Source organism: Flammeovirga pacifica (assembly GCF_000807855.2).
GTDB lineage: Bacteria > Bacteroidota > Bacteroidia > Cytophagales > Flammeovirgaceae > Flammeovirga > Flammeovirga pacifica.
Genome location: NZ_JRYR02000002.1, coordinates 449,756 through 565,098, shown reverse-complemented (window position 1 = coordinate 565,098; position 115,343 = coordinate 449,756). Strand labels below are relative to the sequence as shown.

The 115,343-nt window shown below is 32.0% G+C and carries 76 protein-coding genes and 1 rRNA gene (1 of these 77 cut by a window edge); 32 read left to right on the top strand and 45 right to left on the bottom strand.

Features of this window, described 5'->3' with window-relative positions:
- The 4 genes from NH26_RS21350 to NH26_RS21335 all read right to left on the bottom strand — a co-directional run.
- A protein-coding gene (locus NH26_RS21350) for a glycoside hydrolase family 3 N-terminal domain-containing protein (RefSeq protein ID WP_044226366.1) crosses the window boundary here: on the bottom strand, positions 1-1,359 show its 5' portion. 1,278 nt of this gene lie to the left of the window's left edge; the window shows 1,359 of its 2,637 coding nt (coding positions 1-1,359); the start codon lies at positions 1,357-1,359; the stop codon falls past the left edge of the window.
- A gap of 200 nt (positions 1,360-1,559) precedes the next feature.
- Complete coding sequence (locus NH26_RS21345; protein ID WP_044226364.1) at positions 1,560-3,257, bottom strand: RagB/SusD family nutrient uptake outer membrane protein; 1,698 nt, start codon at positions 3,255-3,257, stop codon at positions 1,560-1,562.
- 13 nt (positions 3,258-3,270) lie between these two features.
- Positions 3,271-6,396: a SusC/RagA family TonB-linked outer membrane protein gene (locus NH26_RS21340; RefSeq protein ID WP_044226362.1), complete on the bottom strand. Its 3,126-nt coding sequence runs from the start codon at positions 6,394-6,396 to the stop codon at positions 3,271-3,273.
- Between the two features lie 187 nt (positions 6,397-6,583).
- The gene (locus NH26_RS21335; protein WP_044226360.1) at positions 6,584-7,591 is read right to left on the bottom strand and encodes a LacI family DNA-binding transcriptional regulator; all 1,008 of its coding nucleotides are present in this window, start codon (positions 7,589-7,591) and stop codon (positions 6,584-6,586) included.
- Positions 7,592-8,087: 496 nt separating this feature from the next.
- Between NH26_RS21335 and NH26_RS21330 the strand changes: the two genes are divergently transcribed.
- Positions 8,088-10,436, top strand: a complete 2,349-nt coding sequence (locus NH26_RS21330) for an arylsulfatase (RefSeq protein WP_052432161.1) — start codon at positions 8,088-8,090, stop codon at positions 10,434-10,436.
- A gap of 49 nt (positions 10,437-10,485) precedes the next feature.
- Here NH26_RS21330 and NH26_RS21325 read toward each other — a convergent pair whose 3' ends face one another.
- The gene (locus tag NH26_RS21325; RefSeq protein ID WP_044226358.1) at positions 10,486-11,460 is read right to left on the bottom strand and encodes a helix-turn-helix domain-containing protein; all 975 of its coding nucleotides are present in this window, start codon (positions 11,458-11,460) and stop codon (positions 10,486-10,488) included.
- A gap of 123 nt (positions 11,461-11,583) precedes the next feature.
- On the opposite strand from NH26_RS21325, the gene NH26_RS21320 reads away from it, so the two are divergent.
- The gene (locus NH26_RS21320; RefSeq protein WP_044226356.1) at positions 11,584-13,680 is read left to right on the top strand and encodes a SpoIIE family protein phosphatase; all 2,097 of its coding nucleotides are present in this window, start codon (positions 11,584-11,586) and stop codon (positions 13,678-13,680) included.
- 424 nt (positions 13,681-14,104) lie between these two features.
- On the opposite strand, the gene NH26_RS21315 is transcribed toward NH26_RS21320, so the two are convergent.
- Positions 14,105-15,379: a tetratricopeptide repeat protein gene (locus NH26_RS21315; protein WP_044226354.1), complete on the bottom strand. Its 1,275-nt coding sequence runs from the start codon at positions 15,377-15,379 to the stop codon at positions 14,105-14,107.
- A gap of 168 nt (positions 15,380-15,547) precedes the next feature.
- On the opposite strand from NH26_RS21315, the gene NH26_RS21310 reads away from it, so the two are divergent.
- From NH26_RS21310 to NH26_RS21290, 5 genes are all read left to right on the top strand, one after another.
- A complete protein-coding gene (locus NH26_RS21310) occupies positions 15,548-16,105 on the top strand; it encodes a mechanosensitive ion channel family protein (protein ID WP_044226351.1) in 558 nt (185 codons plus the stop codon).
- A gap of 153 nt (positions 16,106-16,258) precedes the next feature.
- On the top strand, positions 16,259-18,592 hold the full coding sequence (locus NH26_RS21305) for a TonB-dependent receptor (protein WP_044226349.1): 2,334 nt from the start codon (positions 16,259-16,261) through the stop codon (positions 18,590-18,592).
- Between the two features lie 3 nt (positions 18,593-18,595).
- Positions 18,596-19,909, top strand: coding sequence for a PepSY-associated TM helix domain-containing protein (locus NH26_RS21300; RefSeq protein ID WP_052432160.1), 1,314 nt, complete (start codon positions 18,596-18,598; stop codon positions 19,907-19,909).
- A 159-nt stretch (positions 19,910-20,068) separates the two neighbouring features.
- Positions 20,069-20,932: a helix-turn-helix domain-containing protein gene (locus NH26_RS21295; protein ID WP_044226347.1), complete on the top strand. Its 864-nt coding sequence runs from the start codon at positions 20,069-20,071 to the stop codon at positions 20,930-20,932.
- Positions 20,933-21,295: 363 nt separating this feature from the next.
- Entirely contained in the window at positions 21,296-21,931 is a 636-nt protein-coding gene (locus tag NH26_RS21290) for a peroxiredoxin family protein (RefSeq protein WP_044226345.1), read from the top strand.
- Between the two features lie 180 nt (positions 21,932-22,111).
- On the opposite strand, the gene NH26_RS21285 is transcribed toward NH26_RS21290, so the two are convergent.
- The 4 genes from NH26_RS21285 to NH26_RS21270 form a co-directional block, all read right to left on the bottom strand.
- Positions 22,112-22,507: a hypothetical protein gene (locus NH26_RS21285; protein WP_044226344.1), complete on the bottom strand. Its 396-nt coding sequence runs from the start codon at positions 22,505-22,507 to the stop codon at positions 22,112-22,114.
- Positions 22,508-22,702: 195 nt separating this feature from the next.
- Positions 22,703-23,140, bottom strand: coding sequence for a hypothetical protein (locus NH26_RS21280; RefSeq protein ID WP_044226342.1), 438 nt, complete (start codon positions 23,138-23,140; stop codon positions 22,703-22,705).
- Between the two features lie 50 nt (positions 23,141-23,190).
- Positions 23,191-23,559 (bottom strand): hypothetical protein, encoded by a 369-nt coding sequence (locus tag NH26_RS21275; RefSeq protein WP_044226340.1) that lies wholly within the window; start codon positions 23,557-23,559, stop codon positions 23,191-23,193.
- 232 nt (positions 23,560-23,791) lie between these two features.
- On the bottom strand, positions 23,792-24,682 hold the full coding sequence (locus tag NH26_RS21270) for a LysR family transcriptional regulator (RefSeq protein ID WP_044226339.1): 891 nt from the start codon (positions 24,680-24,682) through the stop codon (positions 23,792-23,794).
- Between the two features lie 128 nt (positions 24,683-24,810).
- Here NH26_RS21270 and NH26_RS21265 point away from each other — a divergent pair, with 128 nt between their 5' ends.
- The 3 genes from NH26_RS21265 (at position 24,811) to NH26_RS21255 (ending at position 26,645) form a co-directional block, all read left to right on the top strand.
- Positions 24,811-25,098 (top strand): hypothetical protein, encoded by a 288-nt coding sequence (locus tag NH26_RS21265; RefSeq protein WP_044226337.1) that lies wholly within the window; start codon positions 24,811-24,813, stop codon positions 25,096-25,098.
- Positions 25,099-25,171: 73 nt separating this feature from the next.
- A complete protein-coding gene (locus NH26_RS21260) occupies positions 25,172-26,134 on the top strand; it encodes a sodium-dependent bicarbonate transport family permease (protein WP_044226335.1) in 963 nt (320 codons plus the stop codon).
- A 94-nt stretch (positions 26,135-26,228) separates the two neighbouring features.
- Positions 26,229-26,645: a hypothetical protein gene (locus NH26_RS21255; protein WP_052432159.1), complete on the top strand. Its 417-nt coding sequence runs from the start codon at positions 26,229-26,231 to the stop codon at positions 26,643-26,645.
- A gap of 89 nt (positions 26,646-26,734) precedes the next feature.
- Here NH26_RS21255 and NH26_RS21250 read toward each other — a convergent pair whose 3' ends face one another.
- The 6 genes from NH26_RS21250 to NH26_RS21225 form a co-directional block, all read right to left on the bottom strand.
- On the bottom strand, positions 26,735-28,132 hold the full coding sequence (locus NH26_RS21250; protein ID WP_044226333.1) for a TolC family protein: 1,398 nt from the start codon (positions 28,130-28,132) through the stop codon (positions 26,735-26,737).
- Positions 28,119-31,274 (bottom strand): efflux RND transporter permease subunit, encoded by a 3,156-nt coding sequence (locus tag NH26_RS21245; protein WP_044226331.1) that lies wholly within the window; start codon positions 31,272-31,274, stop codon positions 28,119-28,121. Before NH26_RS21245 ends, NH26_RS21250 begins: the two co-directional genes overlap by 14 nt.
- Positions 31,275-31,290: 16 nt before the next feature.
- Positions 31,291-32,397, bottom strand: a complete 1,107-nt coding sequence (locus NH26_RS21240; protein ID WP_044226329.1) for an efflux RND transporter periplasmic adaptor subunit — start codon at positions 32,395-32,397, stop codon at positions 31,291-31,293.
- Between the two features lie 364 nt (positions 32,398-32,761).
- On the bottom strand, positions 32,762-34,279 hold the full coding sequence (locus tag NH26_RS21235) for a sulfatase family protein (RefSeq protein WP_044226327.1): 1,518 nt from the start codon (positions 34,277-34,279) through the stop codon (positions 32,762-32,764).
- A 329-nt stretch (positions 34,280-34,608) separates the two neighbouring features.
- Complete coding sequence (locus NH26_RS21230; RefSeq protein WP_199880280.1) at positions 34,609-36,210, bottom strand: sulfatase family protein; 1,602 nt, start codon at positions 36,208-36,210, stop codon at positions 34,609-34,611.
- A 444-nt stretch (positions 36,211-36,654) separates the two neighbouring features.
- Positions 36,655-37,095: a DUF523 domain-containing protein gene (locus NH26_RS21225; protein WP_044226325.1), complete on the bottom strand. Its 441-nt coding sequence runs from the start codon at positions 37,093-37,095 to the stop codon at positions 36,655-36,657.
- Positions 37,096-37,681: 586 nt separating this feature from the next.
- On the opposite strand from NH26_RS21225, the gene NH26_RS21220 reads away from it, so the two are divergent.
- The 5 genes from NH26_RS21220 (at position 37,682) to NH26_RS21200 (ending at position 48,228) form a co-directional block, all read left to right on the top strand.
- Entirely contained in the window at positions 37,682-39,034 is a 1,353-nt protein-coding gene (locus NH26_RS21220; protein ID WP_158021997.1) for a PP2C family protein-serine/threonine phosphatase, read from the top strand.
- Between the two features lie 316 nt (positions 39,035-39,350).
- Positions 39,351-41,183, top strand: a complete 1,833-nt coding sequence (locus NH26_RS21215) for an arylsulfatase (RefSeq protein ID WP_052432157.1) — start codon at positions 39,351-39,353, stop codon at positions 41,181-41,183.
- Positions 41,180-42,733 carry a sulfatase family protein gene (locus tag NH26_RS21210; RefSeq protein WP_044226321.1) on the top strand — a complete coding sequence of 518 codons (1,554 nt, stop codon included), beginning with the start codon at positions 41,180-41,182 and terminating at the stop codon, positions 42,731-42,733. The genes NH26_RS21215 and NH26_RS21210 overlap by 4 nt, the downstream gene beginning before the upstream one ends.
- Before the next feature lie 79 nt (positions 42,734-42,812).
- Complete coding sequence (locus NH26_RS21205; protein WP_139263224.1) at positions 42,813-45,449, top strand: beta propeller repeat protein; 2,637 nt, start codon at positions 42,813-42,815, stop codon at positions 45,447-45,449.
- Positions 45,450-45,732: 283 nt separating this feature from the next.
- Positions 45,733-48,228 (top strand): glycoside hydrolase family 2 TIM barrel-domain containing protein, encoded by a 2,496-nt coding sequence (locus tag NH26_RS21200; protein WP_044226317.1) that lies wholly within the window; start codon positions 45,733-45,735, stop codon positions 48,226-48,228.
- 295 nt (positions 48,229-48,523) lie between these two features.
- On the opposite strand, the gene NH26_RS21195 is transcribed toward NH26_RS21200, so the two are convergent.
- The 5 genes from NH26_RS21195 to NH26_RS21175 all read right to left on the bottom strand — a co-directional run bounded on the left by NH26_RS21195 (position 48,524) and on the right by NH26_RS21175 (position 56,303).
- Positions 48,524-49,396: a viperin family antiviral radical SAM protein gene (locus NH26_RS21195; RefSeq protein WP_158021996.1), complete on the bottom strand. Its 873-nt coding sequence runs from the start codon at positions 49,394-49,396 to the stop codon at positions 48,524-48,526.
- Positions 49,397-49,455: 59 nt separating this feature from the next.
- Positions 49,456-51,564, bottom strand: a complete 2,109-nt coding sequence (locus tag NH26_RS21190) for a nuclease-related domain-containing protein (RefSeq protein ID WP_044226315.1) — start codon at positions 51,562-51,564, stop codon at positions 49,456-49,458.
- 391 nt (positions 51,565-51,955) lie between these two features.
- On the bottom strand, positions 51,956-53,080 hold the full coding sequence (locus NH26_RS21185) for an aldose epimerase family protein (protein ID WP_084812314.1): 1,125 nt from the start codon (positions 53,078-53,080) through the stop codon (positions 51,956-51,958).
- Positions 53,081-53,086: 6 nt separating this feature from the next.
- Positions 53,087-54,580: an alpha-L-fucosidase gene (locus NH26_RS21180; protein WP_044226313.1), complete on the bottom strand. Its 1,494-nt coding sequence runs from the start codon at positions 54,578-54,580 to the stop codon at positions 53,087-53,089.
- 121 nt (positions 54,581-54,701) lie between these two features.
- Positions 54,702-56,303: an alpha-L-fucosidase gene (locus NH26_RS21175; RefSeq protein ID WP_052432154.1), complete on the bottom strand. Its 1,602-nt coding sequence runs from the start codon at positions 56,301-56,303 to the stop codon at positions 54,702-54,704.
- Positions 56,304-56,801: 498 nt separating this feature from the next.
- On the opposite strand from NH26_RS21175, the gene NH26_RS21170 reads away from it, so the two are divergent.
- The 5 genes from NH26_RS21170 (at position 56,802) to NH26_RS21150 (ending at position 71,254) form a co-directional block, all read left to right on the top strand.
- A complete protein-coding gene (locus tag NH26_RS21170) occupies positions 56,802-60,989 on the top strand; it encodes a hybrid sensor histidine kinase/response regulator transcription factor (protein ID WP_158021995.1) in 4,188 nt (1,395 codons plus the stop codon).
- A 266-nt stretch (positions 60,990-61,255) separates the two neighbouring features.
- Positions 61,256-64,357, top strand: coding sequence for a SusC/RagA family TonB-linked outer membrane protein (locus NH26_RS21165; protein WP_044226309.1), 3,102 nt, complete (start codon positions 61,256-61,258; stop codon positions 64,355-64,357).
- Positions 64,358-64,368: 11 nt separating this feature from the next.
- Positions 64,369-66,021, top strand: a complete 1,653-nt coding sequence (locus NH26_RS21160) for a RagB/SusD family nutrient uptake outer membrane protein (protein WP_044226307.1) — start codon at positions 64,369-64,371, stop codon at positions 66,019-66,021.
- Positions 66,022-66,032: 11 nt separating this feature from the next.
- Entirely contained in the window at positions 66,033-67,517 is a 1,485-nt protein-coding gene (locus NH26_RS21155; RefSeq protein ID WP_044226304.1) for a hypothetical protein, read from the top strand.
- A 200-nt stretch (positions 67,518-67,717) separates the two neighbouring features.
- The gene (locus NH26_RS21150) at positions 67,718-71,254 is read left to right on the top strand and encodes a VPS10 domain-containing protein (RefSeq protein WP_044226301.1); all 3,537 of its coding nucleotides are present in this window, start codon (positions 67,718-67,720) and stop codon (positions 71,252-71,254) included.
- Positions 71,255-71,368: 114 nt separating this feature from the next.
- Here the strand turns inward: NH26_RS21150 and NH26_RS21145 are convergent, their stop codons facing one another.
- The 3 genes from NH26_RS21145 to NH26_RS21135 all read right to left on the bottom strand — a co-directional run bounded on the left by NH26_RS21145 (position 71,369) and on the right by NH26_RS21135 (position 74,174).
- Entirely contained in the window at positions 71,369-72,970 is a 1,602-nt protein-coding gene (locus NH26_RS21145; protein ID WP_052432153.1) for an alpha-L-fucosidase, read from the bottom strand.
- Positions 72,971-73,298: 328 nt separating this feature from the next.
- On the bottom strand, positions 73,299-73,862 hold the full coding sequence (locus tag NH26_RS21140; RefSeq protein WP_044226299.1) for a class I SAM-dependent methyltransferase: 564 nt from the start codon (positions 73,860-73,862) through the stop codon (positions 73,299-73,301).
- 3 nt (positions 73,863-73,865) lie between these two features.
- The gene (locus tag NH26_RS21135; protein WP_044226297.1) at positions 73,866-74,174 is read right to left on the bottom strand and encodes a hypothetical protein; all 309 of its coding nucleotides are present in this window, start codon (positions 74,172-74,174) and stop codon (positions 73,866-73,868) included.
- Positions 74,175-74,364: 190 nt separating this feature from the next.
- Here NH26_RS21135 and NH26_RS21130 point away from each other — a divergent pair, with 190 nt between their 5' ends.
- Entirely contained in the window at positions 74,365-75,258 is an 894-nt protein-coding gene (locus NH26_RS21130; RefSeq protein ID WP_044226296.1) for a phospholipase A, read from the top strand.
- A 58-nt stretch (positions 75,259-75,316) separates the two neighbouring features.
- Here NH26_RS21130 and NH26_RS21125 read toward each other — a convergent pair whose 3' ends face one another.
- Positions 75,317-77,620, bottom strand: a complete 2,304-nt coding sequence (locus NH26_RS21125; RefSeq protein ID WP_052432152.1) for a GH92 family glycosyl hydrolase — start codon at positions 77,618-77,620, stop codon at positions 75,317-75,319.
- A 51-nt stretch (positions 77,621-77,671) separates the two neighbouring features.
- Positions 77,672-78,994 carry a glycoside hydrolase domain-containing protein gene (locus NH26_RS21120; protein ID WP_044226294.1) on the bottom strand — a complete coding sequence of 441 codons (1,323 nt, stop codon included), beginning with the start codon at positions 78,992-78,994 and terminating at the stop codon, positions 77,672-77,674.
- 430 nt (positions 78,995-79,424) lie between these two features.
- On the opposite strand from NH26_RS21120, the gene NH26_RS21115 reads away from it, so the two are divergent.
- Together NH26_RS21115 and NH26_RS21110 are read left to right on the top strand one after the other, a co-directional pair.
- Positions 79,425-80,486: a PorP/SprF family type IX secretion system membrane protein gene (locus NH26_RS21115; protein ID WP_084812312.1), complete on the top strand. Its 1,062-nt coding sequence runs from the start codon at positions 79,425-79,427 to the stop codon at positions 80,484-80,486.
- Positions 80,487-80,497: 11 nt separating this feature from the next.
- Complete coding sequence (locus tag NH26_RS21110; RefSeq protein WP_084812311.1) at positions 80,498-87,445, top strand: PKD domain-containing protein; 6,948 nt, start codon at positions 80,498-80,500, stop codon at positions 87,443-87,445.
- Positions 87,446-87,492: 47 nt separating this feature from the next.
- On the opposite strand, the gene NH26_RS21105 is transcribed toward NH26_RS21110, so the two are convergent.
- A complete protein-coding gene (locus NH26_RS21105) occupies positions 87,493-87,906 on the bottom strand; it encodes a hypothetical protein (protein WP_044226289.1) in 414 nt (137 codons plus the stop codon).
- A 155-nt stretch (positions 87,907-88,061) separates the two neighbouring features.
- On the opposite strand from NH26_RS21105, the gene NH26_RS21100 reads away from it, so the two are divergent.
- The gene (locus tag NH26_RS21100) at positions 88,062-88,406 is read left to right on the top strand and encodes a TerB family tellurite resistance protein (RefSeq protein WP_044226288.1); all 345 of its coding nucleotides are present in this window, start codon (positions 88,062-88,064) and stop codon (positions 88,404-88,406) included.
- Positions 88,407-88,430: 24 nt separating this feature from the next.
- On the opposite strand, the gene NH26_RS21095 is transcribed toward NH26_RS21100, so the two are convergent.
- The 7 genes from NH26_RS21095 to NH26_RS21065 form a co-directional block, all read right to left on the bottom strand.
- The gene (locus NH26_RS21095) at positions 88,431-89,186 is read right to left on the bottom strand and encodes a class I SAM-dependent methyltransferase (protein WP_044226286.1); all 756 of its coding nucleotides are present in this window, start codon (positions 89,184-89,186) and stop codon (positions 88,431-88,433) included.
- A gap of 143 nt (positions 89,187-89,329) precedes the next feature.
- Positions 89,330-90,292 carry a transglutaminase domain-containing protein gene (locus NH26_RS21090; RefSeq protein ID WP_044226283.1) on the bottom strand — a complete coding sequence of 321 codons (963 nt, stop codon included), beginning with the start codon at positions 90,290-90,292 and terminating at the stop codon, positions 89,330-89,332.
- A 3-nt stretch (positions 90,293-90,295) separates the two neighbouring features.
- A complete protein-coding gene (locus NH26_RS21085) occupies positions 90,296-90,913 on the bottom strand; it encodes an alpha-ketoglutarate-dependent dioxygenase AlkB family protein (RefSeq protein WP_044226281.1) in 618 nt (205 codons plus the stop codon).
- Positions 90,898-91,659 carry a LytR/AlgR family response regulator transcription factor gene (locus NH26_RS21080; RefSeq protein ID WP_044226393.1) on the bottom strand — a complete coding sequence of 254 codons (762 nt, stop codon included), beginning with the start codon at positions 91,657-91,659 and terminating at the stop codon, positions 90,898-90,900. The genes NH26_RS21085 and NH26_RS21080 overlap by 16 nt, the downstream gene beginning before the upstream one ends.
- Positions 91,640-92,701, bottom strand: coding sequence for a sensor histidine kinase (locus tag NH26_RS21075; RefSeq protein ID WP_084812310.1), 1,062 nt, complete (start codon positions 92,699-92,701; stop codon positions 91,640-91,642). The genes NH26_RS21080 and NH26_RS21075 overlap by 20 nt, the downstream gene beginning before the upstream one ends.
- A 92-nt stretch (positions 92,702-92,793) precedes the next feature.
- Positions 92,794-94,152, bottom strand: a complete 1,359-nt coding sequence (locus tag NH26_RS21070) for a sensor histidine kinase (RefSeq protein WP_044226278.1) — start codon at positions 94,150-94,152, stop codon at positions 92,794-92,796.
- Positions 94,142-95,530: a sigma-54-dependent transcriptional regulator gene (locus tag NH26_RS21065; protein ID WP_044226277.1), complete on the bottom strand. Its 1,389-nt coding sequence runs from the start codon at positions 95,528-95,530 to the stop codon at positions 94,142-94,144. Before NH26_RS21065 ends, NH26_RS21070 begins: the two co-directional genes overlap by 11 nt.
- Before the next feature lie 299 nt (positions 95,531-95,829).
- Here NH26_RS21065 and NH26_RS21060 point away from each other — a divergent pair, with 299 nt between their 5' ends.
- The gene (locus NH26_RS21060; RefSeq protein WP_044226274.1) at positions 95,830-96,135 is read left to right on the top strand and encodes a hypothetical protein; all 306 of its coding nucleotides are present in this window, start codon (positions 95,830-95,832) and stop codon (positions 96,133-96,135) included.
- Between the two features lie 96 nt (positions 96,136-96,231).
- Here NH26_RS21060 and NH26_RS21055 read toward each other — a convergent pair whose 3' ends face one another.
- The 3 genes from NH26_RS21055 to NH26_RS25525 all read right to left on the bottom strand — a co-directional run bounded on the left by NH26_RS21055 (position 96,232) and on the right by NH26_RS25525 (position 97,037).
- Positions 96,232-96,465: a hypothetical protein gene (locus NH26_RS21055; protein ID WP_044226272.1), complete on the bottom strand. Its 234-nt coding sequence runs from the start codon at positions 96,463-96,465 to the stop codon at positions 96,232-96,234.
- Positions 96,466-96,593: 128 nt separating this feature from the next.
- On the bottom strand, positions 96,594-96,764 hold the full coding sequence (locus tag NH26_RS25530; RefSeq protein WP_158021994.1) for a hypothetical protein: 171 nt from the start codon (positions 96,762-96,764) through the stop codon (positions 96,594-96,596).
- A gap of 135 nt (positions 96,765-96,899) precedes the next feature.
- Entirely contained in the window at positions 96,900-97,037 is a 138-nt protein-coding gene (locus tag NH26_RS25525; protein WP_158021993.1) for a hypothetical protein, read from the bottom strand.
- Between the two features lie 296 nt (positions 97,038-97,333).
- Here NH26_RS25525 and NH26_RS21045 point away from each other — a divergent pair, with 296 nt between their 5' ends.
- From NH26_RS21045 to NH26_RS21030, 4 genes are all read left to right on the top strand, one after another.
- A complete protein-coding gene (locus tag NH26_RS21045) occupies positions 97,334-97,861 on the top strand; it encodes a TlpA family protein disulfide reductase (RefSeq protein ID WP_044226267.1) in 528 nt (175 codons plus the stop codon).
- Positions 97,862-97,867: 6 nt separating this feature from the next.
- On the top strand, positions 97,868-98,530 hold the full coding sequence (locus tag NH26_RS21040) for a thioredoxin family protein (protein ID WP_044226265.1): 663 nt from the start codon (positions 97,868-97,870) through the stop codon (positions 98,528-98,530).
- A 40-nt stretch (positions 98,531-98,570) separates the two neighbouring features.
- The gene (locus NH26_RS21035) at positions 98,571-99,407 is read left to right on the top strand and encodes a glycoside hydrolase family 25 protein (RefSeq protein WP_052432150.1); all 837 of its coding nucleotides are present in this window, start codon (positions 98,571-98,573) and stop codon (positions 99,405-99,407) included.
- Positions 99,408-99,476: 69 nt separating this feature from the next.
- Entirely contained in the window at positions 99,477-100,190 is a 714-nt protein-coding gene (locus NH26_RS21030; protein WP_139263223.1) for a hypothetical protein, read from the top strand.
- On the opposite strand, the gene NH26_RS21025 is transcribed toward NH26_RS21030, so the two are convergent.
- The gene (locus tag NH26_RS21025; protein WP_044226261.1) at positions 100,180-100,641 is read right to left on the bottom strand and encodes a hypothetical protein; all 462 of its coding nucleotides are present in this window, start codon (positions 100,639-100,641) and stop codon (positions 100,180-100,182) included. The genes NH26_RS21030 and NH26_RS21025 overlap by 11 nt on opposite strands.
- Before the next feature lie 339 nt (positions 100,642-100,980).
- On the opposite strand from NH26_RS21025, the gene NH26_RS21020 reads away from it, so the two are divergent.
- Entirely contained in the window at positions 100,981-101,364 is a 384-nt protein-coding gene (locus tag NH26_RS21020; RefSeq protein ID WP_044226259.1) for a hypothetical protein, read from the top strand.
- Positions 101,365-101,499: 135 nt separating this feature from the next.
- Here NH26_RS21020 and NH26_RS21015 read toward each other — a convergent pair whose 3' ends face one another.
- The 6 genes from NH26_RS21015 to NH26_RS20990 all read right to left on the bottom strand — a co-directional run bounded on the left by NH26_RS21015 (position 101,500) and on the right by NH26_RS20990 (position 112,811).
- Positions 101,500-103,197, bottom strand: coding sequence for a polysaccharide lyase family 7 protein (locus NH26_RS21015; protein ID WP_052432149.1), 1,698 nt, complete (start codon positions 103,195-103,197; stop codon positions 101,500-101,502).
- Positions 103,198-103,625: 428 nt separating this feature from the next.
- Positions 103,626-104,387: a PKD domain-containing protein gene (locus NH26_RS21010; protein ID WP_052432148.1), complete on the bottom strand. Its 762-nt coding sequence runs from the start codon at positions 104,385-104,387 to the stop codon at positions 103,626-103,628.
- Between the two features lie 104 nt (positions 104,388-104,491).
- Positions 104,492-105,859, bottom strand: coding sequence for a RagB/SusD family nutrient uptake outer membrane protein (locus tag NH26_RS21005; protein ID WP_044226257.1), 1,368 nt, complete (start codon positions 105,857-105,859; stop codon positions 104,492-104,494).
- A 6-nt stretch (positions 105,860-105,865) separates the two neighbouring features.
- Complete coding sequence (locus NH26_RS21000) at positions 105,866-108,964, bottom strand: SusC/RagA family TonB-linked outer membrane protein (protein WP_044226255.1); 3,099 nt, start codon at positions 108,962-108,964, stop codon at positions 105,866-105,868.
- A 307-nt stretch (positions 108,965-109,271) separates the two neighbouring features.
- The gene (locus tag NH26_RS20995; protein ID WP_044226254.1) at positions 109,272-109,976 is read right to left on the bottom strand and encodes a FadR/GntR family transcriptional regulator; all 705 of its coding nucleotides are present in this window, start codon (positions 109,974-109,976) and stop codon (positions 109,272-109,274) included.
- 396 nt (positions 109,977-110,372) lie between these two features.
- Positions 110,373-112,811, bottom strand: coding sequence for a zinc-dependent metalloprotease (locus NH26_RS20990; protein WP_052432147.1), 2,439 nt, complete (start codon positions 112,809-112,811; stop codon positions 110,373-110,375).
- Positions 112,812-113,120: 309 nt separating this feature from the next.
- On the opposite strand from NH26_RS20990, the gene NH26_RS20985 reads away from it, so the two are divergent.
- Positions 113,121-113,825, top strand: coding sequence for a DUF2490 domain-containing protein (locus NH26_RS20985; RefSeq protein ID WP_044226250.1), 705 nt, complete (start codon positions 113,121-113,123; stop codon positions 113,823-113,825).
- Positions 113,826-113,955: 130 nt separating this feature from the next.
- Positions 113,956-114,108, top strand: a complete 153-nt coding sequence (locus tag NH26_RS25520; protein ID WP_158021992.1) for a hypothetical protein — start codon at positions 113,956-113,958, stop codon at positions 114,106-114,108.
- A gap of 701 nt (positions 114,109-114,809) precedes the next feature.
- Here NH26_RS25520 and rrf read toward each other — a convergent pair.
- Positions 114,810-114,921: ribosomal RNA gene (rrf, locus tag NH26_RS20980) — 5S ribosomal RNA — on the bottom strand.
- Positions 114,922-115,343 lie beyond the last annotated feature (422 nt).

Below are 115,343 nucleotides of genomic sequence, written 5' to 3'. Positions count from 1 at the left end.
TGATGCTTTTTTCAAACCTTCCAAAATAGATACACCTTCTGCAGATGCATGTGTATATCCACCTAATTCAGCTTCAGCGGCTAAAGGTCCTAATACAGCAATTTTTTTATGTTGATTCTTTTTTAAAGGAAGTATGCCATCATTTTCTAAAAGTACAATAGATTCTGCAGCAATATCATAAGCTACTTTTTGATTGGCTTTACTGTGATAGTGTTTATCAATGCGCTCTTGTGTAACATAAGGTTCTTCGAATAGACCTAAGACAAATTTTGTATATAAAATACCCTTCACCGCTCTATCGATATGTCGAACATCCATGTCTCCTGTTTTTACAAGATCTACCAAAGTAGCTTGATACATACTATCAGGAAAATCATAGAATTGCATGTCTAAACCTGCCTCTGTCGCTTTTTTGATAGCGTCTCTTGGTGATTCTGCGTAATGATGAACGTTCCAAAGAAATCTCATTGCACCTAAATCAGAAACAGTAAAACCATTAAAGCCCCATTCTTTACGAAGAACATCTGTCAGTAACCATTTATTGCCTGTACAAGGTACTCCGTCTAATTCTGAATAGCTCGACATCAAATTTAAAGCACCACCTTCTTTCACTGCTTTTTCAAATACAGGAAGAAAATCTGTTCTTGATGTTCTCTCCCCTAATAATACTGGAGAAGCGTTCGACCCAGTAATTGGAGCCGAATGAACCGCAAAATGTTTAGGCCCTGCAATCATGGAATAAGGTGAAGAAGGGTTTTGCCCTCCCATACCAACAATTAAATTATATCCCATTTCTGTCGCTAAGTGTGTATCTTCAGAATACAACTCGGCTACACGTCCCCATCTAGGTTCTCTAGCTATACCAAGTGTTGGACCTAAAGCCACATGAGCACCATTTACTCTTGCTTCTTTTCCTATAACTTCACCTACTTGATGCAATAACTCTTTATTCCACGATGCACCCATGGCTAACGGCATAGGAAAAACGGTGGCTCCATCAGTATGATAGCCATGAAGCATTTCTTCCATTAGCATTACCGGAATATGCAAACGTGAATTTTCTATCGTATTTTTTTGAACTACATTATATTCTTTTGCAGTTTTAGGATAAAAGTCATGGATAGATCCTAAACCAATTTCTCCTATTTGGTCTTTAATTTTTGTAATGTCTAATTGATCGTCAGTTTTTAATTTATCCCCTCGGGTCATATTCATCTGACGGACTTTTTCTTCTAAAGTCATTTCTTTAAGCAAAGCCTCGGCTCGCTCCTGAGGAGCCAAACTGCTGTCTTTCCATTTTTCATTGGAAGTACAAGAAAAACAAGCTAAGGCTACAATAGATAGTATTAATCTTTTCATTTCTAATTATGGCAATCGTTTTATTTAATGCTAATCACTTGAGTATATCTGAAGATTTACTCTGTTAATATATTTACTTTAGTAAAAGGGAAAGTTGAACCTAAATAGCTTATACATTCAATAATTTATAATCGATTAATTATTAATAATAATGAGGTTGTGAAATAATATCACAACCCCATTATACTATTGTTTATTGGTTACCATCCTTGCTTTTGTGGCAAGTTAGGGTTGATTTGCACCTCTGTCATTGGGAAAGGCCAATAATCGTTTCTTGGAGAATTATAAGAACGAATGTTATTCATATTAAGCTTAACGCCCATATCTACACCTTTCTTACCGTTATCCAATTCAACTGTTTCCCATCCACCTGGATGAACACCACCGTTACGGTTAGTAGTATATTCTAAATAATTTTGACCTTGGAAAGTCCAACGTTTGTAATCATAGTACAACTGACCTTCGCTCATTAATTCTATACTACGTTCTCTTCTGATGATCTCACGAAGTTGATCTTGTTGTGGAGTACCAGTAAGATTAGTCATTCCCACACGATCACGAATCATATTTACATATTGAACTGCTACAGAACCGTTACCTAATTCGTTTTGAGCTTCAGCATACGATAGGAACATTTCTGCTAATCGGATCACGTGTTTTTGTGTAGAATATAAATAACCTACATTCTGAGCTTCATCAAATCCTTTAATGAAACGACCTTGAGTTACTTGCTCGTTTGTTGCATTTTGTGTACTCCAAGCATCAGAAGTAAATCCTTCGAAAGGCACCATCATTTGCTTGTAACGAGGGTCTCTATTTTCTTCAAGAATATGTAACTCATCTTCTGCTAAAATTCTATTGATTGGACGAACATCTTTACCTACAGCATCAATAATTAATTGATCTTCAGGTTCGATTTTCGTTAGTGATTCACCAGTAGTAGCATCAACATATTCAATAAATTGACCTTGATCTGACCAGAAGATTTCCGTACCTCTAGCCGAAGGGCGTTGTAGACCCCACATCGATGCTTGTTCAAAAGTACCATGTGAATAAGACCAAGTAGTATTCGTAAAATTATGTGCTACGATAGCCTCCTTACAGTTATTACCTTTAGTAGTGAAGAGGTCGAAATATGCATTTTGAGGACCACCATCAGTGTAAAGTTCATAGTTACCTGAATCGATAATTTTCTTAGCATACTCTGAAGCTTTTGTCCAATCTTCCATATCCATGTAGATACGTACCATGTATGCATAAGCAGAATATTCAGTCACTCTGTTACCATCACCATCGAAACCTTGTAATTCCTTGGCTGCTTGAGTGAATTCTTCTATAACTTTTTCAATAATAGCATCATAACCTGTAGCAGGAATAGAGTTTGCCTCTTCAGCTGTTAGAATATGCTCTGGCATTGGTGAATCTCCCCACATTTTAGCCAAACGGTAATACTGAGACGCTCTGATCAAACGAACTTGACCAATTGCTTCAAGAATATCATTTTCTTCCCAAGTCATATTGTTATTGGCAAGATAAGTTTCTGTCTTATCCAAGAAGTTATTACACTTACGGATACCAGTGTATGTTTCTCTCCAAATCTGATTTAAGAAGTAATTATCTGGTTGATGAATACCTTCTCCGATCTCATTTGATCCATAGATACCTCCAGTCATAAGGTCAATCAAACCTCCTTGGAAAATATCTTGAGAGTTTACCCAGAACATTTTATATTTACCGTCTAACTCTCTATAACATGAGTTAGCAGCCAATTCAAAATCATTTTTTGACACCCAGTACGATCCATCTGATAACTCATCGTGAGGCACTAAGTCTAATTTAGAGCAGCTTAAAGAAGCTACTGCTAGTAGTACTGCGACTAATTTATTTCTTAATTTCATCTTTTGCTCTTATTTAGAATGTTGCTTGTAAACCAACTGTGTATACAGATACTGTTGGGTAGAAACTAGGTCTAGCATTAGTTTCATGACCCCCAAATGAACCATTTGTTTGCATTGGTGCTACCATTTCAGGATCTAAACCAGAATCGAAGTTTGTGAAAGTCAACACATTTTGACCAGATACATAGAATCTCATTTTTTCTACATTAATGGCTTTAGTTGCTCCAGCAGGAAGTGTATATCCAACCTGAATGTTTTTCAGTCTTAAATAAGCTGCAGATTGTACCCAATAATCAGAAACTTGTTCGTTTTGAGTATTACCATTTACTGAAATTCTTGGGAATGTACCTGTAGGGTTAGAGATTTCGTTGTAAGTATCACGAGCTTCTTCTCTAATGTTTACCTCACCGTTACCAGCATATCTTAAGTTGGCAGCATAACCGTCGATGTTACCAGCACCTTGCCAAAACATAGAGAAATCCCAGCTCTTATAACCTAAATCAACATTAATACCGTAAGTTAATTTTGCTAATGTGTTACCGATGTTTACCATATCTTCAAAATTCACTTGGCCATCACCGTTTACATCAGCATATCTGATATCTCCTAATCTTACATCTCTTGTTTGACCAATACCTCCAGAAGCAATCGCGTCTTTATCACCATTTCTTGCAGCGTTATCTAAGTCAACTTGTTTTTGATCCGTATAGATACCTAAGTTTTTATAACCATAGATAGTACCAATGGCATCTCCTTCTCTGAAGTCAGGAGCAAATTCCGAATAAGCACCTTTTAAGTCAGTAATTGTATTTTGGAAACTAGATACGTTAGCACCAATTGAATACCTTAAACCACCTTTTGTTTCGTTATTGTAACGAAGGTCGATTTCCCATCCTTGGTTCTCTAACTGACCTGCATTTCTAACTGGAGCAGTTAAACCTGATGTTGATGATACAGGTAATCTAAGAAGGATATCATCAGTAACTTTCTTAAATACATCGAAACTAGCTCCTAATTTTCCTTGGAAGAAATCTAAATCAACCCCTAAATTATAAGTATGCGTTGTCTCCCATGAGATATCGTCTACAACCATAGTTGTTTGAGCTTTACCCACATTCATTTCATTGTAGAATGGATAATCAGCATTAGCGATACGTGGCATCCAAGGGTAATTATCATCGAATACAGCTTGATTACCTAATTGACCATAAGAAGCTCTAATTTTAGCATCAGCAATAAAGTTTTCTGATACGTTATCCTTAAAGAATGATTCTTCAGCTAGTCTCCAACCTGCAGAAACTGAAGGGAAAATACCCGTACGGTTACCTGGCTTAAATCTTGAAGATACATCCGCTCTTAAGTTACCTTCTAATAAGTATTTACCATCAAAGTTATAATTTAAACGACCGAAGTAAGATTGTAAAGTCCAATCAGTTGCAGTTGTTGTACCTAACTGCCCTGCTTGAGAACCTGCAGCTAATTCTCTTAATTCGTTGTTTACAAAATCAAATCTACGTGTACTGATTTCATCATAACGATAAAACTCTTCTGCAATACCAGCTAACGCCGAGATTTTATGCTTTCCAAGACTTACATTATAATTTACAACGATGTCATTGACAATTCTCAAATCATTTGTCCACCATTCTTCTCCTCTTGCTACTAACGGATTGGACATTACTGCTCCTTTCCAATCTAAGAACTCATAATTCTGAGTAAATTGGTTATTCTCATCATTACGATAGTTCATCGAAGTTCTAGCCGTTACTTTTAAACCTTTTGTGATTTCATAATCTAAAGCCGCAAAAGATTGTAGTGTATTCTGCTTTTGAATACGATCTGCTGTGTTTAGATAGATCAATGGGTTTTCAAAGAAGTTATTTCTTGCTGGGTGATGAGTTGACCATCTTCCTGCATATTCGCCTTCAGTATAAGTGGCAGGGTTCAAACTTGGCGTATTAATCGCCTGTTGCACACGGTATAAATCTGCAGGACGTTGTCTTTCTTGACGAGTGAAAGCCATTTGTGCTCTCAATGTAAACTTATCAGATAATTTAGATGATAAATTCAACTTTGTATTGTATCTCTTATAATTATCTGTTGTTTGAAGAAATCCATCCTGATCTAGGAAGCCAAATGAAGCTAAGTATTTAGTCTTTTCTGTACCACCCGAAACATTGATATAATGTGATTGTTGAGCTGCAGTATTTCTGTAAACTTCGTCTAACCAATTCGTATTACCATACTCATTAGGGTTGGTATCGTTCATGATATGTCCCATTTGAGTGCTGTTATAACGCGGGTTACCTGTTTCTACTAAAGAGGCATCATTCATGATGTTTGCCCATGTATTTTTATCTACATACTCAGGTCTCCTTGTCATTGTTTGAATACCTACATAACCTTCATAAGTTACTTTTGGCTTACCTACTTTACCTTGTTTTGTTGTTACCAAAATAACACCAGCAGCAGCACGTGCACCGTAGATAGAGGCAGAAGCACCATCTTTTAATACCGAAATAGATTCAATATCAGAGTTAGCTAACATACCAAAGTTTTCGTAAGAAGACACAATTCCATCAATTACAACTAATGGTTGGTTTGCTGATCCTAGTGTAGTTACACCACGAACACGAATTTGGGGCATATCACCAGGAGCCGTACCACCGTTGTTGATTTGTACTCCTGCTACTCTACCTTGTAGTGCACCTGCTGCATCGGGTGTGGGTACTGATAATGTTTCTCCATCAACCTGAGCAACAGCACCAGTTACGTTAACTTTTTCCTGAGTACCATAACCAACAATAACAATTTCGTCTAGTTGCTCTGCATCAGGCTCTAGCGTTACATTAATGATTGATTGTGTACCTATAGCAAGTGTTTGAGGTAAATAACCTACAAAACTCACTACAATTTTACTTGCATCTTGAGGGATCTCAAGTGAATATTTACCATCGAAGTCTGCAATTGTACCATTAGAAGTACCTTCGATTAAAATGTTAGCTCCAACTAAGGGAGCATTACTTTCGTCAGTGATCGAACCACTGATGACTCTAGTTTGCGCAAAAGCGTCAATTACTCCAAATGATAATACTGTCAGTAAAATCATTCGAACAAAAAGTAATGAACCTTTTTTCATACTTTGATTTATTTAGTGAATAGATGATGAGACAAAAGTATATGATACACTTAAAAAAATCCATGCAATCGTTTGCATGGATTTGCACGTTCAAGCATAAATAGTGCTTTTTGATGCACATAATTGCCGTTTAATAAAATTCACTATCATCAAATGACGCAATATCCGTCAATTACAAGAAAAAACACTATTTGCAGCTTTCTCTGATTTTCAAAGTAGTAGGGATTTTTATGGTCTTGAATTCTGTAGGTTGATTGATTTGTAATGAGTTTATTTCATTTAATAAATTGGAGACCGAAATCTTCCCTATTTCTTCACAAGGTTGTGCTACAGTACTTAATTTAGGGCTAGTATATTTACACAAAGGTTCATCAGCAAAACCAATTATACTTACTTGATTAGGAACTTGGACTTTTTGCGCTTGAAGATATTCCAAAGCTTCAAAAGCATAATAATCATTAAAACAAGCAATAGCATCATAGGAAGAAGGGCAACTTTGTAATTTCAATTTTACTTCATCCACATTCTCACAAGATAAAACATTGGTATCGTTTATTTGATTATCTTTCAAGGCTTCTAAATAGCCTTGTGTTCTGTAAAAACTTGTAGATAAATTCTCAGGACCTTCTAAATAAAGAATTTTTTTATGCCCTGTTTTTATAAGGTGATCAATGGCTGTGTAAGACCCCGTAAAATCATCACTTAATACATAGTTGGCGTCTATAGACTCTACTACTCGATCAATAAAAATAATTGGAATACCTTCATCCAAAATATCATTTAAAAAAGATACTTCTTCATGATCTTGATTTATAATGGCAATAATTCCATCAACATGTGCTTTGGCCATTTTCCAAAAGGCCTCTTTTTCGTCTTTTAAAGATTTACCAGTGGTGGTGACAATCAGGTTATAACCATAACTTTTTAATTCCTTTTGAATATTATCGGTAATATCTACAAAGAATGGAAGTTTAAAAGAAGGTAATAATACCCCTATTGTTTTTGTCTTTTGTTTTAAAAGACCTTTAGCAAAAGGATTTGGATGGTAAGACAATTCATCGGCGAGTAGTTGTACTCGTTTTTTCGTTGCAGTAGGTATTTTAGGATGGTCGTTTAATGCTCTAGATACCGTTGAAGTGCTTAATCCAAGTTTGCTCGCTAAATCAGACAGTTTGACTCTACGATTTGGTTTCATTTAGTTAAGTGATAATAGATATAGATAAGAAGTATTTAATAGCAGCAATCTATAAAACTAAATTTTAAGAGATTCTAAACAAATCATAATCAGATTTAAAATAACGTAATATCAACACTTTATTCACATACATTAAAATATCCTCACCTTAAAAAGACGAGGATATTTGAATAATCTAATCTATTTATCAAGAATACTAATTACACTTTCTGTCTTAAAGTGTATGTAAACCTATCCATATTTGAGTCTTTGGACAATGCAAAGGATTGCATGAAATCTATTTCACTAATGCTATTAAAACCTCATAATTAAAAAATAAGAGCATTCAATTCCTCATAGAGATATTTTCAGGGATTAACTCCTCCCAATACTTACTATAAATAAGAGTTCATATCATAAATGACTGTTTTGTACCATTATCATCTCTTTTTAGCCTAATAAAAGGTACAATTTGATCAGATATTTGTAAAACAATAATTATCAAATACGTTTACAAATGAATTTACGAAAGAAAATTACTATTGGACTTCTGTCTGCTATGATGCCATTTATGGCACAAGCACAAGAAGTAAAGGGACTTACAGTTCATGAATCAAAAGATTCAGCACCACAACAACTAAATTTTAGAGAAAATAATTTAGAGGAAGCTCCAAATATTGTTTTAATCTTATTAGATGATGTTGGATATGCCCAAATGGGTCATATGGGTGGGCAAATCGAAACTCCTGCTTTTGATGAGATTGCAGATAAAGGTTTAACTTATTCAAGATTCCATACAACCGCTCTTTGTTCTCCAACAAGAGCTGCATTACTAACAGGTAGAAATCACCATAAAGCAGAAACGGGTGCTATTATGGAAATTGGTACTGGGAATGATGGTTACACCTCTATGCTACCTCAAGAAGTGGGGTCTGTTGCAAAAGTATTACAACAACAAGGGTATTCTACATCATGGTATGGTAAAAACCACAATGTACCTGATTGGGAAGCTTCATTTACTGGTCCTTTTGATAGATGGCCAAACGATTTAGGATTTGACTACTTCTATGGTTTCTTAGGTGGAGATACAGACCAGTTTCACCCTGCCTTAGTAGAAGATAGAAAAAGAATTACAGCGCCTGAAACAAATGCAGATGGTTCTGAATATCATATCACTACAGATATGGCAGACAAAGCAATTAACTACATTCAATCAGTGGATGCTGTTGCTCCAGATAAGCCATTTTTTGTTTATTTCTCACCAGGTGCAACTCATGCTCCTCACCAAGCCCCAGCAGAATATATCGAAAAATATAAAGGTAAATTTGATGAAGGTTGGGATGTCTACAGAGAACAAGCTTTCAATAATATGAAAGACAAAGGTATCATTCCTGCTGATGCAAAATTAACGCCTCGTCCTGAATCATTACCCGCATGGGATAGTTTAAATGATGAGCAAAGAATGGTCTATGCTCGTATGATGGAGGTATTTGCCGGATTTACTGAGCATACTGACGTTCAGATTAAAAGACTATATGATGCCGTTGAAGAAATGGGTAAATTAGATAATACTATTTTTATTTACATTGCTGGTGATAACGGTGGTTCTGCAGAAGGTGGCCAAGAAGGTTTATTAAACGAAATGGCTTTCTTTAATGGTATTCCTGAAAAATGGGAAGATAAAGTAAAAGCAGTTAAAACAAATCGTTTAGGAACAGAAGATTACTTTAACCACATGCCTGCCGCTTGGGCTTGGGCTGTAAACTCTCCCTACCAATGGACGAAACAAATTGCTTCTCATTTAGGTGGTGTTAGAAACGCTATGGCTATTTCTTATCCTAAAGGGATTAATGGAAAAGGTGAAGTAAGAGATCAATTTACTCATGTTACCGATATCACTCCTACTATTTTAGAAGTTGCTGGTTTAGAAATGCCTAAACAAATTGATGGTTATACTCAAGAACCAATTGATGGTGAATCTTTAGTATTCTCTTTTAATGATAAAGAAGCAGTAGAACAACATTCTACTCAATACTTCGAAATTGTAGGAAACCTAGGTATTTACCACGACGGTTGGTGGGCTGGAGCCATGAGAAATATTCCTTGGAGTTCTGCCTCATCAGAACCAGTGCCAATTACTGAGATGGAATGGGAACTTTATGATTTACGCTCTGATTTTTCACAGTCAAAAAATATGGCTGAAGAAATGCCTGAAAAATTAGAATACATGAAATATTTATTCTTTGCTGAAGCTGCCAAAGGAAATGCACTTCCTATTGATGATCGTAGATCGGAAAGATTCAGAAGTTCTTTCAGACCATCATTAACTAAAGGTCAAACCGTATTTAGATATCCAAATGGCATGCGTCTTCCTGAAGGAGCTACTCCATTTACAAAATTCAAATCGCATACATTAAGTGCCTCACTAAAAGGATACAAAAAGGGAGATCAAGGTGTGTTAATCACACAAGGTGGTCGCTTTGCAGGTTTTGTTTTAAGAGTAGATAAATCTGGTTATGTATACTATGAGTATTGTAATTCAGTTGATAAAACAAGTATTAAATCTAAAGTAAGAGTTGGTGCTAATACTACTAACATTACTGCTAAAGTGATCATGGATGAGATGAAACCATATACCTCTTCTACTATTATACTTTATGCTGATGGTAAAGAAATTGGTAAAGGTAAAGTCGAAAAAACAGTTCCAAACTTGTACTCACTAGACGAAACCCTTGATGTTGGTAAAGACTCTGGAACAGCAGTAACAGATAATTACTCAGTAAAAAAATCAAAATATACTGGTATTCTTAATTCAGTAACTCTTGAGTTAATTGAAGAATACACAACTACTTCTGTAATGAAATAGTTATTAAAATAAACGTCATAAAAAGTCAGTAGATTTTTCTACTGACTTTTTATTTGTTTAATCTTGTTGCTGATGGTCTTTCTCCATATTTTTCTGTATACCTTTTACTAAAATGAGTCAAATCATTAAAACCTAATTCAAAAGCAATTTCACTTAACGCTTTATTCGAGAACAAAACCTGATTTTTTGCTTCAATTAGTCGCTGTTCATTAAAAAATTTAAGTATTGGCACTTTAAACACTTTTTTAAAAATGCGTTGTAATTTTGACTCACTCATTCCTAAGCTTTTGCTTATTTCTTTTATGTTAGGTGAAATAGCTAAATCTTGTAACAATTCCTCTTTTAATTGTAACATCATATTTAAATCATCCTGATGTACATTATATACTATATTGTTGAACTCTCCTTTTGAGGTATAAGTCTTTAAAATTGTAAAAATTTCTAGCATCTTGGAAAGTAATATTCCCCTTATCAATTCGGGTTGATTTTCATAACTTTCTAATGATAATAGTATTTGTTCAAGTTTATGGTCTAAAATTGTATAATAAAACCATGGTTTATCATTGTTGATTAAATCAAATATTTTCTTTTCATTTTCATCCGCAAATAAATGATAAACATCAATAGGAAAACGTACAAAATACCACTTCATCTCTATGTTTTTAGGGTATTTAATAGAAAATGATTGACGACTATTGTATAAATAAAGTGACTTTTTTATTCGTACTTCAGATTGGTGGTTAGATTGAAAAGTCCCTGGTATGCCAATACGAAGACTAATAAACTTTTCACCATCTTTTGAGTGATTATTATAGACAAAAGATTTCTTTAATTTAATGGAGGTAAAACCACAAGTCATCCCTGGAATGTATTTAAAAAATACACTTTCTACTTTACCAATTTCTGGGTTATTTAAACGAAAATTATTTTCGGTAAGAACTCCACCCCATTTTTTTTGTATTGAAGAAAAATTAATCATGGGATTTAATTCGTCACCCGACAACGAGAAAATACTTTCTTCCATTAATTATAATAATTACTATACCTAAAAATAGGTATTTGTTAAGAATTTAAAAATAAAAAAATTGTAATATTTTGGATTTCAACAAGATAAGATCTTTATTGTAATACTAACTGTTTCTTTACTATGAAATATACACTAAGGTTTTTTCTTTTATTCTTTATTTTTACATCACAGGCCTTCACACAAACTATTAGAAATGAAGATATTTCTATCAAAATCAATAAAATTTTTATTGGCGATAATGACTCATTAAATTTATCAAATATAGAAAGCCATTTAGAAGATTTTTCAATTACTCCATCAGAAGAGGTCGAAATACCTCAAACCTATTGGATGGAATTAATTGTTGAGAATCGTTCTGATGAAACCAATTTCTTAATTAATTTTGATAATTGGCAATATGTAGAAGTACTTGATAATAGAAATAATACAATTAACATTACAGGTACCTTAGTACCGGTAAAGGAGAGAGTATTTCCTTTTTATAATTCTATTTATGTACCTATTCAATTAAAAAAAGGAACCGTACAACTTTTCTGTAAGGTACAATCTAGCTATACTAGCTTACAACCACCTAAATCTTTAACTCCACTAATTGTACTTGAAAAAGATGTTCAAGAAAAAAGAAACAAAACGAACATATCTATAGCAATATACATTGGCTGTATATTTATAATGTTCTTTTATAATTTATTCTTGTATTTTTCATTAAAAGTAGAATACTTACCTGAATACTTAGGTTACATTTTCATGGCTTTTTATGCAACTTGCAAAAACTTCGGTATTTATGAATATTATCTTGATAATAGCTTTTTCACTTCAATTACAACTTATGTTGATTTAGTAGGATCATTTATTTATGCCTATTTTATTATTTCATTTACACTAAAATTTTTAAATGTAAAATCATTCTCACCTATCTTTTACAAGATTTTAAATTTATATAAGATATTGGTCTTTTTGACTGTTCCTTTAGGGATCTATTTTAGTGTATATGCAATGCTTATTTCTCATCTTTTAGGTTTAAGTTTATTTGTTATCATTATTTTCACAGCAATAAATGCAATTAGACATAAGATAATATCTTCTAAATTGTTTTTAATTGGTTTTTCCTTCTTTATTGTTGGTTTATCATATTTCCTTTTGACAGAAATATTTAATCTATCAAATGATAGTTTTTTTGCTAAGAACTCTTTACAAATTGGTCACACTTTAGAATTTTTAATCTTTAGTATTGCAATAGGTCATCGCTTCTATTTAATAAAGAAAGAAAACCTATTAAAACAAGAGATTATTATTGATCAATTAAAAACCAATCAAGACCTTAATAATAAAATAAACAACGGTTTAGAGCTGTTGGTAGCCAATAGAACTTTAGAACTTCGATTAGAAAAAGAGTCTCTTAATTACGCAAATCAACAATTAAGAGAATCAATAAATTATGCCAAGCGATTACAAAATGCCATCTTAACACCTGAAAAGGAATTACTTCAAAATTTTAAAAGTCATACTATTTATTACAAACCTAAAGATATTGTATCCGGAGACTTTTATTGGGTAAATCAAAATAATAAATATACATTTTGGGCCATATGTGATTGTACTGGCCATGGTGTACCAGGGGCTATCATGTCAATGATTGGATACTCTACTTTAAATGATATTATTTTAAAGAGAAACATGCTCCAACCACATGAGATTCTAAATGAATTATCAAAAGAAATAGATACAACTTTAAATCATTCTGTCGAAGGCGAGGGAATCCATGATGGTATGGATATCGCTATTTGTCGTTTTGATCATGAAACAAATATTCTTCATTATTCTGGTGCTTTTATCTCTACATGGGTACTCAGAGACTCTAAGATTATTGAATTAAAAGCAGATAGACATCCAATAGGTAAAAGTTATTTTAGAAAGGAAAAATATAATTCGACAAGTTTAAAATTACTAGATGGAGACAAGATTTTTGCTTTTACCGATGGGTTTACTGACCAATTTGGAGGTACTAATGAAAAGAAATTCGGAAAGAAAAGACTTAGGGAATTAATTACATTCTTTGCAAACGAAACACTTCACAAACAAACTGAAATCATTACTTCTGAAATAGAAAGGTGGAAGGGAAAAACAGAACAAACCGATGACATGTTGTTTATGGGAGTTGAATTTAATTATAAGACAAATTTAAAACAAGTATATAAATATGTAGATCACGTGTAGTATTTGTATTTCGATCTATATCATATTAAATAAATTCATGCTGTAAATAACTTATTTAAATATAAGATTTCAAGTACATATAAAATAAATAAGGCTCAATGATTTTTTCAATTGAGCCCTACTTAATAATAACCGTAATATTAATTTAAATATCACAAGAATTATGAATTACCATATTTTTAGTGGTTTTTTCTTAGATGTTTTTTTAAATTTTTTCATTGTAATATTTGTTTAAGTGTAAAATAAATTAGCATTGCTTGCTACCAAATAATATTGTTTTTACGTTTAGTCATACTCTTATACTTCTTCATAAGAATTTATAATTTGAATATATTAAAAACCATATAATGAATAATTTGTCTAAAAATACTTTTTAATGTAATTGGGATAAACAAATATATATGGAGAAGGACTTTCCTTCAATTTATTCTTTAAACATCACTTCTTGATATGGTAATTGATCATCAGAAGTTTCTATTTCAATATCTAGATTTTTTAAAATAGATTGGGTTTTCTCAATTAATGACTCATCTCTGATTTCCTTAGCGATTTCTAAAATATTTTCATAGTTAGAATATCCTGTAGAATCAAAATCTAAAGATGATTTATAAAATAAAATTGCTGTTTCATATTCATTTAATTCTTGAGCACATTGCCCTGCCATATAATAAGCTATTTCTGCTGTAATTGGTGAAAGTCGAGCTGATTTTAAGTAAGCTGTTTTTGATAATTTATAATCTTTAATTTCAGCATATATTTGTCCCAAAAGCATATATCCTCCCCCAGAATAAGGCTGAAGATCAATAAGTTTTTGAGCATATAATAGACTATTATTATAATCTTCTTTAATAAGATATTCTTTTACTCTACTCTCATAAATTGGGTATAAAATTGATTTTATATATATATTTTCTAATGATGTTTTTGATTGAATTTCCAAAGCAAAGTTCTCACACAAATCCATGTAATGAGACATTACCATTAAGTCACCTTCTAATTGAGGAATAAATGCCTTCATCCTGTAAAAACGACTTATAATTTCTAAATATTCATTTTCTGATATTAATGGCTTTAATTCTTGTATTGAATCATAGTAAAAAGAAATATATTTCTGAAGTTGTATTAAGTCAAAATCAAATTTCACAAAAAACTGACAAACTAAATACCATAATTTAACTTTAACTACAGAGGCTGATTGTATACTCAAGGCATAAACAATCATTTCATTGATATCAAAAGAGAAATATCCATCAATATTTAACATATACTTGGCTAAGAAAACCTCATAATGATAAAAATGATTTTCTGTATTTATTTCTGTATTATTTGATAAATCTAAAATTAATTGATAAAAACATAATCGCCTTAATACTCTAAATAAGTTGATTTTATCATTTACATCTAAAATTGAAAATCTTTTTATTTTTTCTTCTAAAAGCAGCCAATCCTTAGTTTTTAAGTCATCTGATAAATCAAACGGATGATTTACAATATATTCATCCTTTTTTAAACTAGATAAAAAATTGTTTCTAAAATCTGCTGTAAGAAACACATGTATATCAGGGTTTCTGTCTTCTTTATTTATCAAATTTTGAAGATCAAAATGTAATGCCCAAATATGTAAATCAGCATTATTATCTATTTCAGAGAGATTAATGAATCTTTTTGATCGATTGTAAAGAATTGTATTAGTAAGCATGAGAATATATAGTTTGGTATATCAATTAAATGATTTTGAATAACATACGGAATGTTTTTGCTTTTTTTAACAAGGACTTGAAAGATAGGTAACTAAGCTTCTATTAAAATTTTTATACTTTATTTCAACAGGATTATATAAATTTGCATTTAATTCAATCTTATCATTATGGATCAATTAGAGACTAAATTATTAGTAAGCATTATTGTTATTGTGAGTGCATATATTATTCAAACAATCACAAAAAAATACTTAACTGCTATAACAGAAAGAAAAGGGTTTTCTATTCATCGTAAAATGTATATTTCTAACTTTTTTGCTATAATCTATTCAGTTATGGTATTAATAGGGATGATATTTATTTGGGATGTGTCTTTGAAGGGATTCTCCGTTTTTATTACTTCATTTTTTACACTAACAGCAGTAGCATTTGTAGCTCAATGGTCGATGCTTTCTAATATTACGGGTTCATTGATTTTATTTTTTGCTTATCCTTTTAAAATTGGTGATCGAATTAGAATTCAAGACGGAGGTGAAAATTCTGTTGAAGGTGAAATCACTAATATTACTTTATTCAACATCAGAATTATGACAGAAGATGGGGTTGACATTGCATATCCCAATAATTTAGCTTTACAAAAACCCATAAAAAAATTAAACCCTAATCATATCAATACTATAACTTCTGAAGAAACTGATGATCAACAACCTTCATCAAATGAATAAGGTCTGTTCATCGCTGTTATTCAATAATTTTTGAAAGTGTTTTAGTATGTAATTTAATGTTATTAATAATTTTACCATTTTTTATTTATAATCAGTCTAAATAAATACCATAAATTAGCATCATTATATTTAAACCTATTTTATATAGTGATAATGAATACTATAAAACAATTCACTTGCTTCTTATTTATCTTATTACCCAGTTTTCTTTTTGCTCAAGATATTATAAAAGGAAAAGTTACTGATGAAAATGGAAAAGCCCTACCCTCTGTAAGTGTAGGTATTTTAAATACAAATATTAGTAATGTTACAAATGATAAAGGAGAATATTCTTTAAATAATGTACCTGAGGGCAATTATCAAATCGTTGCCTATTTTGTAGGTTATAGTAAAGAGACCTATCCAATACAAGTAAAAAGTAATACCGTTATTACACAAAATTTTACTTTAAAAGAAAATACTAGAGAACTTCAACAAGTAGAAATTATAGGAGTCGAAAACGAATCATATAATAATGCCTATACGTTTAGTGCTACTAGAACTGGCACTATGATTAAGGATGCTCCTTTATCTATATCAACAGTTACAAAAGAACTTATCCTAGATCAGCAAGCTTATTATTTAAGTGATGTAGTTCGAAATGTATCAGGAGTAAATCAGTATTCCTTATATAACGATTATACTGTTAGAGGTTACAGAAACCAAGATGGACAATTAGTAAATGGTCTAAAAACGGCATTCAATTTTTGGACGCAACCAATTATTGGACTTTATGAAAGAGTGGAAGTAATTAAAGGACCTGCCTCTGCCCTATTTGCTAATACAAATCCTGGCGGTACTATTAACTTTGTTACTAAAAAACCTTTAACTGTACAACAAAATTCAGCTACTGTTTCTATGGGTAGTTTCAATACCTACAAAGCGAATGTTGATGTAACCGGACCGTTAACAAAGAATGAAAAAGTACTTTATAGATTAAATGCTGGTTATCAAAAAACAGATGGTTTTAGAGACAATATGGGTGGAGAATCATTTTATATAGCTCCATCGGTTTCCTATATTCCGAATGATAAAACACGCTTTAATATTGATCTAGTCTATATGCAAAATGATACAAAACTAGATCGAGGTAAACCTAATTATGAAGGAAGTACTGATTTAAATCAAACACCAATAACTTTATCTACTTCACAACCTGGCGATTATTTAAAACTAAATAATCTATACACTACTTTCTCATGGAACCAAAAAATTACTGATTGGTTGTCTTTCAATTCATCTTATATGATGTTTAGATCTACAGGAGATCTTGCAGAACACAGAACCAACGGAAAATATATTTCTCCTAGCGTATTAGAAATGCGTTATGTAGAAAGAGAAGAGTATGAAAATGCTGATAATATCACGAACTATTTTGTATCAAAATTCAAAACAGGTAAAGTAGGACATACCGTTATGGTTGGGGTAGATTATTCTAGTAAAACATATGATAAGAACGAACGTCAAGCAAGAGGAGAAGCAGATGGAGTTCCTAATTTTGATCTAGATAACCCACAATATGGTAATAGTAACCCTAATGATTATATCTACAACCCTTCGAGAAATGTTGAAATGGGAGCTGGTTCTTATACTCAAAACCACACTACAGGTTTTTACATTCAAGAGCAACTAGATTATAAGAAATTTCATTTATTATTAGGTATCCGTCAGGAGTTTTATAAAGATGTTCGAATTGAAAATGGAAATAAAGTCTCTAAAGATCAAAATGCGTTATTACCAAGATTTGGTTTAACCTATGAGCTTACTCCAACAATCAATTTATATGGTACTTACACAGAAGGCTTCCAACCACAAGACTATAAAATGAACGCTTCTCAAAATGGAGGACCATTTGATCCAAGGAAATCAAATATGTGGGAATCTGGTGCGAAAGGAGAATTTTTTGATGGTAAATTATCCGCTACAGCATCTGTATATATGATTACAGTAAATAATATTCTGGTGCAAGATCCTAATGATGTAGATAAACTAATTCAAAGAGGTGAAGAACAATCTAAGGGTTTTGAATTAGAGCTAAATGGTCAGATCACACCGGCACTTTCTATCTCTACCAACTACGCTTTGAATAATGCCACTATTACGGCATCAGATAATCCTGAAGAAGTTGGAAGACAAAAAGAAAATGCACCCAAACATCAAGCAGGCTTTTGGACCAAATATGATTTCCAACAAGGGACTCTTCGTGGCTTAGGAATTGGCTTTGGTGGACAATATGTTGGTAATCGATTGACAACAAACCCAGAGCTAGTATTAGATGATTACCTTCTATGGGATATGGCATTGTATTACAACATCGGGATATTTAGAATCTCTGCTAACGTTAAAAACCTAACCAACGAAACATATTATGTGGGAGGTTATAATTATGACAGAGTATTCCCAGGAATGCCAAGAAACTTTACTTTAGGTCTAACAGTAAAATTTTAGAGGATGAAAAAGAAACTTTGGGCTTTTCATAGTTGGATAGGCCTGTACGCAGGTCTCTTTATTGGGATTATCAGTGTAACAGGAGCATTGGCAGTTTTTAAATTTGAAATTGATGAATTTTTAAACCCTCATCTTTTTAAAGTTAAGCCTGAAGTACAACATCAAGATATAAATAAAGGAATAGAGAATGCGTTAAACCTCTATTCTGATAATAATGGCTACCGAATTGATGTCCCAAAAGAAAAGGACGAATCATTAAAAGTCACAATCTATTTAGATGATCCTGTTTCTGCGGCTAAAATTACGCAAGAGGTATATATCAATCCCTACACGAATGAGGTGTTAGGAGAACGAAATATGTATAAGTCTTTCAGCTTCTTTATAAGAAATATACATGTACGTCTCTTTGAAGGACTCTATGGTAGACAATGGGTTGGTTTCTTTGGATTACTTCTAACTATCTCCTTAGTTATGAGTTGTTTTCTTTATTTTGACTTTACTAAAAAACAAAAATTTGGTGAGGTTAGAACTAAAAATAAGCGTTTAAAATATGCCGATTTACATAAGTTTATTGGCCTATTTACCATCGTTCTTCAATTGATAATTGCTATCACCGGAACTTGGTTAGGTTTTCAACCAAAATTAGAACAACCACTGTTAGGTCATCGACCAGGGAAGTTTATCGCTTCATCATTTCCACTTGATAAAAAAGTAGATCAAAATAAAGTAGTGGATTTCGATAAGGTTCTTCAAGCCTCAAAAAGCTTTTTTCCTGATATGATTCCTGCTATGCTTATCCCTTCAAAAGATGGAAGTAATATTGTGAGAATCTTTGGTGATATACCAAATACTGTATATGAAAGACATACCAATTTTGTAGTTGTTGATAAAGATAATTATCAATTCATCTCAAAATTAGATATTAGAGAAAGTGGTCCGTCTGGTCATCTATATTATATGCAAGAAGCATTACATTTTGGTGATTTCGGAGGAATACTACTCAAAATAATTTATTGTTTAATGGGTTTAATTGCTGGTTTTTTAAGTATCAGTGGCTTTTTTATTTACTATAAAAGAACAGAAAAGAAAAGAATCAAGAGCTACCCTTTGTTGACAACATCGAATTTACTTTGGGGGTTTGTTACCTTATCAAGTTTATGGTTTATTATTATCGGTTATAGTAGTGTTACTTATGGTGCAACTTACCCCACTACCTATTACACAACTCCCTTATTTTATGGCTTATTCATTCTATATATCAGTTACCGTGGTCTACTAATGGTTAAGAAATGGTATCCAGAAACAAAAAAGAGTTGATAAAATTGACATGAACGTTTTCACCAAATTATTGAGCTGAATCACCTAAAGATTAAGTAGTAAACAAATCATATTTGCATAGTATTAAGTACAATAATAAAGAAGTCTAAAAGTACCTATCCGAAGCCTTCTATACTCTTTCATAAAATTTGCAACAATATGATTATCAATAGAGATTTTTTTGACCTTGATGGTAAAGTTATCATCGAAAAAGTGAAATTTTTACCTCCTTTTAAAGTAAGTACAAGAATGGATAATGAAGCTTGCTTCCTTCATATCCTAAATGGGGAATCTGAATTATTTATACCACAAGAAAAAATCTCAGCTAAAAGTTCGGATAGCTTATTTATGAAATGTGGTGCATATACTAACTTTTGGAAGGGAAATAAAGACGCGAGTCATAACGAAGCTATCCTAGTTCATATTTATCCAGATATCTTAAAGAAAATTTACGATAATCATTTACCTACCTTCTTAACTGAAAATAAAGGCAATTCGCATGTGACTGCAGAACGGTTAAAGCTCTCACCAATGATCCAAAACTATACGGCCAGTTTAAACTTTTATTTTGATCATCCATCAATGGTCACGGATGAACTTATTCAGTTAAAAATAAAGGAACTTCTACTATTATTGGTTAATTCTCATTTTTCAAAAAACCTTAGTAATATGTTTTGTAATTTATTTAACCCTATTACCTTAGATTTTAAAAAAATGGTAGCTACTCACCTATTTGAAGACATTAGTGTTCAAGATTTTGCCAATATTGCGGGTTTAAGTTTATCTACGTTTAAAAGAAAATTTCAGCAGGTTTATAAAGTAAGTCCAAAGAAATATATTAATCAAAAGAGGTTAGAAAAAGCCCATACATTATTAATAGAGACAGATTTAAGGATAACAGAAATTGCTTATGATTGTGGATTTAATGATATCAGTTATTTTTCAAAATCATTCCATTCCTATTATAAAAAAAGCCCCTCTATCTACCGTAAATTAGAGAAAGAAAGTAATCGAATCACCTAATAAACTAAATGAATTTAATCGTATTAAAATAGTGTTTAGGTAATTATTCACATAAAGAAAAACCGTTAACCTTAAGATATAATTGACTTATTATCACAAAGTTAACGGTAAATAATTTGAGAACACTCAATAGTAATTCTCTTATATATATTTCATCGATTGTATATAAATTTAATAAAAAATATTGATAGAATTTGTTAATAAATATAGCTTGAAATAGAATAAAAAGAAAAACAGCCAATACGAATATCTAAAGCCTATTTTTCTATTAAAAAAAATATTTTGATAGGAATGAGAGAATAATAAAAAATTTATTCTATATTTGACCAATCAGTCAATTATAACTAATTTTTAAACTCAAACATGAAAAACTTATCAACGATCATTTTGATCTTATTCCTCTCATCTTCTAGTATTTTTGGTCAGGAAAAAGAAATCCTGGAGAAATATGGCATTACTGTAAATACTTTACAGGAAGGTCTTAAAGAAGGAGAAAAAGCGTATACGTTTAAAGCAAAAGATCAAAATTCTCAACAATTTGATTTAAAAAAGGCACTTAAGAAAGGTCCTGTTGTCTTGAATTTTTACAGAGGGAGTTGGTGCCCATATTGTACAAAACACTTAATGAATGTAAGAGACTCTTTGTCTATGATAGAAGCTGCTGGAGCAACTTTTATTGCTGTGACTCCTGAATTAGCAGAAAACAACCTTGAATTAGTCAAGAAGAAAGGATTTACTTTTGATATTATTGAAGATAGTCAACTGAAGATTATGAATGGCTACAAAGTCACTTTTGATGTAAACGAAGGCTATCAAACGATGCTTAAGAAATATGAAAGAGATCTAACAAAGATCAATGCTATCAAAAGAGCTACACTTCCTATCCCTGCTACATATATTATTAATCAGGACGGAACAATAATCAAAAGACACTATGATCCAAATTACAAGGTAAGAATGAGCGTAAAGGAAACTTTAGGCGTTTTAGAAAGTATTTAAAAAAAAATTAAAATAAATAAGGGGTTTCTATTACTATTTACCCATATACTAATGAAGATATAAAGATTTAGTAGTAGTAATAAATTAGTAATGAGAAATTCCTGGAACACCCTAATTATTATATAATTAGGGTGTTTTTTTCATCCTCTATAAATTAAAGCCGAAGTCTTTATAATTACTTTATTGTATTACCTCTTTCTTAGGCTTAGGCTTTACCAAGAAATAAACATAATACTTATCCTTAACTACGGAATGCTTTTCCTCTACAAGGTATTGTTTCACTGTTCCATTATTATTTAAGTGATGTTTAATCACTTTACTTACGGAAGCTTCATCGTGATGTGGTTCGGTGACTAAAGTATATCTCGGGAAATTTTTAGAGAAATTTACTTCGAAATGATATTTGATACCCGAATCAATCATAGAGTTCGACCAATACAACTGATCTGTTACTCTTGTAAAGTTTACAGCTAAGTCTTTAGAATACCAAGAATTTCTACTTTGTGCATTTAAAGACAAAACAGAGAGAGTCGTAATTAATGTTATCAGTAATTTTCTTGTCAAATTAGTTTTCATAAATAGTTATTTAACAGTCAATAAAAAATGATGTTCAATTTAATTATCCAAAAATGAGAATACATTGATGATCATCATAGTAATACTCCCTTTTTTATCAATTCTATGTATAAATATCTTTTAATTTTTTAAATTTTGAAGATTTAAGTATCAACATTAAAATAAAAAAGCATCCTTAAACAGGATGCTTTCTTTTTACATTGCCCCTAATTTGGGGTTATAAATCAACATTTCTATATAATAGTGTAGACCCGTTGGGAATTGCTTATGAGTGTAATTCACAATAAATATACAGCCATTTGCTACACCATTAAAAACACCATCTTTGCCGTTTGCCTCATGTTTCATCTTCACTTTAAAATAATGATTTAAAGATTGAATGAATTTAGTCACCTCGGTTTTCGTTAACAATTTCTGACTACCACCTTTTTCAGGATTAAATGTAAGTCCGTAAATGATGTCGTTGTTATTTCTTGATGTAACTAAATTTCCATACTGTCCTCCAAACGAAATTTTAGAAGACGCATGCTTATTAGACTCTAATGATTTACCTATTACATACCCTTTTAAATTTATTTGAGCATATAATGAAGTTGAGAGTAATACAAGTAAAAAAATTAATGATCGTTTCATTTTAATCTGTTAGTTGGAATTTTGTGGGGAACAAAAATTACGACTAATACCTACTCAGTAGTTGTCATCAATACACCAATAGGTTTAATCTCTCCTTTAGTATTGATTACAGATAGTCTATAATACTTTTTAGGCTTTTTCACATCATACGAATAACGTTGTTTGTATCTCGTTTTTTGATGTGCATTTACTTCGTTCACTAATTTCCAAGAGTTCGAATTACTAGACGATTCAATAAGAAAATACTGAACATCTACCCCAGAATAGGTTTCCCATTGAAGCATGCCATTCTTGTAATTAAAATCTTCAACTTCGGATGTTTTTTCAGGATTTCCTTTTTCAGGGATATTCGATGCATTTAAAAATGAAACCGAAAAGAATAGAAAAAGAATTCCTATGTAGTAGTTTAAATTTTTCATTTTAGTAAGTGTTAATTGATGAATTAAATAATTAAGTCATTACTTTAATATGTCGCAAGTTCTTGTTAGTAATGACGCAGTACAGTTAGCTATGTTACAAAATTGATTCCAACTAAATACCAAGAAATCAAAATTTGATGTAATAAATTGATAGTAAATGAAATAATAATCCTAAAACCTCTTCTTAAAGTCTAAATTATAACATTTTATCTTGTCTTTTTTAATGACTCAATTAAATGATTTCCTTGATCCAATAGAAGTTTTCATCAATAATCTGTCTTTTATTATTCTTGATATAATTCAAAAAAGCTTCTGCTGTAGGTGAGAATTTCTTCTGCTTTAACCAAACCAATCGCCAATTGGTTGTTATTGGTAACCCCTCTTGTGGTATGATATGTAATTCTTTATGTTTAATTTCATTTCTGATACCAATCAAAGGAATAATAGAATACCCTAAACCGGCAATCAAGGCTTGTTTAACAGCTTCATTAGAAGTTAGTTCCATTTTCTTTTGTACCTTTTTAGAAGATAAATAATGATCCATTGCAGCACGGGTGGCACTTCCTTTTTCCCTATATATATAGTGTCTATTATCATTTAAACTAGGTTGATTCCCCACTAAATACAATTTATTCTCCATTAGAATTTCTTCTTCTAATTGTAAATCTGATGGACTAACAGATACTAAAGCAAAATCAATTTCATTATTTTTTAAACTTTGAACAACAAGAGATTTATTGGTTACATCTAGCTCTAATTCAACGGAAGAATACTGATCTAAAAAACCTTTTAAGAAATAGGGAATTAAATATTTACCAGTGGAAACGCTACTCATCTTTAATTTACCAGCTATTTCAGCACCAAATTCTTTCGTCTTATATTTCAATTTTTCCGATTCTATTACAATATCATTTGCAATTTTGGCAATACTCTTCCCAAAATCGGTGATGTACAGTTTTCTTCCAATTACTTCAGTTAATTGATAATCAAATTGCTGTTGAAAATTCTTTAATTGAATGGATGTAGCTGGCTGAGTCATATGCATATTTTCAGCTGCTTTTGTAATGCTTTCCTGTTTAACTACCTCTAAGAAAACTTGTAATTGATGTAAAGTAAAATTCATAAATATTTTTTATGTTAATCATTAAATATATAAATAAAAATATATGAAATAAAATATTTTACTTTGTAGCAAGAAAAAAAAGCTAGCAGATTTTTCTTATTTCATTCACTCAATAAAAATTAGTTATTATGAATAAGTTAAGTCTAACATTAATTGATAATGTATACAACGTAGATGAATCAAAAGAACTATTGATTTCTATTGTTGACCACAAGATCCAATTTCTAAATAAGAAAATATTCGAACGTTTTCTTAAACAAAATCTAGGTAGTCAGATTTTACAGAAAAGGGTTGGGGAATTAAAAGAAGAACGTAAAAAACTTACCGAAATCATAAATGAATATCAAGATAGCGATGCCATTTTTGATATAGATTGTAGTATCAGTATAGTAAAAAAAGAATTCAATAAGGTGTAACCTTATCTCTCCAATCGTGTGCGAAATTTTCATGGGCTGTAGATAAATACAGCCCACACTAAACAACAAAATAATGAATTTAGATCTTTTTCTAAACAATATTACCAACCCTGCCCTTTTGTTTTTCTTATTAGGCATAGTTGCAGTTCAACTAAAAAGTGATTTAGTTATTCCTGAAAGTTCTTCCAAATTTATTTCAATGTACCTCTTGTTTGCCATTGGCTTTAAAGGTGGTCAGGAATTATCTCACAGTCCTTTTTCTATTGATATATTAACTATGGTTTTTCTAGGGATTATCATCGCTGTCATCATCCCTATCTATAGTTTCTTTCTAATAAAAAAGAAATTAGGAATAGAAAATGCTGGGGCAATTGCTTCAGCCTATGGCTCTATCAGTGCCGTAACATTCATCACTTGTGTCTCATTTTTAGAACTTAACAACATCAGTTTTGGTGGACATATGATTGCAATTATGGCAATGATGGAAGCGCCTGCGATCATAGTTGGTGTGTTTTTAATGTCTATGTATTCTAAAACAAGGAGTAATAAAATAAACACTTTAGAAGTAGTAAAGCATTCACTTACTAATGGCAGTGTACTGTTACTTGTCGGGAGTTTAATCATCGGGTTTATAGTGAATGATGATCAGGCGAAAGGTATCGCCCCCTTTACAACAGATCTTTTTAAAGGATTTCTAGTAATCTTTCTTCTAGACATGGGTATTAGTAGTGGTAAGAAACTATCAGCTTTTTGTAAAAATGGCATCTTTCCATTTGCATTTGGGGTAGTCGTCCCATTAATAAATGGAATAGCAGTGGCCATCATAAGTGGATTGATCACAGACAATGTTGGTGACAGACTACTTATCTCAATTCTTTCTGCAGGAGCGTCTTATATAGCTGTGCCGGCAGCCATGAAAATAGCTGCACCTCAAGCCAATCCTGGATTATACATCCCTATGGCTCTAGCCGTCACCTTTCCATTTAATATTACAATTGGAATGCCCATCTATTATCAAATAATTGTTGGCTTGTAAGCTACCGTTCTCAAATGAACCTCACTAAGTGGGGTTCATTTCTTTAAACAAAACTAATGTACCATCGTTTCTATTGTATATCAATATTAGGAATATGCTTATAGAAACTACACATGGCCAAGACTTTTCTAGTAAGGTCAAAGACAAATTAGTTGGTCCATCTCTTCCATTTATAAAGACGATATTTTCTTCCATCAAATCTGATGCATTTTATATATTATCAAGCAATTTGCCCATAGGATTTGATGCCGAAATAAGATCAAAAATGGATTATGCTAAAATTCAATTTAGAAGCCAAGGGGTTATTATTGATATCAAGATAAAAGTAAAAACGTTTCAATGGCTCATTCCTTATTATCAATTGGCACTGTATCAAACAGAGTATTTAAGTATACACGCTCAAGGGTATTACTTAAGATTTAATGATTTATCTCCTAAGCATTATCAGTTTTGGAATAAATTAGGGAAAGAAAAACTAAACTATCTATCCAAATTCGATTATTTAAATTAGGTAGTATTATATATAAAAATAGGTGCTGTTTTGAATCAAGTATAAATTGATTTAAAACAGCACCTATTATTATAATGGGAATTAAAAGATTAACTCCATCCTCCACCCAATGCTTTGTACAAGCGAATAAGTTCCGTAATTTTCTCTAATTTATTATTGACTAATATTAGTTCTGCTTGCAACAAATTTTGACGTGCTGTGATCACCTCCAAATAGTTGGCTGAACCTGATAATAATAGATCCTGAGAATATTCAACTGCAAAACGATAAGCCTCACATTCAGCTTCTTGATTAATGATTTTTTCTGCTTGTTTATCAATAATTAGAACTGAATTTGATACCTCCTGACCTGCAAGTAATATCTGCTTTTCAAAATTATGTAACGCAATTTTTTCTTCACTTTGAGTGATTTCATATTGTGTTTTAATCTGTCTTTGATTCCAAATAGGTTGAGTTACTTGCCCCAATACATTAAATAAGAAAGATTGAGGATTAAACCAATCCTGAACCGCAATACTCTGAAGGCCAGCAGAAGCTGATATTCTAAATGATGGATAAAAGTTTGCTTTCGCAATATTCACTCTTTCAAAAGCATTGATCAGATTATATTCTGCTGCTTTTACGTCAGGTCTATTTTCTAATAACTGAACGGGTAAACCAACATCTAATTTAAAATCAAATCGATCATTAAATACTGAATCTCTATCAATTTCATGTCCCGACTCTCCCATCAAAAAAGAGATGGCATTTTCAGATATTTGAATATTCTTTTCTGCTTCCACCAACAAAACTTTCGAACTATACAGTAAAGCTTCTGTTTGTTTTACAGCCACAAGAGTCAATTCTCCTGCTTTGTAAAGTGCTTCTGTTACTTCTAAACTTTCTTCTCTAGATTTTATCGTCTTTAACAGAATTTCTTTTTGCTTATCATACCCAATAAGACGATAGTAATTATAGGCTACCTGACTCACTAAGTTAGAGACAATTGCTTTTTTCACCTCTTGTTGGGTCAATAAATTCATTCTTGTCGCTTCTGTTGTAGATTTTAATTTACCCCAAACATCTGCTTCCCAAGACATATCAATACCCACATTGTATTGTTGTTGGTTACCAAATACACTTCCTACCGGAGTATTGGCAGAGTTTTGAGTATATCCAGCACCAATATTTCCATTTACAGTAGGAAGATTGACGCTTTTCCCTTGCAAAAATAATGATTGTGCAATCTCAACATTTTCCAAAGCAATACGCACATCATAATTGTTTAGAATTGCTCTATCAATATATTGATTGAGTAAACTATCTTTAAAGAAATCGGCCCAAACTATTTGACCAAAATTCTCCTCATGGTCAACATTATCATCATTTATTCTATATAAATGATCATTATCAATTTCCACCGTTCTATTATAATCTTTTCGAACTAGGCAAGAGGAGAAAAGTGTGCTTAGCAACACACCAATAATAATATATCTAGTATACTGCATTTTCTAACTTATCTTTATTTGATTCAATTTTCTTTTTATTGGGCACTATTTTCTCGTGTATTCCTTGGAAAACCACAAATAAAACAGGTATAAATATTAACCCTAATAGCGTTCCGACAAGCATACCTGCCACAGCACCAGTACCAATCGATTTGTTACCCGCTGCACCTACTCCTGTAGCCATTACAAGAGGCATTAAACCTAAAATAAAGGCGAAAGAAGTCATCAAAATTGGTCGAATACGTTCTTTTGCTCCTTCAATAGCAGCATCATATAACGAATAACCTTCGTTCCTTCGTTGGAGTGCAAATTCAATAATAAGAATGGCGTTCTTTGCTAGAAGTCCCACCAACATAATCATGGCAATTTGGAAGTAAATGTTGTTTTCTAATCCTCTCCAATAGGTAAAACTATAAGCTCCTAATACGCCAAAAGGTAAGGAGAATAATACAGCAAATGGAAGTACATAACTCTCGTATTGTGCTGCCAAGAAAAGATAGGTAAACAAGATACTCAACATAAAAATATACATTGATTGTCCCGAAGAATCAATCTCCTCTCTTGTTAAACCTGAATAAGCTATTTCATAATTTTGTGGCAATGTCTGTTCGGCTATTCTATTAATCTCATTAATCGCTTCGCCAGAACTGTGCCCTTGTACCACTCCACCTTTTACAGAAACGGCATTGTATAAATTAAAACGTTTGATAGATTGTGGACCATAAGAACGATTTAGTTTAACAAATTCAGATATTTGAACCATCGTACCCTCACTGTTTCTCACAAACATGTTATCTAAGCTGCCTTCATTTTTTCGATCTTCAGGCTTAGTTTGCATATTTACTCTGAGTTGTTTGCCAAAACGAGTAAAGTCTGCTACATAATAACCGCCTATAAAACCTTGTAATGATTTGAAAATATCTCCTACCAAAACCTTAGATTCTTTGGCTTTAGCTACATCAATTTCCATCTCCAATTGAGGGAATTCTGTATTAAATGAATTGGAGGCAAAAGCAATAACATCAGATTTCATAATCTCAGATGTAAACTTTTTAGCCACTTCATCAAGTCCTTTCAATTGTCCTGATGCTTTATCTAGAATCTGGAGTTCAAAACCATCGGCACTACCAAAACCTGGAATACTTGGAGGTACAAAGAAAATAGTATTGGCTGTTTTAATATGTGCTGTTCTTCTTCGTAATTCGGCTAAAATGCCATCAATACTTGTTTCCTCTGTAGTTCTCTCATCATATCCTTTTAATAACACAAAACCTAATGCATAAGAACTACCCGCACCAGAGAAAAAGTTGGAACCTGAACGCATTGAAACCGAATGTACACCCGGTGCATCTTTAATTGAAGCTAGCATTTCCTCAGTCATTGCAAATGTTCTGTCTAAAGACGAACCGATAGGCAATTCCATATTCACAAAAACTACCCCTCTATCTTCTGATGGTACAAATCCTGAAGGTGTTTTCTCATTAAAATATAAAATACCCGCAAAACATAGTAACAAGGATACCAATGTTAACCATCTATTCTTTAAAAATAATTCTAATGTTCTCGTATACTTTCTAACAGCAATATCAAATGCAATATTGAAAGCTTGATAGAATCGATCTAAAATTGATTTTTTCTCCTGTCCTTCATGCTTTCTTAAAAACAATACACACAAAGCAGGACTTAGTGTTAATGCGTTAACTGCTGAGATCAAAATGGAGATAATTAATGTTATACCAAACTGTTCATAGAAAACCCCTGATGGACCTTTGATAAAAGTAATAGGTACAAATACTGCTGCCATTACTAAAGTTACAGAGATAATTGCACCAGAGATTTCACTCATTGCTGTACTTGTCGCTTTATGGGAATCCTCTTCTCCATTATCCATTTTAGCATGCACTGCTTCTACAACTACAATGGCATCATCTACCACAATACCAATAGCTAAAACAAGGGCAAAAAGAGTTAATAAGTTGATGGAATAACCTAAAACTCCGAGGAAAAAGAAGGTACCAATAATGGCTACCGGAACGGCAATAGCAGGAATTAAAGTCGATTTAAAATCTTGAAGGAAGATCAAAACCACGATAAATACTAAAATAAATGCTTCAATTAACGTCACCTGTACTTTATTCATAGAGGCTGTTAAAAACTTATTAGTATCGTAGTTGATCACATATTTCACTCCATCAGGAAACGTTTTCTCTAAACGCTTTAACTCTACGTGAAGATTTTCAATCACTTCTTGAGCATTAGAACCCGGTGTTTGGAAAATACCAAAACTCACACTCGGATATCCCAAAGTAATCGATTTTGTATCATAAGAAAAGGCATCTAACTCTACTTCTGCCACATCTCTAAGTCTTAAAAATCTACCATTTCCGTCAGAACGGATAATAATATCTTTGTACTCTTCAGGCGTTTTAAATCGTCCTTTATATTTGATCACAAATTCAAAAGGAGAACCTGAATTTTGACCTAATGCACCAGCTGCTGCTTCCAAACTTTGTTCGTTGATAGCATTTTGAATATCAGTAGTCGTTAAAGAATAGGTCGACATTTTTGCAGGATCTAACCATATTCTCATCGAATAATCTCTTGAGCCAAAAACATTGACTGAAGCCACACCTTTTACCCTTTGAAGCTCAGGTTTAAGTTGAATATTCAAATAGTTAGAGACAAAGGTTTCTCCATAATCTTTGTTTTCTGAATATATAGCGGCATATAATAAAGCAGAATCTTCTTTCTTTTGTGTAATTACACCACTTCGTATAACATCAGCTGGTAATTTAGAATTGGCTCTAGCTACCCTATTTTGAACGTTTACTGCGGCAACATCTGGGTCGACGCCTTGTTCAAAAAATACAGTGATTGATGCCGCTCCATCATTAGACGCACTAGAAGTCATGTAAGTCATTCCTTCTACACCATTAATTTGCTCCTCGATAGGAACAATCACACTTTCTAAGATGGTTTGTGCACTTGCTCCCGGATAGCTAGCAGTCACCGAAACGGTTGGAGGTGCAATATTTGGATATTGAGATACAGGTAAGTCCATGTAGCCCAAAACACCCAACAAAGTAATCACAATAGAGATTACTGTTGACAATACTGGTCTGTCAATAAATTTTTGTAACATGAAATTAGTTTTTATCTTATTTAAATGCGGCTTTATAAGTCTCTAAAACTTCATCCACTGTTGTTTCTTTAGAAATGATTTTTTGTCCTGAGTTGACAATATTTACTCCCTCTGCTAATATTCTATCTCCTTTTTGAATACCATTATCAATCACTAATAATTTATCAGTCTTGATTACAGCGTGCACTTTTTTAGTATATAATGAATCGTTATCGGAAACTCTATATACAATAGTTTCTCCTTGTTGCTCAAAAGTAGACTGATAAGGTATGACTAAAGCATCTGTAACTTCGTTCTTAACAATCACTCTACCACTACTTCCATCCCTCAGAATACCTTCTTTATTTGGGAATTTAGCTCTAAATGATACTGAACCTGTTTCCTGATTGATACTACCAGAGATGGTTACAATTTTCCCTTCATAAGGGTACATAGAAGCATCGGCTAAACGAAGTTGCACATTCGGCATATTTTTGATTCTTTCCTCCATATCTTTACCCTTTACATTTTTTGTAAAAGAAAGAAAATCCTTCTCGTTCATAGAGAAGTAAGCAAAGACATTTTCAATATCAGACACCTCGGTTAAAGATTCAGTATTAGGTCCAACAAGAGTACCTTGTCTAAAATTAATAGAACCTACCACACCATTTACAGGACTTGTAATTGTAGCATAGCTAATGTTAGCATAAATAGTATTTAAATTACTCTTCATTTCTGCCAATTTTGCTTCTGCCGTTTTTAGTTGAATCTCTGAAATTACTTTTTTCTCAACTAGTGGCCTAAGTCGATCTACCTCAACTTCTGCTACTGCTACTTGTGCTTTTGCAGTTTGTACTTCCTCGCTCAAAGAAGCTGTTTCTATATGAAATAGTTTTTGGCCTTTTTTTACTTTTTGACCTTCATCTACATATACAGCATCAATATATCCGCTGATTTTCGCTCGCACTTCACTACTTACCTCTCCTCGTATACTTGATGGATATGATTTTTCGTAAGCTACATTGCGCACCTCTGCCTTAACTACCTTATAGGGATGTGAGGGTTTGGTATTAGTTACTTTCTTGTTTTCACTACATGAAAGTATAAGAAAAGATGATAATAGGATTAAAAAATTCCTTAACATGTTAATGCGTAATTGAAATAGGGTTGGTTGATAAATTTAGTGCTAGCAAGTTCTTGTTTTATTATTAATTGTTTAAACAAATTTACAAACGTTAGGTAAAAAGAAACGTTATTTAAGTTCAATCAACCCCCAAACGCCAAAGATTCCTACATACTATGGCACATTAGTCAAAATTTTTCACTTAGAAATGATGATATCACCGAAAAGAAATACGAAAGGAAAAATGGTATACGCAGTGTTTAACAAAAAGAATATAGACCGGCATTGTCATAAAAAAACACCTCAAATAATTGAAGTGTCTTTAATGAAAAAATGATGAAAATTCTAGTCACGCACCGGTATACTTTCTTCTATCAATATTCAATTATTTTGAACTTTGATTTTTTGCTTGTTCTTTTAAATGCTTCTTATAAAGCGCACTGTATTTTTTATGTCCTATTTCTTCCCCTGCCTCCATTCTAGCATACGCTTCTGGATAATATACTTTCACAAAATTTACTACTGCAATACCTGGTACAGCTTTCGGTTTATAAACATTAGAAACTGGCGTCATTTTCTTATCCATATCTAAAGCTTGTTGGCGCATAGACTTTAATACACCTTTATATTCTCTATTATTGACAAGATTATGCACTTCATGAGGATCATTAATGAAATCATACAATTCTTCTTGTGGTTTTGTCTTCACAAACCAACGTTGTTGTACATCATTTAATTTCCCCTCCTCGTTTAAAGATCTCATCACATGTACGGCGGGTCTATACCACTCTAAATAACCTTGATGAGCATCGTAGGGAATTTCAGTTTTATCATTTCTGATATATCTAAATCTTTCACCTGAAATAGAACTTATTTGTTCAGGAATTTCATCCCAAAGACCTCTAAATGAATACACATTTTTTCTATCAAAATTTTGATCAATAAATGATTGTCCAGTAAGGTAATCTGGTAATTCAACACCCGCTAAGTCCAACACTGTCGCTGTAATATCTGTACTCGCAATCACTTGTTGAGATTCTTTATCATGTTCAAAACCTGTTGGCCATTTAATGATTAATGGAATTCTTGAACCTTCATCATATAAGTACCCTTTACCTTTTATGTTACAACGTCCATTATCGCCAATGACAATAATTACAGTATTATCATACACTCCCTTTGCCTTTAGATCATTAATTAAATTAAGCATTTCATTGTCGGCATATTCTACTTGATCTAAATACTTCGCCCAGTCTAAACGAATAGCAGGATGATCTGCATATTCTGGTGGTAATTGTACCTCTGAAGGATTCACAGGATGTGATGATTTTTCTCTTACTTCAGTCCACCAATCTCCTCTATGAGTTACTGCTAACTGAATTTGAGCAAAGAATGGTTGATCTTTTGCCGTAATTTCATCGTATTTATCAAATAAACCATAGTTTTCTTCCCAAGTACCAATCGGTTTATGTTTAAAATTCACGTCAATCTTTCTACCCTTTTTCATCACATCTTTATTTCCTAGAATAGTGGTATATCCTTGTTTTTTTAGATGATATGTAAAAGGTTTAAACGGAGCTGAAAGAGGTTCTTCTCTATTACTTCTATGATGATGTGTATTGGTTAATCTTTGATGAGCACCAACCATCATAGCTGATCTATTGGTAGAACAGATAGATGCTGTTCCGTAACAATTATAATACAAGGTCCCTTCTTCTGCCAAAGCATTAAAAGTAGGTGTTTTAACCGCAGGCATTCCATAACATTCAAAATCATGGCTGATGTCTTCTAACATCACCCAAACAATATTAGGCTTATCTACATTATTGGTTTGTTCTTTTGGTTGACAAGATGCAATAGTTAAAAATAAAGCACCATAAAAAATTCTTTGTAATAATCTCATCTCTGTTAATACTAATTGATTTAATTATTTGATAAATCTACAGGCTCAATACATAGATCATAGGGTAATCTAATGTAATTATGAATCCCCCCTCTTTTTAAGAACAATTATTACTTCTTGTCACATCAACTGATGAACAATATTTAAATCTCTATAGAAATAAAAATACTATACATACAGAACATCAGAAATATATTTCTTGAATCAAAAGAGTGTTTAAATAGGTTCTAACTACTGATAAAGCCTTGATTAAAATATAAAACAAAAATGCCATGTTCTTTATTGAAACACGGCATTTTATTAATTAATGCAATCTGATAGAATAAAACTTATTCTACATTTTGATTATCATCCCAATATTTTTCTACTATCGCTTGAATTTCAGGATAGTTCTCATCTGTCTCATTTAACTCTTCCCTTTGCTTTTTTAATTCTATCTTTAACTGTGCAATTATTTCTTTGTACTCGGGATCATTATATCTATTGTGAAGCTCTTCCGGATCATTTTTTAGATCATAAAATTCCCAAGTATGAGGAGTTTCTTTTTCTATTCCGTGGTATTGCTTTGCCCAATAATGTTTAGCAAATTCTTCTTCGGGTAAGTAATGTTTACCATAAAAGAAAGCTAACTTATAGTCGTTTGTTCTAATACCAAAGTGTGCTGGTACATAATGATGAATAATATGCATCCAATAGCGATAATAGGTAGATGTTCTCCAGTCTTTTTCTTCTTTACCTTTTAGGGTTTTTACAAAACTTTTCCCTTGCATGTATTCAGGCTTTTTACCCCCAGCTAGTTCGATTAAAGTTGGAGCAAAATCTGTATTATTAATCAATAGTTCTGTTGAACTACCTGCCTCAATCATTTTAGGATAATGAACAATAAAAGGCATACGCATAGCTTCTTCATATATCCAGCGTTTATCTTGTAAATCATGTTCACCTAACATCATTCCTTGGTCTGCAGTATATACAATGATGGTATTTTCCCAAAGCCCTTCTTTTTTAAGGTAATCAAATAATCTCCCTAAATTATCATCCACCCCTTTTACACATCTTAAATATCTTTTTAAATAATCTTGATAAGCTACATGAGCAGATTCTTGTCCTTCCAAAGAATCCTTATGAAAAAACTTATTGTAGTTTCTATACATATGACGATCTGAAACAGAAGTACCTATATAATTGATCAAAGAATCATTACTTCCTCTAGTTCCTTCAGAACCCCAATTGGGTTGATAATATAAACTTGAAGGCTCAGGGATTTCTGTATCTGCCAAATAATCTTCATATCTAGGTGCGTATTCAAAGAAATCGTGAGGTGCTTTATAATGATGCATCAAAAAGAAAGGTTTTGACTTATCTCTATTTTCTAAGTAATCTATGGTAACATCAGTTATCACATCACTAGAATGCCCTTCCGTTTTTACTTTATTTTTCGGGTATTCTCCTTTTCCTTTTTCGTGAAAAGAGGGATTGAAGTATTTCCCTTGGCCAGGTAATATTTTATAATAATCAAAAGCCGTTGGTTCAATATGCAAATGCCATTTTCCAATAATTGCAGTAGAATAACCAAGCTTTTTAAGTTCTATAGGTAAATATTGTTTCTCAGGATCTAAATGAATATCCAAATCCAAAACACCATTTGTTTGAGGGTATTGTCCAGATATAATCGAGGCTCTACTTGGAGTACATATTGAATTGTTACAAAAAGCATTATCGAAACGGATTCCTCCGTTAGCTAATTGATCCAAATTTGGTGTTGGATTTAAAGATGCCAATCGACTACCATATACCCCTATTGCTTGTGAGGCATGGTCATCCGACATAATGTAAATAATGTTAGGCTTCTTTTTTTGTCCAAGTGAAAAGGTAGTAACAAAACAAAATGAAAGTAAGATACTCCACTTCATTGCTCCTCTGATATTCATGTTTTTCATTTCAAAAGTTTTCTTTATTAATTTAGATTGTTAGGCTTGCTTATTATGAAAATGACAATTATTGTCCAACAATATTAATTCTTAATGATCATTTTACAGCAACTAAATTAATCATTTAAACCATGTGTAAAACGTGATTAAAAATTACTCCCCCTTTATTAGATGAATTTAGGGCTAATATAACCTCACTAAATGAAATGTCTAGTTTATGTGAGTTGAATATAATCAACGTTTTAGTTTAAGTTTCTGTAGTTACAAAAGTTTACATGTGTTTGTTGTTATTATAATGACGCCTCTTGATGTAGACTCATTCAAAATGAAGTGAGTTACTTCGCTTATCTAGTACCATTAAATGTGTAAATCTATCAGAGTAGTGATTATTTGTATAAATTCTGTTTCTTGATCTACTTAAGGAATGCATAATAGGGAGAATTTTTAATCTTCAAATTCCTCGTCCGTCATCACATTTATTCCATTTTTAAAAAGCTTATCTGCTACAATACCATTTCCATCAATCAATGTACCTGAAAAAGTCCCATCATAGATTTTCCCAAAACCACACGATGGACTTCTTGACTGAAGAATAGCATGAGTTATATTATTTTCTTGACAAACCTTTAGGACTTCGTCAGCCGATTTTAAAAATTGAGCTGTATAATCTTTTCCTGCCTTACTAGTCACTTGCACACCTTCTTCTATATTCTGAATTTCTACAGGTTCTCTTGGAGTGGGTAAACCGGCAATTACTTCAGGACAAACTGGAATAGCTTCGCCTGATTCAATCATATCATTTAAGTTTACCGTTGATGAACAAGTGGCATTATATCGGCATTTTACACCTACCAAACATGAACTTATAATGTATTTTGGTTTCATTATTAAAAACTATTTTGAGATTGAGAATTGGTCATTACAAAAAAACATATTTTCATGATATAATGAAAGAATTGATCGATTAAATAAATGGTTCGTTAACGTTTGTGATGTTCAATTGATATTAACACAAACACCTATTTAATACATTTATTACAGAATCAAACATTCACTTATAAGGATGAATGTATCTAGTTGTATATAAAAAATAGTTCTTTAATATTAATTGTAATACACTTTTATACGTATGATTTTCAATGCAATATATATTATGTATTATAAATAAGCTCTAGGAATTGTACAAATAAAACTTATTAACATTATATTTGAGCCATGGATTTGATAAACTATATGAATTAACAATTTTCAGTAGTACTGAATATATAAATAGTACTACAATTATTATATACGACATTTTTAGTTCAACGTTCCAAATAATAGGTATTTACTTAATTCTCATTAAAAGTGAGGAGTTATAGTTATGCATTGTTGAAAATCACTATAACTTTTTCCATTAAATTAGATATATTTTATGACATTTGATGTACACAATTTCTTTAAGATAAAAAGTAGAGTATTTTTTGTCTTAATGCTCATTTTTATAGTCGTTCACTTAACTTTTGATTTAAAATATGAAGCTATTGTTTTAGCCATTTTAAGTTTCGTACAATTGGCAATTGTCTTATTTCCTTCAAAAAAAAGAAAGTGGATGTATCATCTTCAGGTGATATTATTATCGTTAATTGTAACAATTCTTTGTTTTATGGAAGGGGGGGTAATTTCTCCAGTTGTTTTCTTTTATATACCTCCAATATGTATGGGATTCCTATTTTTTAATATTAGAACAGGGACTACTTATTCTTTTATTATTTTAGGGCTTGCTATTGGTTTAACTTTATCTTCTATAAATCATTGGTCTCCTTTTCCTCCTTTAGTTTTGGATTCATATCAAGGGTTTCTATTCTTTACTATGGTATTTATTGGCGTAAGTGCTGATGTAGTCTGGACATTATTAGAGTATGAAAAAGGTCGTAATAATGCTGATCAAGAACTTAAGACATATAACGATGAGATTATTCAACAAGAAGAGGAACTTAGACAGCAACAAGAAGAACTTATTTCTACTCGTGAACACGAATTAGATCTAGAAAGAACAAAAACTTCTGCTCTTATAGAAGAACAAAAACGTATTAAAGCAGAAAATGATCTTCTTGTTATTCAGGAAGCATTAAAATATACTGCTGAAATACAGAAAATAACTTTACCAGGAAAAGAAGTCCTAAAAGATTTCTTTAAGGAACATGTTATTATATACCAGCCAAAAGAAAATATTAGTGGAGATTTCTATTATGTAAATAACTTTAATAATATAACACTAGTGGTTGTAGGAGACTGTAAGGGTCATGCTATTAGTGCTACTCTACTAACCATGGTTATATCAGGTTATTTCGATTCTTTACAAGAATTACCTTATTACCCTAGCCTTTTATTACATAATTTACAAGATTACCTTATTAATGAATTCAATCAAAAAATTGAAGATAAGGACCAAATAAAACATGAAGTAAATCTATCAATTGCTTACTTTGAAGGAAATAACTTTATTTATACTTCAGCAAATGGCCGTGGATATTTAATTAAAAATGACCAAATAAAAGAACTCTCTTATTCTAATAATCCCATTGGGGATACCTTCAGTTTAGTAAGACAATATAAAGATACTGAGATGACAATATCTCCAGATGATATTATTGTTATGTATACAGATGGATTAACTAAAATTGAAGATAAAGAGAATCCCAAAGAACTACTTGAAATAAGTAAAGAGTTTTATGGGAAATACGAGGAAAATTGGGAAAAAGGAATAATGAAATACATTAAGAAAAACTTCTCAAATACTCAACAAGATGATATCACATTCTTAGCTTTCAACTTGAACTAAGAATACATATTACCTCAATAATAAGATTCACACTAGAATTTGTTTATATAACATCCTTTTAAACCTGTAGGCCATTTTCTACAGGTTTTTTTTGTATGTAATATATCCTGTGATAATAACTACCGAATATTTAAATACGAACAACATTAAAATATTATTTACAAAATGAACATAATAAAGGGTGTAAACACTAAATATTAGGAGGTAATAAAAATAATTGTCTATTTCCATTATTAAAGAATAAAATAGTCAGACTCTTCTACTACTACATTGCTTTCATAAGTTTTAAGTATAGAATTAAGAAATGAAATGTTAGATGGAAACATGGAATAAACTTCTAATTGGTCTTACAGTAATATGCTTTTGGGCAAGACCTGTAATATCAGATGACAAAAAACCTAAGGGTAAACCTAATGTAATTATTATCATTACTGATGATCAAGGTTATGGAGATATAGCTGCACACGGAAATAATATAATCAAAACTCCAGCAATGGATCGGTTAAAGAATCAAGGAGTCAGTTTTGATAACTTTCACGCCGGTTCTACCTGTGCTCCTTCCCGGTCAGCTTTAATGACAGGTATGGAAGGACATCGGGCAGGTGTTTGGCATACCTTAGCGGGTTGTAACTTGCTAAGAGAAAAATTCACAGCAATGCCACAGGTGTTTAAAGACAATGGCTACTCTACGGCACTTTTTGGTAAATGGCACTTAGGCGATGCCTATCCTTATCTTCCTGAAAATAGAGGATTTGAAGAAGCACTGTATCATAATGCTGGTGGAATTGGACAAACTCCCGATTTTTGGAATAATGATTATTTTGATGATGTTTACCTGAGAAATGGAAAGCCGGAAAGGTTCAAGGGGTATTGTACAGATGTGTTTTTTGAGGAAGCAATAAAATATATTGAAAAGAAAAAAGATCAGCCATTCTTTTTATATCTATCTACAAATGCTCCTCATGGCCCTCTAAATGTACCAGAAGAATATTATAATTTATATAAAGATGAGGAGCAACTTCTTGATTATCAAAAAGCCTACTATGGGATGATTACTAATATCGATGATAATATCGCTCGATTAGAAAAGAAACTGAAAGATCTAAAACTAACTGATAATACTATTCTAATTTTCACCACAGATAATGGTACGCAATATGGTTGGAAAAGAATCAAAGGAAAAGAATATGGATACAATGCCAATATGAGAGGTCTAAAAAGTTCTCAATATGATGGTGGGCATCGCGTTCCATTTTTTATGTATTGGAAAAACGGAAAACTTTCAAAAGGCAAAACTATTGATCAGCTCGTGATGAGTTATGATGTACTACCTACTTTAATTGAGCTTTGCGGAATAGAAAAACATGCTGATACTAAATACGATGGTAAATCTGTTTCTCCACTCATTTTTGGTTCAGGTGAGAATTGGCCCAATCGATATGGTGTGTTGGATAAAAATAAAACACAGCATCCTGTAAAATGGAAGTTATCATCCGTTATGAACGACGATTGGCGTCTAATTAATGGTAAAGAATTGTACAATATTAGAGAAGATGTTGGACAACAAAACAATATCGCTGATCTACACCCAGAAAAGGTATCAGAAATGAGAGCTGCTTATGAAAAATGGTGGGATTATGTCTCTAAAGATTTCAGTAAATTTGAATACTATAAAATAGGTGTAGATGGAATTGATGAAACGGCTTTAACGATTCATGACATACATTCTGATCAACCACTAGCTTGGAATCAAGCTTTAATTCGTGATCCATTAAGCGGTAAAAAACCAACCCTTGCTAATGATGGTTTTTGGACTATTGATGTACAAAAAGAAGGATATTACAACATCACTTTAGCACGATGGCCAAAGGAATCTAAGTTAAAATTCAATGCTCAAGTAGACGCTTTAGGAATACAAAAACCATGGTATACAGCACTTACTAACGGGCGAATGATACCTCTAAAAAATGCTACTTTAGAAATTGATGCGCTTAGAGTACATCAAAAAGTAGATATGGAATCGGAAGGCACATCATTTAGAGTTTACTTAAATGAAGGAAAAGCTCGATTGGTCGGAAAATTTACAGGGGAAGACGGAAAAGACATTTCATCATTTTATGTTTACATTTCTAAAGAAAATAAGTCATGAAACTAATTTATATATTTCAATGGGTCATGTATTTAGGGATTATTACCTCCCTATCAGCTCAAGAAGAAAAGCGTCCTAACATTATCTTTTTATTATCTGATGATCATACAAGCATCGCTACAGGTTGTTATGGAAATGATCAGGTAGTTACTCCTAATATGGATAAATTGGCAGAGACAGGTACTCAATTTATGAATCATTATAATACCACTTCCATTTGTATGGCAAGTAGAGCTATTTATATGACAGGTATGTTTGAATACAAAACAGGATGTAATTTTGAACATGGACCTATGAAAAAAGAAAAATTCCAGCAATCGTATCCAATGCTTTTACGTAACGCTGGCTATTTTACTGGTTTTGCAGGGAAATTTGGTTTTGCTGTTTCAGACGGAACTGATTCGAACGATAAATCTTGGGAAGTTCTACCGGTAGATCAATTTGATGTTTGGGCAGGGGGCTTGGGACAGACCAATTACAAAACAGAAAAGAACAAGTATATTAAAAAATATGCTGAGAAATACCCACATAGTACTAGAGCGTATGCTGCGTGGGCTCATGATTTTATTAAAGAAGCAAAAGATTCTGGAAAACCCTTTTGCATGTCAATCAGCTTTAAAGCTCCTCATCTTCCTTTTACTCCTGATGTTTATTTCGATGCTGTTTACGAAGGAAAAACATATCAAAAGCCAGCTAACTATGGTGAGGAAAACGCAAAACATTTAGCGCCTCAAGCTTTAACAGGTAGACAGTATAAACAATATGATTTTTGGAGAGATACTGACGAGAATTATCAAGAAGCGATAAAACGATACAATCAATTAATACATGGAGTTGATTATGCTATTGGAATGATCAGAAAGTCATTAAAAGAATTAAATGTAGATGATAATACTATTATTATTTATGCTGGTGATAATGGTTATAGCTGTGGGGCTCATAATCTTGGCGGTAAAGTACTTCCCTATGAGGAAGCATCGAAGTCTCCCCTTTTAATTTTTGATCCAAGAATGCCTAAAAAAACCAAAGGGGCTCAAAGAGAAACAATCACATCAAGTATAGATATAGCTCCAACAATTCTGACAATGGCAGGAATTGAAGTGCCTCAAAATATGGATGGTGTAAATCTTATTCCGTTAATGCATAAGAAAAATGGTATCCAAAGAGAGTATATTCCTTTGATGAATTTCTTTGGGAATGATGAAATACAAGAAATGTCCGTTGTCTCTAAAGATTGGAAATACATTTATTGGCAATATGAAGATGAAAGAATGCAGCCTACTGAAGAACTATATTACGTGGGGAAAGATCGTCTAGAAATGGAAAATGTAATTTCTGAAAAGAAATACCAGAAGCAGCTCCAAATTATGAGAAAACGTTATGATCAACAAGTGGAAATACTAAAGCAAAATGCAGTTCCATATCATGACTATCAAAAGTATGGAGTGCTATTCGATAGACAATCTACTTCAGAAGACAAGAAAGCATTTTTAAGAGGTACTTATGAAGATCAAATGAAAGGAAGAAAGCCGAAAAATCATTTTAATTAATTGCCTTTTAATTTCAACTTGGTGGTCTAAACACCTACCTGACAGATCACAAAACAACAGACTTAATATCATTATAAAGATGAAACAAAATATATTATCAATTCTATTTATTATGGTCACTTCGCTACTAATCGCTCAAGATAAAGTAGATTTTTCGAAGTTGGACTCCAAAAGAATCGAATCTACTCCTACCGTAAAATGGGAACAGTTTGGCCCAGGTGGATCAGGAAATAATTATCATATTTACTGGCACCCTACTGACCCTAACACTGTATACCAAGGACCTAACATGGGTAACTCTTATCGTTCTACAGATAAAGGTGAAACATATGAAGGTATAATGGATCCAGATGGTCCTTCTTATAAAACAAGGCGCAGAGGTCCGGTAGAAATTTATGCCCCTGAATTTTCTAGACAAGACGAAAACTTTGGTATATGCACCATCGAAGATGCTAACTTTATATATTTCACTTCTGATAAAGGAAAAACATGGAAAATTAATGATTTGGTTAGAGCCCAATTAGAAAACATCCATATCAATACCATCAAAGTGGATCCTACTGATGATAATATATGGTATTTAGGTTCAGGTAATATTAGAGATTCCAACCATTTTTTCCATACTTACAAACATCCTCATGGGGTATTTGGATCTAAAAAAAAGGTGGGTGTTGCTGGTCAAAACAAAGATGTAAACTCTAATTATGGTCATCAAGCAAGAATTTGGAAAAGTACAGATAAAGGACAGACTTGGAAAAATATCACCCCTAAAGGGATAGAGACAAAAGCTCAGATTACGAGAATTTTTGTTCATCCTGATCAACCTCAAACAGTATTTGCTGGAACAACTTATGGTTTTTATAAATCTGAAAATGGTGGTAAATCTTGGAAGAAAAAAGTGAAAAATGGGATGGATAATGATATCATTCGTTCTATGGATATGTATTATGATGCTTCTTCTAAAAAAGTGATTTTTTATGCTATTGATTTAGTAAAGTACATTCCAAATGGAAATACAATTACTTATAATGGGGGCATATATAAAAGTGAGGATGAAGGTGAATCTTGGGTGAATATCAACTCTAATATGCCTATCAATAAGGCAATTTTGAAAAACCCGAGTATACAAAAAGGATATTATAAATTTGCACTAGGTAAATGGTTTGGTGTCACGGCAAAAGAAGCTAAAGAATTATATCCCAAAGCACCTAATGAGTTAATGCATTCTGTAAGTATGATCCGAGTAAACCCTGTCAACCCTAATCACTTATTAGTTATCAATAACTATAAATCTCAGTTTACTTTTCCTGGTGGAATGCTTTGGCGTTCTGATGATGGAGGAAAACATTGGTATGTCACTTTAAGAAATGGTAAAGACTGGAACGGCAGAGATAAAGCACATTGGGAGGCTAGAAATAACCCCACCAAAATTAATGTCGATTGGATTGGTCAAGATGAATGGGAAGAACGTGATCCCTATGATCGTAAAGCTGGTGCTGTAGCAGAATTTAATTCAGATGGATCGACAATAATGTATCAAGTAGCTAAAGTGGTTTGTGTATCTAATGATAATGGTGATACATGGTTAGAAAATGATGAAAAAGAAACTAAAGCAGGGAATCATCATTGGGTAGGTGCAGGTAATAGTAATCTACCTGGTGAAGAAATTGTTCAAGATGAGAGAATCAAAGATCACATCTATTTATGTGCAGGCGAAAACTCGATTTTTAAGACCACTAATGATGGTGATTTAGTAAGAAAAGGCGCTCAAGCCGTCTATAAAATCAGTATTCCCAATAAGGAAAACCCAAAAGAATGTTCTGTAGGCTCTATGGCTATTGACCCTAAAGATGTGAACCATATGTATGCATTACATTTTAGACAAGCCTATTTCGGACAATTGATGGAAACAAAAGATGGTGGGCAAAATTGGGCTCCTAAAGGACGAATCTTCGAGCCTACCGATTTTGGGAATCCTCTAAACATGATCATTCACCAAAGTCATTTAAGAATTGATCCTGTGGAAACAGAACATCTATATTTTGTTATTCCAAAGAAAAGAGTGGTACACAATGTAAAGTTCAAAGGTGGAAAGTTTAAAGATTTTGGTATATATAGATCTCAAGATGGAGGAAAAACTTTTGATATCATCAATCAGGGATTACCTAAGAATGGACATGTTCAAAAAATTGAATTTGATCCTGAAAATAAAAGTGATTTATATGCTGCAGTGATGGGAACAACAAAACAAGAAGGTGGCTTATTTCTACTCAATAAAAAGAAATCTATTTGGGAAAAAGTTGATCTTCCAAAAGGGATTGTGAGTGTTCATGATATCCATTTCTCTAAAGACAATAAGATGTACATTACAGCTGGAACATTTGATGGAAGTAATAAACACGGTGGTTTATGGGTCAGAACAAAAGGACAATGGAAACAAATAATTCCTTACAAATTTGCCAGTTTAGTCACCACTGCTAAATACAATTCAAATATCATTTTAGCAGCCATACCATCAGACGATACTATGGGTATGATGAACCCTGGTATCTACCGTTCTTTGGATGCAGGTAAAACTTGGAAAAAGATAAATACTGGAAATATTCAATCTGACAGAATTAACGCTTTAGAAATTGATTATCATAAAAAAGGGGTGTATTACTGCTCAACTTATGGTGCAGGATATTACATTGCAAAAGATGAAGAAGTAAAATAATTCTATTCAAATATTCTCTTATAAAAGAGCTATCTCAACGATTGGGATAGCTCTTTTTATTTCAACTAAAATTTAAAATTAATGAGGTAAAATGAAACTGTTTAAAACATCATTATTTTAAAATATCACCTAAAAAACAACTAATAATACTGAGACAAACAGGGGGGTATTTTTAATAATGAAAATAGCATCTACAATTCATTATCCAATAAAATATAATTGTATATACTTTTTCAAGAGGAGTATGATTTGATTTTTCAAACTAGAAAACCAACAAATAATAATGAAGTATTACTTAAATATTCTAATCTGTTTTCTTTTGATGTCGTCTTCAATATGGGCGCAATCTGATGGGCAAACTGATTTTAATAAAGATTGGAAATTTTATAAGGGTGAAATGAAAGGTGGTGAGGCCGCCTCACTCAATGATCAAAATTGGAGAAACGTAAGAATCCCTCACGATTGGGCTATAGAAGGTCCTTTTTCAAAAGAATACAATGCTCGTAGTGGAGGTTTACCCTTTCATGGAGAAGGTTGGTATCGTAAGCATTTCATGTTAACCAATACACAAAAAAATAAACATGTTGCTATCGAATTTGAAGGCATCATGAATAATTCTGAGGTGTGGATAAACGGTCACTATTTAGGTAAAAGGCCATTTGGATACTTAGGTTTTGAATATGATTTGACTCCATATTTAAATCTTGATGGTAATAATATTATTGCTGTCAAAGTAAAACCAGAAGACCTTTCTTCAAGATGGTTTCCGGGAGCCGGAATGTACCGTAAAGTATGGTTAAATATAAATAATGATGTAAGGGTGAATCATTGGGGAACATTTGTCAAAACCCATAATGTTACTTCTAGAGTGGCTACTATTGATATTCAGGTAGAAGTTCAAAACTTTCTGATGAATGATGAAATAGTAAGCATAAAAAATAAAGTGATCAATGCAAATGGTGATGTTGTAAAAGAATTGCAACAAAAAACTGTTGCTGTAGGTAAAGAGACCATTAAAACTCAGCAGGCCTTTAATATGCTTCAGCCTCAATTATGGTCTATTGATACTCCTAATTTATATCATTTAGTCACTGAGGTCATCAATAAAGAGGGTGAGGTTTTGGATACTTACCGTTCTCGTTTTGGGGTGAGAGATATCAAGTTTACGGCAAAAGAAGGATTTTTCTTGAATGGTGAATTAACTAAATTCAAAGGGGTGTGTTTACACCATGATTTGGGCCCATTAGGTGCCGCTGTGAACCGAAGAGCAACACAACGACAATTGGAGATTATGAAGGAAATGGGTGTGAATGCCATACGTACATCACACAACCCACCAAGTAGAGAACAATTAGAAATTTGTGATGAGTTGGGATTGTTGGTATTGGATGAAGCTTTTGATGAATGGGGAATTCAGAAAATCGAAAACGGGTATCATAAAGTATTTGACGAATGGCATGAGAGAGATTTAAGAGATATGATTCGTCGTGATCGTAACCACCCGTCTATTATTATGTGGAGTATCGGTAACGAAATCAAAGAACAAGGTGTAAAGGATGGATGGAAAGTGGCTCAAAAATTAGCTAAGATTTGCCATGAAGAAGATCCATCTAGACCTAATACTGCTGGGTTTAATCAATATGTTAGTGCAATAAAAAACAAACTAGCTCATCAAGTAGATATTGTCGGTTTTAACTATAAAGCGGCAAAATACGAAGAGGTAAAAAAGAATCATCCAGATTGGATTGTATATGGATCGGAGACAGAATCGATTACAAGTTCAAGAGGTGTTTATCATTCTACATTCTTAGAAAAATATAAAAAGAATACAGATAATCAAATCACAAGTTATGACATCATTGGTCCAACTTGGTCCTACCCTCCTGACATGGAATTCTACTTCTTAGAACAAAATCCAAGCATACTAGGAGAATTTATGTGGACGGGTTTTGATTATTTCGGTGAACCAACACCATACGGAGGTCGTGATAATTCTACCAATGGTTATTGGAATAGTGATTGGCCTAATAAATCGTCATTCTTTGGCGCTGTAGATTTATGTGGTTTCAAAAAAGATCGTTTCTATTTGTATCAAAGTCAATGGACGGATGCTCCAATGCTACATTTGTTGCCTCATTGGAATTGGAAAGGTTATGAAGGCCAAGAAATTCCTGTATTTGCATATACTAATGCAGAAGAAGTAGAATTGTTCTTAAATGGCAAAAGCTTAGGAAAAAAGAAAAAAGGTGTGGACAAAGGCATCATTCCTATTCAATTCCGTTATTATGAGGGTCCCTATGAATTCCCATCACCTTACCGATTAAGATGGGACGTTCCTTACCAAAAAGGTGAGTTGAAGGCCATTTCATACATCGATGGGAAAGTTGTAGAAGAAAAAATCATCAATACACATTTAAAGGCGAAAACCATCGAGCTTACCGCAGATAGAGCAATTATTTCTTCTGATGATGGTGAAGATCTAGTTTTTGTTACTGCTAGGGCCATTGATACCAACGGAAACTTTTGTTCTACTTTTAATGGAGATATTCAATTTTCTGTATCAGGAGATGGTACTTTTGAGGCCACAGGTAATGGAGACCCTAGCTCATTAGTAGTACCAAATAGTAGCAAACTAAAATTCTTTAATGGCATGGCATTAGTGATCGCTAGAGCCAATGAAGGAAAAGGTGGATTTATCAATATTACAGCAAAAGGAAAAGGGTTAAAGTTTAAAACGATTACAGTAAAAACAGAAGTTCAGGATAAGAAAGTACAATAGTTTATTATTAGATCATGATAAAACCTGAGAGTGGATGCTTTCAGGTTTTTTGTTTTTAGACAATTAATGACAGAATGTCGAATGAAATTCACAACTTAATCCATCTACTCCTTTTTGTGTATTATCACTCAATGCAGTGATTTTCGTATTCAATCTAAACCCCACCCTTTTCATGATCAATAAGTTTTCTTTAGCCTTTTAAAGACTGAAATATAATTTCAATACCCAAATAAGTATTTTAAAAATACCCTATCTGTTTTTCACAAATAGGGTAATTGAAATTTCTAATTATTCCTTATTTCCATTGATATATTCCTTTACGATCAATAAACTTATCATAATTATAACCCATTTCTTCAAATGCTTTCTGTACTCCAACTTCTAAAATATGATCACTGTACATATAGTTTCCATTTTGATTATTAAAAAATCTACCTGCGGGATCCACCATTACATAGGTGTTTGTCATATCAGTGTTTGTTTCAGTAATCAGAAATTTATTTTTTGAGTGTCTATTTACATATTCATTAAATTCTTTTTCTGAGATCAATAATTCATCAATATCATTGTCATTTTGACCTCGTACAGGAAGCACTTGAAATACCTTCCACCTTTCAGGTTTTGCATCATTGACAAAATCATTTAAATCTTCATTTAGGTTCGCCTTAGTTACCACAGTATTAATTTTTAAACGATAACCATATTCATAGATAGTTTGTATCAATTGATTATAATAAATTCTATCAGGATGAATTGAATTCGTTGATCTACCTACAACTTTATTTGTACTAGAATTTATACTGTCTATACTTAAGGTAATCCAATCCAGATAAGATTGATTTTGAACTAAAAAATCCTTGGATAAATTACTTCCATTTGTGACAATCATTGTTGTCATTCCTAATAAATTTGCTTTTTTTATTAACTCTGAAATCCATGGACATAATGTTGGTTCCCCACCTACAAATGTTATTTTTTGAAATCCATATTCGGCCAATTGTTCTACAATTTCAAGTGTTTGTTCCTTCTTTAAATGACCCTTAGGTAAAATTGTTGATTTCACATCTTGAAATTTAGCAAAACAAAATTTGCACCTCATGTTACAAGGTTCCCATAAATGAAAATTTACACTTGGAATAATGTTATTCCCACTAACTAACTTATTCATAATATTCATATTTAAACGTTAGCTTATAGCTATAAAATGAATATTCTGTTAAGAATTAATTAGCTTATATAATCTTCACCTTGATCATATTCACTTATCGAAAATTGGTGAATATCATTATTTTCATTTTTCAAATTTCCCCAAATTTCATTTTCTTTAATTGCTGATATGATATAAGACGGAGAACAGAGATTTTCATTTATTTCTCCTTTTTTCAAGTGAATCATCAATTCAAATAAACTCAGTTTTAAATACTTATTGTAATAAATATTTTCATCTCCAATATAAACATTAGATACAATTAATGGCTGGATATTTAATTCATCTAATGAACAATCAATTTTCAATTCCTTATTAAGGTTATCAAAATTCTCTCTTATATACTTTTCTGCTTTTTTAAGTTGATTAACAGCATGTATCTTAAAGTTTTTTATTACATATTTTTGTTCTCGCTTATGGTTTTCCTCTATATATGTATTTTTCACTTCAACAATAAATAATGTTTTATCCTTATATGCTAATGTATCAATGTCTCCTGCAATCTTTGTTTTACTATCAATACAGTAACTATATTTATGGCTAGATTGAGTCTTGAACCCCGCACTTTCAAATAGCTCAGCAACATATGCCTCAGTATATTCAGTTTGTCTATTATGTTCTAATTTATTGTCTCTTATTAGCCTACGATGAAGGGCGACTTCCCATTTTATATCTTTATTTAAGGCTGATAACCAAAAATAGTTTTCACCTATCTTAATAAAAGGGGATGTCTGAATATCAAATAATTGCTTTTTAGTAGAATTTAAATCAATACTTAGATAATTAATAATACTTATAACATCTTCCTTACTCCACTTGAAGTATTGGACACAATTATCAATTAATTCATTTTTCTCGAATACAGACACGTAATCGATTTGCCTTGTATTAGAAAATACATTTTTAAATTTAGTTTCAAGCTCACGCTTATAAATTGAATCTACAGTTTTACCTATTATATTAAAGAATCTACCTTGAGGAAATAAATTAACCGAGAATACTTGAAGTAATAAGATAACTTTATTAAAATCAACTTTACTTTCCATTGCATCTGAATCAAATAGAAAAGGTATATTGAAAAAATTAAAATATTCTAAACATGAATATTTTTTAATATAATACTCTTGAGCCCACTGATCTTTACCCAGTGCTTTTAGTTCATCTTTATATTCTTCCTTAACCTTATCTTCCAGGTACCAATCAAGATATTTGTGTTTTTGTAAATTAGTTTGATGATCAAGAAAGCGCTTATTTGTTAAGATATCTGCTTCATTACCATCTATCACTTCAAAGTCTGCATTTCCTGTTAAAATGTAATTTATTTTATTTTCATTCTCTATATATCCAAACTGAAAATTTATTATTGCTCTTATTTGTTCTTTTATTTCACTTACATCTTCCCTTGGTAGAAACTTCGGGTCGCAATTGTTTACAAAATATTCCTCAGGTCTTATTGGTGGTAATTCTTGATTCAATATTTTGGAAAATGTTTCAATAGTATATTTAGGTTGAAGTTGTTCATCACATTCTCTTTTAGCTGTGATGAATTTATTTAAAGTCCGTATCAATTGGATCCTATAACTGATTATTACACTATTGTTATTAATAGTCTCAGGAGAATAGTTTTTAAATTTTTGAAATAATGATATTACCTGTATAATAATATCTTCATAACTATATTTTATTATCTCATCCTGAAAGAAGTTATAGCTATCCTGCCAATAATCTTTGTTATCCTTTAAAAATTGTAACTTTTTATAGAATTGCCTTTGATTTATATCATGTGAAGATTTAAAGGATTTAAATGTACTCCAATGGTATGAATAATGATAGCTTTCATAAAGTAGAATGAAACCTTGAAGATATTTAAAATCAATATCAACAACAGCTTTCAAAAAATTGAGATTGGCATTTGTTCCACTTGAAAAGTAGTAATATAAAATATCGTCCCAAACATCTGTTTGAGATAATATATTTATGTAGTTTGGTGGAAAATCAAACTCATAAAATGTTTTTGATATTTTCTTATTCTTAAAGGGTGATTTTGCCTTCAAGAACAAGGTGAAATCATTAAAGGATGATCTTTCTATTAATGATTCTAATGTAACGAGTAATTTTGTTTTATTCATATTTAAACATTATATGTAAAGATTAGCTCATGGCTAATAATGTTTAAATCTTAAACAAAAGTATAAAAATACATCACAAATCAAAAGAAATAAATCCAATAATTATACAACAGCTTAAAACACACCAACTAAACAACTATTAAACAGTACTTTACTAACAATATTATTATTCGAAACTTTTACGACCATACCTATTCATTCATCTGCTTATTTTTTAAAGGCACTACTTTCTTTCTCAAATTCTAATCAGGTAAATTGATATATATTTTCACATGATTAAAAACAACAAGGGTTTAGCTAAATCTAGCCAAACCCTTAAGAATAATTTATATATTCATAAATTTACAACTCAACCAATTGATCTTCATAAGGATAAATTGTATCATAATTATTACTTCATCTCAGAAGAGTTAGCAATACCAAATTTATAAGTCACATATTCCTTATAAGTCTCCCCTACTTTTAATAATGAACTTGGAAAGTTTGGATGATTAGGTGTATCGGGTAAATGTTGTGTTTCTAAACAAAAAGCGATGTGTTTACCATAAGTAATCCCTTCTTTGCCAACAAACCTACCATCCAAAGCATTTCCAGTGTAAAATTGTACAGAAGGCTGAGTTGTTTCTACGGTTAAAGTTCTTCCTGATAAAGGATCAGATACAAAAATTACTTCTTTGGCCTCTTTTTCTTTTTTATTAAAAACATAACAAAAATGGTATCCATAATTATTTAACTCAAAAATATGCTCTTTGATGGCTACTTCTTTTGTCAAATCTTTTTCAGTATTTATTACTCTTTCCAATTGGCCTGTAGGAACAATATCCTGATCAATTTCAGTTATATAATCTGCATCAATTCGAATTTTTTGATTAAATATATTTTGCTTTAATCCATTCAGGTTAAAGTAAGAATGATTGGTCATACTGATATGTGTGTCTTTATCTGTTGTAGCTTCAAATTCAATCCTAACCTCGTTGTTTTTAGTTAGATAGTAAATTACTTTATTATTTACATTACCGGGAAAACCATGAGTCCCCTCTTTAGAATAATAAGTGAACACCACCCCAATTTCATGATCTCTTTTGATAACATCATCCAAATGCCAAAGTGCACTACTAAATTCTCCACCACCATGAATACTATGTTTTTCTCCTTTAGTATCTAACTGATATGATTTTCCGTTGATAGAAAACTGTCCATTCCTAATTCTATTGGCATATCGGCCCACGGTTGCACCAAATAAAGGATTTGGTTTTTGATATTGAGCTAAATTGTCAAACCCCAACACTACATCCTCAAAGTTATTCTCTTTATCAGGAACAAATGTACTCACTAAAATGGCCCCATAATTTGTTAATTCAATACTCATTCCGTTGGGGTTGGTAAGCTTTAATAAAAAGACTTTTTGATGTTCTGATTTTCCCCATAATTTTTTAGAGTACTTAAACTCTTTTTTCTGTCCCATCAGTCCAGAACTTATCAGTAAAAAGAATAAGATTAACTTTTTGATATTCATTTCTAATTAATTTAATTTTTGATCAAACTCTATTTCATAGACTTGTGTATACCTCTTAGTTTTCTCTTGAGGTAAATATATAATTAAAGCATCCTGAGTTTGCTTCCATTCCACTTTTTTATCTTCACCTAACACTTTAATACAACTAACGTTATCCATCAATGAATTTCTAAATTGAGGTAATCTTAAAAAACCGTCTTTTGTAGTATTCATTAAAAACAAATACAACTTTCCGTTATTTACTGTAAATCGATATTTATCTTCTTTTTCATATTTTGATTTTAATTTTTGCATCATAGAGTTTTTGTATGCAGATAATGCACCTTCTCCAAAATGGGTCCAAGGTTTTGAACCATAAATGGCTTTTTCATTTCTTTGAATCCATTCACCCATATCCATCAAAATATCTTTTTGAGCAGTAGAAATAGTACCATCAGCATTCGGGAATACATGTAAAAGGACATTCCCGTTTTTGCTGATAACATCAATAAAATCTTCAATAATCCATTTTGTCTTTTTTTGTTTCCCTATTCCATTCGTGTAATCCAAGTATTTTATTAAAGGAATATTTGCCTGCCATTTGCCTGGTACTATATCTTTAATTTTAGAATAATTGTAGTTTAAGATATTGGTCCCAGCAGGAAAGGCTTCTTTGTTTTTGCTTTGTGTTTGCAAAACCACTTCTTGTCTATTCTGAATGCCTTTATTGTAATAATAGGCTGCTAACTTTTCGTGATAAGGCTTAAATTCATTTCTATTTATAAAGAAATCAAACCACAAAATATCCGGCTGATATTGATCAATTATATCTGTAGTTCTATTCCACCAATGTTGCATAAATTCTTTACTTACTGCTTGATCTAACTTTTGGGCAGTTAGAGGCCCTTTTGATAATGGGTAAAAGTTCCAATGGTGTGCATAATGAGACGACAAACCTGTTTTTAATTTTTGGCTTTTTAGTGCTGTCAACAATTCTTTAGCTAAATCTCTTTTTGGTCCTAATTGGAGTGCATTAAATTTGGTGTGATGCGAATTATATAGGGCAAATCCATCATGATGTTCTGCTACTGCCACCACATATTTTGCTCCTGATGTTTTAAATAAATTTACCCATTCAAAGGCATCAAATTGCTGATAATGTAGTTGAGGTAAAAAGTCTTCGTATTCCTTTTTTCCTCCCCAAGTATTTAAATGATACTGATGTAGAGGGTGTGGTTCATAATTAATTATTTTTCCTTTAGCGTTGTATTGTACACTATCAAGATCCATCCAACGCGCATAATTAGGTGATTTAATTGCTGGAACATTATATATTCCCCACTCTACAAAAATCCCTAATTTGGTATCGTTAAACCATAAAGGAACCTCATACTTTTGTATAGACTCCCAATTTTCTTCATAAGTGGTTTGCTGTTGTTCATTACTCTTTTTCCCTGTAATAGTAAATCCAAGAATAATAAGAACAATTAAAGTTAATAGTATGCTAATTGCTTTAGACATGTGTTTTTAAATTCAAAATGACATACTTTTCAAAAATTGTAGCTCAAGAATTTTTCGATTTTATATAAAGAGAGTAATTGGAAATAAAAATTTCTCAACTACTCCCTACCTTATATATCATCTAAAGTGTTTGCTCTAGTTCTCCACCTAATTCTGTTTCTTGGTAACCTTCGCATTGAATCTTAAAAGCGTGTGCAAAGTTGGATGGGAAACTTTTTGGCTTTTTGATTACTAGCCCTTTTTCATTTCTTTCCCATTGTAACTCTTCATTACTACCTAATAAGATTACTTTTTCAATTTGATTATTCAGTATACCTAATTCTGTACTCAAGGATTTAATTTCTATATCTCCCTTTGGAGTATCCATAACTAAGGCATAAAACTCACTCTCGTTTTTCTTAGTAAACCTGATATCTTTTTCGTTATAAACAATTTTATTTCTTTCGATTTTATGACCTCCTGCAGGTATTCTAGTAGGGCCTTCACCAAAAGTTTTCCATGTTCTTGTACCATAAATAGCATCACCATTAATTGCTAACCATTCTCCCATTTCAATTAACAGATTTTCCATTTCAAATGGTATAGTTCCATCAGGATTAGGAGGTACATTTAACAGCATATTCCCATTTTTAGAAACAATATCAATCAAGATATCCACTAATTCATTAGTAGATACAAATTTTGCATTAGATCTGTAAAACCAAGTACCAGGAGAGGTATCAGTAATCCAAGTCTCTTTTTTGGGTTGGTTTGGACGTCCTCTTTCGTAATCTCTTACTGCAGAAACCTCCGGAAAGGTAGATTCTTTATACAAAACAGCCACTTCTTTGTCCCATTCTTGGGCCTTGTTATAATAATAGGCTAAGAATTTTTGTCTAGATGCGTCATTCATATTTTCTAACCACCAATCAAACCAAATAATATCTGGTTGATAGACGTCGATATATTCCTTTAACTTTGCCCACCATTCATCGTAAAAACGATCTGTTGGAGTGTTATTATAGAAATCATGAGGATCAGTATATAGATCATAGTCTTTTGGATCTACTCCTCCATATTCATGAGCAGGTGCAAAATACTTCCATGTAAAGGCATGATGAAAAGAAGCGATAAACTTCATTCCTCTTTTTTCTACTTCTTCTTTTAATTCTTTTGAAACATCTACTCCGCCATAGTTTTTAGAATTCCAACGCGTTGACTTAGCATCCCACATGGCAAAATTATCATGATGCATTGCCACTGGACCTGCATATTTAGCACCAGATTTCTCGAAAAGTTCTGCCCATTTCTGAGCATCAAAACCTGTAGTTTTAAAGTTCTCGATCAAATATTTATACCCGAACTCAGCAGGATCCCCAAATTGTTCAACATGATGAACATAATTACTTGTAGGATTAGTATTGATAGTACCATCTTTCTTTTTTGGTAACTTCCCTGTTCTCCAATTCGGAATACCATTTTTGCCATACATAAGCATACCATGCCATCCACCCATCTTGAAACCTGGCTTCATATTTACAAAAGCACCAGAAACAGGTCCCCAGTGGGTATAAATACCAAATTTTGCGTCCTTAAACCATTCAGGCGATTTATTTACTTTGGAAAGAGATTCCCAATCTTCCGTAAATTTTTGACTTGTATCCAACTCTTGTTGCTTTGGTTGCATTTGGCAAGCCGATAAAGCAATTAAAGCAGAGGCCGTTAATGTTTTTAAAAATTTCATACTACTTGATTTATACTTCGACATTCTATCTCATAATTCAGTCTTAGAGTATAGACTGATGTTGATGTCTTACCAACTCGATAAATCAAATGTAAAATGTGCTTATAAAAGACTTAGTAAATATTACCTCCATTATAGGGGGAGAAATTGCAGGACAAAAAATCAAGTCATTTTATACAGCAATTGACCATTTTTGATACTTCAGCTAATATCCACTAAATGATAGTGAATATTGAACCAAGGATACAGAATATGTACATGAAGTAACGGTTTTGGGTAATAGCACTATTAGTTTTAACAAAGGTAAACTGCTGTTTATTTATAAAGTGTTGGGCTACAATTAAAGAACACTTGATTTTAGTCCATTTTAACGGGTGTTATTTTTATTAATACCCCATAGCTACTCTAAAAGGGATAAATAATTGTAATTTCCCCCTGTTAATAAATTACAACTACAATATGCAACTGTAGAACAATGTACTTAATATGAAATATCAGATGAAGCACTATTACTATCAAAACTCTTTTTCTCTTATCACAATTGTCACTGTATTATTAATTTCTCTTTCTGCAACTCTACTAAAAGCAAATGATGCAGAAATTGTATTTGACATTGAATTATATTCAACAAAAAATGGATTAATTCAAAACGACATCAATAGCATTTACCAAGACAGTAAAGGTATTATGTGGTTTGGTACAAATGCTGGGATCAGTAAATTTGATGGCTATACTTTCACTAATTATAGCATGGACACCCATCAACTTTCATCCAATATTATTAGTAGTTTCCAAGAAGATCAAAACAATCATCTTTGGATAGGATTACTCAATGCAGGAGTGTGCAGATTAGATCTTAGAACAGGCGAGATGACCACTTTTAAAAACACTAAGATCAAGAAGATCTTCACATCCAATAATATTCAAACCATTGCATCAGATGATGAGGGAAATATATGGATTGGAACAACCAAAGGTCTGAATTGTATTAAGGCAGATGATTTAACAAAGGATGAATTTGAAGCCACAAAGTATTTTGTAAACCACCATAATCCAAAAGGTATTAGAGATAATTTCATCACAAAAATATTTAATGATGAAAATGATAACTTATGGATTGCCTCAAAAAAAGGATTACAGATCGCAATAAAACCATCCGGTAATCAACCCTTTTATACTTTTAAAAGTATCAATAAGAATAAACCTATAACCATAAAAGATATTGTTGAAAATGAAAAAGGAATTTTCATCTGTAGTTTTAATGGTATCTACACATTCGATCAAAAAAACTTTAACTTAAAAAAAGTCACGAATTCGGTAGTTAATACAATGGTCATTGACCCTAATAATTATCTTATTGGAGGAACAAAAGAAGGTTTGTTCTTTATGGAATATGATGAGGTCAATGGACAATACATTAAAAAGAAGCACTTCCATAGTGAAAACAATGAAGCACTAAAAATTAACATTATCTCTAAAGTATACAAAGATAAGTTAGGTGTTATATGGATAGGTACTAAAGGAGGTGGTGTCATTAAATATAATCCAAATGGAAAGAGGTTCAAAGACATATACAGAACAAACGATCCTTCAAGTTTATCTTACAATAAAGTACGATCAATTTATGAAGATAGTCGTGGCCGTATTTGGATTGGTACAAAAGGAGGCACTTTAAATGTTTTGGAACATCAAAATGATGGATTAAAATTGGGTTATAAAAATGTGACTTTTGATGGTAGTAAATCGAACATCACCTTCGGAGTGGTTGAATGGGGAGATCAATTAGTTTTTGCGAATAGAAAACAAGGTAAAATCTTTATTACTGATAATGATATTGAAATAAAAGATAATCATGATATTTCACTAGATCATCAGCTAGAAGTAAAGATTGATGTACCAACTTTTGCTTTAAAAAGTGAAGGTGATTCTATTCTTTGGTTAGGAACTTATGGAAATGGTTTAATACGTGGCATTCGTAAAAACGATAAGATAGAATGGAAAAATATCACATATGATGGAGACAACCAAAAAGGTAAAATCAAAATCATTAGAAGTATTATGATAGATCAACATGGAAATGTTTGGTTAGGCTCATCACAGGGTTTAGTCTATATTTCTAATGAAGAAAAATTGAAAGAATCACCTGAATTTATCGTTTATCAAAATCGTGTAAAAGTACCCAACAGTTTAGCTTATAATTATCTTCTACCTGTTTTTGAAGCTTCTAATGGAGAGATTTGGATCGGTACTATGGGTGGAGGTATAAGTGTTTTCAATCCAAACCTACAAACAGGATCTGCAATTTCTTTTGAGAACATTACCATAAAAGATGGATTGCCAAGTAATATCATAAAATCAATTTTAGAAGATGATTATCAAAATCTTTGGATATCTTCTAATAATGGTATTTCTAAGATCAACTTAGATTCAAGAGAAATTAAGAATTATAACATTAGAGATGGACTACAAGATAACGAATTCAGTGATTTATCATCATGTAAACTAAAAAATGGAGATTTAATGTTTGGTGGAGTAAATGGGATTAATTACTTCACACCTCATGAAATTGTAGACGAATATCTAGTGGGTGATCTTATTTTTACCAATCTAAGTGTATTGAATAAAAGTATTCATGTAAATGACACTCTAGATGGTAATATAATTCTAAAACATAAAATAGAATACACCCAAAAGATCCATTTGAATCATAATCAAAACAGTTTTGCATTAGAATTTGCTGGACTACATTTTGGATCTCCTTATAAAAATAAATATAAATATCGTTTAAACGGATTTGATAAAGAATGGATTACTACAGATGCCAATTTGAGAATCGCTAAATACACTAATATTCCTCCTGGCAGTTACACACTAGAGGTAAAAGCATCTAATGCAGATAATATTTGGAATCCGAATTCATTATTTTTAGACATTGACATTGCTTCACCTTGGTGGGCTACACTATGGGCAAAATGTTTATATGGCTTATTAATCATAGGTTTGATTTACCTTTTCTCTAGGTTCTCTTTAATTACAGTTAACAAACATCATCAATTAGAATTAGAAAAGTTTGAGCGTGAAAAATTAGAGCATTTAAGTAAAATGAAATTACAATTTTTTACTAATATTTCTCATGAACTTCGCACTCCACTCACTCTAATTAATACACCTATAGAACAATTGATAAATAAGGGTTCTTCTTATTCTGCCTTAGAGAAAGAAAAATATTTTAAACTCATTCATAAAAATGTAAATCATTTAATGAATCTGGTAAATCAATTATTGGATTTCAGAAAAATGGAACAAGGCCATATGGCTTTACAGGTTAAAAAAAGAGATTGGGTATTGTTTACAGAACAAATTTTCCATTCTTTTAAAGAATTTGCCAACTATGAACGTATTGAATTTAACTTAGATATTAAGTCACATTGCATCATAGGTTATTTGGATGAAGATAAATTGAAGAAGGTTTTGTATAATTTGTTATCCAATGCATTTAAGTATACACATGCTGGAGAAGTAAAAATCATAATTCAGCAAGTGGAAGGTAATGTTGAAATCAGTATTAAAGACACAGGTTTTGGAATAGATAAAGATCAATTAAAATACTTATTTGAGCCGTTTTATCAGGCAGATGATCAATCAAAAGCAAAGAGTGATGGTACTGGTATTGGTCTATCATTTACCAAAAGTTTAGTTGAATTGCATTATGGATCTATCCATGTAGAAAGTGAGAAAAATCTAGGGTCTACTTTCACCATTCGTATCCCATTAGAAGAAGAGATATATAAAGATGATATGGCATTCGAAGCTATTAATGAAGACAAAGAGGAAACGGAATTACAAGTGGAATATGAATTAACTCCTCAAGAAGAAGAATTAAGCTTATCTACTAAACCAAAGATTGTTATTGCTGATGATAACCCCCAAATATTAGATCTTTTATACGAGTTATTGAAAGATAACTATAAGGTATTTAAGGCTGAAGATGGAGAAATTGCTTTCAATTTAGCTAAAGAAGTCATGCCTAATTTGATCCTATCTGATATAATGATGCCGAAAATGGATGGTTATGAACTGACTAAAATGATTCGTGAAGACCCTCAAGTTTGTCATTTATCAATGATACTTTTAACCGCAAAGAACTCTAAGGATAGTAAATTAAAAGGATATGAATACGGTGTAGATGCTTATGTTACCAAACCTTTTAATTCAGAAGTCCTTCTTGCTAGAATAAATACACTAATCGAAAATAGAAAACGTCTACAAAAGAATTTTAGGACCAATATTGATACACAACCTAGTGAGGTAACATTCACGTCTATAGATGAACGCTTTTTGAATCGTTTAGTATCAATTGTTGAAGAACATATTTCTGATCCTAAATTTACTGTAGAGAGAATGGCTTTTGAGTATGGTACAACTCCTCTCCGACTAAATCAAAAATTAAAGGCACTCACAGAACAAACAGCAAAAATATTTATAAGAAATATCCGACTAAAAAGAGCGGCACAGTTACTCAAAATGGGACGGTATGGTGTGAGTGATGTCACCTATGAAGTTGGATTCAGTGATTTAAAATATTTTAGAAACTGTTTTAAGAAAGAATTTGGGGTACCGCCTTCTCATTTCTTAAGAAAAAAAAAGAAGGAAGATGAGGCAAATAAAGCTATTGAAGCAGAGTAATACTACAAAATAACCACCTATTGAATCTAAGAAATAGGTAATCACAAACAGACTCAAACCGCTAATTAACAGCGTTTTAACTTGAAATAAAACTAATCTTCAAAGAACCAATGAGGGGGGGGATAAATTTATTGCTACTACTTGCAGAATTTTTTTTTTTACTTTAAACATATTTACCCCCCCCATTTTTTAGGAGTATTAGTACGCAATAGGTGTAAAGAGTACGCTTACCTTCGAGTCATTATTTCAAATAAACTTTTTATGAAATGAAAGGAAAATTATCTGTAATTCATCAACTACTATTTCAGAAAGTCTTCTTTTTAAGTCTCTTCTTTACTCTAGGTTTTACAGCACATACGTATGCTCAGAAATCTTTTGTTGCAGAAGGATTTATTGTAGATGAAGACGATGCTCCAATACCAGGAGTTAACATTTTGATTAAAGGCACAAATATTGGTACAGTGACCAATTTTGATGGGAAATTCAAAATGATTATTCAAAAAGAAAAAACCGTTTTAGTTTTCTCTTCTATCGGATACATACCTTTTGAGTTAGAAGTATCTAGTGAGTCTAATTTAAACCTTCGTATGAACTATGATACGGAAGCATTAGATGAAGTAGTAGTGATTGGCTATGGTCAACAAGAAAAAAGAGAAGTCACTGGTTCTGTGGCTCAAGTGAAATCAGAACAAATCAATTCTTTGGCTACTTCTGATTTAGCGACTGCAATTCAAGGACAAATGGCCGGTGTTAGTGTAAGCTCAGAATCAGGTGCCCCTGGTGAGAATGCGACAATTACTATTAGAGGTATATCCTCTTTTCAAGATGGTGGTTCTGAACCTCTTTATGTGGTAGACGGTGTTACATATACCACAAACCCTAACATTGCTCCTCAAGAAATTGAATCTATTGAAGTGCTAAAAGATGGTGCTTCAGCTGCAATTTATGGTTCTAGAGCTTCTGCTGGTGTGGTATTAATCACAACAAAAAGAGGTGAAAGAGGAACTATGAAAGTAGCTTTAGACTCTTATTATGGTGTGCAAAAAATCGTCTCTGATATTGATTTAGCCAATTCTACGGATGCTATGTACATCAATCACTTAATGTGGAAAGGAGATCCCACTACACCAAACCCTTTGGAAAACAACCCTAATGCAATGTATTACAATACAGATTGGTTGAAGGAACTTCAAGTAGATATGGCTCCAATACAAAATCATTCCTTGAGATTATCGGGAGGTTCGGATAACCTTACCTATTCTGTTGTTGGTACTTTGTTTGACCAACAAGGTATTCAGATCTCTTCTGCTTATCAAAGAAAAACTTTGAGAGCAAATACCACTTTCGAAAAAAATAAATTGAAAGTTCAAGTCAATTTGGGTTATCAAAATAGTTATAAAGACAACCCTCCTGCTAATATTCAGTATCAAGCATTACGTCAGGACCCTTACCGTCCAGGTATAAATAGAGGTGATGAATATGTGATTGAAGGCTCAAATCCTGAAAGAATGTCAAATTTACTTTCTAGAATCAATGAAACAAATGAGACAAGAGGAAACAATTATAATGGTAATGCTAAATTCACTTATGAATTACTTAAAGGACTTAAGTTAAATGCTAACATTGGTGGTTCTTATAGTTCTGGCCACACTAAATGGTTTACCCCTACATTTGATGTATACAATGGTAACGGGGAATACAATGCACGAGCATCAAATCCTTTAAACGAGCTTAGATTAACTGATACATATAGTCTGAGAACAATTCAGGAATATACCGCTACCTACAATAAAAAATGGGGAAAGCACAGCTTATCACTATTAGCGGGTAATACTTGGGAGACGGCAGAACAAAGACGTCAATCTGTACATGCGATTGATATGCCTAATAACATCCCTAATCTTGGTGTAGCACAAGAAGTAAGAGGTATTGACGAACGTTATGCCGCTAGTTCTAATATTGGTTTACTTGGAAGAATACAATATAGTTACGCTGGAAAGTACATGGTTTCTGCTAGTATTAGACGTGATGGGTCGTCACGTTTCCACCCTAAAAATAATTGGGGTAACTTCAAATCTTTTTCTGCTGGTTGGAATATATCAGAAGAAAGCTTCTTTGATGCATTAAAACCTACTTTTAGTAACTTAAAACTAAGAATTGGTTATGGTGAAACAGGTAGTGATAAAGCAGGACAAGGTTTAAGTAATTTATTAGCAGACCTTCCTTATGTGGCTATTGTGACTCCTCAAATTGATTATGTTTTAGGTGTTGGTGAAAATGACATTTTATATCCTGGTGCTTCAAATCCAACTTATGTGGATGAAGACATTACATGGGAAACAAATATTTCTCAAAATATAGGGTTAGATGGTGAGCTATTCTCAGGTAAAGTATTTTTCAATTTAGATTTTTATCGTTCCGAAAAAAGAAACATGTTACTTCCTGTAGAACTCCCTCCATCTGCTGGTGGAACAATCGTAGGTAATTACAACAAAATGTGGCAAAACGTTGGCAACTTAACTAATAAAGGAATTGAATTAGGATTAGGTTACAACACGCACATCAACAAAGTAAAAGTAACTTTAAACGGTACATTTACAAGAAACTTTAACGAAGTCACCGCCTTAGCACCCACCATGGAATCTGTGCCAGGAGGACGCCCGCTTGGTAATGCATCTGAACCTACAACCTTCTTGATTCCAGGTTATGAAGCAGGAGCTTTCTTCTTAATTCCAACAGATGGCACCATCAAAACACAAGAGGAATTGATAGAATATAAAAAGATGATTCCAACTGCAAAAATTGGAGATTTAAAATATGTCGATGTAAATAATGATGGTGTTATTGATCAAAAAGATAGAGAATATCAAGGTAGTGGAACACCGTTATGGGAAGCTGGCTTGTCTTTAAACCTAGCCTACAAAGGTTTTGATTTAGGCATTATGTTATTCGGTTCTTATGGAGCAAAAATCTATAACGGTTCTAAAGCTTATGCTTATAGTCAGAAGACTAGTAAAGAATTAGTAAATGCATGGTCTCCAGAAAACCCGACTTCTAATGTTCCAACACCAAGAAGAAGTTCTACTCACATGAATACTAGAACGTACTCGGATTACTTCTTGGAAGATGGTTCTTATTTAAAAATTCAAAACATCACATTAGGTTACTCAATACCACAGAAAGTAATGGCTAAAGCAGGTATCAGCAATTTTAGAATGTATGTAAGTGCTCAAAATCCTTTTGTATTTACAAATTACACAGGTTATGACCCTGAAATTGGATCTAAAAATGTTTTCTATCGTGGTGTTGATACGGGTAAATACCCAGTTGCATCAACTTATAGAGCAGGTATTTCATTACAATTCTAAATTAAACAACAATGAAACATCTAATAAAAATAAGCTTAGGATTACTAATCAGCATTTCATTAATAGGATGCTCTGATTGGTTCGATATTGAAAATCAAAATACCCTTGAAGAAAGAGAATTCTGGAAAAATGAGAAAGAAGCTTTAATGGGTGTAATGGCAGCATACAGTGGGTTGCAAAACCATGGCTCTCTGGGAGGAAACTCTGCTGCTTCTATGCCAACAAGGTCAGATACTGGCAGACCAAGTATTTGGAATGATCAGTACGTTGAATTATCAAAATTATTATTTAACGATAATACCAGTATTGTAAAATTAAAGTGGGCCGATCTTTACACCACTGTTTTCAGAGCTAATCAAATTATTGATAAAGTCCCTGAAATTCAAGACATAAGTGATGAAAGCAAAGAGTTGTTTTTAGCGGAAGCACACTTTATACGTGGAGTTTGTTTTTATTGGCTTTACAGCACTTACAATGATGGATCAATTGTTTTGCATACTACAGTTGCAAAAAATAAAGAAGACATTTCTAAAGCATTGAGCCCAAAAGAAGAGGTCTTTGAACAAATTCTAAGTGACCTTACTTATGCACAAGAAAGGTTGCCTGAGACTTGGGAAGAAAATTATTTAGGCAGAGCAACTTGGGGTGCTGCAACTGCATTTATCGGACAGGCTTATTTAAATGCTCTAGACTATACTAAAGCTCAAAATGAGTTTAAGAAAATAATTGATAGAGAAGATTTATATAGCCTTACACCTGAAATTAGTTGGAACTTTGATATTGAACATGAGTTTAATTCTGAATCAATTTTTGAAGTCTCTTTCTCTGATACACAAAAACCGAATGGTGGAGGTGTAATTATAGATGGTCCTACAGGTACAGAAGGAACAAGACGCGGAGTATATATGGCTCCTAGTGGAGCAAATGGTAGTCGTTTATCTATGCCGTCTTACTGGTTAACCATTCTTTTTCAGAATGATGAAATGGATTCTACTGATGTGAGAAATGAGGGATTAAAACATTCTATCAGGTCTCAAAATTCTATTGTAATGGCAGACGATGATTATGAATATTATCAAAAACGTCCTACTGATGTTCATGGTACTTTCAAAAACAGAGAATCATCTTATATGAGAAAATTCCAAAATTGGTGGGACGAATACGAATCATTTGGTACAAAGGAAATTTCTGGAATTAACGAAAGAGTCATCCGTTTAGCCGATGTATACCTTTTATATGCTGAATGTTTAATACAAACTACTGGTAGTGCAGGTACTTTTGAAGCAGTACATTATATCAATAGAGTAAGAAGTCGTTCTGCGGTGGTTCCATTAGATCACAACGAATACAATACTGCAGAAAAAGTTATGGATCATTTAATGTATGTTGAAAGACCATTAGAGCTAATGTATGAAGGCCATGACACCCGTTGGGTCGATATGAGACGTTGGGGAATTATTAAAGAACAGTATGATCGTTTATCGAAAAAGAAGTATTACATGAGGAAAAAAATACTTTACATATTACCTGATGATGCCACTGAGGGGCCTAACGGCGAAAGATTGCTTCAGGAATTCCAAGATGCTGCGGCTTCATATACACCTGACTACCACAACTACTTCCCTATTCCAATAGACGAAGTATTATCTAATCCGAATATTTAAATTGATATCAGATGAAAATATATAAGAAAAGCATCTTTGCCATTCTATTCTGTCTTATTTCTGTTTTTTCTTGTAAGCCAGAATTCGAATACGATAAAATTACTGATATATATATATTCAGTACTGTATCTTCAAGTAATGATTTGGTTACTACTATCGGAAAAAGTTATTCTTTTACGGATGCCTCAAGAGGTGAATATGTAAGAGAATGGACCGTTAATGGACCTTCTTTTTTCACCAATAATGGCGATTCTGTTTTGACAGAACATATTGCACATGTTCAATTTAAAGAGACAGGTATTGTCCCGGTAAAAGTAACGTTAGACTTTGGAGATCCTTCTTTAAATTATGATACTACTTTTAATGTAGCTGTCTTTGATTCTGTGGTTACGGCAGATTTTGAAGTTGCCAATATCGAAGGTGACTTTAAAGAGACTAATGGAAAATATACCATTGAATCTGGTACATTTATCACTTTTAAAAGTACTAGTGAAGGGTTCCCTGATGTATTTGAATGGAATGCTGACGTGAATGGTGAATTTAAAGATTCTTTAGCAAGAATGGAATTCGTAACTCCAGGTACGTATGATGTTACTTTAACAGCTTCTCGTAAAGAACCTATAAGTGGAAAAAAAGGAGAAATTACAAAAACAGCATTGATAGAAGTAGTTCCTTCTTCGATTCCCTACGTACTTGACCAACTCACTCAAGATGCTAACGGTAATATTTTTGTAAAGTTAAATAGGGATTTAAATGTTGATGAAATTAATGATAATACCATCAATAACTTTAAAGTGACTGATGCACTAGGTGAAGTACAAACTATTAATCACCTTACGGTATCAAATGAATTAAATAATACGATTATTTTATTTGTAGACCCTAATTTCTCAAGTCTATTTGTGACGTATAAACAAGCCAATCAATCAGGTGATATCATCTCAGTAGATGGTGTTCTTTTAGAAGAGTTTACTGATGTAAAAGTTGAAGGTTATCAGCATAACTTTTTTACTAATGGCAGCTTCGAAAATGGTACGTACGCTCCTTTTAATGATGGAAAATGGATTGGTAGTGGAGGTATGAAAGTATTAAAAGATCCTTCTATTGCAGTAGATGGAGATTACTTCTTAGCCGTCAACTTTGACCCATATACTCATAAAAATGGAAATGGATCAAAGCTAAGTATTGAAATGACAGATGACTACTTCCCAATAAGTACTGAAAAGAAGTATACTTTTGAATTCTATGCAAAAGCTATTGGTAATATACGCACACTAAAAGTATCTATTAAAGACCAAGAATCTGGTAACAGTGTTAATAAATCTCTTCATAGTAATTTGATAGATGGTGAATGGGTTAAAATTACTTGGTACTCTAATGAATCAATTCCAAAAGATTTCATCCAGGCGTACATACAATTTGATCTGATAGCAGAACCAGATGAGACGGCTCAGCTATTGATTGATCATATGGTATTTACTGAACATGTAGAATAATTGAATTGTTAATCACAATTAATTTCAAATCAGGATTTCATTATTATGGAATCCTGATTTAAAAAAATCACCTCTTCATAAATAATAAAAACAACCTATTTACTACATGAATGAAATGTAAATGTTTACTTAAAAAAATTAAAATGAAACAGAAAAACTGCAACTACTTTAAATTAAATTTTCTGACCCTTTTTATAATAATGCTATGCCATTATCAAACTGTTTGGGCAGAAGAAAATGAAAAAATATTTTTTTCAGGATTTGAAAAGGAATTAGATACTGAATGGTCGTCAGTTACTTATACTGGTTTGCCACTATTCGAAAGATCATCAGATGACGTTTTTAAAGGACTACAATCATGTCACTTTCGATTTAATGATGCAAATCAAAAGGTCAATTTCACTACCTCTAAAAATATTAAATGGGAAGCCGGAAAAGTATATAAGATCTCATTCTATTATAAGAATATCAAATCTATTAATAATAGAAAATCTAATATCAAATTCTTTGGAGGTGATGGAAGTAAAATCGGTCAAATCAACTTTGATCCTTTAGATAATTCAGAATGGACACAGGTCAAATTTAGTTTTACACCTACTAAAAATGATGATAATGGTTATATTCTGTTTTCGTATCATCCAAATTCTAACGGCAAAGGAGAATTATTTGTTGATAATTTTGAAGTGAAAAAATTGGCAAACGACTTCTTTCAAGAACTAAAAACTAAAACAATAAAATCGAACCCAGATATTAAATGGGTACAATTTGGACCTGGGATGAGTGGCAACAATAAAGTCGCTTTTTGGCACCCTACTGATAAAAACACCCTCTATATTGGTCCAAATATGGGGAATGTCTACAGAACCACTGATAAAGGAAAATCTTATGAAACACTTTTGAATGAAGATGCCAAAGGTTTTGATTCGGGAGAAAGAGGACCAAGAGAATTTTATAGCATTGATTTCTCTAGACAGAATGCAAATTTTGGTTTTGCAACTGACAAAAGAAATCTAGGTATCTATAAATCATTAGATAAGGGTAAATCTTGGAAATTAATTAAAAATTCTCAATTTAATAAACGTTTTATTTCTTGTATTACAGTTGATCCAAAAAATGATGAAATTTGGTATGCTGGAGGAGGAAGAATGAGAGATTATGCAAGGGTACTATTTTCAAAAGAGCAACCTCACGGTACTTATTTAAGCTCTGCTAGTCAAGGAAAAATTTGGAAATCCACTGATAAAGGAATTTCTTGGAAGTTAATGAATAACGGTATTCATGCAAAAACTGAAGTGGAAACACTATTGGTAGACCCTAACAATTCTAATATTGTTTATGCAAATACTAACAGAGGATTTTATAAAAGTATTGATGCGGGTAAAACATGGATAAAAAAAACAGAAGGATTTGACCACGATGTGATGCGTGCTATGTCCTATCATTTAAATCCATCTACCAATAAAATTACTTTATTTGTTATTAATAATGTTATTTGGAAACGAGACGGACAAACTGTAACAGATGCTGGAGGCGGCATCTTTAAGAGTACAGACAAAGGCGAATCATGGCAAAAGATTAATGGTGATTTAGCATTAGATTTATCTTTTTTTAATTCAAATCGAAATATCAAAAAGAGTTACTACACGACTGTAGCATTTTATTTTGGTATGAGTTATTCTGAAGCAGTAGCTACATTTCCTAAACTACCTACAAAAATTACTCAAAGGTTTAATACTATTGAAGTAGATCCAACAGACGTTAATAATATTTATCTGAATAATGAATATTCCAATTCTTCCAAAAATAATTTTAAACCAGGACAAATATGGCGAACAAAAAATGGTGGAAAACATTGGTATATCACTTTGAGAAATGGTAAAAATTGGGAAGAAGGTTCTCCAGATGCTGATTACTGGAATTCTAGAAATAATCCTATCGGTAATAATATCCAATTGAATTATCTAAAACATTGGATGAAAAGGGATGATTACGAAAGAAAGGGTAGTAATTTTGCTAGATTTAATGCAGATGGTACTGTGCTTCATGCTAACATGGCTAAAGTTTCTTTAATGTCCTATGATAAAGGTGATACTTGGGTTGATATTGATGATATAGAAGTTACACCTAAATCTGATAATTTTGTTGGGGCAGGAAACAGTAATGTACCTGGTCATGGGTTTTACCAACATCCTAAATATCCTGGCCAAGTATTTTGTATGGCAGGAGAAAACTCACTTTGGATCACTAATGAAGAAGGAAATCATATTAAAAAGGGAGCCCAAGCAGCACGATATAAATCTTTGACAGATGCAGAACAATCTATCAGTTCTTATGCCATAGATCCTAATGATACTAATAAACATTATGCATTATTCTTCCGTCAGCATAATAAGGGTGAATGTCTGAGAAGTTTAGATGGTGGTAATACCTGGGAAGCAATAGGTGTGGCAATACCAAAATGGGAATTACCTAAAACTGGAGGAGATCAATCTGTACATCAAATGCATTTAACTATTGATCCTGTTCAAACAAAGAATCTTTACTTCTGTGTACCTAGAAGAAGTAAGAATATCGAACTAGTTGGCAATACAATTACTGGTTTTGGAGTACATCGTTCTACTGATGGTGGAGTCAATTGGAAAGAAATTAATAATGGTTTACCCAAAGACCCCGATGTTTGTAAAATTGCTTTAGATCCTCAAAACTCAAATACTATTTATGCCGCAGTTCAAGATAAAGACGGTGGATTATTTGTATCTTTAAATAAAGGAAATTCATGGACTGAAGTAACTTCAACTCAACATATTTCAAAATCTGAAGGTATTAATGATATACATTTTAGTGGTGATGGTAAAGTCTATATTACTTCAGGTACTAAAAATGGAGGTGCCGATAATGGTGGTCTTTGGGTAAGTGAAGATAATTTGGTTACATGGAATAAAATATTTGATTATCCTTGGACTTATAGAGTAGAAACGGCTGTTTATGATCCTAATATAATATTGCTGTCTACTCTTCCTAATACCACAATTAACACTTTCAACCCAGGTGTCTATCTATCAAAAAATGGTGGTGAAAGTTGGGAAAAAATTAACTTAGGAAATGGTCAATCAGATAGAGTAAATGATATTGCTATTAATAATTTCTATCCTGGAAAGTATTATGCTTCTACCTATGGTAGTGGATGGTATATGGCATTAGATCCTAAAGCAACAATTAAAGCTGAAACGATTTATTTTGATGAAAACAACATCAAAATAAAAAAAGGAACATCTAGTCAACTTCGCCCCATTATCTTCCCTGAAAATGCCCATCACCAAGGTATTGAATATTTTAGTGAAGATAAAACAATAGTATCAGTCTCTTCAAGTGGAAAAATAAAAGGGCAAAAAAAGGGTAAAACAAGTATTTATGCCTCTTTAAAAAATAGTGATGTTACCACTTCAATAGATGTTGAAGTATTTAATTCATCATCACCTAACTCTCTATCCGTATCTGAAGAATGGATATTGTATCCAAATCCAACTTCTGGAAAGATTTTTCTAAAAGGAAGTTTAGCTGTTGATACTATTGAATCGGTTAGTATTTATGACCTAAATGGACAGGTTCATAACTGTAAACTACAAAAGGAAAATAATAAGTTTGTCATAGATACTTCATCACTTAAAAATGGTATTTACACACTTGTTCTAAATACAAAAAACACAATCAAACACTTTAAGTTTTTGAAAAAGTAATACATAATAAAGAAGTATATTTATCACAATTATTATTTCTTTATTTAATAAAATACTCATCAAAAAAAGGCGAAGAAAAATCTTCGCCTTTTTTACAATAATGATGATTTCAAATTATAACTCTTGCTCTAAATCACCTCCAATATCATTTTCTTTATAACCTTCACATTGAATCTTAAATGCATGTGCAAAGTTTGTTGGGAATGAGTTTGGTCTTTTAATGATTAAACCTTTTTCATTTCTTTCCCATTCTAAAGATTCTTTACTTCCTAAAAGAGTGATTTTTTCTATAGTGTTGTTTAAGACACCGAACTTAGTACTTAATGTTTCAATAACGATCTCCCCTTTTGGTGTATCCATTACCAAAGCAAAGAATTCATTATCATTCTTTTTTGTAAAACGGATATCATTTTCCTTATATACAATTTTTTGTCTTTCAATTTTATGACCACCTGATTCAATTCTTGTGGGGCCCTCTCCAAATATTGTCCATGGACGAGTACCATAAATTGCCTCTCCATTTACTTCTAACCATCCACCCATCTCAGTAAGTAATTTTACCATTGGTTCAGGAATTGTACCATCAGGATCTGGAGGAACGTTTAAAAGCATATTCCCGTTTTTAGAAACAATATCAATCAAAATATCTACTAACTCATTTGTAGTTACAAACTTAGCATTTGATCTATAAAACCATGTCCCTGGTGATGTATCAGTTACCCAAGCATCTTCTTTTGGTTGATTAGGACGTCCTCTTTCATAATCTCTAACCGCAGTTGTTTCTGGGAAAGTGGTTTCTTTAAACATGACAACTACTTCTTTGTCCCATTCTTTGGCTTTGTTATAATAGTAGGCTAAGAATTTTTGTCTATACTTCTCCTCCATGTTTTCTAACCACCAATCAAACCAAATAATGTCAGGCTGGTACACATCAATATATTCTTTTAACTTCGCCCACCATTCTTGATGGTATTTTTCTGTTGGCATATTACTATCCCAACCATGTGGTTCAGTATATAAATCGTAATCTTCTGGACTAACACCTCCATACTCGTGAGCGGGCACGTAATATTTCCAAGTAAAAGCATGATGAAAAGAACCAATAAACTTCATTCCTCTTTTCTCGACTGATTTTTTTAATTCACCAGAAATATCCACCCCTCCATAATTAATAGAATTCCAACGTGTTGATTTTGCATCCCACATAGCAAAATTATCATGATGTATTGCTACAGGACCTGCGAATTTTGCTCCTGATATTTTAAACAATTCAGCCCATTTTTCGGCATCAAATCCTGTAGGTTTAAAATTTTCTATCAGATATTTATATCCAAATTCTTTCGGATCCCCGAATTGCTTTACATGATGTAAATAATTGGGAGTAGGTGCATAACTTGGTGTACCATCAGAATTTTTGGGATACGCTCCTGTCTTCCAATTAGGAATTCCTTTTTTGCCATACATCAACATACCATGCCAACCGCCTAAGTATTCATCTTTTTTCATGTTTACAAAAGCACCTGATACAGGACCAAAATGAGTATATATTCCAAATTTGGCATCTTTATACCAGTCTGGCTCTTTGTTTACTTGTGAGATTGATTCCCAATCTTCTTTAATAGTTGCTTCATTTTCGATAGTTGTTGTTTTTGGAGGTTGCTGACAAGACATCATTACTCCAAGAATTAATACGGGTATAGTAATAAAAAATTTCATACTTGATTTAAAGATATAATCAAAAAATAATTGATTAGAAGCACTTCATTTGATGATCAAATTTTAGTAATCATCTTTAGTAAAGAAAATAATATCTTCTTCCAATATCTTAAAATTAAACTAAAATGGGTAAAACAATACTTTCTAATACTAGACAATAAATCAACATCACATTAAATGAATCGAATGATAGGGATTTATAGAGACATGTATGATAAAAAGAATGTTAATTGATCGCTATAAAGACAAATTAAAATTTTTGACTTCATTTAGTATGAAGTCAAAATGAAGTCAATCATTCTTTTATCCTTTGACTTTTTTATAGCTTTTATTTTTTCTTTGCAACCAATCTTATTGAATCTCCTTCTTCAAATTCCATGTATTTTTCGACCTCCAAAATCTCAAAATAAGGTTCAAAAAGTTGAATCAATGATTTTTCATCTTGATAATTTACTAACATCCCTTTGAAGATCTCGTCTCCTTCGCCATACCACATAGTATGACAAACAATTCCACCTTTATTTAAAACCTCAAATTGTCTATAAATAGACGATTTTATTTGATCGTCATTTAAATGTTGAAACACCTTATTTGAATAAATACCATCAAATAATAAATCAGTCTCGATAGTTGAGGCATCTAAATTTAAAAACTTTCCTTCTGCAAATCGTTTTCTTAACCTTTTTAGAAACTCTTCTGAGAAATCTGAACCCACTACATCATAATCTTTTTCTAAAATATGATAATCAGTTCCAGGGCCAGTTCCAAGTTCTAAAACACTCTTCCCTTTTGGTAAATAAAGTTTTAAAACATCAATAAGCTCTTGACCATTTACATCAGCAGCCATTTTAATATATTCATTCACCGATTCTTTATTTTGATAATAATCCATGTATTAATTTTTGAAAGTGATATCAATTAAGTCTTTTGCCATTTGTGATGGGCTCTCCTCTTCTAAATTACGTAATTTCATTTCACCCTTAAAATATTCTCCACCATCTTCTAAAAAACCTTGTCCTTTTGGTGTAAAAACCGGAAAATTATCTGGCGTTGACACTTCATATCTACCATCCTTAGCTACAGTAAAAGTGGTGGTCACCTGAAAATAAAAAGCCTGAGTGCGGCTGTACATATTTTTTAATGCATTTGATATATTTACAAGTTGTTCTTCAAGTAAATATGCTTTTAGTTCTTCTTTGTTCATCGCTTTTATATTCGTCTACTTTCAAATCAATTATATAGGCTACAAATATAAAAAGAAGATAGATTAAACAAGGCTGAGGTAGGTTAAGTAAATTACCTAATCTTACCAAATACGTATTTCCTTCATCTTTAAGAATCGCTTTTCAAACAATTTTGGAGAAGAAAAAAAACAACTCTCTAAAGAAATTACAATGAAAAAGCGAAACATCTACCTTTTATTCCTACTGATAGGATTTAGTCATTTATCTTTTGGACAAAGTAAGGTATTAGAGTCACTTTGGAAGAAACAATATAAAAGTGAATTTAATTTTCATTCAGTGGCTCAACCCAAATATTTAGAAATTAAAAATAAAGAAATACTACAACTTATAGATGATCAACCTAGCTTTGGTATGTATCATGATAACTACTTTACCACGGGAGTACCCACTAATGAAAAAATAAATAAATCTACCGCTGATGCAAAGTTTCAAATTAGTATTCGTCAGAGATTAACCAAATCTCAATTACCACTTAATACTTCATTCTATCTAACCTATACTCAGAAATCTTTTTGGGATATTTATGAGAAATCTTCTCCTTTTGAGGAAAGTAATTATAAACCTGGGCTAACACTAATGACACCTGTAATTAGCGACAATAAATTGATTGGAGCCACTACGCTATCATTTGAACACGAATCAAATGGTTTAGATGGAGAAGATTCTCGAAGCTGGAATTATGCTTCATTCTCATGGGTGCACTTTTATAATTATAATTTTACTTTTCAAGCCAAATTATGGGTTGGTGTGGTGAGTAAAGAGAATCATGATTTATTTCATTATAGAGGCTATGGATTATTGGCATTGAATTATAGAAATAATAAAGAAAATTTATGGTTGTCTTTAGTGATTAACCCTAACGATGATCTTACCATATTCAATACAACAGCAGAAATCAACTATAAATTAAGTAAAAATGATAATCAATACTTGTTCTTACAATGGTACAATGGCTATGGAGAAAGCCTAATTGATTATGATAAATACACTTCAATGGTGCGTGTTGGTATTTGTCTTAAACCTAAGTTGAGAAATTTCTATTAAAACAAAAGAAGCCTCGGACTTTCATCCGAGGCTTCCTTAACTATATAAAATAGTATTGTTATTTCTCTCTAGACATTGAGTATGGAGCAGACTCAACTGCTGCACCCCAAGACTTATTTGGTTCAGGACCCATTTCAAATTCAATAGAACCGCCTGCCATGATTTGATCATGAGTTAGGTACGTTAAATTGAAATCCTTGCCATTTAATTTAGCAGATTGAATATAAACATTCTTCTCGCTATTGTTATTAGCAATGACAGTAAATGTATTTCCGTTTTCTAAAGACATCGTTGCTTTTTCAAACTCAGGAGAACCAATGATATATTCACCTGTACCAGGTGCAACTGGGTACATTCCTAAAGCAGAGAATACATACCATGCAGAAGTCTGACCATTATCTTCATCACCACATAAACCATCAGGAGTTGGGCTATAAAGATCTTTCATTACTTTTCTTGTCCACTTTTGAGCTTTCCAAGGTTGACCAACATAATCATATAAGTAAATACCATGTTGGATGGGTTGATTACCATGAGCATATTGACCTGTTCCATGCTTTTGATCAGCTACTTTCATTTCAGTAATCTCATGAATTTCAAAACCATAATAATCATGGTTTGCAATTGATGGTGTTGAGAACAATGAATCTAATTTTGCAGCGAATGCCTCACGTCCACCCATTAGATCAGCTAAACCTGCTGGATCATGAAAAACTGACCATGTGTAATGCCAAGAAGAACCTTCAGTAAATGCTCCACCCCATGCTTCAGGAATGAATGGTGTTTGCCAAGAACCATCTTTCATTTTTGCTCTCATGAAGTTGGTTGACTTATCAAATACATTTTTATAATTGTTTGCTCTCTTTTTAAACAAATCAATTTCCGCTTGTGGTTTCCCTAAAGCTTCTGCAAGTTTACTAATTGTAAAATCAGCATAAGCATATTCTAATGTACGAGCTGTATTTTCATGAATTCCTACATCATAAGGAATGTAGCCTAATTCGTTATAATAATCTGCACCCATTCTACCTACTGATCCTAAAGGACCTTGTTGGTTAGAGTTTTTGACCATTGCTTCATACAACTTCTCCACATCATAACCTCTGATACCTTTTAGGTAAGCATCTGTAATTAAAGAAGCAGAGTTAGAACCAATCATACAATCTCTATGACCCGGAGACGCCCATTCTGGTAACCATCCACTTTCATCATAAGTGTTTACCAAACCAGCCATAATATGACCATCCATTTCAGGATACATTACAGTAAAGAAAGGGAATACAGCTCTAAAAGTATCCCAGAAACCATTATCTGTAAACATATAGCCATCTCTTACTTCACCATTGTACGGGCTATAATGTACTAATTTATTATTTGCATCATACTCGTAGAACTTTCTTGGGAAAAGTAAAGTACGGTACATAGACGTATAGAAGTTTTGTTTCGATCTTTCTGATCCACCTTCTACCATCAATTTATTAAATTCTGTATTCCATTCTAATTTTGCTTCATCAAATACTTGAGCAAATGTTTTATCACCAATCTCTCTGTCTAAGTTAATTTGAGCTTGTTCAGGTGAAATAAATGATGATGCAACTTTTGCAGTTACCACTTCACCTTCTTTCGTATCAAATTGTACATAAGCAGCAGTTCTATATGCTTTTGCTTCTAAAGCATCTGACGCTTCTTTACCATTCCAAGTTCCTTGCTTTTTGAATGGCTTATCAAATTGAACTACAAAATAGTTGGCAAAATTTTCTGGTACGCCACCAGAGTTATTTTTTGCATAACCAATAATTTTATTCTCTTCAGGAATTACTTTCACAAAAGAACCTTTATGATAGGCATCTATTAGAACAATTGATTCAGAAGATTTAGGGAAAGTAAACTTAAATACCGAACCTCTTGTAGTTGGAGTTACTTCAACAGTTGTATTGTAAGTTTCTAATTCCGCTTTATAATAATGAGGTTTTGCAATCTCTGTATCATGTGAATATTTAGACTGACGTTCTTGCTCATTAAATTTCACTTCACCAACCATTGGGAAAATAGAAAATGCAGCATAATCATTAATCCATGGTGAAGGCTGATGCGTTTGCTTAATACCATTTATACTATCTTTTTGGTACATGTAAGCCCAACCGTCTCCATTTTTATTTGTTTGAGGTGTCCAGAAATTCATACCCCAAGGAGTAGCCACAGCTGGATAAGTATTACCTGTAGATAATTTAAAGTCTGATAAAGATCCCACTTGTGTACTAACATACGGCGTTAAATCCACTAGTTCTTTTTCTGAATTTTGTGTTGAACAAGCAGATATTAACCCTGCCATTACCAACCATATTAGATTTAATGATCTCATTTGTATTGATTATATAGATATTTATTTACGTACTATTTGATTTATTTCTGACTAAAGGCTCACTTTTAAAATTCCTCCTAGCAAAATTTGTTCTTCTGAAATGATATTATCCTCTAAAATATTACCGTTATAAGACACCTCATTGGGTGTTTTCGATCGATTCTTCTTTTCAATGACAAAATTTTTCCCATTGAATAAATCTATACTTACTCTATCAAAAACAGGAGCTGTGATCTTATATTTTTCACCTTCTAAAGGAGTTAACCCTATAGATTGTAAGGAATAAATCTCATTATTGATTGAATCATTTGAATAACTCACTTCATCGAGACTATTAAAATTTACAAACCCTGTTTTTAAAGTTTTTGATTTATTTTTTGATATTAATCCTATCAACGGATTTTCGATAAACAAGTTATCATTTTTAATTGGGCTTAAATGATGACTTTGATATATGCCTGTATAAAATTTAGATTGATTAACTTTTGATCCTCCTTCTAAATAAAATTTATCAAAAGTAGCTTCCCATTGATTTTGGGCATTATTTACTGCTAGTGAAAATGAATTATGTGACTCTGCTCTCAAATTATATTTTGCTTCTTCAAGCCCTTTTCTAGAAAAACCAACCTTTACTTCTACCGCTTCATTTCTATTGGTCTGAAAAGTCAAAATACCTTTTGTGTGTCGTCCTGTTACTTTCAATTTATTGGTTATCGATCTGTGATCAGCTATTCTAAAACTGCCATAATCTTTTGTGATTTTAATAACAAAATAAATTTTTTCTTTTTTACTCCCTTTCTGAATAATGTTATAACCCTGCAATTCTCTAGGCGAGGTAGTAAATAATTGTGATGTCACTACCTTTCCATCAGTTACCTTGTTCGGATCAATAATAATATTTGCCACATTAGTATCCGGAAATGTATATTTCTGAAATGCTACATTTTGACCCGTTGTTAATGCCGCTAAAGTCTTATTTTCAGGTAAATAGACTTCAAAAAAGCCCGGTTCAGCTATCACTGTCGATGGATCTACAATCATTACATCATCTTGTAAATCTTTAAATGATTTAATAGGCTTAACTGATGTAGTGATTGACAATTGTGCATGAATCGATTCATCATTTTGTGAATGATGAGTAACTAAAAAACCACTAACTAAAGAATCGCTTTTTGAATAACCTTTATTACCTAATAACATTTGAGTAGTCTTATTTGTAGGAATACATACACCATTATAGGTTGAATCCTCCCCCATAAAAACATCAACTAAATTAATTGGGCTTATGGTTTCAATAATTTGTTCTTCTTTTTCACAAGAAAGTATGATTAAAGAAAACAATAAAGATGTAAATAGTAATAAAAACTTCTTCATGAAGAAAGTCTATGATTTATAAAAGCAGAAACATGCACAATCATGCATTACTATGCAAGATATTTAGTCAAGTTTGATATTCAAAATTGTAGTGTAAATACTAATTTTTACTTTAGATTTATTTACCTAAAATTTTATAAAAATAATTACCTCAACCATCCAATAATTTATTGCATTATTGTCATTCAATCATCATTTAACATCTTATATCTACAATCAAAATACTGTAATAATAAATACTAAAATAATGTGAAAATTTACCTCTTTCAGTTCAAAATCTCATGATTAAAATAAATTAATTTCACATAATACTTTAGTAGTAACTAATTTATAAGTTTAGGTATGAAGATTGCAATATTTAACAATATCAACTAATAATATTAATTTACTAAGAATGTACTGCAAATAATTCTTGGTTAAATAATCAATAATGATACGGCAACTTCTAATAACATTAAGCTTGTTCTTTACTTTTTTTATCTGTTTAACTACTAACGCTCAAGACGCTCATTTGTCGCAATATTATGCTGCACCTTTGTATCTTAACCCCGCTTTAGTAGGAACCGCAGGTGATGGAAGAGTAAATCTAAACTATAGAAATCAGTGGGTAGGTATACCATCGAACTACTCCACTTTTATGGCTTCTTTTGATACACCAATTCCTAGTAAAAATATTGGAGTTGGAGTCACCCTACATGAGGATGTTATGGGTACCAATTCAGGAGCTCTTATGGATCGTTTTGTAATGAATGTGTCTGGTGGATATAATTTCAAGGTCAGTAAAGAGTATACATTAAGTTTTGGATTACAATTAGGCTTTGAGCAATCTTCATTAGGTTTCTATAAACTATTATTTGGCGATCAAATCGATGATGATGGTATCACCGGTGATCCAACCAAAGATAAGGTGGACAGAGAAAGTAAAATATACCCCGATGTTTCTACTGGAGCTGTCTTTTATGGTAAAGATTTTTGGTTTGGCATGTCATTTTATCACTTAAACCAGCCAAAAATCACTCGTTATTACAATGGTCAAGACTATTTACCAATACGATACTCAGTACATGCTGGGTATAGAATACCTCTAACATACCGTTGGCATGGAGCTGTTGGAAATTATGATGATCGTACTGTCAGCTTCATGATGCACTATCAATCACAAGGAAAAAAAGATCAATTAAGTACTGGAGTAAACCTTAATTACAAACCAATTATTCTTGGTGTTTGGTATAGAGGGCTTTTTGTAAAAGACAATGAAGACCCTACTCAATTTAATCACGATTCTATTGTATTTATGTCTGGAGTACAAGTCAAACGCTTCACTATTGGATATAGTTTCGATCATCCAATTGGAGGACTTCAGTTCGCAGAAGGTAATTCACATGAATTATCTGTACGCTATGATCTAAACTTCTATCCTAACTACAGAAAAAAGAAGAAAAAGGGTAAAGTCGGTGTGCCGACAGACAAATGTCCAATCCCTAATCTCTAACAACTAAAGTCATGAAATTAAGATTTTACTATATATTTTTTCCGTTATTACTATCGTTATTTACACTAACCAACGTCAATGCTCAAAAGTTAATGGCAGGTTCATCCCCTTCGGGAACTGATATTACAAATGGCACAATTGAAGCCTGTGATTTCTTACAAACTTCTTTTTACATTGATGATGAAGGATTAGGTGCAATATCAAATTACAGTTGGGATTTAGGTAATGGAAACAATTCCAATCTTGCAACGCCTACGGATACCTATTTAGGATCACCGTCAAGTATTGTCGATTATGACATCTCTGTTACCTTTACACAAGGAGGTGCAACAAAAACATTAACTGGTAAAGTAAAAGTAAAACCCATTCCAAAAATAGAATTTGAATCTAATGTCGAAACAGCTTGCGATGGAGCTACAATAATATTTACCAAAACAACAAATATTGATCTCGCATTTTACGAATTTATTATAGATGGTAAAAGCTATCAAGATGGTCAACCAACATCACAATTAGCTCCAAATCCTGCTGGATATGATGTTTATCTTGTTGGAGAAACATTGGATGGTTGTAAAGTGGAGACGTTTAAACAAACGTATATTAATATTACTGAGAAAATATATACTAATATTGATCCTCCTTTAGTAACCACATGTCAAACATCATTTTCGCAAACATTTACAGCTGAAACATTTTTAGTTAAAGACGACTCCCCTGCCGCTGATGTAACTTATACTTGGGATTTTGGTGATGGAAATACATCTACAGATCAAAACCCAACACATACTTTTGATATTTCTAATGGAAAAGAGTACACAGTAACTGTTACATCAACCAACGGTGGATGTTTCGATGTAGCAACAACAAAAGTAATTCTTGGTGTTTCGGAAAATATGTTTGATTTTGATATCCCTACATCTTTTTGTGCTACCTATCCTGTTACTTTTAATCCTCAACTTCCGAATGAATTAAATGGTGAAAATATCTCTTGGGATTTTGGTGATGGCAATAGTGCTACATCAAGTATTCCTGATAATATTGTTCATAATTTTTCAAACACTACGGGAGCAGCTGTTATTTATACAGTTACTGCTACTTTAGACAATGGATGTTCTTTTTCTAGAGATATAACAGTACCTCCTATGAGTTTATCCGATATTTCTATAGTAGCAGATAATACTATGTTTTGTTCGGATAATTTCTCTGTTAACCTAAGCATTAATAATCTACATGATGTCTCAAATTATTTTTGGAGAGTAAAAGAAATTGGTGGAAATGATTTCAATAATAATCCTACGCCAACCTATAGCTTTACTTCTACAGGAACTTATACAATTCAATTATTTGCTAATGACAATGGGCAATGTCTTATTGATGAAATTGAGGTAACTTCTACTGAAATCAATACAAATATAGTAGGTATAGGCGCAGGCTTTAATTGTGCCCCTTATTCAACTACATTATCCTACAATTTAACACAAGGTGGAAATAATTATACTGACAATTCTATATCTAGAACATGGACTGTAGTAGGTCGTGTAACTGGTACTACTTATTCTGGCACAGGAACGACAATGTCATTAACAGGTATTCCTGGTGATACTTATGATGTTACTGTTACCATCAATTTTGGTGGAGGTTGTACATCAACAGATACTGCGGTTATAAATGTTGGAGAACAGATTGATTTAGATTTCACTTTCTTCCCTGGCCCTAACATTTGTAATAATACAGATATCAATTTTACGAATACTTCCGATAGAAAAGGTATTCCTGATGCAGATATTCAATACTTCTGGGATTTTAATGTTCAAGGAGCACCCAATTGGCAACCTGCAGGTACAGTCAATGGCAACGCCACTAATAACTATGATGATCTTGATGAGGGAACTTATACAATAGGATTTTGGGCGATACATAATGGCTGTGAATCAGTTCCTGTGTACAAAACTATTGAAGTTATTACACCTTATGCCAATTTTGATATGAACATGACTCAATTATGTGATCCATCTTCTATTGAGTTCAATAATAATTCAAATGTAGGTGTTGGTGGTGCAGGCGATTATACTTGGGATTTTACTGTCACTGGTTCAGGTGGTACAAGGTCCACTCAAATTGTAACTAATGATGCTAATGAGGACATACCTAATCATCCTAATTTTATTGGTTTAAATATTACACATGGAGACCAAGTAAGAGCAGTTTTATCAGTACAAAATACTGCATCTATTCCGTCTGTTACTCCTCCCAACTTTTGTTCAGATGATTATGAAGTAATATTAAATATCCCTAATAAACCTCCTCCTATGAATCCTAGATGGAGAGTTGAAGGTAATAATACATACAACAATCCTACTCAATTATGTTCAGGTACTCAACTACGTTTTGATCCTGATGTTAACAATAACACCTATCCAGCTAATTATGTTTGGGTGTTCACCAATACAACCACTGGAGAAGTATTAACTAGAACAAATAGAAGACCTCGTATTACCTTTAATAATGGAGGTGATTGGGAATTTGAAGTCACCGTAAATTATAATAATTCAGGTTGTACAGAAACAACTACAGGTGGTCCATTTACTGTTTATGAAATGGAATTCAGGATAGATGATGATATTGACAATGTATGTGTTGGTGAACCGATTACTTATTTTGTAGAGCCTGGATTTAAACTTGAAGCTCCTAATATTACTTGGGAATGGCTAGTTGATGGAAATGTTGTAAAAACCGGTAGTAGTGCAACAGTCGAAAATCTTGTTTGGATTTACAATGATGTGCTTTCTCCACAAAGTGATAGGCACAGAGTACGCTTAAGAGTTTCTTCTGATGTCTGTGATGTCACTTCCAATGAAGAACGTACTAGAGTAACACAACCTATTTTAGATTTCTCTAAACCTGTCGAAGATTACATAGATTTCGTTTTTAAATGTGATTATATCGAAACATATATTGATGCTAATATTAATGACAATACAATATACGATCGAAGTCAATCTATTTTTTCTTGGGAAATAGAATACCCTGATGGAACAAAAAATAATGTATCACCTGATAATATTGATAGTAACTATATTTTCAGGTTCGATTCTTTTACTTTGGGAACTTATAAAGCGATCCTCTCTGTTTCTGATCGAAACGGATGTACTGCAATTGATAGTATTACTTTCGATGTTCCAGAACTACCACTTGGAGCAGCTGATTTCACCTCTTCAGAAGAGGAGTTAGCATGTCCTGGCTTCATCAATTTTACTGATATAGCAGATGGATCTACTGGAAACACATTAACAAGAATTGATGCTGATGGTAATAATGTTCCGATTGAAAAATGGGTTTGGAGTGTAGTCATTAATAATACTACAACATATACTAAAGATGATGATCAAGGAGTCTTTAGTTACTTTTTTGAACCTGGAGATTACAAAGTAAGTATGTCTGCACAGGATACTGAAGGGTGTATTTTATTTTCAGATACTCTTGAGGTGAATGTTGGTGGTGTAAAAGGTGACCTGTATATCCAAAAGAAAATAGGTTACGAACCTCTCACCACAATGATGGAAGCTATTCCTGCTAGTGTTTCTGGAGATATTCAAAAAATAGAATATTTATGGACTTTTGGTAATGGTATAGCCGGTGATGGTATAACTCCTACCGTAGACTACCAGCCTAATTGGGATAACTTAGGTACAGACTACGCTACATACAATCCATTTTTAATTTTCAATTCTACTATAAAATTAATTGATGGAAGGTTAGTGAGTTGTAGTTATAAAGCTGAAGAAGACCCTCTGAATTTTGTTACTGTATTGAAACAACCTGAAGTAGATTTAGAGGATATTTATATGTGTATTTCAGAAGGAGATACTTCCATAAATTCTTTTGATCCTAACTTTAAACTTTCTGATGTAGATAGTGCTAATTATAGTTACAAAAGTGAAATTTTTTATCAATGGTCTGTAGACGGAGTTTTAATTCCAGAAATCGATGGTGGAATGGATTCTACTATTACATTAACGTATTGTACAGATACTACTAATTGTGGCTATTTTGAAGTCAATCCAAATGATGAAAATGGAAGAAATTATACGCTTGAGATTTGGTTAGATGCTGAATATGTAGATAAAATAAACCCTATATACAATCATACTGATACAAAAGTGGGGTATTCTACAAGAACATTCAATATCAAATATGATCCCGTACCAGTAGCCGTTTTACCTGATTTAGCTCCTATTTGCTTATCAGATTCTATTTACATAGAAGCTAATGATTCTGGTTTTCAGCCCTATACTCGAGGAAACATCACTAATTATCACTGGAATATCACATCTTCTAATGGTTATCTTAAAGATTCAACAACAACCACTTCTATTTTAGGAATTATCTTTCCTGAGGAAGGAGATTATGATGTTCAATTAACCGTTGAATCCGATAATATTTGTGCTAACTCTTCAGTAACCAAAACATTAAGAGTTAAGCCTCTACCTGTTCTAGATTTTGAGGCTCTTGAAGTTTGCTTTGAAAATGAAATGGTATTTGAAAACCTTTCAACTTTCGAGGGTAACTTAATTACCACAGATCCTACCATAATACAAGAAGTAAAATGGTATTTTGATACTAACAATCATCCTGATCTTATAGGTTCTATGGATGTAAGCCCCACTCATTTATACGATGAACCTGGTACTTATAATGTAAGGTTGGAGGTGTATACATTGGAGGGATGTATGGATGTATTTGAAAAAGAAGTAATTGTTAGAGAATTACCAACAATTACCTTAAGTGAAAGTAGATATATTTGTTATGGTGATCAAATCACATTAACAGTAAATGGTGCTACCTCTTACGAATGGTCTACTGGAGCAACTACTCAAGAAATCACTGTTAGTCCTACAACTGATTCTATCTTTGTTGTAAAAGCATGGAATGAATTCAATTGTTTAACGATAGATAGTGTTTCCATCTTAGTGATTCCTGAAATAAAAGAAAAACAATCAATTTTCGTGGCTTGTGAAGGAGATGAAATAACATTTGATGCTAGAATAAATGATTACTTAGGTACTGTTGAATCTTTCGAATGGGTAGAAACAGGCGATACTTCTCCTACTTTAACCGTTTCTTCTGCTGGAGATTACACAGTCATAAATACGGTAACAAGACCGGATGGAGGTACTTGTACCTTTACAAAGGTATTCACTGCTAGGTTTAATTCACTGCCAGAAGGTTTTAGTCAAGATACACTTGTTCATTGTTTTAATAGTGGTCCTATTACTATTAATGCACCTAATGGAAATAACTATACGTATTTATGGGAATCTGGAGAAACCACTGCATCGATTTCAAAAAATCTTCCTGGTACCTACACAGTAACCATTACAGATACTTCAGATACCACTAATTGTGCAACAACAACAAGTATTCTTGTTGTAGATCCACAAGCAGAAGCTTCATTCACTTCGTCATCTGTTTGTTTTGGAGCAATCACTGAGTTTACTGCTAATTATGAAAATGAAGATGGTTTAGAAGTTGAATATGCTTGGACTTTAAGTAATTACGAAACTATAATTACTGATGAACCTGTTTTATCGTATGAATTCCCTGATTTCGGTCAACATGATGTCACACTTATTGTCACACCTGTAGGAGGCTGTTCTTCTTTACCTGTTACAGAATCAATAACCGTATTCCAACAACCATTGCCTTCATTTAATGTTTCTGAAATCTGTATTTTTGATGAAGCACAATTTGAAAACACTTCAGAATATAAAGGTGGAGAATTAGAAAGTGACCATCCTGAAATTGCATCCATAGAATGGGATTTCAACTATAATGGTACTACTCCTAATTTTACATCCAATAGCTTTTCTCCTAATAATCCATATAATGAGGTAGGAACTTTTGAAATTCTTTTAAGAATAACAACAATTAATGGATGTATTCAAGATATCACTCAATCTCTTATTGTACATCCTGTTCCAACTATAACGCTTACAGATGATTTATTTCTTTGTGAAGGAGAAGAAACAACCTTAGAAGTAAGTGGTGGAGAAGCTTATTTATGGGAAGGTCTTAATAGTACTAATCCTAAAGTAAATGTTCAACCGACAGAAGATCAAACCTACGTTGTAAGAGTTACTTCAGCTGCTGGATGTGTATCTTATGATAGTGTGACTGTTCACGTAATACCTCAACTGCAATTAAAAGATACTTATTTTGAAGTTTGTGAAGGAGAAACAGTTGAACTTAATGGTAGAATTGAAGATTATGATGGAGTTGGTCAAGATTTCATTTGGTCGACTGGAGAAACATCTGAAGTGATTTACGTCTCGTCTCCCGGAGAATATACGATAAGTAATACAGTCACTCATGAAAGCGGTAAACAATGTCTATTAACTAAAACTTTCGAGGTAGTGCACCGTTCGCTTCCTCCTGAATTTGCTGTTAAAGAAAGAGTCATCTGTTTTGAAACTGAAAGACAAATTGAATTACAGGCACCTGAAGGTAGTGAGTTCATCTATTATTGGGAGGGTACAGGAGAAACTTCTTCTAGCGTTTCAAGGTCTGAAGAAGGTGAATATTCTGTCATGATCATTGATGCAGCTTACGACACAGAATGTGAAACAATTACTTCTGTTTTTGTAGATGACATTTGCCCTCCTAAATTAACGGTTCCAAACGCATTAACACCCAATTACGATGGTATTAATGATGAATTTTTAATACGTTCTAAATATGCTATTGATATTAAACTCAACATTTATAACCGATGGGGAGAAATAATTTTTAGTAGAGAATATACTGATTCTTCAGAAGCAAGAACAGAAGGAAATGGTTGGGACGCCACCTACAGAGGAAAATTAGTTATGAGTGGTGTTTACACCGTAGTTATAGAATACTCAAGTGAATTAGATGGTGAACACCATAGAGAAACCACCGCACTAACAGTAATTCGATAATAATAAAAAAGCCATCTTTGAGAATTTCAAAGATGGCTTTTTTATTATTATAAATTTTCAATAGTATGATGCATGATTAAATAATGCAATTCTTGTACATCGGTTCTATTAATATCTGTCATATCAAAATCCCAATCGTGTCCATTAACCATTGTAATTGATAAAGTATTGTTACTTAAGTTAGAAGATTGAATTTGTTTGTATAAAAATCGAATACCCTTTTTAGTATTTACCTTTATCAAAATACCATTTTTTGTAGTTTCAACATAGTTTTTCCAAAACAACAATTTCATTTGATAGGTCATCAAAATCACAAATCCTAATACCATAAATATGTTGTTTAAGTATTCTGGAAAATCTGTTTGTATAAAATTTCCACCTATAAATACGAAAAGCATTGCCACACCATAAATCACACTTTGAAATAATGGGTTTACTTTATAAAACTTTATTCTCTTCATCAGATAGTTGTCATTTGTTTATTTTACAAAAATAAGATGCTTTTGTCAGATTCTAAGTTTAAAAGTAAAATCTAAACTAGAATTGGATCATTTCTTATCAAATTTTGTTGAAATATTGATAGATACCCTTTTTAACCTATTAATATAAATATGTGATGATTGCTGATACTGCACACTTAAATGAATTTAGTTACAACGAAAAACTCTCTTTTACCAAAGTATTAGAGAATATGATTCATGCCGACTGTAAAGTTGAAGATGAAGAAATTCTCTATTTTGAAGAGTTTAAAAAAAGAATCAACTTGAATGATGAGTATGTGATAGAAGCTAAGAATATGGAAACTCAAAAATGTATTGACATATTAAAATATATGAGTAATGCTAAGAAACAAATAGTATATGAGTCATTAATCGAGTTAGCCAATGCCGATAATGAGTTTCATCCTAATGAAAAAGTGTTAATCGATAACATATGTCAGCTGATAAAATATACACCATAAATAAGGCTCCCCTTACTTTAAATACTATTCTTCCTTAATTCCGATTTTAAGGAAAACAGGAAACACTACTTCTCGTTTCTCCTTCTCTCCCCAAATTGGAGTTAATTTTTTCATTAGATCAGCTACAGGATCAACCGTAGGGTTTGATTTCAAAAATGTTTGTACACTTGTCCAAGTATGTAAATACCCATACAATTGTTCTAAATCCCACTTAACTATCATATCTACATCACTTACTTCTTTCACTTCTGTAAAGCTGAAGGGAATATCTTTATATTCATTTTCAAGAATTTTTCTTTCTTTATCCCAATAAGGACCAATCACTTCATAATAAAAGTACCTGATCATCTCATCAATTTCATTATTCACTTTAAATAAGTTATATCCAAAATAGGCAATAACACCATCTGTTTTTAATAGGCGATGTGCTTCATTATTAAATAATTCCAGATCAAACCAATGTGCTGCCTGAGCAATAGTGATTAAATCAAAATATTCATCTTTAAACTTTGTCTTTTCTGCACGGCTTTCTATATACCATATATTTTTTTCTGACACCGCATTATTTATTTGATTCTTACTGATATCAATACCAATAACATGATCAAATTTCTTAGCTAAATATCTAGCGGCTTGTCCGTTACCAGTACCGCAATCTAAAGTGGCAGAAGTATCCTTTATATATTTATAAATGGTGTCAAAAAGAGCTTCAGGATATTTGGGTCTAAACTTTTTATAAGTAGAAGAAGTGGTCGTGAATCTATCAATAACTTGTTTCATTGGTAATAGTTTATGGATCAGGTAAATTATATTTATTATAAGAATGATTCATTTCAAATCTAACAGAATTAAATTGTTCTTATATCTTAATACAAAATACCTTCAAATAAATAAAGTTGCAAATTATAGTAACTTAAATTCCTCTATTTCACTAGGTAAGTAACAATACTCATGTTTTTATAATAAATCGTAAAGTAGGTAGAATTGGGTGAAGAAGATGGAACTTCAATATATAATTTTCCATCAATTTCTTTCATCTTAATATCTAAAGCATACTTACTATCATCATAGGCAAAAAGTAAATCTTTCTGGATAGTTAGAGGGGATAAAATGATTTGAAAACTATTACTCTTTTTTATTTCTTTATTTAAAGGTGCTATCAATTTGATATTTGTAAAAAAGTAATCTAGGTAAAATAAAGGATAATCATAAAATTGTTTTTTTGAAATTGAAGTCAATTTATATTGCTCCTGCTGTGGGTAATGATTTAAAATGAACCTGTTTGGAGGCATCATAAAGTAGACATCTGAGTAATTTTTCACAAACTTTAGTTGATTATCAATACTACCAGCACCCCATGTTGTATCTACTAAAAATTTCTCCCCATTGATTGTAATAATATTCCATGCATGATCACCTTTAACATCTTCAGAAAAAGTTTTATTTAAATCAGATAAAAATGATTTACTCTCCCCTTGCACTGTAATACATTCTATTTCCGATTTATGACAAAGAATTTCAAAGAGTGTTGAATACCCATCACATACCGCCTTCCCCGATTTAACAGCTTCAATCGCTTTATCATTCCTAAACGCTCTCAGTTTTTGTTCTTTTTCTTTTTCTGTTTTATAAGTAAATCGGTAACCAACATTTCCTTTTTTCCAAGCATCTACATCATATGAAATAGTACTAGAAATGTAACAATAAATTGCCCTTGCTCTCACTATTGGTTTTTGGTATTTTGCATTAATCTTATTAGATAATTTATCTATGTTTTTCTCCTTTAATAAATGATGAATAACATATTGATCTACCTCCTTTAAATTTTGAGAGTGAAGATTTGCACAACAAATCAACAATAATAGTAATACAAATTTTAATTTCATGAATTAAGTGATAATAGTTCGAAAAGTTAAATTAATTCTCGGGGTATCGATTCGTTTCGTTTTTGGTAAGGCGTGCATCCATTTATCTTGAATTTCGCCACTCATTAATAATAAAGATCCATTTTCTAAATTGATATCAATTCTTTCTTTTGATGTTTTGTGTTTAAAAGAAAACTTTCTTTCGGCACCAAAGGATACAGAAGCAATACACCCGTTCTTTTTTAATTCTTTTTCATTATCACTATGATAGGCCATTCCTTCTTCACCTGAATGATAAAGATTAAGTAAACAAGAATTGAAAGACTCTTTAGAATAATGCTCTACCTTATTTAAAATATCCTGTAAAAAAACAGGGAATGGATGTGCTCTTTTAGTACTTTTTGAATAGGTATATTCATAATTTTTTAAACCATACCAACCCACTTTTCTTTTGGTGATAAACTCTTTCCCAAACATCTTTATCACATCATTTTCCCATGCTATTTTATGGAACAGATTATTATAATAATATTCCTTCTCTTCAGCAGAGAAAATTGATGGATAATATTCTAATTTACCATCGTAGGGTAAGATATTTAATTGAGGGGTTATCATATATATATTACCTACTTCACCATCCATTGTTTAAATTTACTCACCTTTTCTTTAGGTATAATCACTTCTAATTGACTATCACTTTTTAATCTTAGAACCCATTTCCCGTTATAATGAGGTTCAATACTCACTACCCCATTAACATTCACAATAAACTGCCTGTTTATTCTAAAGAAATCAACCGGATTTAATTCTCTTTCTAATTTATCTAATGTCATGTCTATCGTTCCAGAAACTCCACCGTCCTGATGTACATAAACCGTCTTATTTTCTGACTGAAAGGCATGAATCTCTTTAACGGATGCAATACTTAAATTAGTCGGTTGATTTATCCATATACGATTTCTAAATGATTCTTCTTCATTTTCAATTTTATCAGAAATAACAGAAACAGTATCTTGAGAAATCGAATTGATCATTTTATTATCAAAACGATCTAAAGCTAACTTGATATGATTTTCATTAATTGGCTTCAAAAGGTAATCAATACTATTCACCTCAAAAGCTCTTAAAGCATAGTCATTGTAAGCCGTTACAAAAATAATAGGGATATTTACTTCGACTTCTTTAAAAATATCAAAACTTAAACCATCTGTTAATTCAATATCAGAGAAAATTAAGGACGGTCTTTCTTGATTACTCTTGAAAAATTCTATGCCTTCTTCTACAGATTGTATTGGGAATAAGAATTCACAATTACTCACTGTTTTTTCTATTATATTTTTTAGATAACGTTGTGCCGGTATTTCGTCTTCAATAATTAAGATCTTCATATTCTTTTGTTTCATCAATAAGTGGTAAAATCACTTTAAAGTAATCTTCTCCTTCTTCCACGATAACTTCTTCTTCTAAAAAGTTCTTATAAGCTTCTTTGAGAAAAGTTAAGCCAATTTTATAAGATTTAGGTTTAATAGATTTTAATTGTCTATTATTTTGAACTTCTACTAAACCATTTTCAATTTTTATAGCAATTTTTAGGGGTTTTCGTAAAGTAGCCGTATTATGTTTAAAACAATTCTCTAGTAATAATTGAAGTGCTAATGGAGGTATTTTTTTTGACATTTGAGTAGAATCAATCTGCGTTTCAAACTTTAAACCATCTCCTAATCGTACTTGGTGAATACTTATGTATCTTTTCATAAACTCCCACTCTTTTTCTAAAGACACCAAATCAATATCCTTACTATCCAACACATAGCGATAAATACTCGATAAATCCAATACAAAATCTTTTGCAGACTGAGGATTATAGTCAATTTCTGAGACAAGTACATTCAAACTATTAAATAGAAAATGTGGGTTCAATTGAGATTGTAAAGCCCTATTTTCCACCTTAAGCTTTTCTTTTTCTAATTCTGCTACTTTTAAAGAAGAGGTACTCCATTTTCTAAGAAAATCATCTGTTACGGCTAATGAAGAATAGAGTAATAAGAAAATACATTGATTAATTGCAATTACAGTTTCTTGTTTTCTAAAATGAAATGGGTTTTCTTTTTCATTAATTATTCCCAATAGAACGATGGATATATAAAAGAAAAAGAAACTCAAAAATATGACAAACACTAATTCTAAAATAATTCTTAATTGAGGTTTATCCCTAATTTTCAGTCCTCCTAAATACTTAGATATTTTTTTACTTACGTATACCGTTCCATTAAAATAAACAAGATAAATATAGGTTATTGGGTACAAAAACATTTCACGAATATAAAAATCGTCTGTTACCGACCAATAAGTAAACAGAAACAGTATAATTGATACTGAGAATGTTATTATTGGCGATAGCCAAGGAGAATCTTTTTGGAGTAAAATCATTTACTGGATTATTTAAAAAGAGTATACCATATGAAATCCTCTATTTGGATAAATTGTCTTTAGAAATTATCTATCAAAAGCAGTATTAATAGTTAAAACCTTAAGGTAAATTCACTACCTCGATTAATTTCAGTTTTCAGAGTTAATCTACCATTATTTCTTCTCATAATTTGTCTTGATAAACTTAACCCAATTCCTGTATGATCTTTCTTGGTGGTGTAAAAAGGTATAAATATTCTATTCTGTGCTTCTTCTTCAATACCAGATCCGTTATCAATAATTCTAATAATAGGTTTATTCTTTGATTCTTCTTGAGTGGATCTGATGATAACCAAAGGGGATTTTATTTCTGATATTGTCAACTCTTCTACTGCATTTGTTACGACTGCATCTAATACTTGTCGAATTTGTTGCGCATCGGCAGTCACCATTAAGCCCTCATGCTGAATTTGAAAATCAAACTTGATGTTTTGCTCATGGTACTTTTGGGTATAAGACTCTATTGCTTCAGCACATAAATGATTAATATTTAAATGCTCCAACTGGCTTTCCCTTAGATGTGCCATTACTCTAAAGTTATCTGCTAAATTAGATAATGAAGCAACTCTATTGGATATAGTTTCCATTGGAATAATTAAATCTGAAATTTCCTCCTTTGTAGGGACTTCATTTTCATAATTGTCTTTTAAATATTCCAATTCTCCCTTTACGGTATCACTTAAAGAAGCTACAGGCGCAATAGCATTCATAATTTCATGCGTAAGCACAGAAATTAAAGCCTCCCAAGATTGAATTTCTACCTTTTCAACTTCTTCTTCAACACGATTAATATTAAAGACGTTGATCATTTCTCCTTTTACATACAAAAGTAACTTTTGTACTACAACACGTTCTGAAGCATATAGTCCAGGGATAGTACAATAGTATACCCCTTCTTCATCCTTGTTATTAAATATATTAAATAACTCAAGAGAGATCGACTCAAAGTCTAAAATATGAGATGATTTCACCCCAGTAAAAAGCCTTTTTGTTGTCTTGTTAGAAAAAACGACTTTTCCAGAAGTATCGAAACAAATTATAGCTGAATCTATATGTTGAGATATTGATTTATAAAACTGTAAGTCAGATTCTCTTTGTGATCTTTTATCTCTAAATCTATTTAATGCCTTTTGGAAGGTCTTATTTAAATCATCTTTTGTTTCATTGGTATTATTGACAGTAAAAGTTTGTGTAAGATCATCATAATTTAATGAGTCTAGAAACTTCTTTAAATCAAAAGCTATGCTGTTTACTTTTTGCAATAACAACCATACTTGATACCAAATGAGTACAAAAACAAAAGCAGCTGTGGCGATCAATTCTTTTTGTACAAAAAAGCTGAATATAAATGCGCTCGCTACGATTAAAAAAACACGTAATGAGACTTGGAGTCTAAACTGTTTAAAGACCATGCTTTTCTAATCTACGATATAATGATGCTCTAGTAAGACCTAAAGATTTAGCTGCTTTTGATATATTACCTGAGTACTTACTTACTGCTTTCTGAATCATCATCTTCTCAACAGTATCTAAATCAAATTCTGATAAGTCGAAATCCTCTTCTTCTTTTTTCTTCTCTACTAAAAATGTAAAATCAGTAGGTTGAAGAGTATCAGTATCAGCCATAATAACAGCTCTTTCTAATGCATGTTGCAACTCTCTAACGTTACCAGGCCAGTAATACTTTTGTAGTTTCTTCATCGTAGTAGCGGCCACTTTCATCTTCCCTTTTCTATATTTATTTGCATAAATTTTTAAGAAATGGGAAACTAATAACGGGATATCTTCTGCTCTATCTCTCAAAGGAGGTAAATGAATTTCAACAGTATTAATACGGTAAAGTAAATCTTGTCTGAATTCTTTATTCTCTACCATTTCATAAACAGGCATATTGGTAGCACATACCAATCTGATATCAACAGGAATAACCTTGTTATCGCCCACTCTTGTGACCTCTCTTTTCTGTAGAACTGTCAATAGTTTAGACTGTAATGTCATTGGTAAATTACCAATCTCATCTAAAAATAAAGTTCCTTTATTTGCAATTTCAAAACGTCCAGCTCTATCTTCTCTCGCATCAGTAAATGCGCCCTTCTTATGACCAAATAATTCAGATTGAAATAAGGTTTCTGAAATTGATCCCATGTCCACACCAATAAAAACATTCTCGTTTCTTAAAGATTGTTCATGTACAGCTCTAGCTATAACTTCTTTACCAGTACCGTTTTCGCCTAGTATTAAAATATTTGCATCCGTTTTACCTACCTTAGATATGAGAGCAAATACTTTTCTCATTGCCTCACTTTCTCCAATAACTATACCTTCAGGACCAGACATTTTATTTAAGGCAGAAGAAAGTTCAGATTTTTCTTCTTTTAAAGCTTTTACTTCTTCATACGACTTTTTTAGTCGAATTGCAGAAGTAAGAGTAGCAATTAACTTTTCGTTATTCCATGGTTTTAATACAAAATCTGTAGCACCTTGTTTCACTGCATTTACTGCAGTTTCTACATCTCCATAAGCTGTTATCATGACCACTACTGCATTAGGGTCAATTTCTATAATTTGCTCTAACCAATGAAACCCTTCCTTTCCTGAAGTGGTATCTTTAGTAAAGTTCATATCTAAAAGTATAACATCATAACTGTCATTCTTTAGTAGAAAAGGAATTTTACCAGGATTGCTTTCAACTTGAACCAAATCAGCATGTTTTTTTAATAACATTTTGGCGGCCAGCAATATATCTTCGTTGTCATCTATGACTAGGATTTTCCCAAGGGGCTTACTCATTGTTCTGTTGAAAGTTTAAAATTAGTTGTACGTTTATGGACAGAACAATTAAAGCAATTAAATTTAATTGAAAAAATAAAAGTTAAATTTTTTCCCCTAATTGAATATTTATCAATGAAATAATTGAAATTTTATGAAAAAACTAAATTTCAAAAAGAATATTAGGCCATTTACAATCACTCAATCATAGAGTTCCTGTATTAAGATTCATTCAAAAATATTTAGTAACAAATTGTTTATTTTTATAGTATATATATACAAAGAGTAAACATATTTGGAACACATAAACATAAATAACTATGACTAAAAAGTTAATAGGAACGATTCTACTTGCTGCCGGTGTTTCATTAACAACATTAGCAGATAACCCTATCACTAAGAAAAACAAAGTGAGAAAAGGGTATAAAACTACAACAGTGCATAAGACATCAAAAAGTGTTCAAACTAATAATGATGTTGCTGTTGTAAGAAAGAACAGAAAAGGTGCTTACCACATACAAAACCATGCAGGTGTTACCACTTTAGCTGAAGCACAAGGTGTGAATGCTGGTAAAACTGTTGATCAAACAAGTGCCAAATATCCATACATGAAATGGAGTAAATAATTCATGAAATCACATTAAACTGTGGTTTTAATAAAACAAAAAAGCAAGCTGTAACCAATGTTACAGCTTGCTTTTTTTTATTTATATCTTAACAGTTTATACTGGTTCTTCTCCTATTAATTTATCAACATAAGAATTAATTAATCCTATACTCAAAAAAGCTAATGAACCTGCTCCAAAAATTGTTGAAATAACAAAACTAGAGTAAGTAAATCCTACTTGTACTGAAACTAAAATAAATAATACTCCTAACAAAAAAGTAAATAATGATAATAGATAAAAATTTATATAATTATTAAAAACTAGTTCTGAGAATGATTTATTTTCCATTTTGATGCTACAAAGTTTATGTCAAGTATTGTTTCAATTGTTTAATATCAAACGTAAATTAACACAAAAGGTTATAACGTTTAAGTTCGTAAACATATAGTAGACAAGTGAAATCTTTTAGGTGACAATTATTGAGAGATATAAGTTAAATAAGGGTTCATATTTTTATACGGAGTAATTCCTGTCTGTTTATAAAACATCATCGGAATCGTTGGGGCAGCACTCTGAACTCTAAATTCTTTTTTAGAGTCTTTATTTGTCTGTAATCCTATACTTAAGAAAGCTAATAAGGATAACATTAGTAGTAATGAGGTGAAAAGAAATTTAATATTAATCATATAAGCCTTGAGTGAACTTTTATTAAATTAATAAAGTCACTCAAGGTTTACACAATCTTCTTGTAATAATTCAAAAAGTTTTTAAAATAATTAATTTTAATGCATGTATTTCCACTTTAAATGATTTTGATTCATTACACCTTCAACAATTAATGCCTCCTTGTTATGATTACTTTTCAATCTTTTTTCTGTAACTAAAGCTATTGTTAATGTGAATAATGTTAGAATACTCATTATTATTAAATTTCTCTGGGATGACTTTTTATATTTTGGCATAATAGTTAGTATTTGATGATCAATTAATTAGTATACCACTTCTCTTATTAAAGAGTTATATTCTTTCTATTAAATCATGTAATATATTGATTGAAAACAGTAGGTTAGTGAAACATTTATGCTATAATTATTATTTTTGTGTTTAAATAGGCCTATTTCAGAAGATATGTAGTACTGTTTAATATTTTTATCGAAAAATTACTCCCATAGATTACAACGTAATTTTTTTAATAGTTATCAAGCTTATCAATTAGATGAAAAAATCCCAATATTTTTATTATCCATTTTTGTTATTGATCTTTTTGGCCTGTTCAACAAAAAAAGAATTAAAATTATCACCGAATAAGGTAATTGAAACAAATGAAGCTTCGATTTCATATTTTGATAATTATGATGACCTATCTCCATTATTTTCTCATGAAGATGATACTTTAAGAGTGATCAACTTTTGGGCAACATGGTGCAAGCCTTGTATCGAAGAGTTACCTTACTTTACGGAATTGGATAAAGAATTTAAACAAAGTAACCAACCAATTAAAGTAATATTGATTAGTTTAGATTTAAAGGAGAAAAATTTAGTAAAATATATCAATAAAAATAAAATAGAAACTTCTTCTATATGGTTAGATGATGCTAATTCTAATTATTGGATTGGTGCTATTGAAAAAGATTGGGATGGTGCAATACCGATTACATTACTGATCAAAGGGAAAAATCGAAAACTCCATTTAAGCGATTTTGAATCAAAAGAAGAAATCAAAACATTTATCAACTCTATCTAAACAAATATGAAAACTTTCATTCTTAGTATTATCACTGTGTTCTTATGTATATCATGTGGTACTAAAACAGAAAAAAAACAAGAATCAAACGTTGCTAGTAGTTCAACTACAGAAGTTAAATCCACTGGTGTGAACATTGGAGATGTTGCCCCTACTTTTACTTTACAAGGAATTGATGGTGAAAATCATTCATTAAATGATCTTTCTGGTGACAAAGGAGCAATTGTGATATTCACTTGTAATCATTGTCCTTATGCAGTCGCCTATGAAGATAGAATTATTGAATTAGACAAAACATTTAAAAGTCAAGGTTACCCAGTAATTGCTATCAATCCAAACGATCCGGCTGTTCAACCAGAGGATTCATTCGAATTAATGAAGGAAAGAGCAGCAACAAAAGGATTCACTTTTAATTATTTATTTGACAATGGTCAGCAAGTTTTCCCTAAATATGGAGCAACGAAAACACCTCATGTCTTCTTATTAAATAAAGAAAACAACCAACTTATTGTTAAATATATTGGAGCAATCGATGATAACTATAAAGATGCTTCTGCTGTAAAAATCAAGTTTGTAGAGAATGCAATTCAAGCACTTCAAAACAATACTGAAATCGCTGAAAAAGAAACAAAAGCAATTGGCTGCTCTATTAAAGTAGCTAAAAGCTAGTAAACTATTATTGGGAGAGTATTCACTCTCCCTTTTTATTATGTCAGAAAAAAAAGCTAAAATATTTCCTTTTTCCTCAGTACTATTACTCTTTTTGTTTGGTATAGGTCTTTATCTGTATAAAAATCCTCAAGCAAGAGTTCATGCAAAGCCATATGCTCAACTCTCATATGCTTATGCATTAAATATTAAGGATTTTGTAGAGGCACCCTTTTATAAACATGTTTCAGGTTATAGTATCAAATTACCTAAACCTTACAAAGTACATGGAATTGACGTTTCTCACCATCAACAATATATTAATTGGGACAGAGTATCAGTAATGAATGCACAAGGGCAATCGATTAAATTTGCGTATTGTAAAGCCACTGAAGGTGAAGATCACTTAGATAGACATTTTGCACATAATAAAAACCAATCCAAAAAGAACAATATCGCATTTGGAGCCTATCATTTTTTTAGAGCCAAAAAAGACGGGATCAAACAAGCTCAGTTTTTTTTAAAAACCATCAATAAATTATCTCCTACAGATATGATTCCTGTTGTTGATATTGAATATTTAGATGGTGTGGCTCCCTCTTTAATGAGAAAAAGGTTACTAGATTTTTTACTTTATATTGAAAAAGAAATTGGAGTTAAACCTATGATTTACTCTGGTGACGCCTTCTATAGAGACTATATAAAAGGTCATTTCTCAAAATACAGATTGTGGATTGCTAATTATAGTGGTTCAACGCAATTGTCTAAGAAGAGATGGACTATGTGGCAACATTCTCAAACTGCAACTGTAGATGGCATCCCTACTTATGTAGATATGAATGTCTTTTATGGAGATTTTGACCAATTCAAAAAATCATTACTCATAGGTTTTCAATAATTTAGGATTCGTTACATTCATTTCACAGCTATTTCATGTAAATTTGTCATTCAATAAATCAACTTAACGATGAATAAATTTACATCACACATCATTTTAGCGTTTATGGTACTAGTTACTTCTTGTAAAGATAGTATCATAGAAGACTTACCTACCCCAGCAGGTAACTTACTTACTACTATAATTGCCATAAATAATGATGTGGAATTAAATACTTCATGGAGACATTATATGATTTCCGATGCTTCTGTTGGAATAAAAGAGATCACTTACAGTAACAGTACAAAAAGTGAAACGGCATATCAGGATGATTTTATCTATGATCTTATCAATAAAGAAAGTACACCTGAATTGAACTTCACTACTCTTTCTAATAATGAATATGATCACGCTACAATAAATATTGATAATCATCTAGAAAACAATTATTCTTTTGACATTAAGGGTACATATAATCCATCAAGTCCGATAAGTATTAAATTTTTCTATACCACAGATATTCCAATGGAAATTAATCACGAATTGGAGGATAACTTAATTATATCAGATTCTACAATTACACAAATTGAGTTGGCCTTTAATTTAAAAAAATGCTTTGATTTAGTTGAATTTGATCAACTAAACACTAAAGAAATTGATGTTGAATTAGGGAATGGTCAAATAGTGAAAGAAACTGTTATTGAAATAAATGCTATTGATAACAAGGCTACATATGAACTCTTAAATAAAGAATTACAAGAATCTTTAGAAACAAGAATAGTAGCACAAGAACCTAATTTCTAATGATATCCTCTATAATATCAATGTGGTGTTGCGTATGAATCATCATGAGTTTTTTTGCGTCATTCAAGGGTAAATCTCCAAATACAAAATGCTTAAAATAATGTTTTGTTGATAGTTGATCTATATCAATAAGCAACTGATAACTCTTTTCAATTTCCATATCAACTATCACTTGATCTATAGTTCCAAAATTAGTAACATATTTTGGAGCTTTCGCTTTACCCCTTGGGAATTTTTTTATCATTTTTATAATCCACCATTTGATATTAAAATGAGACATAAATAAATTAGGGTTAGATATAAGTAATGCTTCGCATATTTTATTTATTGATAAAATTGAATGATACAAATGCCAATCTACCCCTACTGCAGATACTTTAGACTTTTTCTTTAGTAAGATATTTGGTTTATTATAATGAGATAACTGATTTACTAAATCAATGATTTCCATAGTAGTTTTTGTAATAAATGAAATAGAATAATTTTGATATTCAAAATATAAACATAAATCCTTTTTAAATAACAATCTGACATCTTAAACAAGAGTATTATTTAATAATAAAATGCCTTAAATCTACAGTTAGCTTGTTGAATTCTTTATCAAAGTTAATTCATAATCACACTATTAACTTATTCTGATTAAATCATTAAAAATAAGAATTTTAAAAATTTAATTGTATTTATATAAGAACTTATATATCATTTTAGAGAATGGATATATAATTGATTTACCTCCCGAATTGCTTTTATTATTTTTGATATATTATGTTGTGCTAAAAATACTTATACTATGAATTATTTAATTTCAACAAACGATAACATTATAAAACTCAAGCTAAAAGGGAATGTGACTGATGAAGAATTAATTTTTGCTTTAAAGGAGTTTGCGAATAAAATTAATGAAGAAAATTACCTTGTAGGAATTGTTGATGGCAAAGGCCTCACAAACGTTTTAGAGTTGTCAGCAAAATATAGTATTATATCTACTTTAGAAAGGTTGGGTTTTAGCCGTAATTGCCGTTTTTATATCTCTTCAAATTCACAAATTGAAGAAAGAAAAATTATTGAAAATATTGCTTTTAATAGAGGGTGGAGATTATACCTATTTGACAACACAGAAGAGGCCGTTCATTGTGCTGAAAAATTTCTTTTGCAAAACTCAAAAGTAGTATAAAAGACATGATTAAAATAATCATGCCTTTATTACTTTATAAGACTATTTCCTGTTTAAGAAAATAATATGGTGTTTACGCTAGTCTATGTGTTATCGACTTTAATTGAGAACGTTCGCACACTTTCTTGTATTTTTTTAATGAGTGATATTCAAATAACTGATAGATACTAAACCATAATCGCTTGTGTCTAAAGATTTACCTTTCATTGATTGCATATAGTTTCCTGCTTTAAAATAATTAGAATCACTATTACAACCATTAAATCTATAAATCTCCGTTCTACTACTTCCACTAATAGAATACAATACTACGTTACTGTTTTCAAAGATGAGCTCAAGGTGCATTTCTTGATCTAGTGCCCAATTACCATCTATGAAATCACCTGATTTATCATCGTTTTCTTCAGTTACCCATCCCATAATTTTTAATCGAACAGCTCCTGAAGATTGACTAGGATCTCCTTCAAACTGTACTCTAATAACATCGTCATATGAGTCAGATGGACCATGAATTTGTCCGAAACAAATCTTACCAGAACTTGGTAATTGATTTACGGATACTTTCCATTCCATTCTGTTTACTCCTGATCCACCATCCCAATAAATATTAGAAGATCCATTCGCAGTTAACTCTCTTAATTCCGTTCGAGGGTTTCCTGATCCAGATGATGTCGGGTATCCTGCATAGCATTTAAAATATACTTTTCCTCCATCAGCATAGAACCAATTATTGTTCTCATAGGTATCTAAGTTTGGAATATTATCCACAAAAGTAGGGCTCTGTAGTGAACCTGAAAACGCATTTAGTTTCCAATTTTGCAGTCCCAAAATATCATATGGATAAGTTCCTCCTACTGGTGGATCCACTGGGTCTACAGGTTCCTCTCCGTCACCTTCACCATCAGTTCCTTTAAAAGTGGCTTCAGTAATACTGTTCCAAGTGTTTGCTGAATTACCATATCCAATAATTTGAAGATAACGACCTGAGACATTTGATAAAGAGATAGTTTCAAGATCTAAAGAGTTACCTGATGATACTCCAGAATAAACTACTGACATTTTATCCGTAGCATCTCCTGATAAGACCTCAAAAGTACTTGATCTTTGATCGCCTTTAAACCATGCTAAATTCACTTCCGAGAAGTTTTTAATACTGCCAAAATCATATCTGATCCACTGACCAGTACCATTTGCAGACCATCGAGTACCTAAATTCCCATCCAAAGTATTTCCCTCAACGTTACCATCATTTGTAGAAGCTGCTACATTTGTGGGTACTAAAGTCTCTACACCTTCTGAGGGTGGTGTTGCATCACCAGACAGTTCTATCAGTTCAAAGTCATCGTATCTTCCTTCTCCCGCATAATATTCTCCCCTAATCAATACAGATGTTGCTGAACCAGCAGAAAAGCTAACAATTTCTTTAGTCCAATCAGAAGCATTACCACTTCTAGACTTCTTGACTCCATTAACTGTTGCTGAAAATCTCCAACTACCTTTTACATAAGCAGAAAGCTCATAATCTTTATTGGCAGAAATAGAAATTTCTTGAGAAAACCCACCATTACTTCCTGTAATTTTCGCAGATTTTGATCCTGAATTAGCATCACCAGAAATAGCCGAAGGATCAGAATCCGTCCAACTATCCCAACTACTTTCAAAACTATTGTTTGAAATACCTAAAGTTGTTCGTAGGTTACTTGATTCTACTACTTCTTCATCAAGAGTAACTTCTTGTTGTTGGACATTACATCCAACAATACTTGATAAAATCAAGCTGCTAATTAGTAATTTAATTGATGTATTCGAAAATACATTCCACTGGTTGTTCATGATTAATTTATTTATGTGTAAAAATAAAAGCTAGTTTATTATAGTTTATCAAGTGGCTGTCCTCATACATTAACAGTTAAGCTCTGAGTTAGCCGATTATTATATAACACATAATTTATTCGGTGTTTATTCTTTTTAGTTTAAGAAGAAAAGTAAATTATTTGTTTTTAGACATTAAGTTGACAAATCATAATATAGAGGTGAATGGACCACCTCTATTGATCTATTATGATTAACTGTCCACTTTTGTTAGTTGAAGGTCCATTCTTCTGTTTGTAGTTTAGTTGTTTTGAAATGAAATTGTTACTGTCTATTTGTTATCTTTTTTCATTTAAATATTTACACTTATGTATTTATTTTATGCAATGTTTATTCTTTATAAGTTCGTTAGCAACTACTCGATAACAATCGAGTAGTTACATTGTCTATTAGTCTACTTTTTTGATTTCAACCAAATCAAATCTCGTTTCAATATCACCAAAATTGATACTCAAACGTAATTGTGAAGTATTGGCTTTTGTTTCAACCACATAACTAGCTCTTTGATATTCAGAAGAACTCGTCGAAGTTGGAATATCTTCATCAAAGAAGTTGATACTATTGTCTGGATCTTCCATCAATAACCTTCCTGCTGATGTTCCGCCTGCTTTACTTACATAGTAAAAACTCACATTATAAGTAACCCCACCAGATACTTTAATTGTTTGATCAAGATATTGGCTGTCATTACCCAATTTCGCTCCTGTACTTTCGTCTGGAGGTGTTGGAGAACCTGACCCTGAAAAACTACCCCATACACTACGATCCGAACATTCAAAACTTTTACATTGAAACTCAGGAATTAATTCATCTACAACAGCTACAGTTATTGTTGTATCTGAAGTGATATTATTCCCATCTTTAGCTACTAAGCTTACTTCAAAAGTCCCTTCACCTGAAAATACATGAGCCGGATTTTTGTCTGTCGATGTTGCTCCATCTCCAAAGTTCCATTCGAATATACCTGCTGAAATAGAGGTGTTTGTAAATTCAATTTCTCGATAATCCTCTAAAGATGATTTATAACTAAAGTTGGCAGATGGAGGTGTTAAATCTTCAATTGAACCTACTCCTGGCAATTCTTCAGTACAGGCAAAGATACAGCAGCTTATTAGTGTAGTTAAGCCTAAATTTTTTATGATTGTTTTCATTATTTCTTGATTAATTGTTGATACAACTTTCTAATAGGAAGGCTGAATAAAAACATTAGTTATGCTCGAATACGCTTATTCAACCTTCCATATTATTTGATGAATTAGTAACCCGGATTTTGCGTCAGCAAACCATAACTAGTATCAATCTCTCTTTGAGGTATTGGTAATAGTAACTTAGTTGCATTAAATGGAAATCCATTATCTTCAGCGAAATCTGCCATTACTTCTTCTGCAACACCAAGCCTAACTAAATCATACAAACGATGATTTTCAAATGCTAATTCTACTCTTCTTTCAAGAATCAAAGCATCTTTAGTTAATGTTGCTCCGGCTGTAAGAGTAGATAACCCTACTCTACTTCTAATCATATTGTATGCATTTACAGCGTTTGCATCATTTGTTGATGCATTACCTGCCATAATTGCTTCTGCATACATTAAATACACGTCTGCTAATCTTAAAACGATCCAATCATTACCACACAATCTATTATCCGAAGAGGCAGTTAAGAACTTACCATTTTCTTTAACGTCTTCAGGATTATATAAAACAGCTATTCTTTCTGTATCCAATACGTCTACATTTGCTTTAAAATCATCTGTGACATAATTAATTCCACTGGTACTACCTAGTTTAGTGAATTCATAAGAGAAGTCTTGAGATTCTACAGCATCATCATTTAAGAATTGTATTGCAAAAATAACTTCAGAGTTTAACTCGCTATAAAAAACATCAGAATAAGCATCTACTAATGTATAATCACTGCTTCCAATCACTGTTTCCAATAACGTCTGAGCTCCAGAATAATCACCTGTGGTTAATTTCACTTTAGCTAATAGTGTTTGTGCTGCTCCTTTAGTTGCTCTACCTTCCTCGATATTTGCACGACTTGGAAGATGCTCTATTGCAAACATTAGGTCCTCTTCTATTTGACCATACACTGTGTTTACAGGTGTTCTCTGAGAAGCAACTGCGTCGCCAGGTACAATAATTTGAGTTACTAATGGAACTTCCCCAAAACCTCTAGTCAGATTAAAATACATTAATGCTCTTGAGAATCTAGCTTCTGCTTCAAACAAAGCTTTTGTAGGTTCATCATTCACAACATCAAGGGAAGCCATTACTTTATTAGCTCTGAAAACTACATTGTATAAATCTCCCCAGTAATCTTGTAACGTACCGTTAGTTGGAGAAACATTCATATGTTCAAATTGCGCCCATTCTCCCTCACTATTTTTAGTCTTAGTATTATCAGAACGCATTTCTGTTAGAGCGAATTCTCTTTGTACTGTATTTTGTAAACCATCATAAATGGCAAATACAGCCGCCTCAACCTCTTGTGTGTTAGAGTAAAATCCATTATCACCAATTGCCGATATTGGTTTAAGTTCTAATTGACTTTGGCAAGCCGTAAACCCAATCAAAGAGCATACAACTGCTAGTTTATATATTGATTTTTTAAATTGCATAATGACTTAGAAGTTTATGTTTAGACCTGCAGAAAATGTTCTATGAATTGGAGCTGCACCTCTTTGGTAACCGTAAGTAAGTGGTGTATCTAACCCTTGGTTAATACCTTCAGGATTGTAACCTCTATAATCGCTACCCATAATATAAATTAAGTTTTGAGCTGCTACATAAACTCTCATAGATTTGATTCCCACTTTATTAAGTGGTCCTTTTGGCAACTGATACCCTACATTTAAATTTCTCAAAGTAATGTAAGAAGCATCCATAACTATATCATCAGTAAAGATTCTTTGAACTACTTTATCTGCATCTTTGAAGAAGTTAGGATCTGTTTCGTCAGTAATATAATCTTGGTTCGAGCTAAATTGATTATTCACATACTGAGGATCCATATTTCTTACTTTTGCACCATGCGAGCCTTGGAACATAAAGCTTAAATCAAAATTCTTATAATTAATAGTGTTATTAATCGCCCATATTAATTTAGGATAAGGTGAACCTAGAATTGTTCTGTCATCAGGATCGATAATACCATCTCCATTTAAATCCTTTACATAAATATCTTGAGATTGTCCGTTTATAGGATAGAAAGGATTTTTGATATTCTCAATTGGTATCTCTTTTTCAACAACATAACCATAGAATGATGCTACTGGGTGACCTTCTTTAGCAATCCATTCTGCTGGTCTCTTTGAATCTACTGTCGAAATTAAACCATCTGCACCTGCCATACTTACAATTTTATTCTCATTTAAAGACATGTTTGCAGTAGTTGACCACTTAAAACTTGAGGTGATAATATTTGTTGTTCTCACTTCAAACTCTACCCCTCTGTTTTCAATCTCACCTAAATTTACAGTAGCTTCTTGGAAACCTGTTGCTGATGGAATTGGACGATTCAATAATAAATCATCAGAGTTTTTCTTATAAAGATCCACACTTACAGCTAAACGATCTTGGAAGAAACCAATATCAATACCTGGGTTAATTTCGATTGATCTTTCCCATCTTAATTCTGGGTTTGATAGAGTTGATTGGTTAAACCCTGAGTAAACGTTACCATTAAATACACTACCTACCGGTTCTACAAGACCAATCGCTGGATATCTACCAATCTGAGCATCACTACCATCAGTTCCTGACACACCATAACTCACTCTTACTTTTAAGTTACTTAATACTTCACTGTCTTTTAAGAAATTCTCCTGTGAGATTCTCCATCCCAATGAAGCTGCCGGAAATACACCATATTTATAATCACTACCAAATTTAGAGCTACCGTCTGAACGTACACTAAGAGATACTAAATATTTATCATTATAAGCGTAATTCATTCTACCAAAATAAGACACCAATGATTTTTGATCAGCATAAGTATTTGCTCCAGTTACATTCGTAGAAGGAATTGTTTTGATGTAATCAAAGTTATAACCATTACCTTCTATTTCGCTTATGTTTCTATCCCAAAATTCAAATGCAAAACCACCTACTACACTAAAGCTATGTTTATCTAAAGTTTTATTCCAACTTAACGTTTGTTCTGTTACTAGGTGAAATTGATTATTTCTTCTATCATATGCTTCAGTACCATTTTCAGCATTTCGAGTTGCTTTTACCCCAATAAATCTTTGGTCTCTAACGTTTTTATAATCACCACCAAAAGAAGATCTAAAGTTTAATCCTTCAGCAATTTTATACTTTAAGAATAAATTGGTAAACACTTTTGTTTGGTATTTACGTTGTTCTCTTTCTAAAATTTTTGACAATGGTGATACATTTGATGTCGTACTAATATCTGTTCCTCCTGATTCAATAGGCATCCCATTCACTAAATCATAGTCATCAAACATTCTCTCCATGGCATAATCACCTACTTGAGCATTTTCCCATCTTCCCTCTTCTCTTAATCTATTGACATACTTAATCGAATTTTCATCTACATACTGTGGTAACCAAGGTGATTGTCTAATAGCATCGTGTAAACCTATTGGAAAACGTCTTTGATTACTATATGAAGGGTTTAAGTTCATACCAAACGTCAATCGTTTATTTATTTTTGATTGTACATTCAATCTGAAGTTAATTCTATCATAACTATCTGTTAAAAGTACGCCTTCATCATTTAAGTAATTACCTGAAATTGAATACTTTGTTCTCTCTGAACCACCTCTTGCTGAAAGAGAGTGAGACTGAATAGTACCTCCATCCATCACTACTTCGTCCCAAGCAGTTTCAGTACCTAATTCCTGAATATATTTCATTCTGTCAGTTAACTCTCCATTGTTGTTATCCTGAACAAAAGAAGTCCACTCACCTACCGTTTTTAGAACATCATTTTTAGGTACTGATTTTACACCAAAGTAACCATTATAACTAAATTGTGCTTTTCCTTCTTTACCTGCTTTATTGGTAATTAAGATTACACCATTGGCTCCTCTAGAACCATAAATTGCAGCAGAAGAAGCATCTTTCAATATTTCAATAGACTCAACATCATTCATATCTAGTGTAGCTAAATAATCCTGATCAACTACAATACCATCTACGACTATTAATGGACTTGGAAATGATGTAATAGAACCTACTCCTCTTACTCGAATTGTTGGTGCTCCACCAGCAGTTGGATTTGTTTGCTGAATATTCACCCCTGATACTTGACCAGAAAGGGCATCATCAATTCTAGCTGTTGGAATCTGATCAAGGCTTTCATTTTTAACCTTTGAAACTGCACCTGTTAGGTGAGATTTTTGAACAGTACCATATCCTACCACAACAATTTCATCTAATTGACTGGCTTCTTCAATAAGCTGAACGTCTAATACTGTTTGATTATTTACGGTAACTTCTTCGGTTTTACAACCAATAAATGAAAATATTAATACATCTGTTGGTGCTACCAAAAGTGAATAATTACCATCAAAATCGGTTATTGTTCCTTTATTTCCCTTTCCATCTTTAATGATGATAGAAACTCCTGGTAAAGGGCTATTGTCTTGATCTACTACGGAACCTTTGACAATACGCTTTTGGTCTTGTGCAAATACCCCGGGATTTATGAGGAATAGCAGTAGTGTTAATGATAAAAGTAATAATCTTGTGTTCATTTTCTTTTGTGAATAGATTGATAGTACATTTAATTGTAGCGTACAATATTATATATACGTCAAAAAAACGTACTATAAACTTTAAATTGAAAAAATAAGAGAAATTTAAACAGGTGGTAGGATCACAAAATTTGTGATAATTGTGTTGTATTACTATATTTACCTACCGGTGTATTCAATTGCGGATGAATTTGGCGATGACCCTGCTTTAGAATTACCTGTTTGGATTAACGATTCGTTAATCCTTTTTTTTTGTATGATAAATTATATCATAGGCATTGTGTGTTGTTTTAAGTTTAAATTGTGACTAAAATTCTTTATTCAATATTCCTTTTAAATGATTGTACATAGCTTCTTCAGCCAATTCAGGCTCTCTATTAGAAATATGTTCAAGTATTTTATAATGTTCTTCTAATGCTTGGTTTGGTTTATCTCCAGCACAAACATCATTTTCTTTAAAAAAAGTAATAATATCTGGAGCAACAATTAGCATTAAAGATTTTAAGACAGAATTTTTACTAGCTTCAGCTATTTTTAAATGAAACATTAAATCATGTTCAACTGTATCTTGGCCTAGTTTAACTGCTTCCTCGTATTCAGATAATGCTTTCGAAATAGAAACAATATCTTTCTCATCTCTTCTTAATGCTGCAAACCTAGCTGTACTCTTTTCCAATATAACCCTTGTCTCCACTAAGGAATTCATATCATTCCCTTCCAACTCTAATACATCAGTTATTAAACCTTCTAATGCATCAATACCAAAACCAGCAACGATTGTCCCACTCTGAGGATGTGTTTTTAAGATTCCGTAAAATTCTAACTTACGAATAGCATCTCTAACATAAGTTCTACCAATACCAAATAACTCACTCAATTTTCTTTCTGAAGGTAATTTATCTCCAGGATTTAACTGACCACTTGATATTAATGCTTTTAACTGTTTGATAATCTTATCGACAGGTTTTTCTACTTCAATTTTTCTAAATGTATCAAATACTGATTGTTCCATATTTCAAATCATTTTTTATTTGGTTGACCAAATGAAAATTACACTTTAGTCTTCCTTTAAATTTCCATTACAATATAAAATGATGGAATTCGAAATCATAGTTAAGTCTTTCAATTCTCTATTTAAATCTTTTTTATTTATCATTTTCTGCAATGAAAAGAGTAATATATCCCGTTTCTCATCTTATGCAAACCAATAACTGGGCTTCCATAATCTGGTAGACCAATTTTACGGAGTTAAATTTTATTATGCAAATTTTAACTAAAATTTTAGTGTAATTAAGACACATAAATTAATATTCTTTAATTATTACAATGTTATAACTAAAAAAAGTGATATAAATATCATGCAATATTTATATCACTTTTTTATTAAAAGAATATTATGTACTTAAAACTAATTATCAAAAGCCTTATTGATTTTAGCTGTAATATCCTTCATATGAATCCCTTCAATTGAAGTTGTCTTATATCTAGACGACATCGATTTTGTCTTCTTTCTTATCATTTCTAATTGTGCTCTAGAAACTGCTTGAATGTCCGATGACAAAGCCTTTTCATTATTCATTTTTTCAATTAATAATTCAACATGAACTCTTTGTAATTCACGTCTGTATGTATCAATTGATTTAGCTGAATTCAACTCTTTCCAAATGCTTTTTGTAAGATCACTATTCAATTCAATAATCGAATAAGCATCTTGTGATAATGCATATTGATTAATCATTCTTAATTGTCTAGAATCTGCAAGAAGATTTTTTAGAGTACGTTCTTGTGACTTTCTAATTTTCTCAACGATGCCAGTATATTCAATTCTACTTAAAACATCTTGATTAATTAACCATTCAGGTGTATTGAATAATTGTTTATCTATGAAGTCTACAGCCCTTTTTTGTTTTTCTTTTGTCACATTGGTATAGACCGATTTCCCTTCTTCAGATGTTTTATAATCTATGATCACACCTCCTACATTATTAGATACATGTCCCATATATCTATTAAATTGAGATAAAACAGCAGAATAAAGTTCTTCTAAATCTTGATAAAACTCTCCTTCTTCCTTGGTCCATTGAATTAATTGTGGTACAATTCTTTTTAAATTTTTGATTCCTAAATCACTTGCTACCATTGCATCGTCTCCAAGATCTTCTGTTTGAGCAGATGGATCAACTACATATGGCCATTGTTGTGCACCATATCTGTTCCATGGATTTTTATTTTTCTCTTTGATCCATTCATTTAATATCAATTTTTCATCAAGAGCCGATTTTGCATCCGTTAATTTATAACCATATTCTATAGCCCAATTATCATAAGGTCCTATAATTGGATATAAACCAGCTCCTTTGTCTTCTGGTTGAGCAACATAGTTCATTCTAGCATAATCCATAATTGAAGGAGCTACACCATGTTCCTGAACAAAACCAGGTGTTCTCAATTGCTCTACCGTATAATTACAACTAGATCCCATATTATGCATTAAACCAATGGTATGACCCACTTCATGAGTTGCTACAAATTCAATTAATTTACCCATCAGTTGATCATCAAATTTTGACTTTCTCACTTCAGGATTAACAGCAGCAGTCTGAATCAATGCCCAATTTCTTAAAAGGTTCATGACATTATGATACCAAAGTATGTCAGATTCTAATATCTCACCAGTTCTTGGATCATGAACATGAGGACCTTGTGCATTTTGTATAGGTGTTGTAATATATCTAATAACAGAGTACCTAACATCTTCTGGAGACCAATCAGGATCTTCTTCTTTAGTAGGTGCATCTTTTGCTATAATAGCATTTTTAAAACCTGCCTTTTCAAAAGCACTTTGCCAAGCTTCTATACCATTTTTAAGGAAAGGTCTCCATTTTTCAGGAGTAGCAGGATCGATGTAATAAACTATTGGTTTAATAGGCTCTACTAACTCGCCTCTATTATAAGCATCCCAATCTTTAGGTTCTAATTTCCATCTGGTAATAAATCTTTGCTTGGCTGCTCTATGCTGATCTAATGAATAATTAGTTTGTTGTACTGAAAAATACCCTACACGAGGATCATAATATCTAGATTTCCATTTCTTTTCAGGTAACAAAATAAAAGATTGATTCATCTCAACTGAAAGAGATTTGGTAATTTGATTATCAGGTAGCTTATCTCCTTTATAAGTTAAAATATGTCTTACTTCAACATTTTTTGGAAAAGATTTTATTGAAGAAATAATACTTCTTTTTCCATCTAATCCTTTAATCCCAAACCTTTTTCTTTCACTGTCCCTCATTGCACCGATCATAGGTATATCAGAAGTAAAGAAAGAACTAACATCAATCACCACTTTAGATGAATCTGCTGAAACTGCTTCTATATCAAATGACGCTACCACAGGTTCAAAATTATTATTTTTCACCGATTTATAAATTGGCTCTTTTTCAGATGCTACACTATTGTAAGAAACTGATCTCATCAATAACTTATTATCTTTTCTTTGCCATCTTATAACTTGCTGTGGGCGTGATTTCATTCCGGCACCACCAAAGTTTAAACCCTGTACATGGCCTGAGATTCTACTTACAATCAAGATTTCATTATCAAGTAAATCATCACTTATTTCGAAGAAATATTTACCATCTACTTTATGGGTTGTAAACAGTCCTTCTTGAGTTTCGGCCTCATCAGTAATAACTTTATTATACTCTTTAAAAGGTCCCTTTTCTTTTTTAGGTACTACCTCCTCTGTCTTAGATTTTTTCTTTTTGTTTTTCTTTTTTTGCCCAAAGACAAAAGTACATGATAATAACATGCACGTAAGTGTAAATAATCGAATGGAAAGTTTCATATAAAAAAATTAGTTGTATTAAAAAACATAAAATTTCAAAAAGTATTAATGAATACAAAATTGAGAGTTGTTTTTTAAAAGAATACAACATTTTTATTTTCAATCAAATTGATAGATCACATTTAAATCATATATATAATTATTTAACACCCTGCTAATGTTTGATTTAAATTATACAATTTCTATTGAATTTGTTTCAATTCAAACTTAAAAAACTTTAACGAAAATATCATGAAAAAATAGTACAATAAAGTAACAAAAGTTTAAATTTGTGAGTGATTACTATACTTACAGTGCGACTACATTTATATGAACCAATTAATTGATTATAAAAAATTAATTCGGAACTTAATATTCATATTGTCTTTTGCTATAACCGATGAATTATTCGCTCAAGACTTTATTTGGTTTCATTATTTTAACCGATACAAACTTTCTTACAAATTCTCAATTGATTCAGATTTTGGTTGGAGAGAATATTTTGATTCAGAAAGATACCGTGGTCAATTTAGATCTGGCTTAAGGTATGACATCAACTCTAATATGTATGCTAGAGCTGGCTTTATGTACGTTGACGGTTCTGTTGCATCTCAAGAAATTCGTTTTTATCAAGATTATGTATACTCATTCAAGCTTCATGATATTACTATTCAACAAAGAATAAGACTTGAGCAACAGACTTTTACAGATCCCAATAAAAATTTCAACTTTAGAATAAGGTACAATCCCGCTATTAAATTCCCTTCTCCTATTGGTCAATGGACTTTGGCAGCAGAGCCATTTGTATCTGTAAAAAAAGATGGTAGTTATATTGGAGCAAACCGTCTTATTGTAGGTGTCAAAAATAAGATTTATGGTAATGTTCATTTCACTTTACAATATATTAATGAACGTGCCTACAATAGAGTTGAGACAGGTTATATTAATGAAACACAGATGATTCGTGTAAGAATTGATCATGTTATTCATCCTCTTAGAACAGGACCTTTATTTGGTCGTAAAAAAAGTAGATAACCCAGTCAAAATTGCACAAAAAAACTAATGTGATTTTTACCACAAAATAAATGTAAATCCATTCAACCTTCTTATTAAGTCGACGTATTTATAACTGTAATTAAAAAGTCTATTTAAACATTACAGAAGTATGGAAGATTTCGCTATGAATTTTGATGATCAGATGTTTGAAGAAAACACTGATGACATGTTTGATAATCTCGAAGATATAAACATGGAAGATTGGCAAGATGAATTAAATGCCATTGAAAAGTTTGATCTGGATATTGATGAAGAAATATAAAAACTTTCTCAAAAGAAATTGAAGCTTTAAATGTAATCAATGCATTTAAAGCTTTTTTTATGATAACTTTGTGCTGCGACTTTATTATTTAATTTCATTTTAGGGAAACTCACAGATCATTTTTCATCTTTACTTAGTACTACCTCGACCTACTTTTTGTCTATTAATATTGTAAACTCTGAGAATGGTTTACCTTCTCCCCAAATTTGTATTTCCTTGTTTGCCTGAAGCACCATATTGTCCTGGAAAAATTTTTGCGAATTTTAATTGTCCAAATGTATTCAGTGCAATAAAAAAGTATTTAGTGTTTTCTTCATGTTCATCTCCTTACTGTAAATATGATATAAAGATGAAGATTCATTTGATTTATGATAGCCATTAATTCATCATATAACTCTATTAACAGTTTAATACTGATTTTTGATATAAATAGGTGAAGAGTGAAGAGTGAAGAGTGAAGAGTGAAGAGTGAAGAGTGAAGAGTGAAGAGTGAAGTTCAAAGCTATAACCTTAGCATCCAAAATTTCGAGTCTATATTTCGAAGAAACATTATTTAATTCTCTATCCTCATAAAGGTGGCTTAAACCATCGGCACTATCCAATTATGTAGATATCTGTGTATGCCCCCTACTGCAGTTTTATATAGACACAAAAAAAGGTTAGTCAACATCTTGTGTTAACTAACCTTTTATATTTATTGAATGTGGCGCCGACTTACTCTCCCGGGGGTTAACCCAGTACCATCAGCACTGTAAGGCTTAACTGCTCTGTTCGGAATGGGAAGAGGTGAACACTTACGTCATTGGCACCATCAATGTCTTGATATCATTGACTGTGAATGGTAAAAACTTGTCAGTGTCTCCATAAAGGAGACACCAACCGAAGAAAAGCTTTTGGGCGATTAGTACTTCTCAGCTTAATCCATCTCTGAACTTACACTTGAAGCCTATCAACGTCATCATCTATAACAACCCTTATAAGGAAATCTCATCTCGAGGTGGGTTTCGCGCTTAGATGCTTTCAGCGCTTATCCGCTCCACACATAGGTACCCGGCGATGCTCCTGGCGGAACAACCGGTACGCCAGAGGTGTGTCCAACTCGGTCCTCTCGTACTAAAGTCAGAGCCTCTCAAATTTCCAACGCCCGCAACAGATAGAGACCGAACTGTCTCACGACGTTCTGAACCCAGCTCGCGTGCCACTTTAATGGGCGAACAGCCCAACCCTTGGGACCT

Excerpts from the sequence above, each read along its gene's own strand:
- NH26_RS21345 (WP_044226364.1), bottom strand. The coding sequence starts at position 3,257 with ATGAAATTAAGAAATAAATTAGTCGCAGTACTACTAGCAGTAGCTTCT.
- NH26_RS21340 (WP_044226362.1), bottom strand. The coding sequence starts at position 6,396 with ATGAAAAAAGGTTCATTACTTTTTGTTCGAATGATTTTACTGACAGTA.
- NH26_RS21335 (WP_044226360.1), bottom strand. The coding sequence starts at position 7,591 with ATGAAACCAAATCGTAGAGTCAAACTGTCTGATTTAGCGAGCAAACTT.
- NH26_RS21330 (WP_052432161.1), top strand. The coding sequence starts at position 8,088 with ATGAATTTACGAAAGAAAATTACTATTGGACTTCTGTCTGCTATGATG.
- NH26_RS21325 (WP_044226358.1), bottom strand. The coding sequence starts at position 11,460 with ATGGAAGAAAGTATTTTCTCGTTGTCGGGTGACGAATTAAATCCCATG.
- NH26_RS21320 (WP_044226356.1), top strand. The coding sequence starts at position 11,584 with ATGAAATATACACTAAGGTTTTTTCTTTTATTCTTTATTTTTACATCA.
- NH26_RS21315 (WP_044226354.1), bottom strand. The coding sequence starts at position 15,379 with ATGCTTACTAATACAATTCTTTACAATCGATCAAAAAGATTCATTAAT.
- NH26_RS21310 (WP_044226351.1), top strand. The coding sequence starts at position 15,548 with ATGGATCAATTAGAGACTAAATTATTAGTAAGCATTATTGTTATTGTG.
- NH26_RS21305 (WP_044226349.1), top strand. The coding sequence starts at position 16,259 with ATGAATACTATAAAACAATTCACTTGCTTCTTATTTATCTTATTACCC.
- NH26_RS21300 (WP_052432160.1), top strand. The coding sequence starts at position 18,596 with ATGAAAAAGAAACTTTGGGCTTTTCATAGTTGGATAGGCCTGTACGCA.
- NH26_RS21295 (WP_044226347.1), top strand. The coding sequence starts at position 20,069 with ATGATTATCAATAGAGATTTTTTTGACCTTGATGGTAAAGTTATCATC.
- NH26_RS21290 (WP_044226345.1), top strand. The coding sequence starts at position 21,296 with ATGAAAAACTTATCAACGATCATTTTGATCTTATTCCTCTCATCTTCT.
- NH26_RS21285 (WP_044226344.1), bottom strand. The coding sequence starts at position 22,507 with ATGAAAACTAATTTGACAAGAAAATTACTGATAACATTAATTACGACT.
- NH26_RS21280 (WP_044226342.1), bottom strand. The coding sequence starts at position 23,140 with ATGAAACGATCATTAATTTTTTTACTTGTATTACTCTCAACTTCATTA.
- NH26_RS21275 (WP_044226340.1), bottom strand. The coding sequence starts at position 23,559 with ATGAAAAATTTAAACTACTACATAGGAATTCTTTTTCTATTCTTTTCG.
- NH26_RS21270 (WP_044226339.1), bottom strand. The coding sequence starts at position 24,682 with ATGAATTTTACTTTACATCAATTACAAGTTTTCTTAGAGGTAGTTAAA.
- NH26_RS21265 (WP_044226337.1), top strand. The coding sequence starts at position 24,811 with ATGAATAAGTTAAGTCTAACATTAATTGATAATGTATACAACGTAGAT.
- NH26_RS21260 (WP_044226335.1), top strand. The coding sequence starts at position 25,172 with ATGAATTTAGATCTTTTTCTAAACAATATTACCAACCCTGCCCTTTTG.
- NH26_RS21255 (WP_052432159.1), top strand. The coding sequence starts at position 26,229 with ATGCTTATAGAAACTACACATGGCCAAGACTTTTCTAGTAAGGTCAAA.
- NH26_RS21250 (WP_044226333.1), bottom strand. The coding sequence starts at position 28,132 with ATGCAGTATACTAGATATATTATTATTGGTGTGTTGCTAAGCACACTT.
- NH26_RS21245 (WP_044226331.1), bottom strand. The coding sequence starts at position 31,274 with ATGTTACAAAAATTTATTGACAGACCAGTATTGTCAACAGTAATCTCT.
- NH26_RS21240 (WP_044226329.1), bottom strand. The coding sequence starts at position 32,397 with ATGTTAAGGAATTTTTTAATCCTATTATCATCTTTTCTTATACTTTCA.
- NH26_RS21235 (WP_044226327.1), bottom strand. The coding sequence starts at position 34,279 with ATGAGATTATTACAAAGAATTTTTTATGGTGCTTTATTTTTAACTATT.
- NH26_RS21230 (WP_199880280.1), bottom strand. The coding sequence starts at position 36,210 with ATGAATATCAGAGGAGCAATGAAGTGGAGTATCTTACTTTCATTTTGT.
- NH26_RS21225 (WP_044226325.1), bottom strand. The coding sequence starts at position 37,095 with ATGAAACCAAAATACATTATAAGTTCATGTTTGGTAGGTGTAAAATGC.
- NH26_RS21220 (WP_158021997.1), top strand. The coding sequence starts at position 37,682 with ATGCTCATTTTTATAGTCGTTCACTTAACTTTTGATTTAAAATATGAA.
- NH26_RS21215 (WP_052432157.1), top strand. The coding sequence starts at position 39,351 with ATGGAAACATGGAATAAACTTCTAATTGGTCTTACAGTAATATGCTTT.
- NH26_RS21210 (WP_044226321.1), top strand. The coding sequence starts at position 41,180 with ATGAAACTAATTTATATATTTCAATGGGTCATGTATTTAGGGATTATT.
- NH26_RS21205 (WP_139263224.1), top strand. The coding sequence starts at position 42,813 with ATGAAACAAAATATATTATCAATTCTATTTATTATGGTCACTTCGCTA.
- NH26_RS21200 (WP_044226317.1), top strand. The coding sequence starts at position 45,733 with ATGAAGTATTACTTAAATATTCTAATCTGTTTTCTTTTGATGTCGTCT.
- NH26_RS21195 (WP_158021996.1), bottom strand. The coding sequence starts at position 49,396 with ATGAATAAGTTAGTTAGTGGGAATAACATTATTCCAAGTGTAAATTTT.
- NH26_RS21190 (WP_044226315.1), bottom strand. The coding sequence starts at position 51,564 with ATGAATAAAACAAAATTACTCGTTACATTAGAATCATTAATAGAAAGA.
- NH26_RS21185 (WP_084812314.1), bottom strand. The coding sequence starts at position 53,080 with ATGAATATCAAAAAGTTAATCTTATTCTTTTTACTGATAAGTTCTGGA.
- NH26_RS21180 (WP_044226313.1), bottom strand. The coding sequence starts at position 54,580 with ATGTCTAAAGCAATTAGCATACTATTAACTTTAATTGTTCTTATTATT.
- NH26_RS21175 (WP_052432154.1), bottom strand. The coding sequence starts at position 56,303 with ATGAAATTTTTAAAAACATTAACGGCCTCTGCTTTAATTGCTTTATCG.
- NH26_RS21170 (WP_158021995.1), top strand. The coding sequence starts at position 56,802 with ATGAAGCACTATTACTATCAAAACTCTTTTTCTCTTATCACAATTGTC.
- NH26_RS21165 (WP_044226309.1), top strand. The coding sequence starts at position 61,256 with ATGAAAGGAAAATTATCTGTAATTCATCAACTACTATTTCAGAAAGTC.
- NH26_RS21160 (WP_044226307.1), top strand. The coding sequence starts at position 64,369 with ATGAAACATCTAATAAAAATAAGCTTAGGATTACTAATCAGCATTTCA.
- NH26_RS21155 (WP_044226304.1), top strand. The coding sequence starts at position 66,033 with ATGAAAATATATAAGAAAAGCATCTTTGCCATTCTATTCTGTCTTATT.
- NH26_RS21150 (WP_044226301.1), top strand. The coding sequence starts at position 67,718 with ATGCTATGCCATTATCAAACTGTTTGGGCAGAAGAAAATGAAAAAATA.
- NH26_RS21145 (WP_052432153.1), bottom strand. The coding sequence starts at position 72,970 with ATGAAATTTTTTATTACTATACCCGTATTAATTCTTGGAGTAATGATG.
- NH26_RS21140 (WP_044226299.1), bottom strand. The coding sequence starts at position 73,862 with ATGGATTATTATCAAAATAAAGAATCGGTGAATGAATATATTAAAATG.
- NH26_RS21135 (WP_044226297.1), bottom strand. The coding sequence starts at position 74,174 with ATGAACAAAGAAGAACTAAAAGCATATTTACTTGAAGAACAACTTGTA.
- NH26_RS21130 (WP_044226296.1), top strand. The coding sequence starts at position 74,365 with ATGAAAAAGCGAAACATCTACCTTTTATTCCTACTGATAGGATTTAGT.
- NH26_RS21125 (WP_052432152.1), bottom strand. The coding sequence starts at position 77,620 with ATGAGATCATTAAATCTAATATGGTTGGTAATGGCAGGGTTAATATCT.
- NH26_RS21120 (WP_044226294.1), bottom strand. The coding sequence starts at position 78,994 with ATGAAGAAGTTTTTATTACTATTTACATCTTTATTGTTTTCTTTAATC.
- NH26_RS21115 (WP_084812312.1), top strand. The coding sequence starts at position 79,425 with ATGATACGGCAACTTCTAATAACATTAAGCTTGTTCTTTACTTTTTTT.
- NH26_RS21110 (WP_084812311.1), top strand. The coding sequence starts at position 80,498 with ATGAAATTAAGATTTTACTATATATTTTTTCCGTTATTACTATCGTTA.
- NH26_RS21105 (WP_044226289.1), bottom strand. The coding sequence starts at position 87,906 with ATGAAGAGAATAAAGTTTTATAAAGTAAACCCATTATTTCAAAGTGTG.
- NH26_RS21100 (WP_044226288.1), top strand. The coding sequence starts at position 88,062 with ATGATTGCTGATACTGCACACTTAAATGAATTTAGTTACAACGAAAAA.
- NH26_RS21095 (WP_044226286.1), bottom strand. The coding sequence starts at position 89,186 with ATGAAACAAGTTATTGATAGATTCACGACCACTTCTTCTACTTATAAA.
- NH26_RS21090 (WP_044226283.1), bottom strand. The coding sequence starts at position 90,292 with ATGAAATTAAAATTTGTATTACTATTATTGTTGATTTGTTGTGCAAAT.
- NH26_RS21085 (WP_044226281.1), bottom strand. The coding sequence starts at position 90,913 with ATGGATGGTGAAGTAGGTAATATATATATGATAACCCCTCAATTAAAT.
- NH26_RS21080 (WP_044226393.1), bottom strand. The coding sequence starts at position 91,659 with ATGAAGATCTTAATTATTGAAGACGAAATACCGGCACAACGTTATCTA.
- NH26_RS21075 (WP_084812310.1), bottom strand. The coding sequence starts at position 92,701 with ATGATTTTACTCCAAAAAGATTCTCCTTGGCTATCGCCAATAATAACA.
- NH26_RS21070 (WP_044226278.1), bottom strand. The coding sequence starts at position 94,152 with ATGGTCTTTAAACAGTTTAGACTCCAAGTCTCATTACGTGTTTTTTTA.
- NH26_RS21065 (WP_044226277.1), bottom strand. The coding sequence starts at position 95,530 with ATGAGTAAGCCCCTTGGGAAAATCCTAGTCATAGATGACAACGAAGAT.
- NH26_RS21060 (WP_044226274.1), top strand. The coding sequence starts at position 95,830 with ATGACTAAAAAGTTAATAGGAACGATTCTACTTGCTGCCGGTGTTTCA.
- NH26_RS21055 (WP_044226272.1), bottom strand. The coding sequence starts at position 96,465 with ATGGAAAATAAATCATTCTCAGAACTAGTTTTTAATAATTATATAAAT.
- NH26_RS25530 (WP_158021994.1), bottom strand. The coding sequence starts at position 96,764 with ATGTTATCCTTATTAGCTTTCTTAAGTATAGGATTACAGACAAATAAA.
- NH26_RS25525 (WP_158021993.1), bottom strand. The coding sequence starts at position 97,037 with ATGAGTATTCTAACATTATTCACATTAACAATAGCTTTAGTTACAGAA.
- NH26_RS21045 (WP_044226267.1), top strand. The coding sequence starts at position 97,334 with ATGAAAAAATCCCAATATTTTTATTATCCATTTTTGTTATTGATCTTT.
- NH26_RS21040 (WP_044226265.1), top strand. The coding sequence starts at position 97,868 with ATGAAAACTTTCATTCTTAGTATTATCACTGTGTTCTTATGTATATCA.
- NH26_RS21035 (WP_052432150.1), top strand. The coding sequence starts at position 98,571 with ATGTCAGAAAAAAAAGCTAAAATATTTCCTTTTTCCTCAGTACTATTA.
- NH26_RS21030 (WP_139263223.1), top strand. The coding sequence starts at position 99,477 with ATGAATAAATTTACATCACACATCATTTTAGCGTTTATGGTACTAGTT.
- NH26_RS21025 (WP_044226261.1), bottom strand. The coding sequence starts at position 100,641 with ATGGAAATCATTGATTTAGTAAATCAGTTATCTCATTATAATAAACCA.
- NH26_RS21020 (WP_044226259.1), top strand. The coding sequence starts at position 100,981 with ATGAATTATTTAATTTCAACAAACGATAACATTATAAAACTCAAGCTA.
- NH26_RS21015 (WP_052432149.1), bottom strand. The coding sequence starts at position 103,197 with ATGAACAACCAGTGGAATGTATTTTCGAATACATCAATTAAATTACTA.
- NH26_RS21010 (WP_052432148.1), bottom strand. The coding sequence starts at position 104,387 with ATGAAAACAATCATAAAAAATTTAGGCTTAACTACACTAATAAGCTGC.
- NH26_RS21005 (WP_044226257.1), bottom strand. The coding sequence starts at position 105,859 with ATGCAATTTAAAAAATCAATATATAAACTAGCAGTTGTATGCTCTTTG.
- NH26_RS21000 (WP_044226255.1), bottom strand. The coding sequence starts at position 108,964 with ATGAACACAAGATTATTACTTTTATCATTAACACTACTGCTATTCCTC.
- NH26_RS20995 (WP_044226254.1), bottom strand. The coding sequence starts at position 109,976 with ATGGAACAATCAGTATTTGATACATTTAGAAAAATTGAAGTAGAAAAA.
- NH26_RS20990 (WP_052432147.1), bottom strand. The coding sequence starts at position 112,811 with ATGAAACTTTCCATTCGATTATTTACACTTACGTGCATGTTATTATCA.
- NH26_RS20985 (WP_044226250.1), top strand. The coding sequence starts at position 113,121 with ATGAACCAATTAATTGATTATAAAAAATTAATTCGGAACTTAATATTC.
- NH26_RS25520 (WP_158021992.1), top strand. The coding sequence starts at position 113,956 with ATGGAAGATTTCGCTATGAATTTTGATGATCAGATGTTTGAAGAAAAC.